We start from the raw sequence: 115,343 nt of genomic DNA on the forward strand, positions 1-115,343 counted from the left end.
ATGTCGCGCACCGCCCGGCCCACCACTTTCGACGACTGCTTGTCGCCGTGGGCGATCGCTTCGATCGCTTCGGCAGCCCCGCGTCTGAGCGAATGCACGTTGACGATATCGCCCCGGCGCACGTGGGTGAGAAGGCTCCCGATGGTCGCCTGCTGGGGGGAGATCGCGATATCGATCTCGCCGCCCTGCACCAGATCCACGTAGGCGGCGTTGTTGATCAGTGTCAGCACCTTCTTGGCCCCCAGCCGCTTGGCCAGCAGCGACGACATGATGTTGACCTCGTCGTCGTTGGTCAGCGCGCAGAAGATGTCGCAATCCTCGATGTTCTCCTCTTCAAGCAGCCGCTTGCTGGTGGCGCTGCCGTGAAGCACCACGGTGCGGTCGAGGCGCTCTGAAAGCGTGGTGCAGCGCTCAAGGCTGTGTTCGATGATCTTGACCTGATGGCTGTGCTCGAGATGCTCGGCCAGGCGCTCGCCGATATTGCCGCCCCCGGCGATCACCACCCGGCGAAAGCCACGCTCGACACGCCTGAGCTCGCTCATCACCGCGCGGATATCGCGCCGCGCGGCGAGAAAGAACACCTCGTCGTCGGCTTCGATCACCGTGTCGCCGCGCGGGATGATCGGCCGATTGCGCCGGTAGATGGCCGCTACGCGGGTGTCGACGTTGGGCATGTGGCGACCCAGAAAGGCGAGGTCCTGGCCCACCAACGGGCCGCCGTAGAACGCCTTGACCGCCACGAGTTGCACGAGCCCACCGGCGAATTCCAGCACCTGCAGCGCCCCCGGGTGTTCGATCAAGCGGCGTACGTGATCGGTGACCACCTGCTCGGGGCTGATCAAGACATCGATGGGAATCGCTTCGTGGGCGAACAGGCCCTTGCGGGTCAGATAGGGCGTAGCGCGCACCCGGGCGATCTTGGTCGGCGTGCGAAACAGCGTATGCGCCACCTGGCAGGCGATCATGTTGACTTCGTCGGAGTTGGTGACGGCGATCAGCATGTCGGCGTCCTCGCAGCCAGCCTGGCGCAGCACGATGGGGTAGGAGCCGGCGCCGGTGACGGTGCGGATATCGAGACGCGTGTGAAGCTCGCGGAGCTTGGCCGTGTTGGTGTCGACCACGGTGATATCGTTCTCTTCGCGCGCGAGGTGTTCGGCCAGCGTACCGCCGACCTGGCCGGCGCCAAGAATGATGATTTTCATGGTGAATCGAATCCGTTGAAAGCGCCGGCGGTATGGTCAAACAAGAAGGGCGCTGCAATAAAGACGGCGGCCAGTGTAAACCAGCCGCCGTCGAAAAGCAGTGGGGAATTACTCGAGGGTGAAGCCGACCTTGGCGGTCACCTGCCAGTGGGCGACCTGGCCATTTTCAAGATGGGCGCGGGTGTCGACCACCTCGAGCCAACGCATGTTGTCGATGCTTTTGGACGCCTTGGCCAGCGCTTTTTGCACCGCGTCTTCAATGCTTTTTTCCGAAGAACCGGTAATCTCTACGTGCTTGTAAACATGATCGCTCATGGTCATCTCATCCTTGTCGATAGTTGGCGACGTGGCGCGACGCTCGCGTCACGCCGGTTGCTTTTCCAGCCTGGCATAAAAAAAGCCATCGTGACTGTTTTGTTGCGAAAAGAGCTGCCGACCGTGGCCGCTGGCCGTGCCCCAGGCGACGTCTGTCGGGGTCGTCACGCGGGCGTCCGGGGTGCGCGCCACGAACGCGTCGATCTGTTTCGCGTTCTCCTGGGGAAGCACCGAGCAGGTGGCGTACAACAGCGTGCCGCCCGGGCGTAAAAGCCCCCAGAGATTGTCCAGAATCGCTGCCTGAAGCCTGGCCAGTTGGCCGATGTCGCTTTGCCGGCGCAGCTTCTTGATGTCCGGGTGACGGCGAATTACGCCGGTTCCCGAACACGGCGCATCGAGTAAAATAGCATCGAAGAGTGTGCCGCTCCACCAGTCGCGCTCGGCGGCGTCGGCATGAATCAGGTTGGCGCTCAGGTTGAGCCGGCCAAGCGTATCGTCGACCCGCGCCAGGCGCTGGTTGTCGCTATCCAGCGCCGTTAACGCGATGTCGAACTGCTCGAGCAGGTGGGCGGTCTTGCCGCCGGGAGCGGCGCAGGCGTCCAGCACCTGGGCGCCGGGGCGCGGGGCGATCGCCGGGCCCAATAGCGCGGCGCTGAGCTGGGCCGCCTCGTCCTGCACGCTGACATGGCCCTGCTCGAAGCCGGGGAGCTGCGAGACGTCGCAGGGCGTTTCCAGCGTGATGGCGTCCGGCGCGTGAAGGCACAGATGCGCCTCGAGCCCCTGGTCCATGAGCCTGGCCAGATACGCTTCGCGGTCGTTGACGCGCTGGTTCACCCGCAGCGTCATCGGCCCCGGCTCGTTGTTGGCGGCGACCACGTCGCGCCACTGCTCGGGCCAAGCGCTCTTGAGCGCGTTCAAAAGCCAGGCCGGGTGCTCGAGTGCTGCGCTCTCGTCGCGGTCGACCTCGGCAACGAGCGTCTCGCTTTCGCGCTGCAGGCGGCGCAGGCAGCCGTTCAATACCCGCGTGGCCCACTCCTTTTTTAGAAGTCTGGCCGCCCCCGCGGTTTCTCCTACCGCCGCGTGGGCGGGAATGCGCATGTACAAAAGCTGGTAGATGCCGATCAATAACAGCGCGTTGACGTCCTGGTCGCGCTTCTTGAACGGCTGCTTCAGCAGTTTGCCGGCGATCGCCTCGAGCCGCGGCAGGCGTCGGCAGCTACCATAGCAAAGCTCCTTGAGCAGGCCGCGGTCGCGGGCAATGACGCTGTGCTCGTCGAGCCCGGAAAGCGAGCCCTGCTCGCTGAGAACCGGGGCGAGGGCGCGAGCGGCGGCAGCGCGCACTTCCTGGCCGCTGCCTTCCTGGGGGCGTTTGGCGCTCATGAACTCTCTTCCTGTTGTATCAAGGGTGAGCCCAAGCGGCTGCCGGGCGCAAGCCGTGGGGGGTGGGCGTTGAGCAGCGCGCTGACCGGCAGCAGCTTGCCGCCGGGAAGCTGAACGTGGCTGACGCACAGCACCTCGCGCCCATCGTCGCCGCAGGCAATACGCAGGTGATCACCGCCGTGGGGGAGCAGCGTGCCCGGCGCGACGCGATCCGCCTCGACGTGAACAGAGGGGCTTTCGCTTGCGCGCGCTTCGGCGCGGGCCATGTAAAGGCGCAGGCGCTCGTCGCCAAGCGCGCACCAGGCGACCGGCCAGGGATTGAAGGCGCGAATCTTCTGCGCAAGCGTAGAGGCAGCCTGGCGAAAGTCGAGCTCGGCCTCGGCCTTGCTCAGCTTGGCGGCGTAGGTCACTCCTTCGACCGGCTGAGGCGTGGCGGTCAGCCCGTCTCCCGCCAGGGCGTCGAGGGTCTCGATCAGCGCTTTGGCGCCATCCTCGGCCAGCCGGTCGTGAAGCAGGCCGCCGGTGGTTTGCTCGGTGATCGGCGTTTTGAGCTCGAGCAGCATGTCGCCGGTATCGAGGCCGGCGTCCATCTGCATGATGGTGACGCCGGAGGCGGCGTCGCCGGCTTCGATTGCCCGCTGAATCGGGGCGGCGCCGCGCCAGCGCGGTAAGAGCGAGGCGTGAACGTTGATACAGCCCAGCCGCGGCGTGTCGAGCACCGCTTGCGGTAGCAAGAGTCCGTAGGCGACCACCACCATGATGTCGGCATCGAGTGCGGCCAGCTCGGCCTGGGCGGCGGGGTCCTTCAGGCTTTGCGGCTGGTACACGGGCAGCTCATGTTCGAGCGCCAGGCGTTTGACCGGGCTCGGGGTGAGCTTTCGCCCGCGCCCGGCCGGGCGGTCGGGCTGGGTGTAAACGCCCACCACCTGGTGGTCGCTTTTTAGTAAAGCGGCGAGGTGGGATTCGGCGAACTCCGGAGTGCCTGCAAAGACGACGCGCAGTGAGGGCATGGATCTACCTGTTCGAAAGACGGTGGAGAGGGCGGCCGGATAAACGGGCGTGAAAAAGCCGCCTGCGGGCGGCTTTGACGGCGTCTAGGCGTCCTGCATCAGCTTGTGGCGCTTTTGCATTTTCTTCAGGATGCGGTCGCGTTTGAGTGCGGAGAGATAATCGACGAAGAGCACGCCTTCCAGGTGGTCGTACTCGTGCTGGATGCAGTGGGCGAGCAGCCCGTCCGCTTCGAGCTCGAACGCCTCGCCGTGACGATCCAGAGCGTTCAGCTTCACTTTCAAAAAGCGTGGCACGTCGGCGTAGTGCTCGGGAATCGACAGGCACCCTTCGGACATCGGCTCCTTCTCTTCGCCGATCGGCTCATAGCGCGGGTTGATCATGACCAGCGGCGAGTCGCCCGCCTCGGAGACGTCCATCACCACCACGCGGCGGTGAACGTCGATCTGGGTGGCGGCAAGGCCGATGCCGCGGGCGTCGTACATGGTCTCCAGCATGTCGTCGACCAGGCTTCGAACTTCATCGTCAACGGTCTCCACCGGCTTCGCCTTGGTTCTCAGGCGCTCATCGGGGAATTCGAGAATGGGACGTTTGGCCATGGCGTTACAATCACCGTTGTTGAATCTGCGGTTTGAAACGGGGAGTCCCGGCGCTTCAAACGCGGTAGGGTTGAAAAAGGAGCCAAAAAGTCGCGCTCGCGTTGCAATGGGCGAGGGCGACCCTGTGCTTTACTATAAGCCACTATATCACGCTGGCGGTACTTCTGGGCATGCACGCGGGCGTGTCGTTGGCCGCTGCCACTGCTTCAGGATCCGCCATGGTCGTGCACAAAACCTTTCGCCTGGGTGCCCTCGCCGCGCTGCTGCTGAGTGTCGCCGCGTTCGCCAACGCCGCCGAGGGCTGGGAGCGTATTCGAAGCGACGCCCCCGAGCGCTACGTAGTGGTCAAAGGCGACACGCTTTGGGGCATCGCCGCGCGCTTTTTGCAAAACCCCTGGCAGTGGCCGTCGCTTTGGGAAGCCAATCCGCAGATTCGCAATCCGCACTTGATCTACCCCGGCGACACGCTGATTCTGCGCGACTGCGCCGGTGCTCCCTGCTTTGCGCTGGAAACCGGCCAGCCGGTGGTGAAGCTTTCGCCGCGCGTGCGCACCATCGAGCCGCGCGAGGCGGTGTGGGCGCTGCCGATGGACGTGGTCGAGGTGTTTTTGCGCCAGCATCGCTTTCTGGAGGCGGGCCGGGCGCTGGGGGAGCTTGGCTACGTGGTCGGTGGCGAGAATCAGCGCTTCATCAGCGGCGCCGGCGACACGCTCTACGTGCGCGGTGTGCTGCCCACGGGCGTTGCGCTTGGCTTTTATCGTCCCGGCGAGCCCTACCTGTCCGCCAGCGGCGAGGTGTTGGGCCGCGAGCTGGTCTTTATCGGCGAGGCGCGCCTGATCGATCAGCAGGGCGAGATCGCCCGGGTCGAGGCGCTCAGCGCCAGACAGGAAGTGCGCAACGACGACATCGTGATCGCGCTCGATGACAGAATCGAGGCGGATTTCCAACCGCGCGCGCCTCAGGCCGAGGTGGCCGGCCATATCATTGCCGCCCCCGGCGGGGTGCGCTTCATCGGCCGGCTGCAGGTCGTCGCCATCGACCTTGGTACCCAGGATGGCCTTCAGCCCGGGCACGTGCTGCGCGTCGATCAGCAGGGCGAACTCATCAACGACCCGCGCACCGGGGAGCTGTTCCAGCTGCCCAATACCGAAGGCGGGCTCCTGATGGTCTTCAAGCCCTACAGCCGCATGAGCTACGCTCTGGTGATGCAGGCCTCCAACGTACTGGCGATAGGCGATGAGGTGCGCACGCCCAGGCCTTGATGAAACGATCGGGACCAACAGCCCGGGGTGAAAAGCTTAAGCTAAAAAGGAGGCGGGTATGGATGCCAACGCGTGGCTAGCCCTGGCCGCGCTGCCCAACATGGGCGCGCACCGGCTCAAGACGCTTTATGATCAGGCGCCCGACTGGCCCCAGGGGTGGCTCGCCGCACTCCCGGCGCCGGCGTCAAGCGCACTCAGGCTCTGGCTCGACCATCCGAATAAAAGCTCGCTTCAGGCGCAGATCGACGCCAGCCGCGGCTGGTGCGAGGCCGGCCCCCACCGCCACGTGCTGTATCCGGGCCACCCGCGCTGGCCTGCGCTTCTCGACGAGCTGCCGGACCCGCCGCCGGTGCTGTGGGCTCTGGGGGATCTCGACGCGCTGATTGGGCCGCGTCTGGCCATGGTGGGTACGCGCAAGCCGACCGCAGAGGGTGAGCGCAACGCTCGGGAGTTTGCCCGGGCGCTTGCCGGTCGCGGCTGGTGCGTGGTCAGCGGCATGGCGCTGGGTGTGGACGGCCTGGCCCAGCAGGCCGCCCTCGATGAAGGCGGCGCCACGGTGGCGGTGCTGGGCTCGGGGGTGGATGTCATCTACCCGGCGAGCCACCGCGCGCTGTATCGAAAGCTCACCCAAACGCCGCGGGCACTGGTGCTCTCCGAACACCCGCCGGGCACCCGGGCGCGGCCGGCATACTTTCCGCGGCGTAATCGCATCGTCACCGGGCTTTCGCTTGGCACGCTGGTCATCGAGGCCACGGAAAAAAGCGGCAGCCTCGTGAGCGCGCGCCTTGCCGTGGAGCAGGGCCGTGAGCTGTTCGCCCTGCCGGGCTCGCTTTATAACGTGCAGGCCGCCGGGTGCCTGTCGCTTCTGAAAAGCGGCGCTATTCTCACCCGCCACGTCGACGATATCCTCGAGGAGCTCGGCCACTGGGCCGGCGCGTACCTGCCAGCGGCCGGGCAGGCCCTTGCGGAACCCATCACATCCGCCCCGGTCCAGATGAGTGACCCGCTTACGCTCGATACGCCGGATACGCTGCTCGCCGCGCTCTCCTCGACTCCCACGCCGATCGATTTGTTGGTGCAGTACACCGACCAGAGCGTAGGCGAGTGCCAGCAAAGGCTTCTCATGCTCGAACTCGAGGGCCGCGTGGCTCAGCAAGCGGGCGGCTGGGTGCGCCTGGGGTAGCGTTGATCAAGCCGGGGTAACCCTCGAGCGTGGTAAGATGGCAATTCGATCCGTGGCAGCGCCGCGCATTCACAGGAGGCCGTGATGACTTCGATGGACAATCTTCAACGCGTGGTCCAGACCCTGCGCCAGGGCGGCGTAATCGCCTGCCCGACCGAGGCGGTATGGGGGCTGAGCTGCGACCCGGACAACGATGAGGCGCTGGCGCACCTGATGCGCCTGAAAGAGCGCGACCCGGCCAAGGGCGTCATTCTGGTCGCCGCCAGCATCCAGCAGTTCGGCCCCTGGCTTGAGTCGCTGCCGCTGGCCCTGCACGCGCCGCTCGCCGCGAGCTGGCCCGGCCCGCACACCTGGCTTGTGCCGGATAACGGGCGCAGCCACGGCCTCGTGCGCGGCGCCCATCAGAGCGTGGCGCTACGGGTGACCGACCACCCCGGTATGAGGGCTCTTTGCGAGGCCTTCGGCGGGCCGCTGGTGTCGACCTCCGCCAACCGCGCCGCCGAGCCGCCGGCCATGAGCGCTGATGAGGTACGCGCCATTTTCGGCGACGAGCTCGATGCCATGCTCGATGGCGAACTCGGTGGCCAGACCCGGCCCAGCACCATTCGCGATCTGGTGACCAACGAGGTGCTGCGCGCCTGACATGAGCCACTTTCTGTACGACGCCATGGTGGCCAGGCTCGGCGCGGCGCGGGCCGACGAAAACCCCGGGCCGTTCCCGGAAGGTGGCCTTGTGCGCCGTATTCACGGCGACTTTACGCCGATGATGTGCGGCGGCATCAGCGCGCTGCTGTTACAAATGCTGCATCCGCTGGCGCTCGCCGGCGTGTGGGATCACTCCAACTTTCGCCACGACATGGTCGGGCGCCTGCGGCGCACCAGCGACTTCATCGCCACCACCAGCTTCGCCGATTTCGCCCAGGCGGAAGAGTCGATCGCTCGGGTACGCCGGGTCCACGCGAAGGTACGCGGTCACGCCGCCGATGGTCGCGCCTACGCCGCCGACGCCCCGGACCTGCTCACCTGGGTGCACGTGGCGGAGATGAGCCGCTTCATGGCCGCGCACCTGGTGTACCGAAACCCGTCGCTCGGCGCGGCGGAGCAGGACCGCTACTTTTTCGAAACCGCCTGCATCGCCGAGGCGCTCGGCGCCCGCCAGGTGCCGGATAGCCGCGAAGCGGTGGCGGTGTATTTAGAGGCCAAGCGAGGCGAGCTGGTGTTTGATGAGCGCACCCGCGACGTGGTGCGGGTTCTTTTGAGCGCGCCGCCGCGCCACCTGATTCTGGGCCCGGCAGGCGCCTTGTTCATGCGCGCCGGTATCGATCTTCTGCCCGAGTGGGGCGCCCGAATGCTGTCGCTCGACATGCCCCGGGTGCAGCGCCGGCTGGTGCGCGCCGGCATCAAAAGCGCGATGCCGATGATCAGTCGCGCGGTGCGAAGCGGCGCCTACCGCCGCGCGCTGGTGCGCTTTCAGCGCCGTGACTGAGCGCCGCCCCTTCACCGCTTCTGCTTTACCCCTTACCATTGACGTCTACCCTGCACGGCTTTGGAGACACTGTGGCCCACGAGCATCTGGACGACGTTAAAACCTACCTGATGAACCTGCAGGACCGGCTCTGCGAGGCGCTGGCCGACACGGACGGGCGCGGCACCTTCAGAGAAGAGAGCTGGCAGCGTGAAGCTGGCGGCGGGGGGCGCTCACGGGTGATCGAAAACGGCGCGCTGTTCGAAAAGGGCGGCGTCAACTACTCCCACGTTTTCGGCGAGACGTTGCCGCCCTCGGCCACCGCCTCGCGCCCGGAGCTTGCCGGGCGCAGTTTTCACGCCGTGGGCGTCTCCTGGGTGCTGCACCCGGAGAATCCGCACGTGCCCACCAGTCATGGCAACGTGCGCTTTTTCATCGCCGAAAAGGAGGGCGAGGCGCCAGTGTGGTGGTTTGGCGGCGGGATCGACCTGACGCCGTACTACCCGGTGTTCGAGGACGTCGTGCACTGGCACCGGGTGGCCCAAACGGCCTGCGCGCCTTTCGGTGAGGACGTCTACCCGCGCTACAAGGCGTGGTGTGACGAGTATTTTTACCTCAAGCATCGCGACGAGACCCGCGGTGTGGGCGGGCTATTTTTCGATGATTTGAACGAGCCGGATTTCGAGACGGCCTTCGCCTTTCAGCGCGCCGTGGGCGACAGCTTCCTGGAAGCTTACCTGCCGATCACCCGTCGCCGGCGCGACACGCCCTGGGGCGAGCAGGAGCGCGAGTTCCAGCTCTACCGGCGTGGACGCTACGTCGAGTTCAACCTGGTATGGGACCGCGGCACGCTGTTTGGTCTGCAAAGCGGCGGGCGCACCGAGTCCATTCTGATGTCGATGCCGCCGCTGGCGCGCTGGGAGTACGGCTACACGCCGGGCCCGGGAAGCCCGGAGGCGCACCTGGACGACTACCTGACGCCCCGCGACTGGCTGGCCGAAGCCGAAAAGGCGGGAGTGAGCGCATGAGCAGCCGTTACTGCGTGCTGGGCAACCCGGTCAAACACTCCAAATCGCCGATGATTCACCAGGCCTTCGCTGCGCAGACCGGCAAACCGCTGGCGTACACTGCCGAGCTCGCCCCGCTTGATGGCTTCGAGGCGGCCTGGCGTGCGTTTTGCGAAAGCGGCGGGCGCGGCGCCAACGTCACCGTGCCCTTCAAGCAGCAGGCGTTCGCACTTTGCGATACGCAAAGCCTGCGCGCCCGACGCGCCGGCGCGGTGAATACGCTCAGCCTCGGCCAGAACGGGCGTGTTTTTGGTGACAATACCGACGGCATCGGCCTGCTGCGGGATTTGAAGGCCTGTGAGGTGCCCCTGGCGGGCAAACGCGTGCTGATTCTGGGGGCCGGCGGCGCGGTGCGCGGCGTGCTCGAGCCGCTGCTGAATGAAGCCCCGCGCGAGCTTGTCATCGCCAACCGTACCGGCGCCAGGGCCGAGGCGCTGGCCGCGGACTTTCGCGATCTTGGCACTGTATCTGGCGGCGGTTATGAGGTGCTCTCCGGGCGTTTCGATCTGGTCATCAACGGCACCAGCGCAAGCCTTGCCGGCGAACTGCCCCCGCTGCCCGAAACGCTGTTCGAACCCGATGCGGTCGCCTATGACATGATGTACGCCGCCGCCCCCACGGTCTTTTTACAGTGGGCACAAATGCGCGGGGCGCGCACCATCGACGGGCTCGGCATGCTGGTCGAGCAGGCCGCAGAGGCGTTTTTTATCTGGCAGAACGTGCGCCCGGAAACAGCACCGGTGCAGGCGCTTTTAAGAAAAACGCTGATTGAAGGGTGAGCGCCTGCCCGGTCAGGCGCGTAGGACGCGCCTGACCGGCGAAGGGATTCAAGAAAGGTACTTGAAGAAAGTCCTGCGCGCTCAGGGGCGCGGGCAGTTCGGCGTGCGCCCCTGGCTTCTGGCCTGCTCGTAGAGCGACACGGCCTGGCCCATGGTGGCCTGCAGCCCTTCGATACGCTGGCCCTGGCTTGGGTGGGTCGAAAGCCACACGGGCGGCGCGCCGCCGCTGGACGCCGCCTGCATGTTCTCCCACAGCGTCACGCCTTCCCGCGGGTCGAAACCGGCCTGGGCCATCAGGTTCTGACCGATGGTGTCCGCCTCGCTTTCGTGAGTCCGCGAAAACGGCAGCGCGATGCCGTACTGCGCGCCCATGCCCAGCACGCCCATGAGTTGCTGGCCGCCAGCGGACTGGCCCGCGGCGCTGGAGATCACCGACAGCCCTAATGAGGTCGCGCTTTCGGTCGAGGCGCGCTCGTTGGCGTGGTTGGCCAGCACGTGGCCGATTTCGTGGCCCACGACCGAGGCGAGCTGGTCCTGGCTGGTAGCGATATCGAGCATGCCGGTGTTCACCCCCATGTAGCCGCCGGGTAGGGCGAAGGCGTTGGGCTGCTCGGACTCGAACACGCGCACCTGCCAGTCCATGCTCCGCTGGCGCTCCGGCAGCACGTCGACGATGGCATTGGTGATGCACTGCACGTAGCGCAGGCTCGCCTGATCACCCATCGGCACGTCCTGCTGATACTGGGAAAACGCCTGCTGGCCCATCTGATTCAGCTCGGCATCCGATAACAGCAATAGCTGCGAGCGGCCAGTGGGCGAGGTGCTACAGGCGGCGAGCGAAGCGCACAGCGCGGTAACGGCGAAAGGGCGAAGCCAGCGCATAAAAATTCCTTGTCGGCAAAAGCCATATGAAGGTGAATGATCCGTTTCAAAACGACCCGTTTCGAGTAGTTTTATCATAACGCAGCGATCGGGCAAATGCGGGCGGCGAATTCGCCAGACTGCACGCTTGGGGCCGCGCCGCCAACACTGGCGTGCGTGAGCTAGCGTATTTGAGAGAGCTGACCGTCGGGGCCGACGTTGAAGCGCAGCGTCGGTGTCAGTACCCCGGCGGGCAGCGTCACGCCCAGCCCACTCAGGCTTCCCGGCGTGATCGCAAGCTCGCTTCCCTGGGGCAGCGAGCCGCGGGCAGCCAGTTCACGGGCCAGGTCGATCATCGGGCGCAGGCGCTGCGGGTCGCTGGCGAGCACGTCGAGCGACAGCGGCAGGCGAAGGTTCGGCCCCGCGCCCGGCGTCAGCGACACGGTTTCACCGTAGCGCCCGGTGACCGGGTCCGCCCCGGGCATATCGAGTGCCCAGTTGAAGCCCGCCATGTTCACCGCCGGCATGCCCCGCGGCAGATCCAACCCGAGTGCGAGGGTGGCCTGAATCGGCAGGCTTCCTGAGCGCACGCTCGAGGCCAGCATGGCGGGAAGGCTTGCGGTATCGAGCCCGCGGTTCAAATCGAACGAACCGACCCGCACGTTCTCGACGGTGGCCGAGGTCACCGACAGGCGAAAAGCGTTGAAGGCGGTTTGCGGCATGGCCATACAGCCGGCAAGCCACACGGTGACGCTCAAAAGCGCGAGCCAGCGAACGCGAGCACGTAAGTAACGCATGAGACCTCCTGAAAAGAGCCAACGATAAAACCGCTGGAGTGGGGCTATTTGAGGTAGCGCGCCGTGCTTTGTCAACTGGTTTGCATACCAGGCCAGAGATCGCGCGAGCCGTCGAGCAAGGGCGGCTTGCCGCCGCCATCGCCGAATGAATTCGGCTCCTACGGTTGGCGTGCGCTTATACCACTGGGTCGTTGTAGGAGCAGGCGCTAGCCAGCGATGCAGCGCAAAGCGCTGCCGGGGTGAGCGAGAAGCTAAAAAAACGCCCGTCTCGAGACGGGCGCTTGTTCGGGCGGGGGAGGCACGCTCAGCGGCGTTTCTGACGCGCCTCTTTCGTGCGGCCCAGTTCGCGTTTTTTGGCCTTTTCCTTGTCGCTGGCGCCGGCCATGTTGTCGTACGGGTTGTCGCCGGAACGGAACTCGAAGCGCATCGGCGTGCCGCGCACCTTGAGTACCTTGCGGAAGGTATTGGTCAGGTAGCGCCGGTACGCTTCCGGTAGCGAGCTCGTCTGGTTGCCGTGGACCACGATGATCGGCGGGTTGCTGCCGCCCTGGTGGGCCATGCGCAGCTTGATGCGCCGGCCGTTGATCATGGGCGGCGGGTGCTGGCTGACGGCATCCTGCAAGAGCGTGGTCAGGCGGTTGGTCGACCAGTGGGCGTTGGCGGCGTCGAACGCGCGCTCGATCGAGGGGTAGAGATCGCCCACGGCGGTGCCGTGCAGCGCCGAGATGAAGTGCATCTCGGCGTAGTCGGCAAAGCCCAGCCGGCGCTTGATCTGGCTGCGCATCGTCTCCCGGGCTTCATGCTCGAGCCCGTCCCACTTGTTCACCGCCAGCACCAGCGCCCGGCCGGTGGTCAGCACGTAGTCCAACAGGTGCAAGTCCTGCTCGACCAGCCCGCTTCGCGCATCCAGCACCATGATGGCGACGTGGCACTCCTTGATCGCGTCCAGCGTCTTGATGATCGAGAACTTCTCGGCGATCTCGCTGACGTTCTTGCGCCGCCGCACGCCTGCGGTATCGACCAGCACATAGGGCTTGCCGCGGCGCTCGAAGGGAATCTCGATGGCGTCACGCGTGGTGCCCGCCTCGTCGAACACCACCACGCGCTCCTCGCCGAGCAGCCGGTTGACCAGGGTGGATTTACCCACGTTGGGCCGGCCGATGACGCCGATGCGAATGCCCTTGGTGCCGGTGTCGGCGGGAATGTCGGCGTCGCGCTCGGGAAACGGCGCGAGCACGATGTCGATCAACTGCGAGACGTTGCGCCCGTGGGCGGCGGCGATCGGCCAGGGATCACCGATGCCCAAGCCCCAGAAATCGCCCATGGCCGAGTGCTCTTCGAGCCCGTCGGTCTTGTTGACCACCAGCCAGGTCTTTTTCTGATTGACCCGCAGGTGGTTGGCGATCGCCTCGTCGGCGACGTTGAGCCCGGCGCGGCCGTCGACCAGAAACAGCACGATGTCGGCTTCGTCGATGGCGGCCAGCGACTGCTCGGCCATCGCCGCGTCGATACCTTCCTCGTCACCGCTGATACCGCCGGTGTCGATGACGGTGTAGGCCTTGTTGCCCAGCAGGCCGTTGCCGTACTTGCGATCACGGGTGAGGCCGGGAAAGTCGGCCACCAGCGCGTCGCGAGAGCGCGTCAGGCGGTTGAACAGGGTCGATTTGCCCACGTTGGGCCGACCGACCAATGCAATGACGGGTGTCATGGAGCGATTTCCAACGTTTGCAGCCGGCCATTGTTGGCCTGTACATGGAGGGTGCTGCCTTCGCTGACCGGGCGCAGGGTAATACCGGATTTATGCACCCGCGTGCGGCCAACGATCGAACCTTCGCGGGCGTCGATCAGGTGTACGTAGCCTTCGAAATCTCCGACGGCCAGGCGGCCATCGACGAAGGCGGGAGCGGTCAGCTGACGATCTTCGAGCGCCGAGTTGCGCCAGATCTCCTGGCCGCTGTTGGCATCGAGGGCCACGATCTGGCTGTCGTCAGTGACGACGAACAGCGCGTTGCCGACCAGCACCGGTGTATGACGGCTGGAGAGATTGGTTTCCCACAGCACGCCGCCCTGGGTGGCCTCGAGCGCCACGACGCGGCCGTTGTAGCTGGTCACGAACAGGCGGCCGTCCTGGCTGAGTACCGGCTGACCGGCCAGATCGACCAGCCGCTCGACTTCGCTGCGCCCGCGGGGCGTGGCGATCTGCTGATCCCAAAGCGGCTGGCCGCTGCGGTTATCCAGCGTCGTCAAACGGCCGTTGGCAGAGCCGACGAAGGTGACCGGCTCGATCACCATGGGCGTGCCGGTGCCGCGTAGGGTCAGCGCCGGCTGGTTGCTGGTATAGACCCAGCGCTCCTGGCCGGTGGCGCGGTCGAGCGCGGTGACCTGGCCGTCCACGCTCTGCACGATCAGAAGCTGCGGGTTAGCCTGGGGGGCGGCCAGCACTTCGCTGGAGACCCGCGAGCGCCAGTTGATGCTGCCATCGCTTTGATCGATCGAGATCACTTCGCCGTTGCGCGTGCCCAGATAGAGCTGGCCGGCAATGGCGTTCAGCGCGCTGGAAAGCGGCGTGTCGAGCTCGATACGCCACTGGCGGTTGCCGTTGGTCGCATTCAGCGCCATGACCACGCCCTGGGCGTCGGCGGCGAACACGGTATTGCCTTCGCGGGCGGGCGCGATCGGGTAGCGGGCGCGGCCCAGGCCGTCACCGACGTTTTGCCGCCACACGTTCGACACCGTCGTGGTCTCGTTGAAACTGGTCAGCGGGGTCGGCGCGTTGGTGGGTTCACCCTTGCTCGCGCAGCCGGCCAGAAGTGCCAACGCTGCCGCGCCGAGGGCGGTGCGCAGCAGCGTTTTGGAAATCAACGGTTGGGAAAGGCTGATCGTCATTAGGAGGTCGCCTCCTTGGCGCCAAGGTCGTCTAGCTTAAACTGTATGCCGTAAAGTGACTGGCTCTGCCCGTCGGCGGCCAGCGCCTCTTGCCACGCCTTGCGCGCGTTGTCGCGATCGCCAAGGGCGGCGTAGGCATCGCCGCGAACGTCGAGCCGCTGAGCGGCCAGAGCGTCGACGATCGGCTCGTCCAAAAGCTCTAGCGCCTGCTCCGGGTTGCCCTGGGCAATCTCGATACGCGCCAGGCGAAGCCAGGCCAGGCTCTTAACGTAATCGCGCGAAGCACCGTCGGCGGCGCGCTCGAGCGCCTCCCGGGCGCCATCGAGATCGTTCTGACCCACCGCCAGGCGCGCTTCGAGCAGCAAACCGAGCTCGGCGTAGAGCGTGCTGCCGTAGTCGTCGTTGAGCTCATTGACCAGCTGTTTGGCGCTATCGAGCTGCTCGGCGCCTTGCTCTGGCAGGTTGGCGATGGTCAGAAGCTGCTGGTAGCGCACGGACGCCGCCGCTGCCTGGCCTTCCTGGTAGTCTTGCCAGGCGTGCCAGCCGAACACACCGGCCGCGGCGATCACTGCCCCCGCGATCAGCGAGGTGCCGTTCTCTTTCCACCAGCGCTTGATCACATCAAGCTGCTCTTCTTCGCTTCTCAGCTCCGCCACGGGCGGTCTCCTTGTTCGGGCATGGCGGGCCCCGGGACAAGCCTCGGGATCCGCCACAATTGATCGGGTTAGCGGATGATCAGCTCATCAAGCGTTGCAACAAGCGCTGCCTGCGCGACGCTTTGCTGCTCGCGATCGTCGCGCAAGAACTTGAGCGTGACCGTCTGGTTGGCCACTTCGTCTTCACCCAGTAGCAGGGCGATGGCCGCGTCGCTCTTGTCGGCCTTCTTCATGCGGCTTTTGAAGCTGCCGCCGCCGCAGTGTAGCTGCAGCTTCAGCGCGGGAAGCTCGGCTCTGAGCGTTTCGGCCAGCGTCAGCGCGGCGGTGGTGGCGGTGTCGTCCATTGCCATCAGGTAGACGTCGCTTTTGCCGAGCGCCTCATCCGGGACGAGATCGAGGGTGTCGAGCAGCAGAATCAACCGTTCGATGCCCATGGCGAAGCCCACCGCCGGGGTGGGCTTGCCGCCGAGCTGCTCGACCAGGCCGTCGTAGCGCCCGCCGGCGCATACCGTGCCCTGGCTTCCAAGCGCGGTGGTGGTCCACTCGAACACCGTGCGCGAGTAGTAGTCGAGCCCGCGAACGAGGCGCGGGTTGACCACGTAGCCGATACCGGCGGCGTCGAGCATGGCTTTCAGCGACTCGAAGTGCTCGATGGAGGCCTCGTCCAGGTGATCCAGAAGCTGCGGCGCGGCGTCGAGCATCTCGGCCATGGCCGGATTCTTGGAATCCAGAATGCGCAGCGGATTGCTTTCAAGGCGACGCACGGAGTCCTCGTCGAGAAGCTCGAAATGCTCGTTGAAGTAGGCCACCAGCGTATCGCGGTAGGCCGCCCGCGCCTCGAGCGAGCCGAGTGAATTGAGTTCGAGGGTGACGTGCTCGAAAAGCCCCAGCTCCTTCCAGAGCCGGGCCGAGAGCAGAATCACCTCGGCGTCGATGTCCGGGCCTTCGAAGCCGTAGGCTTCCACGCCGACCTGGTGGAACTGGCGGTAGCGGCCCTTCTGCGGGCGCTCGTGGCGAAACATCGGCCCCTGGTACCAGAGCCGCTGGGTCTGGTTGTAGAGCAGGCCATGCTCCATGGCCGCGCGTACGCAGCTTGCGGTGCCCTCCGGGCGCAGCGTCAGGCTATCGCCGTTTCGGTCCTCGAAGGTGTACATCTCTTTTTCGACGATATCGGTCACTTCGCCGATCGAGCGGGCGAAGAGTGCCGTCTGTTCGACGATGGGCATGCGGATTTCATCGAAGGCGTAGCGCTGCATGATCTGGCGCACTTTCGCTTCGAAAAACTGCCAGCGGGGGCTGTCGCTGGGCAGCAGATCGTTCATCCCGCGGATCGCCTGGATCTTTTTGGTACCGGACTTGCTCAATGAAAACTCCTTGTAAGCACGAAAAGCCAGGCTTCCCGTCTTGCGCGACGTTATACGCTTTTGGTGATAACGGCGTCTTGCTGCTGCTGTTTGAGGCGAACCTTTTCGCGAATCAGGGCTTCCAGGTCGTCGACCAGGTGCTCGTTGCGAAGCTTGCTCGCGGGCTTACCGTCGATGTAGACCAGATTCGCCGGTGAGCCGCCGGTCAGGCCGATATCGGTCTCCTTGGCTTCGCCCGGGCCGTTGACCACGCAGCCGATCACCGAGACGTCGAGCGGCGTCATGACGTCTTCCAAACGCTCTTCGAGCTGGTTCATGGTGTCGATGACGTCGAAGTTCTGGCGCGAGCAGCTCGGGCAGGCGATGAAGTTGATGCCCTTGGCACGCAGCTTCAGACTCTTGAGCATGTCGAAACCGACCTTGATCTCCTCGACCGGGTCGGCGGCCAGCGACACGCGAATGGTGTCGCCGATGCCGTCCATCAACAGCATCCCGAGGCCGATCGAGGATTTTACCGTGCCCGAACGCAGCCCGCCCGCCTCGGTGATCCCCAGGTGCAGCGGCTGCTCGATGCGCGCGGCGAGATCACGGTAGGCGGCGACCGCCATGAACACGTCCGAGGCCTTGACGCTGACCTTGAACTCCTGGAAGTCGAGCCGGTCGAGGTAGTCGATATGGCGCATGGCGGATTCCACCAGCGCCGCCGGGGTCGGCTCGCCGTACTTCTTCTGCAGATCCTTTTCGAGCGAGCCTGCGTTGACGCCGATGCGAATCGGAATGCCGTGATCGCGGGCGGCGTTGACCACCGCCTTGACGCGGTCCTCGCGGCCAATGTTGCCCGGGTTGATGCGCAGGCAATCAACGCCGAGTTCGGCCACGCGCAGCGCGATCTTGTAGTCGAAGTGGATGTCCGCGACCAGCGGCACGTCAACGCGTTGCTTGATGCGCCCGAACGCCTCGGCGGCGTCCATGTCCGGCACCGAGACGCGCACGATATCGGCACCGGCCTTTTCCAACTGCTGGATCTGGCCGACGGTGGCGTCGACATCCAGCGTGTTGGTGTTGGTCATGCTCTGTACGGCGATGGGGGCATCGCCGCCGACCGCGACCTTGCCGACGTGAATCTGACGGGAAGGGCGGCGCTTGATTGGAGAAGGGGCGTGCATGGGACGGATCACTCTCCTAGAGTAAAGCGGGCAACGTTATTGGCACCGGCGCGCTGAGCGAGATCGACGGATTCGCCCATGTAGTCAAGCGTCACGCCGGTCGCGTTACCAATGGTGAGTCGAAAAGGCGGCTCGCCTTCAACCGTTGCCGTGGTGCCCGGCGTTTGCAGGCCCACGAACACGCGCTGGTTGTTGGCATCGAAAATTTCGGTCCAGGACTGCTCGGCGAAGCTCAACTCGAGCGTATTGGCATCGCCCTGGTTTTGCGCCTCGACCAGCGCAAGCGCGGCGTCGATGGCGGTCTCGGAAAGTTCTACCGGCTCGGGCTCGGCGGCGGCCTCCAGCGCGGCGCTGTCGTTGACGTCGGTGCCACCGGTCTGGCCAGTGGCCGCATCAGAGGGAGCCGGGGCGGAGACCGGCGTATCGGGCAGCGCTGCGTCCTGCTGGGCGGCGTCGAGCTGGCTCTGCTCTTCGGCGGAGGGGGCCGCTCCCATGCTCGGCGGCTCGCTGCCGCCGCGGCTTTGCCACCACATCACCGTCACGCCGATCAACCCGGCGATCACCAATAGCGTGACCAGCTTGAAAAGCCAGGCGCCGACGCGCGAAGGCGGGCGCGAGGTCGTGACCGGCGCCACCTTGCGCTCGGCCTCGGCAGTGCCAAAGCGTGCCTTGTAGGCGTCGAGCACCAGGTGTTCGTCCATGCCCAGATACTTGGCGTAGGCACGCAGATAGCCGCGGCGATAAGCGGCTACGGGAATTTCGTCGTACTGGTCGCGCTCCAGGCCTTCGACCACGGCCGGGCGCAAATTGAGCGCCCGGGCGGCGTCGGAGAGCGCCACGCCGAGCTGTTCACGCTGACGGCTCAAAAGCTCGCCGGGTGAGGCGGTGGTGGTCGCGGTATTCTCGTGTAAATGCATGTCGCTCATGGCTGAGCATCCTTCAATAATTAGGTGATCAGGGGGCGCTTGCGGCCATCGACTGACGCTGATACTCGGCGGCGGCCTGTTCGTCGCCCCGAGCGCGGGCAACAGAGGCGGCCAACGTCAGCGCCTGTCGGTCCGGGCCTGCCAGCTGCAGATAACTTTGCAGCGGCGCCCAGGCGCGCTCGAAATTGCCCTGAGAAACTTCCAGTTCGGCTAACATCAAATACCCGCGCGGACTCCGCGGGTCGATACTCTGGGCGCGCACGAAGCGCTCGCGCGCGCGGCTGACATCGTCGAGCGCCATGTAGCACTGCCCCAGGTTGGTGAAAAGCTGGGCGCGGTTGGCGTACTGGGCATCGGTCGATGCGATTTCCAGCTGTTCGCAGGCCTGACGGTACTGGCCCTGCTGATATAAAAACGCCGCGTAGTTGTTACGCGCGCGAGTAAAGGAGGGGGCGGCGCTGACGGCCTCTTCAAAATAGCGGGTGGCCAGCTGAGTTTCGCCCTGCTGCTGATACACAAGCGCCATGCCTTGAAGTGCCTCGGCGTGGCGGGGGTCGATTTCGATGGCGCGGTCGAGCGCGTTGAGCGCCCGGGACAGGTTGCCGCGCTCCAGATAGGCCACGCCCAGCTGGCTGTAAGCGTCGGCGGCGTCCTGACCGGTTTGCGACGAGGGACTGGGGCCTTGCGTGGCGCACCCGGCGAGTATCAGGCTGCCCATTATAATGGACAGCGCCGGTACTCGAAGGAAGGTGGTGCGCCTACCGTAGCCAATCATGGTCGCCCTCGTGAGTGAATATTAACCCGCCGCCATGGGCGCCGGTCCTTGATAAAACGGCGGCTTTCGCCGGGCCCGGGCAGTAATTGCGTCATTATGCCGGGTTAAAACAGGGTTCATCAAAGCGCTGTGTGAAACGGAAGTCAAGGCGCGTTAGTCGGCGTCGAGCTGGACCGACTGAATGTAGCGTGCGCTGCGCTTGGTGCGGTCTTTCACGCGACCCACCAGCTGCCCACAGGCGGCATCGATGTCGTCGCCGCGGGTCATGCGCACGGTGGCGTTGTAGCCAAGATCATAAAGCCACTGCTGAAAGCGCATGACCTGGTTACGAGACGGCTTCTCGTAGCCGGAATTCGGGAACGGATTGAACGGGATCAGGTTGATCTTGCAAGCGAGCTCTTTCAAAAGCGCGGCGAGCTGCTCGGCGTGCTCCTGCTGATCGTTCACATCCTTGATCAGGGTGTACTCGATGGTGACCTGCCGGTTTTCCGGGCACTTGGCGAGATACCGATGGCAGGCGTCCAGAAGCGAGCGGATGTTGTACTTGCGGTTGATCGGCACCAGTTCGTTTCGAAGCTCGTCGGTCGCCGCGTGCAGCGAAATCGCTAGGCTTACGTCGATCTCGTCGCCGAGTTTGTCGAGCATCGGGACCACGCCGGAGGTCGAGAGCGTTACCCGGCGCTTGGAAAGCCCGTAGCCGCTGTCGTCGAGCATCAGCTTCATCGCCGGCACGACGTTGTCGAAGTTCAAAAGCGGCTCGCCCATGCCCATCATGACCACGTTGGTCACCGGACGATTGGCGGTATCGCGGCGCGGGCCGACGCTTCTCTGGGCGACCCACACCTGGCCGATGATCTCGGCGGCGGTGAGGTTGCGCTGAAAGCCCTGCTTGCCCGTGGAGCAGAAGCTGCAGTCCAGCGAACAGCCCACCTGCGACGACACGCAGAGCGTGCGCCGCTTGCCGTTTTCCGCCGGGATCAAGACCGTTTCCACGTAGCTGCCGTCTTCCACCTCGAGCACCCACTTGCGGGTACCGTCCGAGGAGGTGCCTTCGTAGACCACCGCCGGCCCGCGGATTTCCGCCACCTTGGCGAGCTTTTCACGCAGCGCCTTTGAGAGGTTGGTCATCGCGGAAAAGTCATCGATGCCTTCCTGGTGAATCCACTTCATCAGCTGGGCGGCGCGAAATTTCTTCTCGCCGATGGAGAGGAAAAACGCCTCCATCTGCGCGCGCGAAAGCCCCAGCAGGTTTTCCCGTGCCGGGGCGGTCGAGTCGTTTGGCGTGGATTGAGTGGCGGCGTTCGCCTCGGGCGTGTGTTGGGCTACGGTGGTGGTCATGGCTCAGCGCTTGGAAAGGGCGGGGGCGAGCCCCCGCGAAAATGGCCAGCAACGCGGTTCGAGTCGGCGCTCTTAGCGCGGGCAGATCTCGTCGTTGCCGAAGAAGTAGGCGATCTCGCGCTCGGCACTCTCGGCAGAGTCGGAGCCGTGAACGGCGTTGGCATCGATGGTTTCAGCGAAATCGGCGCGGATGGTGCCGGCTTCGGCTTCTTTCGGGTTGGTCGCGCCCATCAGGTCACGGTTTTTGGCGATCGCGCCTTCACCTTCGAGTACCTGTACCACGACCGGCCCGGAGGTCATGAAGCCGACCAGATCCTTGAAGAACGGGCGCTCCTTGTGCTCGGCGTAGAAACCGCCGGCTTTCTCCTCACTAAGGTGCTGCATTTTGGCGGCTACGACCTTGAGGCCGGCCTTTTCGAAACGGGCGATGATCTCGCCGATCGCGTTCTTGGCAACGGCGTCGGGCTTGATGATGGACAGAGTGCGTTCAGTCGCCATGGTGTAACTCCTTTGGGGGTCTAAAACAGAAAGTGCCGCTTCTTGCGAAGCGGCGCACAAGGTGATCAAAAGCCGGTACGGCGCCCGCCCGGCAAAGTGGGCGCGATTATAGCGCCTCCCACCGGGGATGAATACCGATTCGGCTAAACGGTGAAGCTCTCGCCGCAGCCGCACTCGTCCTTGACGTTGGGGTTGTTGAAGCGAAAGTAGCGATTGAGCCCTTCGCTGACGTAATCGACTTCGCTGCCGTTGAGCATCGCAAGCGCTTCAGGGTCGACGAACACGCAGGCACCGTGCTCTTCAAAACGGACTTCGTCCGCTTTCGCTTCATCGGCGAAGTCCAGCACGTAGCTGTAGCCCGAGCAGCCGCTGGGCTTGACGGCGACGCGAAGGCCAAGCCCCTGACCACGCTCGTCCAGCACGTGACGGATCTGTTTGGCGGCGTTGGGCGTAATCGTGAGGGTTGCCATTGGCATGCTCCTTGAAAGTGTCGGTCTTGAGTAGAGCCGTCCGATGAAGATCAGTTGGAGGCTTGCGGGGTGCGAAGCCCGCCAAGCGCGTGACGCATCAGACCGAGCGCGTGATCGATGTCGTGTTCGGTGGTAAAGCGCCCAAAGCTAAAACGCAGCGACGCGTGGGCCAGCGCCCGCGGCACGCCAATATTCAGCAGTACATAAGAGGGCTCTACACTTGCCGAGTTGCACGCCGAACCCGTCGATACCGCCACATCGCGCAGCGCCATTAACAGCGCCTCGCCGTCCACGCCTTCGAACGCCACGTTGACGATGCTCGCCACGCTATGTTTGGTTGGCGAGTTGACGTGCACGCCGCCGATATCGGCAAGCCCGGCCATGAAGCGCGCCTTGAGCGCGTCGATATGGGCGCGGTCAGCCTCGCCGACCTCGTTCATCAGCGCAAACGCCTCGCCCATGCCCGCAATCTGATGAGTGGGGAGGGTGCCGGAGCGCATGCCGCGTTCGTGACCGCCGCCGTGAATCAAGGCTTCGACACGAATATCCGGGTGGCGTTTCACATAAAGCGCGCCGATTCCCTTCGGCCCGTAGGCCTTGTGCGCCGATAGCGACATCAAATCCACCTGCTGGGCGGCCACGTCAAGCTCGATTCGCCCCACCGCCTGAGCGGCGTCGGTGTGAAACGCCGCGCCGAAGCCGTGGGTGGTGTCAGCCAGCGCCTTGAGGTCGTTGACGGTGCCAAGCTCGTTGTTGACCGCCATCAACGATACCAGCGTGGTGTCGTCGCGAAGCGCGCTTTCAAGCTGCTCGGGGGTAACGCGGCCATCCGGCCCCGGCGTGAGCCAGGTGACCTCGAAACCCTCGCTTTCGAGCGCCCTGGCGGTATCCACCACTGCCTTGTGCTCGATGGTGGAGGTCACCAGGTGCATGCCGCGTTCGCGATTGGCGCGCATGAAGCCGGTCAGCGCCAGGTTGTCGGCTTCGGTAGCGCCGCTGGTCCAGACGATTTCCCGCGGGTCGGCGTTGATCGCATCGGCGACCTGGCGGCGCGCCTGCTCGACGGCCTGCTCTGCCTGCCAGCCAAGCATGTGGCTACGCGAGGCCGGGTTGGCGAACAGCTGATCCACCGTCAGATAGCGCTGCATGACCGCGGCCACGCGCTCGTCCACCGGCGTGGTGGCGGCGTAGTCCAGATAAACGGGGAGCGGGGGAGCGGAGGTTGTCGGCATGGTGTCCAGCGGCTCATCAAATGGTAAAAGGGCGGTCATTGCGACGAGGCGAGAATGCTCGCATCGACGCGGTGGCGCTGACGGGTGGCCGTTTGCAGCACGTCCGGGCGCCTGGCGAGCTTTGCCAGAGTGACGTCATCGAGAAACTGACGAATCTGGTTGGAGAGCTCGCACCATAGATAGTGAGTTAAGCAGATATCGCCCTGTTGGCAATCCGACATGCCCTGGCAGCGCGTAGCGTCGACACGCTCGTCGACTGCATCGATCACCTGAGACACGCTGATGTCGTCGAGCCCGCGGGCCAGCAGGTAGCCACCGCCTGGGCCACGTACGCTCTTGACCAGCCCCGCCCGGCGCAGCCTGGCAAAGAGCTGCTCGAGATAGGAAAGCGAAATTTCCTGACGTTTGGAAATATCGTTCAAACACGTCGGGCCCTGCTCGGCGTGCAGCGCCAGATCGAGCATCGCCGTCACGGCGTAACGGCCTTTGGTGGTCAAACGCATAGGGTATCCCGGTGCTGGTCATGAGCGCACGGACGAAAGTGTGGGACCATTATGGGAAATCCCGAGTACTTTGGTCAACTATTGTGGCGCGCATGGCCCGCGCCGCCTGGAGCGGTGGGATCAACGGGCGGTCGAGTCAGTGCCGGGGCGTTTCGCTCTCTGGACTGTTCGAACGTGCGCGCGTATGGGCGGCGTCGACGCTTTCACAGCCCGGGGTGGGCTCGTCGAGCACGTCGGCGAAGTCGTCGCTGTTGAGTTCGGGGAGCTTTCCCTCGCGGTAGCCGGCATCGAGCTTTTTGAGGGTGGCGCACATGCGCTCCAGGCGTCCGTCGACGGCGTGCATGTGATCGAGCATCGCCTGCATCGAGCGGGCGACGGGGTCGGGCATGTCCTGGCTCACGCCATAAGCATCGAAGCCGAATTTCTGGCAGATCGCCTCGCGCCGGGCCGGGTCGACCTCGAGTGCCGCTTCGACGTCCGGGTCCGGGCGCTGGACGACCTTGCCGGGAATGCCTACGACCGTGGCGCCGGCGGGCACCTCCTTGGTGACCACCGCGTTGGAGCCCACCTTCGCCCCGGCGCCGACGGTGAACGGGCCCAGAATTTTCGCACCGGCCCCGACGATCACGCCGTCGCCCAGGGTCGGGTGGCGCTTGCCCTTGTTCCAGCTGGTGCCGCCCAGGGTCACACCCTGATACAGGGTGACGTTATCGCCGACCGTGGCCGTCTCGCCGATCACCACGCCCATGCCGTGGTCGATGAAAAAGCGCCGCCCGATGGTCGCCCCCGGGTGAATCTCGATACCGGTGAGCCAGCGCCCGAAGGTCGAAATGCTGCGCGCCAACCACTTGAGGTTCTTCTTCCAGAGCCAGTGGGCGCCACGGTGTAGCAGCAGCGCGTGAAGCCCTGGGTAGTTGGTCAGCACTTCGAGAAAGTTGCGCGCCGCCGGGTCGCGGTCGAACACGCTGTTAATATCTTCACGCAAACGTTCAAACATGTAGGGTCCTTCGTCCTGGCGACGGCGCGGCGCTTCGAGCTCTAACGTAGCCGCATTCGAATTCGAGTCTGACAGGTAGTTTAGCGCGCCTTGTCAGCGGCCGCTTTTTCTGTCGCGGTGAGCACGCCGCGCAGGATGCCCATCTCAATCTTCTCGACCCGGGCGCGCAGGTAGAGCCTTCGAAGCCTGGCCATCAGCTGGCGCGGCTTGGCCGGGTCGTGAAAGTCGATCGCGATCAGCGTGCGCTCCAGGTGCTCGAAGTAGCGCTCGAGCTCCTCATGGGTGGCGAGCTCGGTCTCGGTATCCAGCTCAGCCTCATTCTGGGGGCAGGCGCTTGGCTTGCCGTCGAGCCAGGCCAGGCGGCACTCGTAGGCCACGACCTGCACCGCCGCCGCCAGGTTCAGCGAGCTGAAATCCGCGTTGGTGGGAATGTGCACGTGGGCGTGGCAGCGCTGAAGCTCGGCGTTGGTCAGCCCGCTATCCTCGCGGCCGAATACCAGCGCCACGCGGGCGTTGTCGGCCCGGCACTCGCCCGAAAGCCGGCCACCGAGCTCACGCGGGGTGAGCATCGGCCAGGGGAGGGTGCGCGAGCGGGCGCTGGCGCCTACGGCCAGAGTGGCATCCGCCACCGCCTCTTCCAGCGTCTCGACCACCTGGGCGCTGTGCAGCAGGTGATCCGCGCCGGAGGCGCGCGAAATGCTCTCCTGAGTGATCACTTCGCAGCGCGGCGCGACCAGACGTAAATCTGCCAGACCCATGTTGTGCATGGCGCGGGCCACGGCGCCAATGTTGCCAGGATGACTGGTGCCGATAAGAACGATGCGAATGCGCTCAAGCATGAAAAGGCTCGGTAATGATGAAAACGCGCAGTTTAGCATGAGTCGATAGCAAGCCCGAGGGGGCTCTGTTAGAATTGCGCGCCAAAGGTTCGCCCACCCCCATCCTTACCTGGAATCGTTACCTGGTTTTATCCGGGCGGCCCAACGTTCTTTAACATCACTGTGACAAGGTTTGATCATGAATCCGATGGTCCAGTTTGCGCTGCGCGCCGCGCGTGGCGCCGCCGAACAATTCTTACGCGTTCGCGAACGTATCGAAAACGCCCACGAGGAATCCAGCCTCGAGCGCCTGTTGGAAGATACCGCGCGCAAGGCCGAAGCCACGATCGTGCACCAGCTCGATCGCGGCTATCCGCAGCACGGCGTGACCGGTCGCTACACCGCGCATAAAGCGGGCGAAGGCGACGGCGCCGAGACCCTCTGGAAGATTGAACCGCTTCACGGCTACTCCAACGTATCCGTGGCGGGTAAAGGCTTTGCACTCACAGTGGTGTGTCTGATCAAGGGGCGGCCCGAACATGCCGTCATCATCGCGCCGTTTGGCGACGACGAGTACATCGTCAGCCGCGGCAGCGGCGCCCAGCACAACGACAAGCGCATGCGCGTGAGCAAGTCCACCGCGCTCCCCGGTACCCGCATGGCGATGAGCCTGCCGCCGTCCTGGCTGCGCGAAGCGCACCTGCCGGCGTACCTGAGCGTGGCGCAGCACATCGCCCCGCAAACCGACACCCTGATCGCCACCGGCAGCGGCCTTTTGGATATTTGCGAGCTCGCCTGCGGGCGCGTCGACAGCGCTTTCGTGCTGGGGCTCGAAGAGCAGGACCTGCAGGTCGGCACGCTGCTTCTGAAAGAAGCCGGCGCGCTGATCGGCACCCTCCAGGGTCAGCCCTCGGTCAAACCCGAAGGCCAACTGATGGCCGCCGGCCCCCGCCTTTACAAGGCGTTGATCAAGCAGCTGGCGCCGCACGTTTAAGCGAAACGCACGCCTCGATCACAAAAACGCCCTGCCGACATCGGCAGGGCGTTTTTGTGGGTTGGAACAGCCCCGGGCGCAAACTTTGAAGCAAAACGGCGTGCGCCGGCGCCGTTGAGATTACCCCAGCTGCCTGGTCGAGCGGCGGCGCCAAACGTCTCGAATGTCTCATATCTAACGAATTTATCAGGCAAATATCGCTTAAAATTCAGTATCAACTGCCCTAGACTCGTGGGCACGGCGCTTGCTTTCGCGCGGCGCCTTTTACATCGCCGTGAGCAGTACGATGATCAACACGAAGTGCGTGAGCTGATGGAGCGCCTGGTCGGCGCCGAGCAGCCACCAGAACGGCGTGTGGCTCGGGGTCAGGCCAAGCCGGCGGTTGGCCGCGCTCTTGCCAAGATCGATGCACAGATGCACCAGCAGGTCGATGAGCGACAGCCACCAAAGCGATGGCGCCACGAAGAGAACGATGAGTAGCGTTCCCAGGCCATGGCCACTGACGTGCAGCAGTACCAGCGGCAGCGAATTGTTCGCCTTGGCCTCGGCGATGCGACGCGTCTGCAGCAGATAATCGGCGATAAAATGCTTGAGCACGAAGGCGATATAGAGCGTGCACAGGGAAACCAGAGACACCATCGTGATACTCCGAATCGTTACTGTTGTTGGCGCCGCTGTCGATCCGCGCGCCGCTATGGCTGGAGCCTGACCCATGACTGATGCCCACTCGCCTGACTACCTGCGTATGCTCTCGCGCATCGAGCTGTTCGCCCGCTTGCCCGCCGATCAGCTCGAACGGCTTGCCCAGCGACTCGAGTATCGCACGATCCTGCGCGGCGAGTATCTCGTGCATCAGGGCGAGGCAGCCGACCACCTCTATCTGGTCGTTCAGGGGCGCTTCGAGGTGCTACGCGACGGTGTGCGGCGGGTGGCCGAGCTCGGCGCCGGCCAGCCGATCGGTGAAATTGCCTTTTTTGCTGGTGAAACCCGCACCGCCGATGTGCGCGCTGCCCGCGACAGTGACGTACTGGTGCTGACGCGCGCGACCTTTGACGCTCTGGTGGCTGAGGTGCCGATGTTCAATCAGGTGCTGTTGGCGGCGCTGGGTAGCCGCCTGGCGGTGGCCAGCGCCACGGCGCCGGCGCTAAAGGCGCAGCCGCCACGCCATATCGGCCTGTGCATGGCCGGGCCGACGCCGCCGCCGGCCTCCTTCATCGACACGCTGTGCGAGGTGCTGGGTAGCCTGGAAGACGTGGTATTCGTCCATCAGGGGACGCTTCCGCCTGGCCTGGACCCCGCCCGAGACAACCTGCACGAGTGGCTCGCCGCCCAGGAGCGTTCCTGTCAGCGGCTGGTTTCGATCACCGGGCGGGGGAACGAGGCGTTCGATCGCGCCGTGTTGCGCCACTGCGATGCGCTTTTGCTGATCGGCGAGGCCGGGCAGGCCGGTCGCGGTGCGGTGCCGCCTAATCCGCTCGAGAGTTACGCCTGCGCCCTGCTCGACCCGCGCGACGTGTCGCTGGCGCTGTGGCGCGAGCGCGCAAGCCAGCCGATCACCGCTACCCGCGACTGGCTCGAAGGGCGCTCGGTTCATTTACATCACCACGTGGCGCTGGACCAGGGTGGCGATATCCAGCGGCTGGCGCGATTTCTGACTGGCCGTGCCCGCGGCATGGTGTTCGGCGGCGGCGGGGCGCTGGGCGCGGGCCACTTTGGCGTCATGCGCGCGCTTTTAGAGGCCGGCGCCACCTTCGATCTCTTCGGCGGCACCAGCGTCGGGTCGAGCGTGACCGTGGAGTTCGCCAGCGGCCGCGACCCGGCCACGTTTGTCGAGGCGTTCGAACACTTCTTTCTACGCCGGCGCGCCTTTAGCCGCTTGACCGTGCCGCGCTTCGGGCTGTTCGATCATCACCATTTCGACCGCGAGCTCCAGCGTCGCTACGGTGAGCTGACCCTGGAGGACTGCCCGTTCAACGCCTTCGCCATTTCCGCGAATCTTACCCGGGGTGAAACCGAGCAGCACCGCTTCGGGCCGGCCTGGGAGGCGATTCGCGCCTCCTGCTCGATTCCGGCGGCGGTGGCGCCGTTCGTCAAGGAAGACGGCGACGTGCTGGTGGATGGCGGCATTCTCAACAACGTGCCGCTGGGGCCGATGCGCGCGCTCAATCCGGGGACCAACGTGGCCATTTCGCTCTCCTCCGGGGCGCCGGTGCGCGCGACCCAGCCCTACGCGTCGCTGCCCGGGCGCTATCGCTTGCTGGGGCAGGTGCTCGCCCGGCGCGCCCGAGACGAGAGTTTTCCCGGCGTCATCGAAATCGTGGCGGAGTCGATGACCGTGACCAGCCGCCGTACCCTGACCCAGCTCAATCTGGCGCCGGACGTGCTGCTTCAGCCGCCGGCGGTGGCGGGCATGTCGATTCTCGATTGGCGTCGTACCCGCGAGCAGGAGGCCGCCGCCTACGCCTGGACGCAGGCACAGCTCGACGCCGTCGGCAGCGTCGAGGCGCTGCTTTCTGCGCCGCCAAAGGCTTGAGGTCCGCACTCTTTTAGGCAACAGCTACTTGCTCTGCGCATCGAACACGCCGTCCCAGCCAGCCGGCGCAGGCTTCGCGATCATGGCCTGCAAACGCCGGGCGTACAGAGCGTAAAGGCCTTCCAGCGTCGGTGGCGCCAAACGGCGAATATCGTGCAGGGTGTGCTCGGCAGCAGCAGGCTCCGCGGCGTACCAGTATTGCATCAGTTGCCGGTGCGCCTTCGATAGGGTGATGAAATCCGCGCTCCGGGCGGTGGCTTCATCGCCCAGCAGGGTATAGAGCACAACCGGCGCGCGCCGACCCACCACGCGCACGCGATCGACTTCCAGAAAGGCCAGCCCCGGGCTCTGGTCTCGCACGGTTTCAGTCACCAGAATTTCCACCCCGTAGCTTTTGGTCAGTCCTTCCACCCGAGAGGCGAGATTGACGCTATCGCCGATCGCCGAGTAGGAGAAGCGCTGAGCCGAGCCGAGGTTCCCCACACAGGCAGGCCCGGTATGCAGACCGATGCCGATCGAAACCGGCGTTTTCCACCGCTGGTTGAGTGTCTGGAGCCGCGCGCTCATCGCAAGCGCCGCCAGGCACGCACGCCGCGGGTGATTGGCAAGGGGCAAGGGCGCGTTCCAGAACGCCATGATGGCATCGCCCATGTACTTGTCGATGGTGGCGTTCGATGCCATCAGCACGTCGGTCATGGGGGTGAGAAAGTCGTTGAGCAGCGTGGTCAGCGCATCCGGGTCCAGCGTTTCGGAGAGTGTGGTGAACCCGCGAATGTCGGAAAACAGCAGCGTCAGTTCGCGGGTCTCGCCGCCGAGCGTCAGTGCCTGGGGGTGCTCCGCCAGCCGGTCCACCAGCGTGGGGGAGAGATAGCGGCTAAAGGCGCTTCGCACGAAGCGCTTTTCGACATCGGTCAGCAGCAGCAAAAGCGGCATGGTGGTGAGAAACACCGCCAGAAGACCGGCGGCGGGCAGCAGCGGGTCGACAAGCCAGGCGCGCAGGGCAAATGCGCCCCAGGAGAGCGCGATGACGGCGCAAAGCAGTGACAGCGCCGCGGCGCTGGTGACCAGCGCACCGCCGCGCGCGGCCAGCACGATCAGCAAAAGCCCCGCCAGCAGGGTGAGGGTGACCTCAAACCCGACGGCCCAGTCCGGGCGCACGAGAAACTGCTGGCCCATGATCTGGTCGATCATCTCGGCGTGCACGTTGACGCCGGGCATCGCCGCGTCGACCGGCGTGGCCACCAGGTCGCGAAGCCCCAGCGCGCTGGTGCCGATCAACACGATATGGCCGCTGACCATTGGTGCAAAGCGGCTCAGGGCATCGTCGTCGAGCAGTCTTGCCGCCGGAATCGATACCATGTCCGCCAGGCCCGAGTAGTACACCCACATCCAGCCCTCGGGGCCGGTCGGCGCGGTGAACGCACCGGCGCGCAGGTCGACGATGGCCGGCACGCCGCTGTCGAACTGGCCGCTGGCCGCCGTGGTGCGAACGATATAGCCGCTGGCGCCTTGAGCCACGCGCAGCGCTTCGAGCGCCAGCGCCGGATAAACCTGCCCGCCGGCCTGCTGGATCAGCGGCAGACGGCGCACGACCCCGTCATGGCTGCGGGCAAAGGAGAACACCCCAAGTCCGGTGGCGGCGCCGTCGAGCACGTCCAGATTGGCCACGCCCCCGGCGACATCGCGCAGCAGCGTGCGCGGGTCGTGGCCGCCCCAGGCGAAGCCCGCCTTGGGCGCGGGCAGCGCGCGGCGCTGTTCATCGGAGAGCGCCAGGCCCGCGACGACCGGATAGCGGGCAAACGCCTCGGCCAGCAGGGCGTCATTGTCCAGCCGCGCCAGCGCCGGCGGCAGCTCGATATCGATGCCGGCGCGCGCCAGCTGGCGCGTCAGGGCGGCGGGCGAGGTGCGATCCGGCTCGGCGAACACCATGTCGAAGACGATCGCGGCCGCGCCCATCTCGCCCAGTTGCTCGACCATGCGCGCGATCAGCGCCCGCGACCAGGGCCACTGGCCAAGCTCGCCAAGCGACGCTTCGTCGATATCGACCACCGTGACCGGCGCGCCGGCTTGGCTTCTGGGCTTGAGAATCTGATACAGATCGAAGGTCTGGTGCGTCAGCCGCTCGAGCGGCGTTCGCCCGCTGGCGGCGGCCAGCAATACCAGCGCCAGGCTCGCCATGCCCACGGCCCACACCCAGCGACGCCGGCGCCCCCGCGAAGAGGCGCCCTTGCGCTTGGCGGGCGCAGGAGCGACCGAATCCTTCAACGCTCCCCCATGAATACGCCGGTGGCGGACCAGTCGAGCGCATGTTCACGCGCGCTGAAGCTGCCAATGACGCCTTTGGCGACCTCGCCCGGTGCGTTGACCATCGCGCCTCTCACGTAGGCCGTGCCTGGCACGGAGGAGTGACCGTTTAGCTGACCGCTGCCGCCAAACTCCGCTGCAACGCCGTCCCCTCGGGCAAACACCGATGCCTGAATATCGCGCTCGTCGAAGCCGGTAATGGAAAGCGCGCCCTCGCGCTCGGCGAAGTCCCAGTCCATCGTGAGCTGCCCGCTGGCGGCGTAGATGTTGCCTCCGCTGGTCACGCTACCCAGCGCGTGGCCCAGGTAGCGGGCGGTGCCGAGCGAATCCAGCGTGGCGAGCTCGTCCATGCGGGTGATCTCACCGGTGACCCAGCTACCCATATGGACGCCGCGAATTTCGTCCAGGTCGGTAAGCTCGTCGCGAGTGCCCCACCAGCCCCACTGCAGGAAGTCGCATTCACAGGGCGTCACGCCATTCAGAAAGGGGAGCTCGCTCGGCGCCCCAAAGGTCTGCGCGGACACCACGTAGCTCTGGCGCTCGGCCACCCCGCTGGTGGGCAGCGTCTCGACCCCTGCCGCGGCGAAGATCTCATCGCTGATATACGCCGAGAAGCCGCGTCCGCCGCCGGCCCTGACCGTAACCCCGTTGGAAAGCAATACGTTGGCGCTCAGCGTGCCATCGGCGGCGAAGTCCACGGTGGCGCTATCATAATCGTCGTTGCGCACCGTTTCGACGCGGGAGTTCTGATAAGCGCCAATTTCCAGCGCGCCGGCAAAGTAGCCGTTGTAGCTATTGCCCGCCCAGGTGTGTTCGGGAAGCGCCTCGCGCTGGGTCAGGTGGGCGACGTGGGTCGTGGCGAAGGGCTCCTGCGCCGGCAGGTAATCTTCAGGAATGAGCGGGCGATCCTGAAAGCCGCTTTCCGCCTGGGCGCTCAACAGGAAGTTCTGCGCGCCGTCGCCATAAAAGTCGCCGCCCTGGCCGGCGTCGACGGTGGCGGTAAAGCCCGCCATGTGGACGCCTTGATCGAGCCCGTTCACCTGCGTGAACGTATCGCGGTAGCTGCCGGTGCGCAGGCCGTTGAAATCGCCGTTTTCGATGCTGCCCACGGTCAAGCCGAGCCCGCTGCGTCGCCCTTCCGTGACCAGCCAGGCCTGGAGCAGTACCGGGTCGGCGTTTTCCACGCCGGCAATGTGCACCGGTGTCGATATGGCCCGCTCGACCGAGCTCGTGGCGAAGGTGCGCGCGCCGCCGGGAGATACATTGATGAAAAAGGGCAGCGCCTGACCCGCATTATTGGCATACGGGGTACGCGGATCCGGCGTCAGCCCGTAGCGGCTCCAGCCTTCGAGCGCGGCGCCGGGGTCGTCGGTCTGATGGCCTGCCACCAGGGTATAGCCGCGCTGGCTCGTGTCCCGGAGCAGGTACGCTTGAAAGTCCTGCTCATCGCTATAAACGACGCCGGCAAGCGGTCGCGACATATCATCGGCCACTCGCCGAGCGCCCAGGTTCTGCTGCGTGAACGTGGCGGTGGCGTCCGCGTAGGTGATGTCGGTGGCGGTAAAGCCCTCGCCCGGCAGGTGCTCGACGCGTGGAAGCGTCAGCGTGCCGTCTGGCGTACTGGCGATATAGCGGCTGCCCTGCGTTTCAAGCTCCGCGGATAGAAGGCTCGTCGCGAGCCCGTCTGCGTCGCTAAAGCGCAGCTGAGCCATCTGCGTCGTAGGCTCGGGCTCGGGCTCGGGCGTGGGATCCGGCTCGGGCTCGGGCGTGGGCTCCGGTTCGGGCTCGGGTGTTGGGTCCGGTTCGGGCTCGGGTGTGGGCTCCGGTTCGGGCTCGGGTGTGGGCTCGGGCTCGGGCGTGGGCTCCGGTTCGGGCTCGGGTGTGGGTTCGGGCTCGGGTGTGGGCTCGGGCTCGGGTGTAGGCTCCGGTTCAGGCGTGGGCTCTGGCGCTGGCTGGGGGGCGGGCGTAGGTTCCGGCTCCGGTTCGGGTTCCGGTGTGGGTGTTGGCTCGGGGTCGGGCACGGGGGCCGGTTCGGGTTGTGGCTCGGGCGCCGGTGAAAGCGTATCGCGTTCGTCGTCGTATTCGGGGCGGGGCTGGTTGGCCTCTTCGGCTTGCCGGTCGCGCTGAGAGCGCTCGTCGACTACCTGGCGCGGCGCGGCGGTGGCCACCAGCGCCAGCGGGCGCTCGGAGTTGGTACGCGGCATCGCGCTTTGCGCCACCGTGTCGTTGCCGGGCACGCGCGTGGCGCCGCCGCTGCTACCGGGGCGCCCGGCCAGCGCGCTCTGGATGCGGCTAATGGCGCTTGCTGGCGTGCTGACCACGCGAGTTTGCCCCGCACTTGGGACTTCGATGGAGTAGCCGGCGGCGTAAAGACGCTCGCGCCCCTGGGTGCCTGCGAGCGTGATTTCATCGCCGAACACCAGCCCAATTCGCGCGGAAAGCCCCGTCTCCAGCGGGGAGAAGTCAAGGTCGGCCACCGCTCCGCGGATGCCGACGGTACCGACCGGCGTATTCAGGCTGACGCCGCCGGGAGTTTTCGAAGTACGCCCGCCGATGAAGCGAAACACGCCCTGGCCCAGCGATGCCGCCACTTCCGCGGTGCCTGCCTGCGGGTCGTAGACGAAGCGGTCGATGGTCAACGAGGAGTTGGGGCCGATGGTGAACGCCGTGCCGTCGGCCAGCAAAAGCTGCACCAGCCCCTGGTCGCTGGTGTCGATCCGCTCGTCGATGACGATATTGTCGCCCAGCGCGATCGTGCGCAGCGCCGCGCCCGGCGGCTGGCCGCTGGCCTGCTGATTGACGGCGGCGGTCACGCCGGCGTAATCGACGGCGTGCGCCGCGGGCACTGAAAGGCACAGGAGGGTACAGGTTAGGGTCTTGATCGTCCTCATGGGCATACCCTCTCGGTGCGGTGTCAAAAGCTGACGCTAACGGCCAGCGACACGCCGGTGTTGGAAAAATCACGCAAGTCGTAGTTGGAGGTCACGTTACGGCGGTCGATCTGCCACAAAAGCGCCGTGTTATCGCTCACCGGCGTGGTCAGGCCCAGCTGGGCGTAGGTTTCCTGGTTGTGCTGCTCGTCGCGGCGGCTGAATACCGGGTCGGGCCGATCATAGCGGCGGTCGAGATAGCCAAGCCCGGCGGAGAGCGTCCAGAGTGATGCATCGCTTCCCACCGGCGCGGCAAAACGCCAAAGCCCGCCGAGCGAAAGCTCGATTTGATCGTGGGAGAAGTAATCGGCACGCGCCTGGTGGCGCTCACCGGCAAGGCCGGTATAGAGCGAAAAGCGCTGGCTGGGCCGGTACTCCAGGCGCGTCGAGAGTCCCAGCAGTGGGCCGGTTCGCTCGTCGGCGTTGGGGCGGTCGGTCGAATTTTGATACGTCTGATAGCGGTATTCGCCGCCCAGAAAAAGATGCCAGCGCGGGTCGAGCGCGGTCGAGAATCCGGCGTTCAAACCCGGGGCCAGCAGATAGGGCTCGCCGTCGAGCAATACCCCCAGGGCACTGACGTCGAGCGCCAGTTCGCTTGCATCCATTTCAAAGCGGCCAAGATCGAGGGCGGCGCCGGCGCTGGCCTCGAGCGCCAGGGTGTCATACTCGTTGAGCGACTCGTGGCGCGTGGCGAAGGCCAAAAGGTGGCTTTCAAGGCGATCGCCCTGGCTTTGCAAATCTCGCGAGTAGTCGAAGCGGCCGCTGGCGAACACGCTGGCACCGGCGCGGCGCCGGGCGCTGTCATCGAGCAAAAAATCGATATCGTTGAGCGTCACGGTTCTCGCGCCGGGCCCGGCGTTGACGTTGCTTTGGTGGCGCACGCCCACGGTCAGGGTCGTGGCCGAGCGCGTTGGGCTTTGACGGGCGGCGATACGTTCAAGCAGCGGCTCTACGCGCGCGATGACTTCCGGCGGCACGTTGTCAGCGGCCAGCGCGCCTTCCAGGTAGCTGCGGGCGTTTTGCCAGGCGCCCAGCCGGTAGTAGAGCACGCCGAGCTCGAGCTGCAGGCGCGCAAGGCCCGGTGCGAAAATCAACATGCGCTCGAGGGTGGCGATCGCCGCTTCCAGATCGCCGGCCCGGGTGGCCAGCGCCGCGTAGCGAAAGGCAAGATCGAGGTCGGCGGGATTGGCCATCATCTGCTCGAACAGCGCTTCGCGCGCCTGGCGTGTATCGCGTGCCTGCTCCGGCACTACGTTGGCGCCCAGCGCAGCGCTGACCGGCATGGCGCACAGACACCCAATCAGCCCTACCGCAGCGAGCAGCGGCGATGCGCGATGATACGGTGAGGCTTTGGGCGGGGCAGGGCGACAGCAGATAGCCATGAGGACGGTCCGGCAGGGCAGTTTTGCAACAGAATGTCATGGCGTGTTGCGAAGGTGTCAGTCTCGTGTCTCTCAATTCTCTCGGGTAAGTGGCGCCGGAATCACCGGCTGGTGTCGCCCACGAACACGATGCCCTTGCCGAAAATGGTGCGGATGGGAAGCGACAGGCCGTGGCGGCGCGCCTTTTGACGCAGCCGGCTCAGGATGACGTCGATGCGGTGAAGCTCCGACTCCGGCTCGTATTCGAACAACAGATCGTGCAGCGACTGTCGGGTAAAGATCTGGTGGGTGGACGACACCAGAATGTCGAGCAGCTCGCTCTCCTTGGCGGAGAGCGGAAGCGCTGGCCCATTCGGGGCCACGAGATGGTCGCCGGCGCTACTGATGTACCAGCCACTTTTGCTGGAGGGTACGGTCTTGAGGGTCGAGCCGCCGCTGGCATCGAGCAGGCGCTCGCCGAGCCGTTCCAACGCGAGGGCAAGGGCGGCGAAGTTGATGGGCTTGACCAGAAACAGATCGGCCCCCAGGTTGAGCGCCTGTAGTTTGGCCTGATGATCGCCACGGGCGGTCACGATCACCACGCCGTAGCCGGTCAACTCGTGCAAAAATTGCGCGACGGAAAAGCCGCTTTCGCCGGGTAGCCCCAGGTCGACCAGCACGATCTCGACGGGCTGTCGATGCAGCTGCTTCCAGAACGCTTCGGCGCTCTCCACGCCCCAGGTCGAAAAGCCTCGATGGGTCAGGTAGAACAGAAGCTCCTCGCGCAGGTCCTCGTTGTCTTCGATGATGGCGATTCGGGGGCGTTTCTCGATCATGGAAGATCCTTGCCTGACGCTGCAGGCGCTCGATAGCGATGCCATCCGCCGGTAAGGGCTTCATGGGGTGAACGCCTGCGTACTCCAACGACGGCGCTGGCTCTCATGATACGAATTCGAGCGGCGAATGCCAGGCGCTGGGCACTCGCTTCAGGCCTGCGCCAGGGTGAAGACGAAGCGACAGCCCGTGGGCACACGCGGCTCGAGCGAAAGCTCGCCGCCGTGGGCGCGCGCAATGCGCCTTGCCAGATACAGCCCAAGCCCGACACCGCGTTGGGTCGCTTGCTCGATTTCGCCGCGGCGATAGCGCTCGAAAACAAGCTGTCGGTGCTCGTCGGCAATGCCGGGGCCTTGATCTTCGATGGACACGGTACAGCCATGCGTGCCCTGGCGATAGTCGATACGGATCACGCCCGAGGGGCTGTACTTCACCGCGTTGTCGATGACGTTGGAGAGCGCGATGCGCATCATGGCCGGATCGATCGACACGGGACTGGTCTGCGTGCCGTGGGTATCGTCATGGGGTCGGCCATTGATCGTGAACTGCCACTGGTGGTGCTCTGAAAAGTGAATCAGCGAAAGCGCCGAGTAAATCACCTCGGTCAGGTCAGTGGGGACCCGGTCGATCAACAGCTCATCGGCGTCGAGGCGAGCATCCACCAGACAGCTATCGGTGAGCTGGGTGAGGCGCTCGGTGGCGCGTCGCAGCCGCTCGTGGCGCTTTTGGGTCGCATCACTGGCAGCAGCGCTTTGCAAATTCTCGACACAGGCCGAAATGACCGCCAGGGGCGTGCGAAACTCGTGGGCGACCATGCCCATAAACTGGCGCTGGTGAAAGCGCGCCTTGCGCTCGACGCTCAACTCGCGAACGAGACGGGCGCGCTCGCGCACCTGACGGTGCTGGCTGCGTATGCGATAGACCGCCACACCCATCACCAGCAGCATGTTCAACAGCAACACGTTTTGCCACAGCAGGTAGAGCGCTTGCTCGAAGGGCAAAAGTCCCGCCAGCGCCAGCATCCCCAAAAGCGATACGACCAGAAACATGAAGGGGCCGGCGCCCAGCAGCAGCGTCATCGGCGACAGCTGCTCCAGGCGCTGAATACGGAAAAACGCGACGATGAAGATCACGCCGGTCACCACATAAATCGCGGTTTGTAGACGGATGGCCACGCCATAAAATCCCAACGGGATACTCAACAGGAGCAGCGCCGCGAGCGCGCAGGACGCCAAAAAGAGCCGGTAGATGCGCGGCATGTAGGTTCTCAAGCCGATGGCCTCGGCGGGCATCCAGAGCAGCGCCGGGTACATCAAAAGCGCCAGTACGCTGACCAGGTAGTGCTGGACCAGGTGCCCCTGCCAGGGCCACCACCAGGCGATGAAGCCTTCGACGCAGGCCAGCGACAGGTACGGAATAGCGGTGGCCGTGAGCGACCAGAGCAGCCGCCCGCCGAGTGTCATCGAGAGCACCAGCGCCAAAAGCGTTGCAATCGCCGCCATGCCGAAATAGGCGCCGTACCAGGCGGTGGAGCGCGCCGCCTGGGACAGAAAGCTCGCCGGCGGCGAGAGCTCCAATCGCAGCATCAGCGAGCTGGTGCTGGCAAGGCGAATGACGACTTCGTACGCCTCGGCGCTCTCCGGCAACGGGGGGAACTGCAGCAGCGGGAAGCGGTAGTGAACGTCGTCGCGGGCGGTCTCGACGGTATCGCCGAAGCGGCGTTCCTGCCAGGCCGAGCCATCTTCGTTCAAGGCACGCTCTGATGAAGAAGTACCGCGGTTATCTCGCGACAACTCCGGCATGTCGGCGGGCCCGACGGGGCGATAATAGACCCGCACATCGTCGAGAAAGTTGGGTCTGATCGTCATCCAGAGCGGCGCGTTTGCAAGGGCGCTCGCCGGCAGTGTAAAGCGCAGCCACCAGACGCTATCGGTATAGCCACGGGAGAAAACGGGAGAGGGGGGAAGACGCGGCGCGCGCGCCAGGCGTGGCGCCATGTCGTTCAGGGTTTGCTGACCCGGCGCGTCGGCCAGTACCTGGTAGGGAAGATCGAGTCCCGGGCGTAGCGGCGCCGCCGCTGTTGCTGCCTGGCAGGCGCACAGGGTAAGAAGCAACAGCACAACGAAAGCGAGCGCCGTACTTTTCAAGCAAAAGCCCCCCAAACGCTGTGCTGATCGAACCGCCGGCGCCTTGCAGTCTGCGCGCCGGCGCGGGTTTTGCCCTAGGGCAGCTCCTCTTCCTCTTCGTCGAGTGCCTTCTTCGTCGGGATCAGATCCTCGCGCGAGAGCTTCAGCGGCAGCAGCAGCGCCCCGGAAATATAGATCGAGGAGAAGGTGCCCACGCCGATGCCGACCAGCAGCGCAATGGCGAAGTTCTGAATCATGTCGCCGCCGAGCACCAGCAGCGCCAGTAGCACGAGAATGGTCGTGCCGGAGGTCGCCAGCGTCCTGGAGAGCGTGGCGTTGATCGCTTCGTTGAAGATTTGCGGCATGTCGTCGATGCGCGAGGTGCGAATCGACTCGCGGATACGGTCGTACACCACGATCGTATCGTTGAGCGAGTAGCCGATGACCGCCAGGATCGCCGCCAGCACCGTCAAATCGAAGTCGAGCTGGAACAGCGCGAACACGCCGACCACGATGATGACGTCGTGAATCAGCGCCAAAAGCGCCCCGATGGCGAACTTGTACTGAAAGCGCAGCGCCACATACAGCATCACCACGCCGAGCGCGACCATCAGGCCCATGCCGCTTTGATCACGCAGCTGATCGCCCACTTGGGCGCCGACGAACTCGGCGCGGACCAGATCGACGCTGTCACCGCTTTCACGCAGTAGATTGACGACATTGGTACCTACGTCCGGATCAAACGCCTGCTGCAGGCGAATCAGCACCTCGGTGGAGGCGCCGAAGGTTTGCACCGACACGTCCTGGAAGCCGCTGGCTTCCAGCAGCTGGCGCACGGCGTCGAGCGAGGGCGCCGCGCCGTAGCGGACTTCGATCAGCGTGCCGCCGGTGAAGTCCAGGCCAAGGTTGAGCGAGAACGCGGCAATGGCGACGATCGACACGACCAGCATGACGGCGGAGGCGATGAACGCCAGGTTCCGCCGGCCCATGAAGTCGATGTACAGATGTGATAGGGGTTTCATGACCACCTCTTGAAGTCGGGGCGAAGCGCGAGGATCTGGAACATGGCGATCAGATCCATAGCTTTTTAACGGGCTTGCTGCCGTAGGTCAGGTTGACCATGGCGCGCGTCACCATCAGCGCGGTGAACATCGACGTCAAAATACCGATCGAGAGCGTCACGGCAAAGCCTTTCACCGGCCCGGTACCGATCGAGAACAGGATCACCGCCACCAGCAGGGTGGTGATGTTGGCATCGACGATCGAGGTGAAGGCGCGCTCGTAGCCGGCGTGAATGGCCTGCTGGATCGACAGCCCGTTCTTGAGTTCTTCGCGGATGCGCTCGAAGATTAGCACGTTGGCGTCCACCGCCATGCCAAGCGTGAGCACGATACCGGCAATGCCGGGAAGTGTGAGCGTGGCGCCCAGCATCGACATCACCGCGACCAGCAGCGTCAGGTTCAGCCCCAGCGCGACGGTGGCGAACACGCCGAAGACCTTGTAACGGGCGAGCATGAACAGCACGACCAGCAAAAGACCCAGCTGGACCGACAAAAGCCCGCGCTCGATGTTTTCGGCGCCAAGGCTTGGGCCGATGGTGCGCTCCTGCACGAAGTAGATGGGCGCGGCAAGCGAGCCCGAACGCAGCAGTAGCGCGAGTTCGCTCGCTTCGGTGGGCGAGTCGAGCCCGGTGATGCGGAAGCTGTTGCCCAGCGCGCTTTGAATGGTGGCCAGGCTGATCAGTCCGCGCTCGGTGTAGGGCTCACGCTCGATGGTCTGCTCGCCGGTTTCCGGGTCGGTGACCACCGTGTCTTCGCTCTTGTGCTCGATGAACAGGACCGCCATGTTGCGGCCAATGTTGGTGCGCGTGGCGCGGTTCATCAGCGTACCGCCGGTGCCGTCCAGGTTGATGTTGACCTGGGGGCGGCCGTTCTCATCGAAGCTGTTGCTCGCGCTCGACACGCTGTCGCCGGTAATGATCACATCGCGCATCAGCTGCGCGCTGCGGCCGTCGTTGTTACGAAACCCGAAGCTTTCGGTTTCCATCTCCGGCGTGTCGCCCCGCGCTTCCAGGCGGAACTCCAGGTTCGCGGTGGCGCCTACGATGCGCTTGGCGGCCACGGTGTCCTGAATGCCCGGCAGCTCCACCACGATCTGGTTCGGCCCCTGGCGCTGCACCATCGGCTCGGCGACACCCAGCTCGTTGACCCGGTTACGCAGCGTGGTCAGGTTTTGATTGATGGCGTAGTCCTGGATTTCGCTCACGACCTGGTCGCTGAGCGTCATGGCCAGGCTTGCCGAGCGGCCGCTGCCGTTGCTGGCGTAATCGAAGTCCGGAAACTCGCGGCTGATCAGCTGGCGGGCGTCGTCGCGGTCTTCCGAGCTTGCGAAATCGAGCGACAGGGTCTGGCCATCGATCTCGGTATTGCGATAGCGAATACGTTCGCCGCGCAGAAGCTCGCGCATGGCGCTGGCGTTGACTTCCAGGCGCTGGGTGATCGCCGCGTCCATGTCCACCTCCAAAAGGAAGTGCACGCCGCCGCGAAGGTCGAGCCCTAACGTCATCGGCGAGGCGGAGAACGCCTGTAGCCAACCAGGGGTGGCATCGGCCAGGTTCAGCGCCACGGTGGCATCGCCGCCCAGCACTTCGGTGGCCGCGTCGCGCGCGTCGAGCTGGTCGTCGTCGCTTGCCAGGCGAATCAGCCACTGGCCGTTCTCCTGCTCGACGCCGGTGACGGCGATATCGCGCTCATCGAGGGCATCGCGTACGCGGGAGACGTCGCGCTCGCTCAGGGCATCGCCCTGGGCGCTACTAATCTGAATGGCGGGATCGGCGGGAAATAAGTTGGGAAGCGAATAGATAAGGCCAACGATCAAAACGACCAGTATCAGCAGATACTTCCACAGGGGGTAACGGTTGAGCATGTAAGCCCTGCCTTCAATGACATACGGAATTGCCGTACGCGGGCAGCCCGCGTACGGCAACGTTTACCATCATCGACCATCTCACCCGTGCCGGGGTGGCTGGCACGTGTCGGCAGGGTGGGGCGCGAAGATTAGATGGACTTGATAGTGCCCTTGGGCAGTACCGCGGCCACGGCGTTTTTCTGCACGTTCACTTCGGTGCCTTCGGAGACTTCAAGGGTCAGGAATTCGTCGCTGACCTTGGTGACGCGACCGACCAGACCGCCGCCGATGACCACTTCATCGCCTTTATCCAGGCTTGTGACCAGCTGCTTGTGCTGCTTGGCGCGTTTGGCCTGCGGGCGCCACAACAGGAAGTAGAAAATCAGTACGAAACCGACCAGCATGACGATTTGGGCAATACCGCCGCCGCCGGCGGCACCTTCGGCATGCGCCGGCGAGATGAAGAAATCCAGCATCGAGCGAGCTCCTGGGTTAATGACGTTGAGGTTGATGGAAAATGGGATAAAACCACTCGCGCACGCGAGTGGCGATCAATCAGGTATCGCTGCTTTTTATCACTTGGCAAGCGGTGGCACGGGCAGGCCGCGCTGGGCATAAAAGCCTTCCACAAAGGCGGTCAATGTACCCGCTTCGATTGCCGCGCGCAAATCCGCCATGACCCGCTGATAAAAGCGCAGGTTATGGATCGTATTGAGCATCGAGCCGAGCATTTCATTGCAGCGATCCAGGTGATGTAGGTAGCTGCGCGAGAAATTCTGGCAGGTGTAGCAGTCGCACTCGTCATCGAGCGGTCGGGTGTCGTGGCGGTGCGTGGCGTTACGAATTTTGACGGTGCCGGTGGAGACGAACAGGTGGCCGTTTCGCGCGTTGCGGGTCGGCATCACGCAGTCGAACATGTCCACGCCGCGGCGCACGCCTTCGACCAGGTCCTCGGGCTTGCCCACACCCATCAGATAGCGCGGCTTGTCATCCGGCATCCAGGTCGGCAGGTAGTCGAGCACCTTGATCATCTCTTCCTTGGGTTCGCCCACGGAAAGCCCGCCGATCGCCAAGCCATCGAAGCCGATCTCCATCAACCCCGCGAGCGAGCGCTCGCGAAGCTTTGGGTGCATGCCGCCCTGGATGATGCCGAAAAGCGCCGAGGGTGAATCGCCGTGGGCGTCCCGGGAGCGTTTGGCCCAGCGAAGCGAGAGCTCCATGGATTTCTCGGCTTCATGATAAGTCGCCGGGTAGGGCGTGCACTCATCGAAGATCATCACCACGTCGGAGCCCAGCGAGCGCTGCACCGCCATCGACTCTTCCGGGCCCATGAACACCTTGCTGCCATCTACTGGCGAGCGAAAATGTACGCCCTGTTCGGTGATCTTGCGCATCTCGCCAAGCGAAAAGACCTGGAAGCCGCCGGAGTCGGTGAGAATCGGCTTGTCCCACTGAGCGAAGTCGTGCAGGTCGCCGTGGGCCTCGATCACTTCCGTGCCCGGGCGCAGCCACAGGTGAAAGGTGTTGCCCAGAATGATCTCGGCACCGATCTCCTTCACCGCTTCCGGCGTCATGCCCTTGACGGTGCCGTAGGTGCCCACCGGCATGAAGGCCGGGGTTTCGACCGTGCCGCGGGGAAAGTGAAGGCGGCCGCGGCGCGCGCGGCCGTCCTCGGCCAAGCGCTCGAAGCGCATAAAGCATTCGTTTCGCATGTCTAGACTCGTATCTGAATTCGTTGAGGCGGCCGCGATCAGCGCGTCAGCAGCATGGCGTCGCCGTAACTGAAGAAGGCGTAGCGCTCGCGGACCGCTTCCCGGTAGGCGCGCTGGATGTTGTCAAAGCCCGCGAAGGCGGACACCAGCATCAAGAGCGTCGATTCCGGCAGGTGGAAGTTGGTGATCAACGCATCCACGCAGCGCCACTCGTAGCCCGGGTAAATGAAGATATCGGTATCGCCGCTGTAAGGGGCGATCTGGCCGTCCGCACTTTTCTGACAAGCGCTCTCCAGACAGCGCACGCTGGTAGTGCCCACGGCGATCACACGCCGCCCTGCCTGTTGCGCGTCGCGCACCTTCTGGCAGGCCTCTTCACCCACCTCGATCCACTCGCTGTGCATGTGGTGCTCGAGGATGTTGTCCACCCGCACCGGCTGGAAGGTGCCCGCGCCGACGTGCAGGGTGACGAAGGCGCTCTCCACGCCTTTCTCTGCAAGCGCGTCCAACAGCGGTTGATCGAAGTGAAGCCCCGCCGTGGGTGCGGCCACCGCGCCGTCGCGGCGGGCGTAGACGGTCTGGTAGCGCTCACGGTCGGAAAGCTCGTCGTCGCGGGTGATGTAAGGCGGCAGCGGCATGTGGCCGTGCGCTTCCAGAAGCGCGATCATCGGCGTCTCGCCCAGAAAGCGCAGCTCGAAGAGCGCATCGCGCCGGCCTTCCACCACGGCGTGAATGCCGCCTTCGAAGATCAGCTCGGTGCCGGGTTTGGGCGACTTGCTCGAACGCAGGTGCGCAAGGCCCCGGTGGGTATCCAGCGGGCGCTCCAGCAGCATTTCCACCTTGCCGCCGCTGGCTTTCTGGCCGTGCAGGCGGGCGGGAATCACGCGGGTGTCGTTGAACACCAGCAGGTCGCCGGGCTCCAAAAGCGCGAGAAGATCGGTGAAGCGGCGATGGTCGATGGCGCCGTTTTGGCCGCTCAGGCACAGCAAACGGCAGTCGCTACGCTGCTCGGAGGGGTAGCGAGCGATCAGCTCTTCAGGTAGCTCGAAATGAAAGTCCGCGCGCTGCATTAAAGGGCTCTTGTGGGTGGTCGAACAGGCGCCCTAGGATAGCGCTTTCACACGATAAAGTCAGTCGATGCGATTGACCCGGCAGCGATTCTCCGTATAATGCCCAGCCATTGCCGGTGTGGCGGAATTGGTAGACGCAGCGGATTCAAAATCCGCCGCTGTAACAGGCGTGCCAGTTCGAGTCTGGCCACCGGTACCATCTTGTTAAAAAAGGCCTAGCGTTTTCGCTAGGCCTTTTTTATTGGCTTCTACTACCGGCTTTTGGAGCCGCTTGGGGGCTCTATGGACTACACGCTCGTCGGGTGGGTCTTCATCGCTGTAACCGGCATTATTCTGAATACGGTCTTTGCCAGAAAGAAAGGCTACCCGACTGTTTTGGGCATTTTAATCGGGATTCTCCTGCCTCTCTGGGGGATTATCGTCATTGCGCTGATCCCTAATCGAAACAAGCGTGAAGACGGCACGTCGCCGCTTTCAGGCAAGGAGAGTGCACGCATTACGCTGGTGTCGTTGGTCATTGGCGCGCTACTGACCGTGCTGGTGGTTGGGCTCATTTACCTCGTGCTGTGGCTTGGGTTTCTTGCCAACTACTGAGGTTCATTGTGTTTTTTCAATCAACGAGGCGGTTTTCATCACGTCGAGCAAGCATTTTTGCCGCGTATGTCGTAGTCTCGGGGCGTTCTTTATTTAATGCACGGAGAAACACCATGAGCGTGACCTACCACGACAGCAACGCCCGCATGAGCCAAATCGCCATTCACAACGGCACCGTTTATCTGGCAGGCCAGGTACCGGCCGACGCCACCGCCGATATGAAAGGCCAGACCGAGCAGGTGCTGTCGCGCATCGACGAGCTGCTGGAAAAAGCGGGTTCCTCGAAAGCGCACTTGATCTCCGCCCAGGTCTGGGTCACCGATATGGCCGAGTTCGATGCGATGAACGTCGCCTGGGAAGCCTGGATCGGTTCGAACAACCCGCCGGTGCGTGCCGCCCTTGAAGCCAGACTGGCCAAGCCCGAGTGGAAGGTCGAAATCATGATCGTGGCGGCACTGGCCAACGGCTGATCCATCGCTCGTTTGATCCCTGCTTTAAAAAAACCCCGGCGCCCGCCGGGGTTTTTCGTTGAGTGCGCCCATTATTGAGGTATGCGAAGAGTCGCTGTTTTTGGGTAAACTCCATGGGGCCACTGAGAGCAGTGGGGCGTGCGCGTAAGCGCAAGGCTCATGACTGACAACCCGAACGGAGAGGCGATATGCGAGTGATTTCGAGCGAGGAGGTGGCCCGTCACCTTGAATGGAGAGGCCTGATCGAACGACTCGAACGAACTTTCCTCAACGGCGTGGAGTCACCGCCGCGTCACCATCACGCCATGCATCGCCCCGACGGCGAAGCCACGATGCTCCTGATGCCCGCCTGGGAAGCCGCCGGCTACATCGGTGTGAAAATGGTGAACGTCTTTCCCCAGAACGCCGAGGCCGGCGTGCCGGCGATTTCCGGGCTTTATCTGCTCAGCGAAGGCAAACACGGCCAGCCCCTGGCGTGCATCGACGGCAGCGAACTGACCCGGCGTCGCACCGCGGCGGCGTCCGCGCTGGCGGCCCGCAAGCTCTCACTCGACACCGCCGAGACGCTGCTGGTCGTGGGCACCGGCAAGCTCGCCCCCATGGTGATCGAAGCCCACGCAAGCGTGCGGCCCATCAAACGGGTACTGGTGTGGGGGCGAAACCCGAACAAGGCCGCCGCGATTGCCCGGGATTACGCCGACCGGTTCGAGACCCGCGCCGTCGAGGATTTGGCCGAGGCAGTGGCCGCGGCGGACATCGTCAGCTGCGTCACGCTCTCCACCCAGCCGTTGATCAAGGGCGAATGGCTCACGCCGGGCACTCACCTGGACTTGATCGGTGCCTTTCGCCCGCAGATGCGCGAAACCGATGCCGAGTGCCTGCGCCTGAGCGAGGTGTTCGTGGACACCTACGCCGGCGCGAAAGGCGAGGCGGGCGATATTCTGCAGGCCATCGACGAAGGGGCGTTTCGCTTTGATGACATTCAGGCCGATCTTTTGGAGGTGCTCAGCGGCGAGCATCCCGGGCGCTCCTCGCGTGAGGCGATCACGCTGTTCAAGTCCGTTGGCGCCTCCCTCGAGGATCTCGCCGCGGCGGTCGAGGTGTGGGAGACGCTGTCGGGTGCCGAGGCTTAGCCTGGGCGCTTACGATTGGCCGCGTTGGCTATTACATCGACGACGGGAACGTTAATCCAGGTCCCGGCGAACAACTTTAAAAGGGAGAAACGATGAGCCAAACCGGTTTTTACTGGCACGAGCGCTGCTTCTGGCACGACCAGGGCGCCATCGGCGTGTTTTCCGCCCCTGGCGAGTTCCTTCAGCCTCAACCCGCTTCAGAAAGCCCGGATAGCAAGCGGCGTCTCAAGAACATTCTCGAAGTCAGCGGGCTGATCGACGAACTTCGCGTCGTCAAACCCGCCTCGGCGGCCCGTGAAGATCTCGAGCGGTTTCACAGCCGGCACTATCTGGACGCGCTTCAAGCCGGCGATCAAGGCATGGGCGGAAATGGCGGCGACTGCGCCCCTTACACGCCGGGTAGCTGGGCGGCGGCGACTCAATCGGCGGGGCTTGCCATCGCTGCTGTCGAGGCGGTTGCGACCGGTGCACTCGATAACGCCTACGCCCTTTGCCGCCCGCCGGGCCATCACGCCGAAGCTGACCAGGGCCGCGGCTTCTGCCTGCTGGGCAATATTCCGGTGGCGGTCATACGCGCACGTGCGCTGGGTCAAATCAAACGGGTCGCGATTCTCGACTGGGACGTGCACCACGGCAATGGCCAGCAGTCTGCGTTCTATGAAGAGCCCGACGTGCTCACCGTCTCGATCCACCAGGCTGCCAACTACCCGCTGGATAGCGGTGGTTTCGACGAGCAGGGCGAAGGCGAGGGCCTGGGCGCCAATCTCAACCTGCCCCTGCCGCCCGGGTGCGGTATTGGGGCCTACGAGTATGCGTTCGAGCGCTTGGTACTGCCGGCTATCGAGGCCTTCGCGCCGGAGATGATCGTTGTCGCCTGCGGATATGATGCCTGCGCCAAGGACCCGCTGGGCAAGATGCTGCTCAACAGCCAGGCCTTTGCCGATATGACGTCAAGGCTCAAGGCTTTGGCCGAGCGCTGCTGCCAGGGCCGGCTCGTGCTGGTTCATGAAGGTGGCTACTCGGAAGGATACGCACCGCTTTGTGGCCACGCCACGCTGCAGGCCTTGGCGGGTAGCCATACTGCCGTACCCGACCCGCAAAACGACGAGATCGCCGCTTGGGGTTACCAGGCATTACAGCCGCACCAACGCGCGCTGATCGACCATTGGCAAACGGAGTGGGAGCGCAACCACCGATGACACCGCTATACGACCGTGACGGCTGGATCTGGCAGGATGGTGAATGGCTTGAATGGCGAGCCGCGAAAATGCACTTGCTCACCCATACCATGCACTATGGCATGGGCTGCTTCGAAGGCGTGCGCGCCTACGACGGAGCGGGCGGGACGCATATCTTTCGGGCGGCGGAGCATACCAGGCGGCTGGTGGAAAGCGCCCACTCGCTGGATATTCCGCTGTCGTTCAGCGAAGAAGCGCTGATCGCAGCCCAGCGCGCTTGCCTGGCGCGAAACGCGCTAACGGATGCCTATCTCAAACCGACCGTGTTTCTTGGCGCCGAAGGTTTAGGGTTACGCGCTCAGGGGCTGCAAACGCATGTGATGATCGCCGCCTGGGATCTGGGGCCGTACATTTCGCCCCAGGCGGCCACGCACGGGCTTCGCGCGCTGACCTCCTCCTGGGCACGCCACCACGTCAACATTAGCCTGTGCCGCGCCAAGACCAGCGGCCACTACGTCAACTCGATACTGGCGCTGAATACCGCAGTGAAGGCGGGCTTCGACGAAACCATCATGCTCGACCCCGAAGGCTACGTGGCCGAAGCCTCGGCAGCCAACGTCTTTCTGCTGCGCGACGGCGTATTGCACACGCCCGAGGTGACCTCGTGCCTGCAGGGCATCACGCGGGACAGCGTGATTCAGTTGGCCCGCCAAGTGCTCGGGTTGGAGGTACGCGAGCGGCGCATCACCCGCGACGAACTCTACACCGCCGACGAGGCGTTCTTGACCGGCACCGCCGCGGAGATTTTGCCACTGCGCGAGCTCGATGGGCGTCATATCGGCACCCGCGCCGGCGCGCCGCCGGTCAGTGAACCGATCAGCCATGAGAGCGTGACTGCCCGGTTGCAGCAGTTGTATCGCCAAGCGGTACGCGGAGAGCTTGATGAGTTTAAGCACTGGCTGACGCCCGCCTAACGGCGGGCTCGGCTTGGGAGCGTCAGGCGGACGCGTTGATCGCCCGCTCCAGAATGGCCAGCCGCCCGGGTTTTAGCGCATCCGCCACGGCAGTCACCCGGAGCACGTGGCCGAGTGCCGGATGCGCCGGGCGGGCGATCAGCCGGCCATCTTCGAGCAGCTCGCGGTTGACGCGCTCGGCCAGCTCGCTGCTGGCCAGCCGAATACCGATGAAATTAGTGGCACTTGGCAGCACATCGGCCCCCAGTGCGCGAAAATGCTCGGCGAGGCGCTCCCGGCGCGCTTTCACGTCACGAACGTGTTGATTGACCTCGTCCATGTTATCCAGCACCACTTCCGCTGCCGCTTGGGTGAACGCCGAGACCGCATAATGAATACGCACTTTCATCATCATGGCGAGCACGGCAGGGTCAGCAATGGCGTAGCCGATACGCAGCCCAGCCATTCCGTGGGCTTTCGATAGTGTGCGCAAACGAATGACGCCGGGAAGCGCCCGAGCGGCAAAGTCGCTGCCCGCATCGTCGCGAAAATCGCCATAGGCCTCGTCGAGCAGAAGCCAGCAGTGATCGGGCAGTGCTTCTCTTAGCTTCAAAATGGCGCTGTCGTCGTGCAGATAGCCGCTTGGGTTATCCGGATTGGCAAGATACACCAGCTGCGCGTTTTCCTGGTGCGCAGCTTCGGCCAATGCGTCGAGGTTCGGTGCGAGTACGCCGGGTGCTTCAAAGTAGGGCGGCTCCACCAGCCGGCAGCCCTGGCCTTTCGCAAAATAGCCAAAGGTGGGGTAGGTGCCCGCGGTGCTAATCACCGTGTCGCCGGCCATGCAGGTGGTTCGTAATGAAAGCGCGATCAGGCTGTCGGCACCGGCATCCACCAGCAGCTCGTCGAGCTTGATACCCTGCTGATCGCTAAGACGTTGGCGCACGCCCAGCGCTTCGGCATCGCCATAGCAGTAGGCGTGCTCGGTGGCGGCATCACCGAAATGCTCACGCAGCGCCCGGTGAGGCATATCGAGCCCTTCATTGGAACCCAGTCGATGGGGGATTTCGCGGCCGATGCGTCTCTCCAGCACCTTGATGCCGGGGAACGGGTTAACCGGACCTTCGCCGGTCAGGTGATCGGGGTAGCGGGGCATAACGGTATCCTGAAAGTAATAGCTGATAGTAATAACTGAATAGTAATAACTGAATAGTAAGAGGCTGGCGGCTTACTCAAAAAGCGTCTCGTCGAGTATTTTGCCGCGGTTGAGCAGCCCAAAAGGGTCGAGCGACTTTTTCAGCGTCTGCATCAGCTCGATCTCCGCCTCGTTGCGGCAGCTTCCAAGCCAGGCACGCTTTTCAAGACCGATGCCGTGCTCGGCAGAGATGGAGCCGCCCAGCGCCGTCAGTGGCTCATAGACCAGTGCCTCCACGGCGCGGCGGACTGCGGGCTCCTTGCTACCCACGCCGACCGAAATATGCAGATTGCTGTCGCCCAGATGGCCGAACACGATCAACTGCGAGTCGGGCCACGACGCTTCAAGCCTCGCTTCGAGCGTCTGGGTGTAACGCTCCATGTCGGCGATCGGCAGGCTCACATCGAAGGTCAGTACCGGGTGCAGCCCTTCCTTGAGTCCTTCGATATCTTCCCGTATCGCCCACAGGCCGTCACGCTGGGTGCTGGACTGCGCGATAACCGCATCGATGATCAGCTCCGCTTCCATGGCCTGTTCCAGCGCATCGCGAAACTGAGCCTCACTGCGGGCGTCGTCGCTCCCCAGACACTCGATGATCACGTAGTAAGGGTGCTCTGTAGAAATCGGGGGCGTGTGCCGTCCCAAGGTTTCTGTCAGCAGCTGGTAGTAGTTTTGCCACATCACCTCGAACGCCCCGAGCCCGCCGCCCAGCGTCTTACCCATCTGAGCGAGCAGCGCCGTCAAGGCCTCAAAAGAAGGGCAGGCGACCATGGCGGTGTGTTCGCTCGGCGTAGGCGGTTGCAGTCGCAGCACCGCGCGGGTCACGATACCCAGTACGCCTTCGGTGCCCACGAACAGCTGCTTGAGATCGAAGCCGGCGTTGTTCTTGAGCATGTGGTTCATCGAGCTAACCACGCGCCCGTCGGCCATCACCGCTTCGAGCCCCAGCACCTGCTGGCGCATCATGCCGTAACGAATCACCCGCACGCCACCCGCGTTGGTGGCGATGTTGCCGCCGATGGTGCAGCTGCCCCGCGCGCCCAAATCCAGCGGAAACTGTAGCCCGATGTCCTCGGCGGTTTCCTGCACGCGCTGCAGCGGCGCGCCGGCCTGAACCGTCAGCGTGGCGCCTACCGGGTCGACGCTCTCGATGGCGGTCATACGCTCCATCGAGATGACAAGATCGTCAGGGCTGGTTTGAGTACCGTGAACAAGTCCCGTTAGCCCGCCGTGGGTCACCACGGTCTGCTTGCACTCGAAGCAGGCGCGCATCACCGCTGAAAGCTCCTCGGTACTGGCTGGTCGAACGATGGCACCGGCCTGACACGGCGCGCCGGTCATCCAATCTTCCTGCCGGCTCGTCACATCGCTGCCAGTCAAGACATGGTTAGGGCCTACGATTGCGCATAGGGCCTCCAGGGTGATCTTCATTCATATTCCTTTCGATGACGAGACGGCTGGCAGGCGCTCGTGTTAAAAAAATGCATGCGAAACAATATCATGTTTTACATCGCGCTTTAGGCGCTGGCTGCCACTGGCGCCTCACGCCCGGGAATGGCCTCCAGCAGCGAGCGGGTATAGGCCTCGCGGGGATGTAAAAATATCTGCTCTGCGCTTCCCTGCTCGACGATGCGACCATGCTGCATGACCACGATGCGATCGCAGATCTGCGCGGCCACACGTAAATCGTGGGTGATGAACAATAGCGATAGCGACAAGCGCTGCTTGAGCTCCTCGAGCAGTTCCAGCACCTGGGCCTGAATGGAGACGTCAAGCGCCGAGACGGCCTCGTCTGCGACGATCAGTTCCGGATTGAGCGCCAGCGCCCGAGCGATGCCGATACGCTGGCGCTGGCCGCCGGAAAATTCGTGGGGAAAGCGATCCAGAGCGCTGGCGCCCAGGCCCACCATGTCCAGGAGTTCACCCGCCTGCGCCAACGCCTTTGCCTTGGGTGTGCCGTTGGCGATCGGCCCCTGGGCGATCGCCATGCCCACTTTTGTGCGCGGGTTGAGCGAGGCATAAGGATCCTGAAAAATCATCTGCACCCGGTGGCGCTCGCGGCGCAGGGCATCACCCTTGAGCGTTGACAGGTTCACGCCGTCGAGCAGCAGTTCGCCGTCGTCCGGATGCTCCAGACGTACGACGCAGCGCCCAAGCGTCGACTTGCCCGAACCGGATTCGCCGACGATGCCAACGGTTTCGCCGCGAGCAAGCGAAAGCGAAACATCGTCCAGCGCACGCACTTCGCGCGCTGGTTTCAAAAAGCCTCCGCGAGAGCGAAACACCTTGTTGAGATGCTTGATATCCAGAAGCGCTGCGGGCTCACGCGCCTCTCGGTGGGGCGGTACGGCGTTGCTCGGGATCGCGGCGATCAGTGCCTGGGTGTATTCGTGCTGCGGGTTGCCGAGCACCTCATCCGCGTCGCCGAGTTCGACGATCTTGCCGTGGCGCATCACGCAGACACGGTTGGCAATTTCGGCCACCACGCCGAAGTCGTGGGTAATGAACATCACCGCCATCCCCCGGCGGCGCTGCAGATCGCGAATCAGCTCGAGGATCTGCGCCTGGGTCGTGACATCCAACGCAGTGGTCGGCTCATCGGCGATCAAGAGCACCGGCTCGAGCGCCAGGGCCATGGCGATCATTACCCGCTGGCGCTGGCCGCCGGAAAGCTCGAAGGGGTAGGCGCGAATCGCCTTTTCCGGCTGCGGCAGGCCCACCTCGATCAACAGCTCCAGCGCGCGTGCCTGGCGCTCGGAAGGGGTCAACCGGCCGTGGGCCTCGAACACCTCGGCGATCTGGGCGCCCACGCGCATCAGCGGGTTCAGGGCGGTCATCGGCTCCTGGAAAATCATGCCGATCTTGAGCCCGCGCAGCGCCATGTGCTGCTTCTCGGTAAGCGCGAGCAAGTTCTGGCCCTCGAAGGTGATCTCGCCTTGTACCGGGCGTACGCCCTTGGGCAGAAGCCCCATTACCGTATTGGCTGCCATGGACTTGCCCGACCCGGATTCACCCACTACGCACATGATCTCGCCGCGGTTCACCTCGTAGCTCACGTTCTCTACCGCCAGGGCGCGATCCGCGCCCTTGGGCAGCGCCACGCTCAGGTCACGAATGCGAAGTACCGTCTCGCCCGGCGCCTGGGATGGATTCGATTGCGTCATGTCTCTCTCCTAGCGCTCGCGGGACAGTTTGGGGTTCAGCGCATCGTCGAGGCCTTCGCCCACCAGGTTCAGCGCCAGCACGGTAAGCAGGATGGCAACGCCTGGAAAGAAACTGAGCCACCACGCCTGACGGATCACGGTGCGCGCCGCGCCGATCATGTAGCCCCAGGACATCACGTTGGGATCGCCCAGCCCGAGAAACGAAAGCCCGGACTCCAGCAATATGGCCGTGGCCACCATCAATGAGGCCAGCACGATGATCGGCGAGAGCGTGTTGGGCAGAATCTGCTTGAGAATGATGGTGGTATTGGTCTGGCCCACCAGCCGTGCGGCTTCGACGTATTCACGGTGACGCAGCGACATGAACTCGGCGCGCACCAGACGCGCCACCGGTGGCCAGCTCACCAGCGCGATCGCCAGCACGACTGAGGTGACGCTGGGTTGCATGATCGCGACCAGTACGATCGCCAGGGCGAAGTTGGGAATGGTCTGGAAGAACTCGGTGAAGCGCATGAGCACGTCGTCGATCAGGCCACCGTAGTAGCCGGCGATAGCGCCCATGGGTACGCCGATCAAAAGCGCCACGCTGGTGGAGACCAGTCCGATCAGAAGCGACACCCAGGCGCCGTGCATCAGTCCTGCGGCCACGTTACGGCCCATGGTGTCGGTGCCCAGTATAAAGCCATCCTGCGCGAGAGGCGGCAGAAACGGGCGCTGCACCATGCGCCAGGGCGATTCAGGAAATAAAAGCGGCGCGAGTATCGCCATGACGATGATCAGCGCCAGAATGATAAGACCCACTAAAGCGCCGCGGTTTTGGGCAAAGCGTGCGAAAAAGCTCATGAAGCCCCCTTGATGCGCGGATCCGCGAGGCGGTAGACCAGGTCGGTCATGATGTTGAAAACGATGACCAGCGCGGCTGAGAAAAAGAAGATACCCAGCAGCAGGTTATAGTCGCGCTGCTGAAGCGCCTCGAACATCAGCCGGCCAATGCCGGGCCAGGCAAATACGGTCTCGGTGAGGATCGCCCCGCCGACCATTTGCCCCGCCTGTAAGCCAGCCAGCGTAATGATCGGCAGGAGTGCGTTACGCAGCACGTGGCGGCGCTGAATAATGCGCGGCTTCAAGCCCTTGGCGCGAGCGGTCTTGACGTAATCCTGCTGAGCGGCTTCGAGCATCGAGGTACGCGTCATGCGGGTGTAGATCGCCATGAAAAACAGCGCCAGGGTCGTGGCGGGCAGCACCAGGTGCTGGGCGACATCCCACACCAGCGCAAGGCCCGTATGGCCCGCGCCCACGGTATAGAGGCCGTAGGCGGGCAGCCAGCCCAGATAGACCGAGAACACCACCACCGACATCAGCGCTACCCAGAACAGCGGCGTTGCGTAAAACACCAGTGCCAGCGCCATGATCAGCGAGCCGGATGGTTTTTTCACCCGGGCGGCGGCCATGGAGCCGGCCACGATGCCCAAAAAGAGTGACAGTACGAAGGCCGTGCCGGTCAGCAGCAGCGTGGCGGGCAGGCGGGCCATGATCAAGTCGAACACCGGAACGCCCAAACGGTAGGAGTAGCCGAAATCGAGCATGGCGATGCCCGAAACGTAGCGCCACAGCTGCACGTACATGGGCTGGTCGAGCCCGAAGCGCTCGCGTAGCTGGTTGAGAAACTCCTGATCCGCCGCGCCGGCTTCGCCAGCCAGAATGGAGGCCGGGTCGCCGGGGGCAAGCTGGATCAGCAAAAAGTTAAAAATGACGATGAGAAATAGCACAATGACGGCTTTGATGAGCCGCATGGCAATCAAGCGGGCATAGACCATGATGGAATTCCTGACGTTTTTTTAGCCCGGCCGGAGCACGCCAGCCGGGCAAGGCTTGGCTTAGCGGTCGAGCCAGGCATCCCGGAAGCCGTCGTTGACGCCGACACCGGAGGTCACCAGGTCGTTGACGTCGCAGCGGTAGATCGTGGGAAAACCAAGCTCCATCAGCCAGCCCACCGGCACATCCTCGTGAAGGATCTCCTGCACTTGCTGGTAAAGCGCTTCACGCTCGGCGTCCGGATAGGCCGTAGCCGCCTCGTCGAAAAGCGCATCGACCTCGGCGTTTTCGTAGCCTTCCACGTTGTTCCAGGGCGAGCCCTTGGCAATGTTGTCCGAAAGGTAAGTGCGCGAGATGCCCAGCGCCGGGTCGCCGTACTGGAAGAGGTAGGTAAAGGCCAGATCATAATCCCAGTCGCCCAGGCGCTGGTTCCAGCCGCCCACGTCGGTGGCCTGGGTGCTGACGTTGATGCCTACTTCGCGCAGATTCTGCTGTACGGCCTCGGCCCAGCGGGTCCAGGTTTCGCCGTAGGGCAGTGGCAACAGCCTGATCTCTTCACCGTCGTAGCCCATTTCATCCAGCAGCTCGCGGGCGCGGTCAGGGTCGTAGTCGTAGGGCTCCAAATCGTCGTCCTGGAAACGCGCATTGGAACCGAAGGCGGAGAGCGGGACGTTACCCAACCCGTTCCAGAGCACGTTGCGGGCGAACTCACGGTCCATGGCGTACATCACCGCCTGGCGAAAGCGCTTGTCGGCGGTGGGGCCTTCGCGGTTGTTCATCCACAGCATGGCGAAGGGGCTGAAGTACTCATGGCCCTGCTCGGTCATGCAGACACCGTCCATCCCGGAAAGACGCGGGATGTCGAAATTTTCCACGGTGCCGCTGGGCAGCACGTCGACGGTGCCGTTTTCAAAGGCCACGGCCCGGGAGCCGCCGTCGGGAATGATGTGCCAATTTACCCCGTCCAGGTAGGGCAGGCCTTCTTCGTAATAGTCTTCGTTTTTGACCAGCTCGATAACCGTGCCGCGTTCCCAATTGGAGAACTTGAACGGGCCGGTGCCGATGGGGTGGTCGTTGTGCTCGTTATTGCGGAAATCGGTGCCTGCGTAGAGATGCTCCGGCACCATGGTGAACGTACCCGCCTCGAAGGAGAGCAAAAACGGCCCGAAGGGTTCGGCCAGCGTGAAGACTACGGTGTAATCATCGGTCGCTTCGATGCTTTCGACGTGCTCGAGCACGGCGCGGGCGCTGGGATTGAGTTCACGGTGAAAAACGTCTGCGGAGAACACCACGTCGTCGGCGGTGAAGGCCTCGCCGTCGTGCCAGGTCACATCATCGCGCAGATGAAAGGTATAGACTCGGCCATCTTCGCTCACGTCCCAGGACTCGGCTAGCTGCGGCATCGGTTCCAGGTCGGTGGTGTAGCGTAGAAGTCCCTCGTAGATATTACCCGCGACGGTACGGGTGGGGGCGTTCTGGATCATGCCCAGTACCAGGCCCGGCGGTTCGGGCTGAATGATGGTATCGATGGTGCCGCCGGTTTTGGGTTCCTGCGCCATCGCTGCGCAAGAAACGGCCAGGGCCGCTGCGGAAATCGCGAGAGCCAAAGGTGTTTTCATTGTTCCTACTCCTCGGTTATTCACGTCAATAACGTGATGTTTTGTCTTTTTAGCAAGCGAGGCGTGGTGCTGGAGAGCCCGTTGAAATAGGTTTTTGAGGGCCTTTTTGACCATAGCACCGCTCTTTTTAACTGTCGACAGTCGGCAGTCGTTTATCGACACTGCCCTTATTTGCGTCATACTGAACGTCGAAAACAATTTACAAAGGGAGGTGCCCATGGCCTTGTTACCCATGGCTCCCCAGGGGTTGATCCAGCAAAAGAATCTGGTCGAGCAAGTGGCCGATTTTCTTACTCAAGGTGTGATCGAACAGCGCTTCATGCCCGGCGAGCGGCTCTCGGAAGTGCAGCTTTCACGGGATTTGGGCGTCAGCCGCGCACCGGTGCGCGAGGCAGCCAGGCTCCTCGAAAGCCGTGGTCTTTTGGTTTCGCGCCCGCGGCGAGGATTTTTCGTCAAGGCGCTCGACGCGGTCGAGCTACAGGACGTGTTCGACCTGCGCCTGTGCCTGGAGCGCCACGCCATCGAGCGCCTCGCTCAGCGCTACACCCCTGAGGCCAGAGATGCGCTCGAACGACAGGTGGACGTGCTTTGCGAGGCGGCTACGAGCGATAGCGGCACGCGGCGTATCGAAGAGGATTTGAAGTTTCACCGCCTGATGCTGCACTACGCCGGCAATGAGCGGTTACTGCGCGCCTTCGAGGGGTTAGCGCACGAGCTGCGCCTGTGCATCACCCTGATTACGCGGACCCACGAAGCGCCGGAAACCATTGCGACCAGCCACTATCAACTGCTGGAAGCGCTGGCGAGCCAAAACGGCCCGGCCTGCCGGGAAGCGATCGACTACCACATCGGTGTGGCGAGAGATTCCGTGGTGCGCGGGATCAATGAAGCAGGTGCGCAGGAGGAGGGCGGCGCGCGGTGACCGCATGCGTTTGTACCGAGCTTTTGTTGCATGGCGCTTTCATGGCACGAAACGAGGAGACCTGGCAGTGCAGACGTTCTTTCACGACGATCAGAAGTGGCATCAGCCGCAAACCTACTTTTCGCGCGGCAAAATGCGCACGCCCCAGGAGGTCGCCCAGCGCGCCACTCACCTGTTGGCCGCCGCTGACCGGCTGGGGTTCGAACTATCGCCGCCCAAGGATTACGGCGTTGGCCCTCTTAGAGCGGTGCACTCACTGGCCTACCTGCGCTTTCTGGAAAGCGCCCATGCCCGCTGGCACGCCGTGGGCGAGGACTGGGGCGAAGAAGTGATTTCCAACATCTTCGTGCGCTCGCCCAACGCCTTGCAGGGCATTCTGGCCGAGGCCGCCCGCTACCTGGCTGACGGCAGTGCCCCGGTGGGCCAGCACACCTGGCACTCCGCCTACTGGTCGGCCCAGAGCGCGGTGGCCGGTGCCGAGGCGCTGATGAGCGGCGAGCGCTTCGCCTACGCGCTTTCCCGCCCGCCGGGCCACCATGCAGGCATCGACTCCGCCGGCGGCTTCTGCTTTCTCAATAACGCCGCCATCGCCGCGCAGCACCTGACCCGGCGCTACCCGCGCATCGTGGTGCTCGATACCGACATGCACCACGGCCAGGGCATCCAGGAAATTTTCTATTCTCGTAATGACGTGTTCTACATCTCGATTCACGGCGACACCACCAACTTCTACCCGGCGGTCAGCGGCTTCGAGAACGAGCGCGGTGAAGGCGAAGGGCTCGGCTACAACCTCAACCTTCCGATGCCGCATGGCTCTGCTGAGTCGGTATTCTTCGAGCGTTTGGAGCAGGCCCGTCAGGCCATTCGCCTGTTCGAACCCGACGCCCTGGTGCTGGCGCTCGGCTTCGATATCTTTGAGCGCGACCCCCAGGCCAAAGTCGCCGTTTCCACACAAGGCTTTCATGAGCTGGGCCGACAAATCGCGGCGCTGAACCTACCGACACTGGTGGTGCAGGAAGGTGGGTATTACCTGGAAGGGCTCGAAGCGAACGCGGTAAGTTTCTTTGAAGGTCTGCTGGCAGAGGCAGTTTAAGCCGAGCGCGCGTTTCGTATGGGCCTGCCAAGCGCCGCCTAAGCGAAGGATAAAATGGCGGTTTTGCCTTACTGGTTGAGGCTTGGCATAAAACCATCGGCCACATATCGTCGCTGTTGATTTCGATGTTAAAGGTGGGGCGCTAACACTCGATAGCAACGCCACACATATACTCTTGCCCACGATCGAATGGCTCAACCAAAATGTCATGCCGCCGCACGTGCCTGCCGAGCAGTTTTATTATCAGCGAAGACGTTGAAAGCACCTTGCTGGGCTACCATCCGTTCATCTATTGCGCGAGTACTTGACACTGATGCTGGAAAAACAGCGGACCTAGAGCATCAGCGGTTGGCTGAGCAGGTGATGTGTATGGGGCTGGTGTAATTGCTTATCTATTTATCGCGAGATCCCTGAATTATGTCCTTCGACCATAGGTGCATAGCGCATTGATGCGTTAGCAGCAGTATGATTTAAACCGGCAAAACGCGTAGGCACGCGAATTTTGGATATGCCGCCAAATTATGCTTTGCGAGCAATAGAAACAATGGGATAGAGTCAAATGAGCTGGCTACATAATCTCAATGAATGGACGGGCACGTTTATTGAGGTTATGCAGCCTGCCGTATAATCACTGTTATGCCTACGGAGGCTAATCTCAGATGGATCAAGATTGGATTCTTCAAAAGAAGGAGACCCGTCGTACATTTTCTACATCGACTTGGGTACCTTTGCGAGCTTCTCTAGAGAACGAGAACGGGAACGTTAAAAACATAGGTTACAGCAACGAGTTCTTTGGATGTGGGTCCGTTGCGTTCTCTCCAGAAAACCGTGAAATAGCTGAGGAATTAAGCTGGAGAGACATTGGGCTGAGCATCACAATTGGCCCTTATGCATACGAGGATGGCTTCTACTCGACTATTGATGAGTATCAATATAACGATAAAGAACCGATAGGCGTTCATTTGGTCCTAGAGTTGCCTTTACCAGTTGTCGGGGGAAGGGAATGGATTTTAAATCCGGACCTTGTTGCAGCCCTTCACGTTATTAAAGAAGGAGATAATTGGGTTAGGCCTGAGGAGAATTTTGTAGTTGTCGCTCGTGAGATTCTCGATGAGAACGGTGAGCAGCACCTCATAGAAATCAAGAGAGAATACTTACTTGATTACTTGGCAGCTAGGAACCTGGCGTTACGGCTCTCTTACTACCGCCAAAGAGTGGAAAATGTAACCTCTATTGAAGCTAGCGACTATGCAGGTCTAGAAGGCCATCAAGAAGAGCGAGATGGCGGTCGATATGAGTTACTGATTCGCGACATCAACGACGTTTTTGGTGGAAGCTGGGCGATGTTCCGCGCTTGGCGAACCGACGTAGACGAAGAAGAAGATGCACCCGTAATGGGGCCAGAAACCAACGAAAATACTGATTATGAAAGTTCCCAAGGACACAAAGGTGGTTACGAAGGTGTTCGAGTGGAGGGGGAGTTCTGGCGGGACGAATGGATAGATCACCAAGGGACTAGCACACGCGTAAGAGGGGATGCAGATAACAATCTACCTCAGTTCATAGTGGAAACTGATAGTACTCGTTTGCCGTCTGCCAAATTAAATAGTGAAGATATTGGAAGATGGCTTTGGTTTCGGTCCAATGTTGTTAATGAGCTTCTTGAGCTACGTGGATTTTCGCTCGGGTGGTATACAGCAGAAACTGGCAGTATCAAATCGACTTCCGGGTATTCGATTCACTTTGGGATAAACACTTCAGATTTAATCACCATCTATGCTTATGACATTGCTCGCCTTCCTGCATGGGAGCAGCATATTTGGGCGGCACAAAATGTCGTTCCAGATGGGAAGGTATCAAGTGAGCTGTTGGACTCGCAAGTGAAAGCTCAACCGGCATCTACACACGCTGTGGAGGAGCTACTTTTGGAGGTGATAGCTATGCTTGAAAACGGTTTTCGTGAAGCCTTTGGCGTTCCGCTTTTTACCCATGAAATTAACCGTTTAGAAGTTATGAAGCACATCTCTCGTTTCGCCAGCAAGGATCAGGCATCTCTTCTACGGTTGGCAAAAGAGCTCGTTCGCATTTTTTCTGATAGATTGGATGTGCGCGAGCTTCGTAAAATTTCAACGCATTCAAACAAGGATAAATTGGGTTCAAATAAACTCCTTGAGGACGTGCTGGCTCAAAAAGTAGGGCCCGAAAAAGCTCGTAAAGTATTTGGCCCAATTGCGGGGGCTTACGATATGCGAGTAGGTGATGCACATCCAACCAGTTCGAAGATCGGGGATGCGTTAAAGCTCGCGGGGGTTGACAACAGCAACTCATATTTGCGGCAAGGAGAGCAGTTAATATCCAATTTTGGTCAATCGATTTGGTGGATTGGAAAGTTACTGTTCGAAAAGCCGTAAAGTGAAATACGCAAGACGTTGGCATAACAAGGCGCTGCTGTCGGAAAAATTTTCCGCTGCGCTCCAAATTTGCCGCAGAGCGCGGCGTTATATCTAAAGGAGAATTCTGTGGGTCTTGTAACCACCATCCAAGACATCGAGAAAAACTTCCATGTTCTGCAATCGGCGATATCAGAGGGAGATGATCGTGCGATTGAACTCCTCAGAAATGGGAAATCAATTGTGGTCGGTAATATGGGTGGACGGCTGGCTTTTGCCCCGTCCCGCTTTCTGGGGTACCGAGACAACGACATTGATCAGCATGTTGAAGAGCGATCTAACCGGGATGGTAAGGAAACCAATCCAGCGATAAAGAAAGCTTTAGGTGTAGAGAAGTCTCTAAATGCGCCCGCCGAATCCGAATTCCTGCGCTATTGTAGAGGTTTGGGGGTCGCGCCTCCGGCAAATCAACGGCAATATTGGGTTCTACCTGATGCAAGCGCTCTAGTTGACTTGGAGGCGTTAAAACATGACGCTTCAGTCGGTGACACCGAAAAAGTTCAGCTGCAGAAAGCTAGGCTGGGGCAAGGGAATTTTAGAGCCAAGTTGGAAGCTAAATGGGGCGGTTGCTGCGTCACCGGCTGCAAGGTACGTGAGGTGCTGCGAGCCTCTCACATTAAGCCTTGGAAGGATTGCAACAATGGTGAGCGGTTAGATGGTGATAATGGACTTCTTCTGATCGCCAATATCGATGCACTATTTGATAGAGGCCTTATTTCATTTGACGCGGACGGTTCCATAATACGTACAAAGGCTTTGTCAGTGGATGATCTCGAAATGCTCACTGGCTGTACAATGGCCAGAATAGAATTAAGTCCGCAGCAAGCCGATTATATGCGGTTTCATCGTGAGCTCCATGGTTTCGATTGAGACAGAGTATAACAAGCGGCAGCACGGTGACCGCTTTTCCGCCACTTCGCGGCACCAAATCGGCACGTGTGCCAAGTGTTAAATGTCTATGATAGACCACGATAAGTTCCGGGCCTTGGTCACAGAGCTCTATTCAACGGTCAATGAGTTGGAGGCGATGTTCCCGGGCAGGCACTTTACCCCGGATGGTCATATGGTTGGCAGCTTGGGTGAATGCCTTGTGGCCGACGCATACAATTTGAAGTTGAAGACAGCGTCCAACAAAGGTTATGACGCTGTCACCGAAACCGGCTTGGAAGTTGAGATCAAGGCTACGCAATCCAACACGGTTGCTTTTCGGAGCCAGCCGCAGCATACGATCATCATCAAGATCCTGCGTGACGGTACATTTGAGGAAATCTATAACGGGCCGGGGGCCTTTGTTTGGGAGCAATTCAAAGGTAAACGGCTACCGAGTAACGGCCAGTTTCAAGTCTCTCTCAACAAACTCCGACAACTCAATCAAACAGTGGCTCAGGAGGACCGTGTGCCTAGGGCCATTTAATCAGGCGCAGCAGTTGGAGGTCGATGGCCTTAGGACACCCTTTATGTGACTCCTTCGTCGCCTCTGCAGTGCCGCCGCTGTGCTTCGGCGCTATAGCGAACCAAACATGAAACTACTCATACTAATGGTAACGCTGTTGCTATCAGGCTGCGTTGTTTATCCCGTCAACAAAACGCTGCAGCCGGAGGCTGAAATCCTCGTCACCGACGAGAAAGGAAAGCCCATTCAGGATGCCAGGGTGACTTTGATATCGAACTCCTACCCGTATGGCTTTGAACAGATGAGAAGGAGTGATCAAACCAGTAATGGCGGCGAGGCGAGCTTTCCAGAAATAAAGGAGTGGCGCACTGAATCGCTGATGATTCACGGCTCAAACGTGTTTTTCTGGAATTGGTGCGTAGTAAAACCAGGTTTTGAAACACACACGACCATGTGGAGTAGTGGTCAAGATTTTCAGCCCCAATACAACGTCACTCTTACGCCAGGGGAAAGCACGCCATGCCCAGAAGAGATGAATAAAATTGGCCGCAGGCTATAACAAGCACATGTTGCCGGGCTGATTTTAGCTGAGTTCCGGGCTGACCATCTATGCAGGTCATAAATGTGCGGGCAGGGCATTCAACGGTTAGATGATCTTCCTGACGTCGAGTGTGAGAACATGGCAGCTGTGCCTGCTTGGCCCGCACCGGATGCGTTTGGAGAAAACATGAAAAAGTGGTTATTCATAGTGCTTGCTACGCTGTCGCTGTCCGCCGTGGCTGACGACGAAGCGCTTGATTGCAATAACATCAGGAACACGCTCGAGACCAATCGGTGCGCGGCTATCGAGTTGGAGGCCGCCGAGGAGGTACTCGCCCACTATCTGGAAACGAGCGTTGAACATAACGCGGCGGATCCGGAGTTAGTCGAGGCTATCCAGGCGGCTCAAACGCAGTGGCAGGCGTATGCTGCGGCCCATTGCGGCGCGGTCTATACGCAGTGGCGCGACGGCACCATTCGCGGCGTCATGGGCATTACGTGCAGTACCCGCTTAACGAAACAGCGAACGCATGACCTCTGGCAAGATTTCCTGACCTATATGGACAGTACGCCGCCGGTGTTACCGGAACCCGCCATCGAGTAACGCCTTGATTCGTTACATGACGGTACTGTCGTTACTTTCTATAGGCACGTACCATGCTTTCTTCCGCTTGATCGAATGAGAGGGTTCCCCAATGCAGACGTTGAGAATTGACCTGGTGTCCGATGTTGCCTGCCCGTGGTGCGCGATCGGCTACCGGCGTTTGGAACAAGCGCTGGAAACCCTGAAGGGCGAGATCGAGGTCGAGCTTCACTGGCAGCCCTTCGAGCTTAACCGCGACATGCCGCCCGAGGGCGAGCCGATTCTGGAGCACCTGTGCCAAAAATACGGCAAGGATGCGGCCACCATGGAGCAGTCCCAGCGCGAGATCATGGCGGTGGCCGAAGAGCTGGGCTTGAATTTCCGGGGTGCCGTCGAGCGGCGGGCGAACAATACGTTTGCGGCCCACCGGGTGCTGGCTTGGGCGGCTACGCAGAACCGGGAAACACCTCTGCAATTGGCCCTGTTCGATGCCTACTTCGGAGAGGCGCAAAACCCGTCAGACCCAGAGGTGCTACGCGAAAAGGCGATTGAGGCGGGGCTTGACGGCGATACTGCCGAGGCCATCGCCCGCTCTGATCAGTACGCGGAGGAGGTTCGCGCGGCAGAGCAGACGTTCATGGAAGCAGGGGTGAGCGCCGTACCGGGGTTCATTCTCGACGGCCGCTACCTGATTTCCGGCGCCCAGCCCGCCGAGGTGCTGGTCGATGCGCTTCGTCAAGTGGCACAAGAGAACGCCAACCGCTGATGCTCTGTAGATTTTGAGAAGCGCCGAGCGGGCGAGGAGCAGAACGCCACTTACGTGGCGTCCGTGATTTTTAAGTTCTTACTCGCTCAGGCCCACCTTCTCCATGAATGCCCGCGCATGCACGTCCACCGCCTTGATGGCGCTGACGACCTGTTGCGGCGTGAGTTGATAGGCCAGGTTATGGCTCGATTCGCCTTCCTTTAGCGCCGCTTCTGCCACGCGGTACAAATCCTCGTCGCTGACGTCTTCGAGTTTGAGCGCTTTGAGCGTCACCGGCAGGCCCAGTGCCAGATAAAGATCCAGATACTCTTCCAGCTCTGCTTGCGGCGTTTGATCCAGAATCAGCTGGGCGACGGTGCCAAACGCCACCTTCTCGCCGTGTGTCAGCTCGTGAATCTCACCGTGCAGGGCGGTGAAGCCGTTATGGATGGCGTGCGCCCCGGCCAGGCCCCCGCTTTCGAAGCCTAGCCCGCTGAGTAGCGTGTTGGCTTCCACCACCGCTTCAAACGAAGGCGTGACGATCTGCGCCTGGTTGGCCTGGTAGGCGAGCATGGCGTGCTCGAAGAGGATCTCTTCGCACTTCTCTCCAATGGTCGCGCCCAGAAGCGTGGCCTTGCCGCCGGCCATGTTGTTGGCGTTGGCGCGAATCGCCGCGCGTGCCTCGACCCAAGTGGCCAGCGCATCGGCAATGCCCGAGGCCAGAAAGCGCGGCGGCGCCTTGCAGATGATGCCGGTATCCACCAGTACCAGGTTCGGGTTCTTATCAAAAAAACGGTAGGACTCAAACTCACCGTCGTCGTTGTAGATGACCGACAAGGCGCTGGTCGGCGCGTCGGTGGAGGCGGTGGTGGGGAGTACGGCGCAGGCGGCCTTGAGCTCGTCGGCCACGCCCTTGGCGGTGTCGATCGTCTTGCCGCCGCCAAAGCCGATCACCACGTCGGCCCCTTGCTCGCGCCCAAGCTTGACGATGCGCTCGATCTCGCGAGTGGAGGCTTCGCCTTCGAACACCACGCGCTCGAAGCTAACGTTTTCGCCCTGCAGGCTTTCGCTGAGCGCTTCGCCGGCGATATCCCACACGACGTCATCGGCGATCAGCAGTGCTTTCTGGCCGAGTGCGGCCACGTAGTGCCCGGCACGCGCCGTAACGCCTTCGCCCTGCACGTAGCGGGCGGGGCTGATGAAGACTTTCTCGTTGGTCGCTTCCATGGCGAATCGCTCCTGTGCATCAATGAGTGGCTAGCCCAGTGTAGACAGCGCCTGGGCTGAAACGCTCGGATTGATTCAGCGAACGTACAAGAAGCGACCGTTACCATGACCGGCGACAATAAAATGCCCCGCACCGGGCGGAGCATTGCGTGGCGAGAAAGGTTACTCCAGGAACTCACGCAGCAGGTCGCTCGCCTGGTCGATGGCGAGCACGCCGTCCAGATGGCCCTGATTGCCTTGAAGCGTTTCCAGCGTCACTTCATTGCCCGCCTGGCGAATCAACGCGGCGGTGCGGCGCACACCTTCCGCGGAGAAGACCTGATCGTCTTCGCTATAGAGCATCAGCGTGGGCGCCTGAATGTTGGCAAGCCCCTCATCGGCGGAGGCGCCGCCGGCCTCGAACGTCTGGTTGGCGCGCACCAGGTACAGCAGATGATTGGCATCGGCGGTGTGGGCGCGAGCGGCGGCCAGGTTGTCCAGCGTCTGCTCGATGGCGTAGCGGGCGTTTAGCTCTTCGGCCGGGTCGCGGTTTTCATCCGCCCAGTCGCGGGTGAAGGTGCGGTTCGCCCAGCGCCAGTGGCTGGCGTTGAGCGTGATCAGCTTGAGCGCCGCCTTGAGCCCTTCAAGCGGCGGCTCGCCGTCGTAGTAGTCGCCTTCGTTCCAGTTCGCGTCCAGGCGAATGGGCGCCGCCCAGGTATCGAGCATGGCGACCAGCCACGGGTCGGCGGCGCCGCTACCGATCACGGGCACCAGCCGCTCGACCCGCTCCGGGTAGACGCTTGCCCACTCGATCGCCTGCAGCGCGCCCATGGACGGGCCCATCACCGCGTACAGTGACTCGATCCCCTGGCTCTCCAGCAGTGCCCGCTGCACCTCGACGAAGTCGCGAATCGTCACTACCGGGAACGCCAGGCCCCAAGGCTCATTCGTCTCCGGGTTGATCGTGGCCGGACCGGTCGTGATCACATTCGGGTCATGGGCGTTGAGATTGACCAGCGTGTCGGAGGAGATGATATAAAAACGGTCGGTATCCAGCGGCTTGCCCGGGCCGATGATGGCGTCCCAGTAGCCGGGCAGCACGTCGCTTTCCGCGTAGCGGCCGGCGGCGTGGCTGGTGCCGGAGAAAAAATGCGTGATAAGGATGACGTTATCGCGCGCCTCGTTGAGCTCGCCGTAGGCCTCCCAGCCGACTCTCACCTCCGGGATCGTCTCGCCGCTTTGGGTCGTAAAGTTCTCGATTTCGAAGGTCTGTTTATCGACCAAACCGTCGAAGGCAAAAAGAGGCGTCGCGGTCATAAGGGCAAGGCTCGCTATCATCAGGGTGTATCGGTGCAGGCGCGGCATGGAATCTCCCGAAAGTATTGTGATTGTTTTGGATCGCGTGAAAGGGCGCTTTATTGAGCATGGTTTGTATCGAGAATAGTCTGTATCGAGAATAGTCTGTATCGAGAATAGCCTGGATTGAGCATCGTCAGGCGTCGAGTTTTTATCCCCACACACGCATCGGGAGCACCAGCGCCCATGAACCTTCTGTTTCTCGGCACCTCCGCCGGTACGCCCACTAAAGCGCGCAATTTCTCCGGGCTGGCGCTTCGCGAGCGCACCGGCAAGGGCTGGTATTTGATCGACTGCGGCGAGGCGACTCAGCATCAGCTTCTGCATACGCCGCTGTCACTTCATGGGCTGCGCGCGGTTTTGATTACCCACGTGCACGGCGATCACTGCTATGGGCTGCCGGGGTTACTCGCGAGCGCGTCGATGAACGGGCGTACCGAGACGCTGACGATCATTGCTCCACAGGCGATCAAGACGTGGATCATGGCCACCTGTGAGGCTACCCAGCTTCGGCTGTCGTTCGAGATGACGTTCATCTTCACTGAGACGCTTCCCGAGGTCGAATTCGACGCGCTGACGGTCGCCACGACGCGCCTTTCCCATGGGGTGGATTCCTTCGCCTACCGCTTTACCGAAAAGCCTCTGCCTGCGCTCGATACCGAAAAACTGATCACACGCGGCGTGCCGCGCGGCCCGCTGTGGGGGCAGCTCAGTAAAGGCGGGGAGGTCGAGTGGCAGGGCGAGACGTTGAAGGGCGAGGACTTTCTCAGGCTCGATCAACTGCCCTGCAAAATCGTCGTGGCCGGTGATAACGACCGCCCGGAACTGTTGGCCAGCGCCTGCGAAGGCGCCCAGGTACTGGTGCACGAAGCCACCTACACCGGCGCGATGGCCGAGAAAGCCGCCGAGGTGCGCCACAGCTATGCAGGGCAGGTGGCCGGATTCGCCGAGGCCGCAGGGCTACCGTATCTGGTGCTGACGCACTTCAGCCCGCGCTATCAGTCGCGCGCCGAGCCGTCGTCGTCGATCGAGGAGATCCGCGAGGAGGCCGAGCGCGTGTACTCGGGCACGCTTGTTCTGGCGCGGGATTTTCTGGAACTCGGCCTCGACAAGGCCGGTAACCTCTCGGAAGTCGTGACCGCAGATACCTTCAACGCCACTTGAACGGGTTCAGCCCGTTGGCCTGACGCATCATCAGGCGCTTGGCCAGCGGCAGGCGCTCGGCCAGGTGCAGGCTCAGGTCGCCGAGCTGGCGCAGCGGTTTGGCGCCGGTGAACAGGTGATGAAAGCCATCGGTGGCGGCGATCATCGCCTGATTGGCTAGGCGCCGGTGCCACTCGTAGTGTTGAAGCGCGGAGGCGTCGCCGGCATCAACGTGCTTGAGAATTTGCTCGGCCAGGGTGTCGGCGTCGTGCAGGCCGATATTCAGCCCCTGGCCCGCCAGCGGGTGCACCACGTGGGCGGCGTCGCCCATCAGCGCCAGGCGCTTGGCGGTATAGCTTCGGGCGTGCTGGCGCTTGATGGGGAAGCTTGCGCGGGCCACCACGCGAGTAATGCTGCCCAGGCGTTTGGGAAACGCCGCTTCGATGGCGTCCATCAGCGCGTCGTCGTCCAGCGCCTCGCGCGCCTGAATGGCGTTGGGTTCGTCGTACCACACGAGCGAGGCGCGGTGGCCGGGCAGCGGCAGCATGGCCAGCGGCCCGGTGGGCGTGAAGCACTGCCAGCTCACGTCCTGCTGGGGGAGCGCGGTTTCGACGTTGATGATCATCGCGCGCTGGCGGTAGTCGTGGGTGGCGATGTCGATGCCGGCCAGCTCCCGGAGCTTGGAATTCGCGCCGTCAGCGCCGACCACCAGCTCGGCGCTCAGGGTTTTGCCGTTATCGAGTTCCACCGTGCGCCCGCGGCCGCTGGCAAGGGTGGCGACCAGGGTAGTGTCGGTGTAGAGCGTCACACTCGGCATGTTTTCAAGCCGCTGCCAAAGCGCGTACTGAAGCGCTATGTTCTCGATGAAAAGCCCAAACTGCTCCAGGTCGCTGTCCCTGGCCGAGAAGAGGCTATGCCCGGTGCCTTCCTGGTTCCACACCTCGATATGGCGAAACGCGGCGGTGCGCTCCAGGGGGAGCTGGGCGCCGCTTGCCTCGATGAACTCGAGCGAGCGCTTGTTGAGCGAGGAGATGCGCAGGTCATAATCGCCTTCGGCCGCCTTGGGCGGCGCGCCTCGCTCGATCAGTGCCACGCGGCGCCCACTCTTGCCCAGCCGCGCGGCCAGCGCCGCCCCGACCATGCCGCCGCCAATGATGATGATGTCGTGATCCTGCTGCATGAGAGGCTCCTTTCTCCGCCGGGGGAGGGCACGTTATGGGCTCGCCCGATGTCTTACCGTATCGTTGGGATGTTAACCGGTTTTTTGAGGTGGCGTATTGACGCAGATAAAAAATCCAACCGATATCGAGCAGGCGGGCGAGGAGCTGGCGGCGTTCATCGCTGGCCATCCGCGCCTTTTCATCATTACCGGGGCCGGGGTCAGCACCGATAGCGGCATTCCCGATTACCGCGACGCCAACGGCCAGTGGAAGCGCTCACCGCCGGTGCAGCACGCTGACTTCATGGGCAACCTTCACGTGCGAAGGCGCTACTGGGCCCGCGCGCTGATCGGCTTCAAGGCGCTGGGTAGCGCTCAGGTGGGCGGCTCTCACCGGGTGCTGGCTGAGCTCGAGGCGCGCGGTTTCGTCGAAATGCTGGTGACGCAGAACGTCGACCGGCTTCACCAGCGCGCGGGATCCAAACGGGTGGTCGACCTGCACGGCCGCGCCGATACGGTCAGCTGCATGCGCTGCGGCTACTCGATGATGCGCTACGCCATGCACGCGGAAATGGCGCGCATGAACCCGCGCTTCGCCGCCATGGACGCGGCCCACGCCCCGGACGGCGACGCGGATCTGGAAACCGACTTCTCGAGTTTTCGCGTTTACGACTGCCCGCGCTGTCGCGGCGTCATGAAGCCTGATGTCGTCTACTACGGTGACGTGGTGCCGAAAGCGCGCCGGCTAGAAGCCGAAGCGGCGCTTGCGCGCTCAAGCGCCGTATTGGCGGTGGGCACCTCGCTGATGGTGTTCTCCGGCTACCGGTTTTGCCGCGAGGCGCACGCCAAGGGCCTGCCGGTGGCGTCGCTGTCGCTGGGCGTAACTCGCGCCGATCCGCTGCTTTCTCACCAGTGGCGGGCGCCGCTGACGCCGGTGCTGGCTCACGCGCTTGAGTGTCTTGATCGCGCGTCCTAGCGCGCTTTGGAAACCCACGGGTTGTCTGCGATCCAGAGCCGCCAGGGCGCGTCGCGATCGGCAGGCGAGGCGTAGTCGATGCCCACGCGCGGGCCGGTCGCGACGCGCTGTGGGGTGGGGCCCTGGGCGACCCAGAGCTTGTCTGCGCGGGTCATGTCCTCGCCGTACAGGGCCTTGTCGATCGAAAGCGCCCGGGTGAGCTTGCCCGGGCCGTTGGAAAGCTCGCGATTTCGCGCCACGCGCGCCCGTCGCATGGCGTCCTCGTTCAGGCAGGGCTCGACGGCGCGTACCAGCACCGCGCAGGGGTTGCCTTCCGGCTGGGTAACGATGTTCAACAGCCAATGCATGCCGTACACCAGATAGACGTAGGCGTGGCCGGGCGGGCCGAACATCGCCTCGGTGCGCGGCGTCTTGCGCCGGTGGGCGTGGCAGGCGGAGTCCGTTGCCCCCCGGTAGGCCTCGGTTTCCACGATGGTCGCGGCGATTAGCTCGCCTTCCACGCGGCGCACCAGCTGGCAGCCCAGTAGGTCCTGGGCGACCTCCAGGGTGTCGCGGTCGTAAAAACCGCGGGGCAGGGGCGTGGAGAAGGATGCAACGTCTGCAGAATCGGAAAGCGCCATAATATCGCCATAAACTTGAGTCAGGTGCTAGGGTATTAGCCCAACGACACTATTGAAAGCGGAGGCTCCAGTGCTGACATTCGAGCATGACTATACCCGGCTCCCTGAACCGCTGTGGCTCGCCTGCGAGCCTTCCGGTGTGTGCGCCCCGGCGCTGATCGCCTTCAACGAGGCGCTGGCCCGAAAACTCGGCGCAAGCGACGTGCCTGACGACGATACGCTCGCCCAGTGGTTCAGCGGCAACACGATTCCCGACGGCGCGAAGCCCATGGCGCTTGGCTACGCCGGCCACCAGTTCGGCAACTTCGTGCCGCAGCTCGGCGATGGCCGCGCGCTGCTGCTGGGCGACGTGGTGGACGCCGAGGGTCGACGTTTCGATATTCAGCTCAAGGGCAGCGGGCGCACGCCGTTCTCGCGTGGTGGCGACGGGCGCTCGCCGCTGGGCCCAGTGCTGCGTGAATATCTGGTTAGCGAGTTCATGGCCGCGGTGGGCGTGCCCACCACGCGGGCGCTGGCGGCGGTGGCCAGCGGCGAGCGCGTGGCGCGCCAGATGCCGGAGCCCGGCGCGGTGTTCACCCGCGTGGCTTCGAGCCACGTGCGCGTGGGCACCTTCCAGTTCGCCGCTCGCCACGGTGAGGAGACCACCCGTGCGCTGGCGGACTACGTCATTGCGCGCCACTACCCCGAGGCGCGCGAACAGGATGATCCGTATCTGGCGCTTCTGGAGGGTGTCACTCGCCGCCAGGCCGAGCTCGTGGCGCGCTGGATGAGCCTGGGCTTCATCCACGGCGTGATGAACACTGACAACACCAGCATTAGTGGCGAAACCATTGATTACGGCCCCTGCGCCTTCATGGAGCAGTTCGACCCGCGCAAGGTGTTCAGCTCGATCGACGAGGGCGGGCGCTACGCCTTCAACAACCAGCCGGCGGTCGCCCAGTGGAATCTGGCCCGCTTCGCCGAAACCTTACTGCCGCTGATGAACGTGCAGGGCGAGGAGGGCGTGGCGCTGGCGGTCGAAGTGATTCGCGGCTTCGAGGCGCACTTCGATAAAACCCGGCAGGCGCTTCGCATCGCCAAACTCGGGCTCGCCGAGAATGGCGGTGATACCGCCGACACGCTGATGGACGCACTCGAGACAGTGATGCATCAGGGGCGCATGGACATGACCGCCACCTTCGATGCGCTGACCCACTACGCCGACAGTTTCGAGACGCAACGTCGCGAGGCGCTGCTGGCGCTTTCCCATCAGCCCGAAGCGCTCGATGCGTGGCTCGAGCAGTGGCGCGCGGCGCCGCTTCTAAATGATGCCACGCGATTTGACGCCATGCGCCGGGCCAACCCGGTCGTGATTCCGCGCAATCATCGCGTGAAAGAGGTGATCGACGCCGCGATCAAAGGCGATTTCGCGCCGTTTCATACGCTTTTGAACGCGGTGAGTGCGCCGTTCGATGAGTCCGTCGAGGCGCGTCGGCTGGCCGCGCCGGCCACCGACAGCCAAGCGGTACTGCGCACCTTCTGTGGCACCTAAAGCGCGCGAGGCTATGGCGCGCGAGGCTATGCTACACTGTGATTTTTTACAGCGCCGGACCAGTTAACGGCCCGGCGCTAACCTTTCGACGGTGAGCCAAGCAGGGAGCCCGTGCGCAAGATTATTCACTGTGACTGCGACTGCTTTTACGCGGCGGTTGAAATGCGTGACAACCCGGCGCTGACGGACATTCCCATCGCCATTGGCGGCAGTGTCGAGCAGCGCGGGGTGGTGGCGACCTGCAACTACCCGGCACGCGAGTACGGCATCCACTCGGCGATGCCCATGGGCCAGGCGCTCAAGCGCTGCCCGCACCTGACGATCGTGCGCGGCGACATGCCCAAGTACAAGGAGGTCGCCCGGCAGGTTTTTGCCATTTACCGCGAGATGACCGAGCTGATCGAGCCGCTATCGCTGGACGAAGCGTATCTGGACGTTTCCGAGGTGACGCAGTTCAAGGGCAGCGCCACGTTGATGGCCCAGGCCATTCGCGAGCGGGTGCAAAAGGACGTGGGGATCACCGTGTCCGCCGGGGTCGCACCGAATAAGTTTCTGGCCAAGATCGCCAGCGACTGGAACAAGCCCGACGGCCTTTTTGTCATCGCCCCAGGGGAGGTCGAGCGCTTCGTCGAGCAGCTCCCGGTCAAGAAGATTCACGGCGTGGGCCCGCGCACCGCCGAGAAAATGGCGAGTCTGGATATCCACACCTGCCTCGATCTGCAAGCGCGCCCGCTGACCGAGCTGATCGAACACTTTGGCCGCTTCGGCAAGCGCCTGCATGAGCTGAGCCGGGGCTTTGATGAGCGCCCGGTGAAGACCCATCGCGAACGCAAGTCGATCAGCACCGAACAGACCTACTCTCAGGATCTGCCGACACTCGAGGCGTGCCGGGGCGAACTTCCCGAACTCCTGCAGGACCTGGAGCGGCGCTATGCCCGGCTCGACCCACCGCCGGCGGTGAAAGGGCTGATGGTCAAGGTGAAATTCAACGACTTTACCCAAACCACCGTCGAACATGCCGACCCGGCCCCGGACATGGCCCAGTTCGAAACGCTTTTGAACGTTGGTTGGGCCCGCAAAAGCCGCCCGGTACGCCTGCTGGGCGTGGGGTACCGCTTGGCCGATAGCGCGCCTGATACCCAGCTCTCGCTCTTTTGAAACTTCCCCTTTCGGCGCATTGACGCCGGCACGGGCAGCGATTAAAACAGGTGTATGAACGCTGGCGGCCTAAAGGGCTGCGCTTACCTTCTATTCTCCTCCACCTTGAGCCGCCCATGACGCCCTCCCGCCCTTTGCTGGTATTTGCCCACGCCAACGGCTTTACCGGCGCCAGCTACCGAAGCCTTTTGGCGCCGCTTGCCGAGCACTTCGAGCTTGGCCCCATCGACCGGGTGGGTCACCACCCGCGCTATCCGGTAAACCGCAACTGGGGCAACCTGGTCGACGAGCTGCTGCATTATCTGCCCACCCACCGAAAAGTGTTTGGCGTCGGGCACTCTTTGGGCGGCACGCTCATGGCCATGGCGGCGTTGCGCGAACCCGAGCGCTTTTTTGGGGTGGTCATGCTCGACCCGCCGTTGATGCTGGGCATGGATGCCTGGGCGATGAAAGCGGCCAAGCGCTTTGGCTTCGTCGATCGTATTACCCCGGCGGGCAAAACCAAAGGGCGGCGCAGCGTCTGGCCAAGCCGCGAAGCGATGGCCCACTCGCTGGGCCGCCGCGGCATCTTTCGCGGCTTTACCACAGAGGCGCTCAACGACTATGTTGAAACAGGCACGACGCTTCGCGACGACGGCCAAGCGGAGCTGGTATTCGAGCCGCGAGTGGAAGTGGCGATCTTTCGCAACCTGCCGGACCACCTGTCGTCGAAACTGACCAAAATCCGGGTGCCGGTGGAGATCGTTGCCGGCGACCGCTCGGATCTTTTAACGCCGGGCCGTATCGCGCGACTCACCCGCAAGGGCCTGCGCGTAAGCCGCGTACCCGGCGGGCACATGTTCCCGATGGAGCACCCGGACGAGACCCGCGCGGCGATCATCAACGCCTGGCAACGGCTTGCGCCCTAAGCTACAGCTCACGAGACCCATCAAGGAGGCACGCCATGTACCTTTCCGTACAGCTAAGCTACTACCCGCTGACCGACGACTTCAAACCCGTGGTCAAGGAGGTGGTCAAGCGCCTGGAAGCCACCGGCCTCGAGGTGCACGCCAACCGCATGAGTACACAGGTATTCGGTGAGTTCGACACGGTGATGAACGCGCTGACCGAGGTCATGAAGTGGTCCTTCGAGACCCACGGCAAAGCGGTGTTCACCGCCAACTTTCTGGAAGGGGATCGCCGGCCGCGGGAGTAGATAACCCCTCTCTGAACAACAACGCCGCCCCGAGGGCGGCGTTCTTTTTCATCAAACCAACGTTCAGGTTAGCGATTCGAGGTAGGACTCGATGATGTCGAGGCCTTCGTTGAGCACCGCGTCGTCGATGGTGACCGGCATCAAAAAGCGGATGGTGTTGCCGTAGAGGCCGCAGGAGAGCAGGATCAGCCCCTTTTCGCGGGCTTTTTTGCACAGCGCGCCGGCCAGGTCCGGGTTGGGGGCGCCGTCGGCTTTATTGGATACCAGCTCGAAAGCGGCCATCGCGCCCATGTTGCGCGGGTGGGCGACGCAGTCGAATTTTTCCTGCCACTGGCCGAAGCGCTGGGCGAGTTTGTCACCCAGTGCCCGGCTCTTCTCCAGAATGTTCTCTTCTTCGAACACCTCGAGCACGGCAAGCGCCGCAGCGCAGGCGGTGGGGCTGCCGGTGTAGGTGCCGCCAAGCGAGTTGGGGCCGGAAGAGTCCATGATCTTGTCGGTGCCGACGATGGCCGAGATCGGCATGCCGTCGGCCATGCTTTTCGCCATGGTCATGATGTCCGGCTCGACGCCGCTGTGTTCGATGGCGAACAGCTTGCCGGTACGGCCGAAGCCTGACTGCACTTCGTCGACGATCATGAGAATGCCGAGCTCGTCACAGATATCGCGCACGCGCTTCAAGAACGAGGCGGGGGCGGGATAGAAGCCGCCTTCCCCGAGCACCGGTTCGAGCACGATGGCGGCGGTATTGGTCGGGCCGGCGTCGGTCTTGAGCGTCATCATCAGCCCGCGGATCGCTTCCTCTTCGCTGATACCGTGGGAGGGCACCGGGTAAGGGGCGCGGAAGACGGTGCCGGGCATCGGGCCGAAATCGGTCTGGTAGGGCGCGACCTTACCGTTCATTGCCATGGTAAAGAAGGTACGGCCGTGATAGCCGCCGTCGAAGCAGATTACGTTGTCACGCTGGGTCGCCGCGCGGGCGATCTTGACCGCGTTTTCGAGCGCCTCGGCGCCGGAGTTGGCGAGCATCACCTTGGCGTGGCCGCGCACCGGCACGACGTGGCTGAGCTTTTCGGCGACCTTCACGTAGCCTTCATAAGGCATCACGGTCTGGCAGGTGTGCATGACCTTGTCGAGCTGATCCTTGACCGCGGCGACCACTTTCGGGTGGCGGTGGCCGATGTTGAGTACGCCGATGCCGCCGGCAAAATCGATGAAGCGGTTACCGTCGGCATCCCAGATTTCGGCGTTTTCAGCGCGGGCGGCAAAGGCGGTGGCGGGGCTTGCGGCGCCGGCGGCGACGTATTTCTGCTTTAGCGCGTTAAGCTCGGCATTACTCGTCATGGCGGGGTCCTCTGGCGTTGAGCAAAAATAACGGGTGTGAGGACAGCATAGTACGCAAGTGGCGTTATTTACACGTTCTTAGGCAAGGCTTACCTGGTTGCGCCCGCTGGCTTTGGCCTGGTACATGGCCTGGTCGCCGCGCTCGATGAGCTGCTCGGCAGAGGTGGCGGGCGTGCTGGCGACGCCGGCGGAGAGCGTGATCGACAACTGGTGGGGCGTGAAGCGGCGCTCCTCGATGATCGCGCGCAGGCGCTCGGCGGCGACGTGCGCCTCGTCACTACCGGTTTCCGGCATGATGATGAGAAATTCTTCGCCGCCCAGGCGCACCTGCAGGTCGGTGTCGCGCAGAGCGTGGGCGATCGCTGCCGTGACCTCGGCGAGTGCGGTATCGCCGGTAGCGTGGCCATAGGTGTCGTTGATCGATTTGAAACTATCCAGGTCGAACAGCACGACGCTGAGTTCGCCGCCGTAGCGCCGGCAGCGCTTGAGCTCCTCTTCGAGCTGGCAAAGACCCGCGCGACGATTTAAAAGCCCCGTCAGCTCGTCGTGACAGGCCAGGTGATCGAGCCGACTGTTGGCTTCCTGCAGGCGCTCTTCGAGCTTCTTGCGCTCGGTGATGTCGATGACGAAGGTGACCTTGTGCTGTTGATCGTCGTCGCTTTCGACCTTGGCGGCCTCCGTCAACACGGTGCGCCGCTCGCCGTTTTTGCAGTAAACCGTCCACTCCTGGCGGGCCTGGATCGTCTCCGTGCCGCCCAGAAACTCGGTATGCTGGGTACAGGCGAACGAGTGGTTTTCCGGCGAGAGCAGCATGATAAAGTGCTGGCCGATCAGCTCTTCCTGAGCGTAGCCGTAAAACGCACAGAAGGCGGGATTAACCAGCTCGAAATGGCCCTGTGGGTTGGTGACACAGATGCCGATGGGGGCACTGTTAAGAACGCTCCAGGCGTTACGTTTGGAGCGTTTGACCGTTTCTTGTAGTTGGTCGGTCGAAAGATCAAGCATTCGCTGTCTCGGGTATCGAACTTGAGTGCGCCTTGGCGCGAAGCGCCCCCAGGCGCGATGAAAGGTCTTCACCCAGTGAGTTGATGGCGGGTTTAGCATAAAAATAGCCCTGCTGACGCATAATGCCAGCGCGGGCGAGCCACAGCGCTTCGGCTTCGGTTTCGATGCCTTCGGCGATCAGGGTCGTGCCGAGTTCGCGCCCCAGCGTAATGACCGACTTCAAAATCGCCTGGCGGCGCGGGTCGCTATCGCAGTGCATGACGATCTCGCGATCGATTTTCAGCTTGTTGGGGGCAAGCTCGGTAAGAAGATCGAGATTGGCGTAGCCGTTGCCGAAGTCGTCGAGCGCGGTTTCAAAGCCCATGCTGCGGTAGGCGTCGATGATATCGGAGAGGTGCTGGCGATCCTTGACGCGCTCGGTTTCGGTGATTTCAAAGATCAGTCGATTGGCCGGCCAGCCTACACGCCGCGATACTTCGAGCGTTGCCTGAATGCAGGCACGGGGCTCGTAAACCGCATTGGGGAGAAAGTTGATGGAAAGACTGGTCGGCATGTTCAGCGCGCTGGCCATTTCGATCGCTCGGACGCGGCAGGCCTGATCAAAGCGGTAGAGTAGATCGTCGGTGACTTTCGAGAGAATGCTGTAGGCCGACTCTCCGTTCACACCGCGCACCAACGCCTCAAAAGCGATGACCTGCGCTTTGGCAATATCCACGATCGGCTGGAACGCCATGGTGAACTCGAACGGAAGCTCTCCTTCGCACCGATTACAGTGCCCCTGTACGCGAGCGCAGTTACCCATGAAAAACCCTCCACAAACCCTTGGTTTCTTGATTTTTTGAGCGCGCTCGTGACGCGCCGTATATCTAGTCTTTTAAGCTTAGATGCTGGTAGTTTAGTAGCAGTGCTGGAGTCCGTACATGTCCGGCGTTATGCTTTTAACGTTTAGTTAACAATTGTTCAAAAAATCGATATTTGCTCACGTTAAAGCAAAAAAACGCCCGAAGCGGGCGTTGAACAAGGGGAATCGTTAAATGGAGGAATCGTTAGATTGTGATGGCGGTGAGCGGCGGGGCTAAATGATGCCTGCTCGTTTGAGCGCTTCGCGCTGCTGTCGGGTAATACCGATCTCTTCAAGCACGTCGTCGGTGTGCTGCCCCAGAAGCGGCGGCGCGGTAGGCGCCGTGGCCGAGCGGCCATCAATACGCACCGGATTGGCGACCAGGTCGACGCTGCCGGCCTGAGGGTGAGCAAAGGTCTTTCTGAGTCCGCGAGCCTTGACGTGGGCATCCTCGAATACCCGGTCGAGGGTGTTGATCGGCCCGCAGGGCACGCCCACCGCTTCCAGCGCCGCCAGCCACTCGTCGATCGAGCGCAGCGCAAGCGTGGCCTCTAAAAGCGGCACCAACTCCTCGCGGTTGGCTACCCGGGCGCCGTTGGTGGCAAAGCGCGGATCATCACAAAGGCCGGGCTGCTCGATTACCTGACAAAAGCGCTTGAACTGCTCGTCGTTGCCCACCGCGACGATGATATGGCCATCCAAAGTGGCGAAGGCCTGGTAGGGCACGATATTGGGATGGGCGTTGCCCAGGCGCTCGGGCACGCGGCCCGAGGTCAGGTAGTTGGTCGCCTGGTTGGCCAGCACCCCGACCTGAACGTCCATCAGCGAAAGATCGATATGGCAGCCTTGGCCTGAGTCACGGCGGGCGTAAAGCGCGGCGAGAATGGCATTGGTAGCGTAGAGGCCGGTGAACAGGTCGGTGATCGCCACGCCCACCTTGACCGGTCCGCCGCCGGGTACCTCGTCCGGTTGACCGGTCAGGCTCATCAATCCGCCCATCGCCTGGATCATGAAATCGTAGCCGGCGCGGTGAGCGTAGGGGCTTTGCTGACCAAAGCCGGTGATCGAGCAGTAGATCAATCCCGGGTTGAGCGCTTTCAGGCTCTCGAAATCGAGCCCGTAGCGCTTGAGCCCGCCCACCTTGAAGTTCTCTACGACGACATCGGCGCCCCTGGACAGGGTTTTGATCAGGGCCTGACCTTCGGGGGCTGCCATGTCCACCGTCACCGAGCGCTTGCCGCGGTTGGCGCACAGATAGTAGGCGGATTCAAAACTGTCACCGAGCCAGGGCGGCCCCCAGTGACGGGTATCGTCGCCCTTGCCGGGGCGTTCTACCTTGATGACGTCGGCGCCCAGATCGGCCAGCGTCTGCCCGCACCAGGGGCCGGCGAGCACGCGGGAGAGATCGAGCACTTTGACGCCTTTGAGCGGGGTGGGCGCATCGCTCATAACAACTCCTTGCGCGGCGGCTTAGAAGAACGCCTGCAGACCGGTCTGAGCGCGGCCCAGAATCAGCGCGTGTACGTCATGGGTGCCTTCGTAGGTGTTGACCGACTCGAGATTGACCATGTGACGAATGACGCCGTACTCGTCGGAGACGCCGTTGCCGCCGTGCATGTCCCGCGAGAGCCGCGCAATGTCCAGTGCCTTGCCGCAGTTGTTGCGCTTGATCAGCGAGACCATTTCCGGTGTCCAGCTGCCGTTGTCCATCAGCCGGCCGACCTGCAGCGCCGCCTGAAGGCCGAGCGTGATCTCGGTCTGCATATCGGCGAGCTTTTTCTGAATCAGCTGGTTGGCGGCGAGCGGCCGGTTGAACTGCTTGCGATCAAGAGTGTACTGACGCGCGGCGTGCCAACAGAACTCGGCGGTGCCCATCACCCCCCAGGCAATGCCGTAGCGCGCCTTGTTCAAGCAGCCAAACGGGCCTTTCAAACCGCTGACGTTCGGCAGCAGGTTCTCTTCCGGCACGAAAGCGTTATCCAGCACGATCTCGCCGGTGATCGAGGCGCGCAGCGACACCTTGCCCTCGATTTTTGGCGTGGAGAAGCCTTCCGTGCCGCGCTCGACGATGAACCCCTTGATCTGGTTTTCATGGGCGGCTGACTTGGCCCACACCACGGCGATATCGGCGATCGGGCTGTTGGTGATCCACATCTTGGCGCCGGTCAGGCGGTAGCCACCGTCGACCTTTTCAGCACGGGTGATCATCGAGCCCGGGTCGGAGCCGTGGTCCGGCTCGGTCAGGCCGAAGCAGCCCACCATCTCGCCGGTGGCGAGCTTGGGCAGATACTTTTTCTTTTGCTCTTCACTGCCATAGGTTTCGATGGGATACATCACCAGCGACGACTGCACGCTCATCGCCGAGCGGTAGCCTGAATCGACGCGCTCCACTTCGCGGGCGATCAACCCGTAGGCGACGTGGTTGACGCCGGCGCCGCCGTACTCCTCGGCCACCGTCGCGCCCAGTAGACCAAGCTCACCCATCTCGGACATGATGTCGCGATCGAAGCGCTCTTCACGAAACGCGCTCAGCACGCGCGGCTGGAGATTCTCCTGGCAGTAGTCGTGCGCGGCGTCGCGGATCTGGCGCTCTTCGTCGGTCAGCTGTTGTTCGAGCAGCAGCGGGTCGTCCCAGTTGAAGCGTGACATGGCAATAGCCCTCCTGATAAGTGCGTCCAATGTAGCGCTGATATAAAAAAATATCTACATTTTTATAAAACGGCGACGTTAGCTGAGGAAATGCTAGTCGATGCCGCGCTCGCGCAAGAGCTCGGTAATGATCGGTACCGGCGTCATCAGGTGATCGCGCATCATGACCGCAGCGCGCTCGGCGTCGCGGGCCAGAATGACCTCGACCAGGGCGCTGTGCTCGTCGTGTTTTCGTGAAAGCGCCGCGGGCGACATTACCGTCTGCTTGAGCCAAAGGTGGCGGTAGCGCTCTACCTGGCTGAAGAGCGTTTCGCGCATCTGCAGAAGGTGGGGAGAGTTACAGCCGCTGGCGATAGCGGTGTGAAACGCCTGATGGCGCGCATCCCAGGTATCCAGCAACGCCTCCGGGGAGCTTACATTGGTGACCTTGCCAAGGCGGTGGGCAGTGGCCAGTACCTCGGCTTCCCAGTCATCGTCGCCGCGCTCGATGGCCAGTTTTAGCACCAACCCTTCGAGCTGTGCGCGGGCGTCGTAGATATCACGCAGCTCAGAAAGCGACATGGGGGCGACGCGGTAGCCGCGCTGACTAATGGCGATGACCAGCCGGTCCGCCACTAGTTGTGAAAGCGCCTCTCTCAGCGGGCCAGTGCTGAGCCCGTAGTGCTCCTTCAAACGACTCATCAACAGCTTTTCGCCCGCCGGGTAGCGCCCGCGAATAATGTCGCGCTTCAAATCGCGGTAGGCGTTGATGGCCAGGTTAGGCCGGGGCAGGGAGGTATCCATCGCGTATCCTGTAGCGGTGTTGGCCGTTTTTGATAAATGACGGTCATTATCCGTTAATTTCGATTCTTTAGCATGATCAAGCGCGCCTTTTAAACGCTTTTAAGGGCGAAAGCGTTCCAAAAACGCCGGCACAGAGCCTGGGTCATGGCACTATCGTCCCATTAACGTTTGATTTAAAACCGTGCTAACGTCGACTAAACGGTTGGGTGAAAAACATTTTCGAATGCCCGACGCCGTTGATACCGCCTTGATTTAAACATCAATAACGCTCCCAAAAGGATAGAGGCAACGCTCATGAAAACGCTAAAATACGCAGTCGCCACGACCATGTTGGCCATGGCGCTACCCGCCAGTGCCCAGCAGCTATCGATCGCCACCGGCGGAACCGGCGGTGTCTACTATCCGATCGGCGGCGGTTTGGCCGAGATGATCAACAACCACATCGAAGGCGCCCAGGCCACGGCAGAGGTAACCGGCGCCTCGGTCGAGAACATGGGGCTGATCATGCGCGGCGATGCGGACATGGCGACAGCGCTTGCCGACACCGTATACCAGGCCTACACCGGCACCGGCGATTTCGAAGGCCGCCAGGTCGAGAACACCCGGGCGCTGGCCTCGATCTATCCCAACGCCGTGCAGCTGGTCGTGCTCGCGGAATCCGACATCGAAAGCATCGACGATCTGGCCGGTAAGCGCGTATCGGTGGGCGCGCCGGGGAGCGGCACCGAGCTCAATGCCCGCGCCGTGCTCGAATCCAACGGCATTAGCTACGACGACTTCACCGCCCAGCGGCTGAACTTCAACGAAACCGCCGACGCCATCCGCGACGGCGACATCGACGCCGGTTTCTGGAGCGTGGGCCCGCCCACCAGCTCGATCATGAACCTGGCGGCGACCCGCGACATCCGCTTGATAAGCCTGACCGACGAAGAGATTGCCAATGCTCAGGAAGAGGAAGCGGTGTTCGCTCCCTACCAGCTGGAAGCCGGGCTTTACGACGGTATGGACGAAGCGGTGCAAACCATCGGTATTCCCAACGTGCTGGTGGTCAACGCGGACATGGATGAAGAGCTTGCCTATCAGCTCACCCAGCTTTTGTTCGAGCACACCGACGAGCTGATCGCCGTTCACCCGGCGGCCAACGACACCACCGTGGAGTTCACCATGGAGTCCACGCCGGTGCCGCTGCATCCCGGCGCGATTCGCTACTTCGAGGAGACCGGTGTCGAGATTCCCGACCGCCTGCGTCCTTGATCACTCTCTTAACACGTTCTCTTAACGATCGTTCAAAAGGCGTCTGATCATGCAGTGGTTCACTCTACCGCTGATAGCGCTTGCACTGATGACACTGCCGCACGCCGGCGCCTGGGGACAGGCGCCGGCGCGTTTGGTGGTGACCAGTGAGTCGGGTGAGGTGTTGATCGATGACACCGTTGTGGAAGGCGGGCGCTGGTGCATGGCCTGGAACCATTCGGTGGCGCACTTCACCGTGCTCGACTGCTATCGCAATCAACAGGGGCAGATGGTGCTCGAGCGCAGCCATCAGCCGGACTTCGCCGCGGGCCTTGGCCATATCGCGGGCCGCGGCGAGCAGGTCTCCGACGGCGAGGGCGGCTACTGGATCAACGCCATCGACGAGCCGGTCCCAAGCAACCGCTACCTGCTGCGGGCGGGGGCGCCTGGGGTGAATCACCGTATCGTCTGGCCTGACGGCGAGCATGAGCCGTCGAGCATCAGCGAGCGCGCCGCCGGCGAGCGCGTGACGATCGAGCTTGCGCCGTCGTCAAGCGCCAACACCGAGTGATCAACACGCTCGAATCGTCTCAGGTTGGGGTATGAAGATCTTCCAGGACCGCTTTTTAGCGCAATTTTTCTAACGCAGCTTTTTTTAACGCAGCTTTTTTAACGCTTCGAGGACTCCATGAGCGAATCCACTCAACCGCCGGTGGTCATGCCGGGTGCCAACGCGATTCAGCCTCGCGCCGCACTCTGGGCGATCACGCTGGTCGCGGTCGCCCTGTCGCTTTTTCAGCTCTACTCGGCGGGTATTCAGCCGCTCGGGCTTTTCTACCAGCGCAGCATTCACTTGGCGCTGGTCATGCTGCTGGCGTTTCTAATGTTTCCGGTGTTCGGCCCGGATCGTAAGCGCGGGGCGCTCGGCTGGGCGCTCGATGCCGTCTGCTTCGCTGGCGCTTTGATCACCGGCGGCTATCTGGTGTTCTTTCTCGATGAGATCATCAACCGCGCCGGGTTCTGGAACCAGACCGACATCATCGTGGCGATGATCGCGACCGTCACGGTGCTGGAAGCGAGCCGTCGCGCGGTGGGACTCGGCATGACCATCATCGGGCTGATTGCCATCGTTTACGCCCTGGCCGGCCCCCGGGGCGAGCTTCCCTGGCTTGGCGAGTGGCTGCCGGGCATTCTCTCGCACCGTGGCTATACGCTGGACCGCGTCGCGGGGCAGCTCTATCTCGGCCAGGAGGGCATCTTTGGGCTGCCGCTCGGCGTGGCGGCGACCTACATCTTCATCTTCGTGCTGTTCGGCGCCTTTCTCGAGAGTACCGGCGCGGGGCGATTCTTCATCGATATGGCCTACGCCGCCACCGGGCGCCAGCGCGGCGGCCCGGCAAAAGCTGCCGTGCTCGCCTCGGCGGGCATGGGCTCGATCTCCGGCAGCGCCATCGCCAACGTGGTGACCACCGGTGCCTTCACCATTCCGCTGATGAAAAAGCTGGGCTACAAGCCCAAGCAGGCCGGCGGTATCGAAGCCGCGGCTTCGACCGGCGGGCAGATCATGCCGCCACTGATGGGCGCCGGTGCCTTCTTGATCGCCGAGTACACCAACACGCCGTATCTGGAAATCGTCAAGATCAGTATCCTGCCGGCGATCATGTACTTCGCCACGGTCTATCTGTTCGTGCATATCATTGCGCTCAAGCAGGGCATGCAGGGCATGCCGCGCTCCGAGCTTCCGAAGATGCGCCAGGTGATGAAGGACGGCTGGCACTTTCTGCTACCGCTGGCGGTGCTGGTGTGGCTGCTGGTGCTGAATCTGTCACCGATGCGGGTGGGGTATTACGCAGTCATCACCATGGTGGCGGTGGCGGTGATTCGCTACGCGCTCTGGTACTTCTTCGTTGCCCCCGGCCAGGGCCAGCCGGTGACCGCAGCGCGTACCAAAGCGGTGGTCTGGTCGGGGTTGACCAAACTGGTCGAAGGGCTCGAACTGGGCGCGCGCAACGCCGTGGCGGTATCGATGGCCTGCGCCGTGGCCGGGATTATCGTGGGCGTGGTGGGGCTGACCGGGCTCGGGCTCAAGTTCTCCTCGATGATGCTCGCGTTCTCTGGCGGTAACCTGGTGTTGGCACTGGTCATGGTGCTACTGGCGAGTCTGGTGCTCGGCATGGGGCTGCCGGTGACCGCCAGCTACATCGTGCTGATCGTGCTGGTGGGGCCTGCCTTGACCAATGAGTTCGGCGTACCGCTTCTGATCGCGCACCTGGTGGTGTTCTGGTACTCCCAGGACTCCAACGTGACCCCACCGATTGCGCTGGCGGGCTTTGCCGGGGCGGCGATTGCCGGCAGCAAACCGATGGAAACCGGCTTCCAGGCCTGGAAGTTCGCCAAGGGGCTCTACCTGATTCCGCTGTTCATGGTCTTCAATCCGGAGATCATCATTGGCGGGCCGGTGCCGGTCGTGATCTGGAATGCGGTGATCGCGATCTTCGCGCTGTGCGCCTTTGCCGCCTCGCTCGAAGGCTATCTGTTCACGCGAATGAGCTGGCCGGCGCGTCTGGCGATCGGCGCGGCGATCTTCGGCGTCTTCTACCCAAGCCTCTGGACCGAGCTTGCGGGCGTGGTCGTGATGGCCGTGATCATCGCCGCCAACTACCTGGCCAGCCGCCGTGAGGAGCACCCGGTCATGCCGTGACCGGCCTTGAGTGAGCGCTATAAAAAAGCCCGGGACGCCATGGCGTCCCGGGCTTTTTCGTTCAGGCCTTTTTCGTTCAGGCCTTTTTCGTTCAGGGCTTAAAAGCGTTAGAAGATCGACTCTGCCGCGCCGGAGCCCTGGGAGCCAGTTGCTTCCTCGAACTCGCGGCTCACCGTGCGCGCCTGATAAGAGGGCAGATTATCCTCGCGGAACAGCTCCGTGATACCGCCGGACTGATTGTCGTAAAGCCGACGCCCGTTGTCCGGGTCGACCCGTGCGGTCACCACGTTGCTCGGACGCTCCGGCAGCGCCGACGGCGTACCCGCCAGGGCCTGGCCCATGAAGTCGATCCAGATCGGCAGCGCGGCGCTGGCGCCGTACTCGGCAGTGGTTTCGTTGCTGTCCTTGCCGACCCACACCGTAGTCACCAGGTTGCTGTTGAAGCCGGCGAACCAGGCGTCGCGCTGGTTGTTGGTGGTGCCGGTCTTGCCGACGATATCGTCCCGGTCGAGAGTGAGCGCGGCGCGCCCAGTGCCCGAGGTGATGACGTCGCGCAGCATGTCGCGAAGGATGTACACCGCCGCCGGGTCGGCCACGCGCTTGGCGATGGGGTAGCTCTTGCCGTCGATCTCGACGCTTTGCTGGCCTTCGGCGCAGCTCGCGCAGGCGATGCTGGGCGTGGCTTCGTCGAGAATTTCGCGGTCGTCGTTACGCGTGACGCGCTCGATGAACCAGGGCGAGACCTGGAAGCCGCCGTTGGCGATGACCGCGTAGGCGTTGGTCATCTCCATCGGCGTAAGGCTTGCGCTCCCGAGGGCTAGCGACAGCCCACGCGGCAGGCGATCCACCGAGAAGCCGAAGCCTTCCAGATAGTTGATGGTCGGGGTGATGCCCATCGACTGCAGTACCCGGATGGTGACCAGGTTGCGCGAGCGGGCCAGCGCCGGGCGCAGGCGCATCGGGCCCTGGAAGTCGCGGCTCGAGTTCATCGGCCGCCACAGCGAGTCGCTGCCGTCATCGACCACCAGCGGCGAATCGTTGACTACGCTCGCCGCGGTCATGCCGCCGTCGTCGAGCGCGGCGAGATAGATGAACGGCTTGAAGATCGAGCCGGACTGGCGCTGGGCCTGAATGGCGCGGTTAAATTTGCTGGCGTTGAAATCGAAGCCGCCCTGCAGCGCGAGAATGGCGCCGGTGCGCGGGTCCTGCACCACCAGCGATCCCTCAACGTCCGGGCGCTGGGAAAGGCGTAGCGAGCCGTCATCGCTTTCCACCACGCGAATCAGATCGCCACGCTCGGCGATTTGGCTGGCATTGGCGGGCTCGCCGCCGCGGCTTCGCGGGCTCAGATACTGGCGGGCCCAGTTCAGGCCGTCCCAGCCGATGGTTTTAAGTTCACGGTCACGGGTCAGCACCTGCATTTCGCGGCCGCTGCTTTCGACCACGATGGCTGGCTGCAAAAGCCCGTAGTTGGGCGTGCGCTCGATCACCTGAAGCCAGTTGGAGACGTCGCCCTCAATGCCTTCGATTTCGGTCTGGCTGCGTTCGGCGGCCTGGCGCGCGGTCTGGCGAATCTCCGGCGACTCGGAAAGCTCTTCCTCGAGCCCTTGGGTCGTGGTCTGCTCCTGGGCTTCGACCAGGCTCGCGGCGATGTCGCTCTGCTCCGGCCCGCGCCAGCCGTGACGGCGGTCGTATTCGATCAAGCCATCGGCCAGCGCCTGACGCGCGGCGGGCTGAAGCTCGCTATCGATGGTGGTATAGATGCGGTAGCCGCCGGTGTAGGCGGTATCGCCAAAGCGCTCGACGGCGTACTGGCGCGCCATTTCCGAGACGTAGGAGGCGTCCACTTCGGTTTGCGTATAGTGGCGACGCGCGGTGACCGGCTCCTGCACCGACGCCTGATAGGTGTCGTTATCGATGTAACCCAGCTCGCGCATGCGAAACAGGATCCAGTTGCGGCGAATCAGCGAGCGCTCGGAGTTGGCCAGCGGGTTGAACGCCGACGGCGCCTTGGGCAGGCCGGCGATCATCGCGGTTTCGGCCAGCGTGAGCTCGGAGAGCGGGCGGTCGTAATAGGTCTCCGCGGCGGTGGCGATGCCGTAGGCGCGGTTGCCCAGAAAGATCTTGTTCACGTAGAGCTCGAAGATCTGCTCCTTGGAGAGCACCTGCTCCATCTGAAGCGCCAGCAGGATCTCGCGAATCTTGCGCGTGAAGGTCTGATCCAGAGTGAGCATGTAGTTACGCGCGACCTGCATGGTGATGGTCGAGCCGCCGGACTGGATCGTGCCGCCACTGCTTGCAAGCTCCACCGCAGCACGGGCCAGACCCCGCGGGTCGACCCCCGCGTGCTCGAAGAAGCTCGAGTCCTCGGCGGCGATCAGCGCATTGATCATGTTTTGAGGGATTTCGTCGAAGTCCACCACCATGCGGCGCTCTTCACCGAACTCGCCGATCAGCCGGCCGTCGTTGGTGAAGATACGAAGCGGGGTGTGGAGCTCGAAATTTTGTAGCTGACGCACATCGGGAAGCCCGGGCGAAAAGTAGATGGCAGCGGCGATCACCGCCAGCGCCGTGGCGCCCACGAGGGCGACCACCGCGGAGAACAGTGACACGAGAAGAGTTCGTAAAAACGTCATGAACAGAGGGCACCCGTGGAGATAAAAGAGGTACGGCGTCCAGCTGGCCGTATTGCGCAATTGGGCACCATTATAAGAAGCCTATCCACCGGCCACCAGTGTTGATATGCCATGTGGGCCTTAACGTGTCGCGCCGCTAAAAATAAGGTAACCTCGCTACACGCTCGGTAAAACGATAAAACCAAACGGGATCCCATGCGCTTATCAACGTCTGGAAAGGGATTGATCGGGGTCGATATCACCTCGGCCACCGTCAAGCTTTTAGAGCTTAAACAGCTGGATACCAACTATCAGGTACAAAGCTACGCCGTACGCCCGCTCAAGGAAGGCGCGGTGGTGGAGCGGCGTATTCGCGATATCAACGACGTGGCGCGAGTACTTAGAGCCGCCGTCGAACACGCCAAACCCACCACACGCAAGGCCGCCGTCGCGGTACCGGCGAGTGCGGCGATTACCCGCACCCTCACGTACCCCGCATCGCTTGGCGAAGAGGACATCGAAGCGCGTATCATCGAGGAGTACGACCGCCACGTTCCCTTTCCGTTCAACGAGGTGGCGTTCGATTTCCAGCGCCTGGGGTTGGTGCCCGGCGACGACACTCTGCAGCAGGTGATTTTAGTGGCGTGTCGCCAGCGCGATGTCAGCCAGCTCACCGATACCCTGATCCAGGCCGGGCTCGAACCGGCCGCCGTCGACGTTGAAACCTTCGCCGTGGAGCGCTCGTTTGGCGAGCTCAGACGCCAGATCGATCTGGCCGAGGCGTCGCAGTCGAACATCGCGCTGGTGGATCTGGGCGCGACCATGAACGCTTTCCACGTGCTCGACCACGGCCGCATCATTTACAGCCGCGATACCGTTTACGGGGGGCGCCAGCTCACCGATAACATCCGCGAGCGCTATGAGCTGACCAACGAAGAGGCGGGGCTTGCCAAAAAGCGCGGCGGGTTGCCGGAGGACTACGAAAAGAGCGTGCTCGATCCTTTCATCGACACCGTCGTACAGCAGGTAGGCCGCTCTCTACAGCTTTACTACACCGCCGGGCGCAAGCGGCGCGTGGAGCATCTGGTGCTGGCCGGCGGGTCGAGCGTGATTCCGGGCCTTGCCGAGCGCATCGCCCAGGAGAACGACCTGACGGTGACCCAGGCCAATCCGTTTCAGCGCATGAAGCTTCGCTCGCGGATCAACGTCAAGGGGCTGACCAGCGACGCGCCGGCAATGCTCACCGCCTGTGGGCTTGCCATGAAGGTGAGCCAGTGAATATCAATATCAATCTGCTGGCCTGGCGCGAAGCGCGTCGGGAGAAGCGCACCAAACAGTTTTACGGCGTGCTGGCACTGGCGCTTGCGCTGGGTATTCTGGCCGCCCTCGGCGTTTCGCTCATTTATCAGCAGGAGCTCGACGAGCAGGCGATGCGTAATGACTATATCGTCCGTCACATCGAGCAGCTCGACCAGCAGATCGAGGACGTCAAGCGCTACCAGGAGGATGCTGCCCAGCTCAATCAACAGCTTGCCCTGTTCAGGACGCTGCAAAGCGAGCGCGTCGATACCGTCGAGCTCTTCAACGCGCTGGCGGCCAGTTTGACCGACGGTGTGGTCTACGAAGAGCTCAGCCGTGAAGGCCCGCGGGTGAGTGTGACGGCGACGGCCAACGACGAGCGCCAGGTCTCCGAGCAGCTTCGCCGCCTGGCCCGCGTGCCGGGCTTCGCGGTGCCGGTGCTATCGGAAGTCACCAGCGCGCCGGACGAGCAGGGGCGGCGTTTTCGCTTCGAGATGATTCAAACGATGCCCACTGTCGAGGCCAGTGCGACGACCGAGGAGACCGCCCAGTGATGAGTAAAGCCCGGGCGCGCCAGGAGTGGCAGCGTCTCAAGGAAGTCGAGGTGCAAAGTCTCGATCTAAAAGAGGCCGGCGGCTGGCCGATCTTTTTGAAGGCGCTGTGCGTGATACTGGTGTTCGCCGTCGCCTTTGGGGCTCTGATGGCCTGGCAGGTGAGCGAAAAGCGCGCTGGCCTTGCCGAGGCCAAACGTGAGGAGGCGCGCCTTTTAAGCGACTACCGCGTCAAGGCCTCGGAAGTGGCGCTCTTGCCCAACGTTCAAAGCCAGCTTGAAACGCTTGGCGGACACATGGAGCGCATGCGCGCGATGCTGCCCACCAATGTCGAAATTCCGTCCCTTCTGGACAGCATCAGCGATGCCGCGGTGGATAATCGTCTTACCATCGAGGTGATTCGCCTCGGGGCGCCGGTGGCCAACGAGCATTACATCGAGCATCCGCTGGATATTCAGGTGCGCGGCGGCTACCACCAGCTGGGCCGCTTCGTCGCCGATATCAGCCAGCTGGCGCGCATCGTGACCCAGCACGATTTGACCCTCACCGCCGTCGAGCCGCCGGGCGAGTCGCTTCGGTTGACGCTGGATGCGCGCACCTATACCTATATCGACGAGGCTCGACCCGACGAGGTAGCGCCATGAGTCCGCGCGCGCTAACGCCGCTTTTGCTGACCGCTTTGCTGAGTGGCTGCAACGACGCCATGCTCGACCAGCTCGATGCCACGCTTGCCGACATTCGGCGCGAACCGAACGTGCCGGTGGCCATCGACGCCGCACCGTTTCCCGAGCCCGCGCTATTAAACTATCGATATAGCGAGTCACGTAGCCCGTTTTTGGCGCCTGAGCGGCTAGCGCGCAGTGAGACAATCGCAACGCGCAATAGCGCCCTGGCGCCGGATACCGAGCGCCCGCTGGAGCCGCTGGAGGCCTTTGCGCTCCCGTCGCTACGCCTGGTAGGTACGCTTCAGATGGGCACTCAGCGCGTCGCCCTGATTGCAACGCCGGACGGCAGCGTCGTCACCGTGCGCGAAGGCAATCACCTGGGCACCAACTACGGGGAGATTACCCGCATTACGCTGGACGAGGTCACGCTGGTCGAGCGCATCCTTGACGAGCAGCAAGGGTGGCAAACGAGCCCGGCCGCCCTGTCGCTGCAGCCCTGAGGCGCTTGTGAGCTGCGGTTGAGCAACCATTTTCGTTGGACGTTTATTTGGACATCCCTGTTTATGATCACCATTGCCCGCAGTACCGCGCTTTGTCTGCTCGCCCTCTCTGTGCTCGCTTGCCCGGCGCTTGCCTCGGCGGCGCTATTGACCGACCTGGAGGTGCGTGATGCGCCCCAGGGGGAGGTCGAGCTACTGCTGTCATTTGACGGCGCGCCGGGCGAGCTGACTGGCTACGCGCTGGAGGCGCCGCCGCGGCTGGCGCTGGATCTGGCCAATACGCAAAACGGGCTTGCCGAGCGAAGCCAGGCCGTGGGGCTGGGTGGGGTGGAGCGCATCACCACCATCGAAGGTGGCGGGCGCACGCGACTGATCGTCGATTTGAGCGGCGCGCACACGTTTCGCTCGGCGGCCTCGCCCAGCCGGCTCAGCGTGTTTCTTACCCCCACCGCCATTGGCTCCCAGCCGCCGGTCGCGTCCACGCCAAGCGCCGCCAGCGTCCCCACCGCCCCACCGTCACCGCGCCCGGCGCCGGCCGCCTCTAGTGGGCCAAGCATCGAGGACATCGATTTTCGCCGCGGCGCCAACGGCGCCGGGCGGCTTCTGGTCACGTTCAGTCAAAGCGGGGTGAACGCCCGCGTCGAGGAGGCGGGGCTTGGCGTGGTGAACGCCACCTTGCCGGGCGTCACGCTGCCCGCGTCGCTCGACCAGATTCTCGATGTCACCGACTTCGCCACGCCCATCAATCGCATCACGCCGCGCACCACCGCCACGGGCACCCAGCTCGAGCTGCAAACCCAGGGGCCTTATGCGCTGCTCTCCTCGCAAAGCGGGCGGGTGCTGACCATCGACGTCGAGCCCGTGGCCACCCCCGCCGATTCGCTTGCCCAGGAGGCGGAAGAGCGCTTTACCGGCGACCGGCTGAGCCTCAACTTTCAGGACATCGAAGTGCGCTCGGTACTCGCCACGCTTGCCGAATTCACCGGGCTCAACCTGGTCGCCAGCGACAGCGTCACCGGCCGGGTCACGCTGAACTTGAACGACGTACCCTGGGATCAGGCGCTGGCGCTGATTCTGCAAAGCCAGGGGCTATCGAGCCGCGAGCAGGGCAACGTGATCGTGATCGCCCCGGCTGGGGAGCTCGCCGAGGTCGAACGTCAACAGATCGAGTCGCGCAATCAGCGCCAAACGCTGGCGCCACTGGTGACCGAGTTCATCGAGGTGCGCTATGCCCGCGCCGAGGACTTCGCCCAGCTCTTGCGCGGCGCCGAAGGCTTTGGCCTTTTGACCGACCGCGGCCGGGTCAGCGTGGACCAGCGCACCAATACGCTGCTGGTGCAGGATACCGCCGACCAGCTTCGCGAAATCGTGGCCACCCTCGACCGGCTCGATGTCGCCGTGCGCCAGGTGCAGATCGAGGCGCGCATCGTCATCGCCCGCGATAACGCCTCCCGCGAGCTGGGGGTCAACTGGAGCGCCTCGAGCACTCGCGGCTTTCAGATTAACGAGTTTGGGCAAGGCGTTCGTCGAGACCTCAATCCACAAGGTCTCAGCCGTGCTCGGGGCGGGCTCGCCGTGGACCTTGGCCCCGGCGCGGTCGCGGGCACCGGTTTCAGCTTCGGCTATCTCTCCGGCGACGTGCTGCTGGATCTCGAGCTTCGAGCACTCGAAAGCGAAGGCAAGAGCCAGACGATCTCCCAGCCGCGCATCATCACCGCCAACCAGCGCACCGCCACCATCCGCCAGGGCGAGGAGCGCGCCTTTCAAAGCGTCGATGCAGAGGGCAACCCGGATACCCAGTTCAAGGAAGCCGAGCTTTCGCTCGAGGTCACGCCGCAAATCACTCCGGACAACCGCATCATCATGGATCTGGTGATCAAGAACGATAGTTTCCGCGAAAGCGAATTCGGTGGTGAGCCGCCCATCGATACCAACCAGATCGAAACCCAGGTACTGGTGGACAATGGCCAAACCGTGGTGCTGGGCGGTATCTTGACCACCGAACAGCTCAGCCAAATTTCCAAAACGCCGCTTCTGGGCGATCTGCCGCTTTTGGGCCGGCTGTTTCGCTATAACCAGGAGAGCAATGAGAAGGTAGAGCTGTTAGTGTTTATTACTCCACGACTACTCGATGATGGTTTGACGGTTCGCTGATGCAGGATTTACCCAATCTTTTTCTGGTCGGCCCGATGGGAGCCGGCAAAAGCACCATCGGCCGTTTGCTGGCCGCGGAGCTTTCACGCACGTTCTTTGATAGTGATCACGTGATCCAGGACCGCTGTGGCGCGGACATTCCCTGGATTTTCGACGTCGAAGGCGAGCCCGGTTTTCGCCTTCGCGAAGTGCAGATGATCGACGAGCTCACCAGGCTTTCTGGGGTGGTGCTGGCCACCGGCGGCGGTGCGGTGCTGCGCGAAGAGAACCGCCGGGCGCTGCGCGAGCGCGGCACCGTGGTGTATCTGCTGACCACCGTCGAGCAGCAGCTCAAGCGTACCGCCCGCGACAAGAACCGCCCGCTTTTGCAGCGCGTCGACCGCGAGCAGGTACTCAAGGATATGTTTTTACTGCGTGACCCGCTCTATCGCGCGACCTCGGACATTACCGTACGCACCGACCGGCGAAGCCCGCGTGCGGTGGTCAACGACATTTTGCGCCGCGCGCGGCGCTTGAACGATCCGCTGGAAAGCCGCCAGCTCACCGACTCCGGGGTATCCTCATGACTGCCAACGCCCGTCGCACCCTCAACGTCGCGCTCGGCGAGCGCAGTTACCCCATTCATGTCGGCCGCGGCCTGATCGGTGAGCCCGGCCTGCTGGCGCCTTATCTGGCGGGCCGCCAGGTGATGGTAGTCACCAACGACACCATTGCACCGCTCTACTTGAAGGCGCTGATGGACGCGCTGCCCGAGGAGTGCGACGTGCGTACGGTGTCGCTACCCGACGGCGAGCGCTATAAGAACCTGGAGCAAGTCGAGCGCATCTGGGATGCCCTGCTGGGTGCCGGGTTCAATCGCCGCTGCACGCTGATCGCACTCGGCGGCGGCGTGATCGGCGACATGGTCGGCTTTGCCGCCGCCGCCTATCAGCGCGGAGTGGCGTTCATTCAGGTACCGACCACGCTGCTCTCCCAGGTAGACTCCTCGGTGGGCGGCAAGACCGGCGTCAATCATCCGCTGGGCAAGAACATGATCGGCGCTTTCCACCAGCCTCGCGCGGTACTCATCGATATCGACACGCTGGCCACACTCCCGCCGCGCGAGCTCTCCGCCGGGCTTGCCGAAGTGATCAAGTACGGCTTGATTCGCGACGAGGCGTTTCTTGGCTGGCTCGAGGAGCACATGGACGCGCTTCGCCGTATTGATGCCGATGCCGTCAGTGAGGCGATCGCGGTGAGCTGTCAGATCAAGGCCGATATCGTCGCCGAAGATGAAACCGAGCAGGACGTGCGGGCGCTTCTGAACCTGGGCCACACCTTTGGCCACGCCATCGAGGCGCACCAGGGGTACGGCAACTGGCTACACGGCGAGGCGGTCGGCGCCGGGATGGCGATGGCGGCCACACTCTCCTTCGAGCTTGGCATGATCGACGAGCCGATGCTCACTCGCGCCCGGACGGTGATCGAGCGCGCGGGGCTGCCGCTGGCCGCGCCGTCGAACATGAGCGTCGAGGATTTTCTCAGCCGGATGCGGCTGGACAAGAAAAACGTCGATGCCCGGCTCAGGTTGATATTGCTCAACGCTCTGGGGGAGGCGGTAATCAGCGATCAGACGCCACCGGATACGCTAAACGAGCTGCTTCGGCGCTACCCGCGAAGCGAATAATTCCGTTCTTCTGTCTTTGTCTTGACAGCGGGCGTCGACCGGCGCCTCTAAAACCCGCCCACGTGGCGGGTTTTGGCGTTTGGGTCATGCGTAAAGCCAATGGTTGCGCCAATCGGTATGCCGTATGCGTTATCGGCATGGATAAAAGCGGTGTTGTTAGACTAAAGTCTATGTGGCATTCGGGCTCACGCAGACTACGCATGATATCGGCTTAAGTGGTTGACGGAGCTATGTTTTTTGGTTGGGTGCTGCTGCAAATACAGGATTTGGCGAGAGTTTTGAGAAATTTGGCGCGGTCGGGCGATTGCGCCAGGTGGGGGCAAGTGGCTATGCTGAGCGGCCATTTTCCTGAGGCAGCGAACGCCAGGGAGCCGGGAGCTCGGGCGGGAAAGGCAAGACAAAATAAAAAGAAAACCCGCCATTAAAGCACAAGTTCGCTGCCAGTAAAACACCTTGACTAGAGGCACGCCCATGAACAAAGGTCTTCATCAGCCTGGCGAGTTTCGCGATAACTGCGGTTTTGGGCTTATCGCGCACATGCAAGGGGAAGCCAGTCACGATCTCCTCAAAACCGCCATCGAGTCGCTGACCTGCATGACCCACCGGGGCGGCATCGCCGCCGACGGCAAAACCGGCGACGGCTGCGGGCTGCTGCTGAAAATGCCGACCCGGTTCATGCGCGATGTCGCAAAAGAAGCGCTGGGCACCGAGCCCGGCGAGCGCTTCGCCGTGGGGGTGATCTTTCTGCCCAATGACGATGCGCGCGCCCGGACGGCCCGCGAGACGTTGGAGCGCGAGCTCGACAGCCGCGGCTTGAAGCGCCTGGGCTGGCGCGAAGTGCCCACGGATTCGAGCGTGTGCGGCCCGATGGCGCTCGATTGCCTGCCGCGGATCGAACAGATTTTCGTCGAGCCCGGCGATAGCGCCAATTTCACCGTCGATCTGTTCATGGCCCGGCGCTACGCTGAGCAGGCCTTGAAGAAAGAGGAGGACTTCTACGTCGCCTCGCTCTCTTCTGAAGTCGTCTCCTACAAGGGCCTGGTGATGCCGGAAGATCTGCCGGCCTTTTACAAGGACCTGAACGATTCGCGCCTGGAAACCGCCATCTGCGTATTCCACCAGCGTTTTTCGACCAACACCGCGCCGCGTTGGCCGCTGGCCCAGCCGTTTCGCCTGCTCGCCCACAACGGCGAGATCAACACCATCGAAGCCAACCGCGGCTGGGCGAACTCCCGGAAGGCCAACTTCGCAAGCGAGCAGTTGCCGGACATCGTCAAGCTCGACGAGGTAGTCAACACCACCGGCTCCGACTCCTCGAGCATGGACAACATGCTCGAAGTGCTGCTCACCGGCGGCATGGAGCTTCATCGCGCCGTGCGCATGATGGTGCCGCCGGCCTGGCAAAACGTCGAGACCATGGACGCGGAGCTGCGCGCGTTCTATGAGTACAACTCCATGCACATGGAGCCCTGGGATGGCCCCGCCGGCGTGGTCATGACCGATGGCCGCCAGGCGGTGTGCATGCTCGACCGTAACGGCCTGCGCCCGGCGCGCTGGGTGATGACCAAGAACGGCTACATCACGCTCGCCTCCGAAACCGGCACCTACGGCTACAAGCCCGAGGACGTGGTGGCCAAGGGCCGCGTCGGCCCGGGCCAGATGCTCGCCGTCGATACCCAGACCGGCGAAGTGCTGCATACCGACGACATCGACAACCGCCTGAAGTCCGCCTACCCCTACAAGCGCTGGCTGAAAGAGCAGGCGAGCTATCTGGAGTCAGCGCTGACCGAGCTTGCGCGGTTCCAGAGCATGGATACCGATGCACTCAACGTGCAGCAGAAGATGTTCCAGGTGACGTTCGAAGAGCGCGACCAGGTGCTGCGCCCGCTGGCGGAAAGCGGCCAGGAAGCGGTTGGCTCGATGGGCGACGACACGCCGATGGCGGTGCTGTCGAGCCGCCCGCGTCTTCTGACCGACTTCTTCCGGCAGAAATTCGCCCAAGTGACCAACCCGCCGATCGACCCGCTGCGCGAGGCGATCGTGATGTCGCTGGAAACCTGCTGCGGCGCCGAGCTCAACGTCTTCAAGGCGACCCCGGAACACGCTCATCGCCTGATTCTGACCACGCCGATCCTGTCGCCGCGCAAGTTCACCGCGCTGGTCAGCCAGGACGATCCGGCGTTTGCCAGCTGCCTACTCTCGCTTGGCTACAACCCGGACGAGACCAGCCTCAAGCAGGCCGTCGACGCGCTGTGCCAGAAGGCCGAGCGCCAGGTGAAAGAGGGCTGCGTGCTGCTGGTGCTCAGTGACGCCGAGCTGCCCAAGGGCGAAGTGCCGATTCAGGCCGCGCTCGCCGTGGGTGCCGTACACAGCCACCTGGGCCGTCTTGCCATGCGCCCGATGGCGAACATCATCGTCGAGACCGGCTACGCCCGTGATGCTCATCAGATGGCGGTGCTCTTCGGCGTGGGCGCCACGGCGGTCTATCCCTGGCTTGCCTACCAGGTCATGGCGGACATGCATCGCGTCGGCGAGCTGACCGGCAACCCGGCGGACGCCCGCGAGAACTACCGTAAGGGCCTGCAGAAGGGGCTGTTCAAGATTCTCTCCAAGATGGGCATCTCGACTTTGGCCTCCTACCGCGGCTCGATGCTGTTCGAGGCAGTCGGGCTCAACGACGAGATCATGGACACCTGCTTCGTGGGCATGGCCTCGCGCATTCAGGGCGCAGGCTTTGGCGAGCTGCAGATGCAGCAGACGCTGATCGCGAAGGATGCCTGGACGCCGCGCAAGGGAATCTCCCAGGGCGGCCAGCTCAAGTACGTTCACGGCTATGAGTACCACGCCTACAACCCGGACGTGGTCATGACGCTGCAGGCGGCGGTGCAGGAAGGCAGCTACGCCAAATGGAAGAAGTTCGCCCAGCAGGTGAACGAGCGCCCGGTGGCGACCATTCGCGACATGCTGAAGCTCAAGCAGTCCGGCGATTCCATCGCCTTGGACGAGGTGGAGTCCATCGAGGAGCTCTTGCCGCGCTTCGATAGCGCCGGCATGTCGCTTGGCGCGCTGTCGCCGGAGGCTCACGAGGCGCTGGCCCAGGCGATGAACGAAGCCGGCGGGCGCTCCAACTCCGGTGAAGGCGGCGAAGACCACGCCCGCTACGGCACCATCCGAAGCTCCAAGATCAAGCAGATCGCCTCCGGCCGCTTCGGTGTGACGCCGTCGTATCTGGTCAACGCCGAAGTGCTGCAGATCAAGGTCGCCCAGGGCGCCAAGCCCGGTGAAGGCGGCCAGCTGCCCGGCGGCAAGGTCAACGAGATCATCGCCAAGCTGCGCTACGCCGTGCCTGGTGTGACGCTGATCTCGCCGCCGCCGCATCACGACATCTACTCGATCGAGGATCTGGCGCAGCTGATTTTCGACCTCAAGCAGGTCAACCCACAAGCGCAGGTCTCGGTCAAGCTGGTCTCCGAGCCCGGCATCGGCACCATCGCCACCGGCGTTGCCAAGGCCTACGCTGATTTGATCACCGTCTCCGGCTACGACGGCGGCACCGCGGCGAGCCCGCTGACCTCGATCAAGCACGCCGGTTCCCCTTGGGAGCTGGGCCTGCCCGAGGTACACCAGGCGCTGCGTATCAACGGCCTGCGCGACAAGATCCGCCTGCAGACCGACGGCGGCCTGAAGACCGGGCTCGACGTCATCAAGGCGGCGATTCTCGGCGCCGAGAGCTTCGGCTTCGGCACCGCACCCATGGTCGCGCTGGGCTGCAAGTACCTGCGGATTTGTCACCTGAACAACTGCGCCACCGGTGTCGCCACTCAGGATGACTACCTGCGCGGCGAGCACTTCCGCGGCACCGTCGACATGGTCAAGAACTACTTCCGCTTCATTGCCGAAGAAGTGCGCGAACTGATGGCGATGATGGGCGTGCGCAGGCTGACCGACCTGATCGGCCGCACCGATCTGCTCGAAGTGATCGAAGGGCGCACCGCCTCGCAGCGCGGGCTCGATTTGACCCCGCTTTTGAAAAACGATTTCGTGCCGGCGGATGCGCCGCAGTTCTGCACGGTGAGCCGTAACGTGCCCCACGATCCGGGTGCGAAAAACCAGGAAGTGCTCGAGGCGCTCAAAAGCGCCATCGAGAACCGCTCCGGCGGCGACTTCAGCTTCGATATCACCAACTGCGATCGTAGCGTCGGCGCGCTCTCCTCCGGCGCCATCGCCAAGCGCTATGGCGAAGAGGGCCTGGAAGACGCCCCGATCACCGCGCGCTTCACCGGCGTGGCAGGCCAGAGCTTTGGCGTGTGGAACGCGCGGGGGCTGAATCTGTACCTCGAAGGCGACGCCAACGACTACGTCGGCAAGGGCATGAACGGCGGGCGCATCGTCATCGTGCCGCCAGCGGTGAGCGAGTTCGAAAGCCACAAGACCTCGATCGTCGGCAACACCTGCCTGTACGGCGCCACCGGCGGCACGCTGTATGCCGCGGGCGTGGCTGGCGAGCGCTTTGGCGTGCGCAACTCCGGCGCCATGGCGGTCATCGAAGGCGCGGGGGATCACTGCTGCGAGTACATGACCGGCGGTATGATCTGCGTGCTGGGTGAGACCGGCGTCAACTTCGGCGCCGGCATGACCGGCGGCTTTGCCTACGTGCTCGACGAAGAGCGCAGCTTCGTGGACAAGTACAACCACGAGCTGGTCGAGATTCACCGGGTCAACACCGAGGCGATGGAGGCGTACCGCCGCCACCTGCGCGAGACGATCGAAGCCTACGTGGCCGAGACCGGATCAAAGCGTGGGGCAGCCATTCTGGAAGACTTCAGCGACTACGCGCGCCACTTCTGGCTGGTGAAGCCGAAGGCGGCGAGTCTGGGAAGTCTGTTGGATCAATCTCGGCGTCAGCCGCAGTAATCCGAATGTGTCCATCGCCGAGAGGAGAGAGATCATGGCCAACCGTTTGAACAACGATTTCCAGTTTATCGACGTGGGTCGCAAGGACCCGCAGAAAAAAGAGGCGCACGCGCGCGCCAAAGAGTTCGCCGAAATCTACGAGCCGTTCAAGCCAACGGACGCGGCGAGCCAGGCGCACCGCTGCCTGCACTGCGGCAACCCGTACTGCGAGTGGAAGTGCCCGGTGCACAACTACATTCCCAACTGGCTGCAGCTCGTTGTGGAAGGCAACATCATCGAAGCCGCGGAGCTTTCGCACAAGACCAACTCGCTGCCGGAAGTGTGCGGGCGCGTCTGCCCGCAGGACCGTCTCTGTGAAGGCGACTGCACGCTCAACGATGGCTTTGGCGCGGTCACCATCGGCTCGATCGAGAAGTACATCACCGACACCGCCTTCGCCATGGGCTGGCGCCCGGACATGTCCAAGGTGGTCTGGACCGACAAGAAGGTCGCGATCATCGGCGCCGGCCCCGCGGGCCTGGGCGCGGCGGACATTCTCGCGCGCAACGGCGTCAAGCCCGTGGTGTTCGACCGCCACCCGGAGATCGGCGGGCTTTTGACCTTCGGTATTCCGGAGTTCAAGCTCGAAAAGAACGTCATGGAGCGCCGCCGCGCGGTGTTCGAGGAGATGGGCATCGAGTTTTGTTTGAACGTCGAGATCGGCGTGGACATCGAGTTCGACACCCTGGTGCAGGAGTATGACGCGGTATTCCTCGGCATGGGCACCTACCAGTACATGGAAGGTGGCTTCCCCGGTGAAAACCTGCCCGGCGTTTACAAGGCGCTCGACTTTTTGATCGCCAACGTCAACCGGCGCCTGGGCTTCGAGAAGGATCCGGCGGACTACATCTCGATGGAAGGCAAGCGCGTGGTGGTGCTCGGCGGCGGCGATACGGCGATGGACTGTAACCGCAGCTCGATTCGTCAGCGCGCGGCGAGCGTGACCTGCGCCTACCGCCGCGACGAAGAGAACATGCCCGGCTCGCGCCGCGAGGTGGCCAACGCCCGGGAAGAGGGCGTCGAGTTTCTCTTCAACCGCCAGCCCATCGCCGTGGTCGGCGAAGGTAAGGTGGAAGGCGTGAAGGTCGTGCGCACCCGGCTGGGCGAGGCCGATGAAAACGGCCGCCGCCGCCCGGAAATCGTGCCCGGTTCCGAAGAAGTGATCCCGGCGGATGCCGTCGTGGTCGCCTTTGGCTTCCAGGCAAGCACGATCCCGTGGTTCGAGGGCGCCAGCGTCGAGGTTTGCGAGCGTCGCCTGGTCAAGGCCCCGGAACACGGTCAGTACGCCTTCCAGACCACCAACGAGAAGATCTTCGCTGGCGGCGACATGGTCCGCGGCTCGGATCTGGTGGTCACCGCCATCTATGAGGGCCGTCAGGCCGCCGAGGGAATACTGGATTATCTGGGCGTCTGATTTCTTCCTGCCAAATCAACAGGTCGTGTTCGCACGGCCTGTTTTTTTATGGGCGCAAGGTTTTCTCGGCAGTGGAGGGCCGGCCAGTTCAAATTGAGCCTTCGGGCGAGCTCTGGTATTCTGTCATCCCATCCTGGTGTGGCTTTCTGCCGTGCCTTCTGATCACGTTCTTACAGGTTTTCCATGACACGATATATCTTCGTGACCGGCGGCGTTGTGTCCTCTCTTGGCAAGGGCATCGCGTCGGCCTCGCTGGCGGCGATTCTAGAGGCCCGCGGCCTTAAGGTCACCATGCTCAAGCTCGACCCGTACATTAACGTGGATCCGGGCACCATGAGCCCGTTCCAGCACGGCGAGGTGTTCGTCACCGAGGATGGCGCCGAAACCGATCTCGATCTGGGTCACTACGAGCGCTTCATTCGTACCAGGATGACCCAGGGTAACAACTTCACCACCGGCCGGGTCTACGAGCACGTGCTGCGCAAGGAGCGCCGCGGCGACTACCTGGGCGGTACGGTGCAGGTCATCCCGCACATTACCGACGAGATCAAACAGCGCGTCTACGACGGTGGCGAAGGCTTCGACGTGGCGCTGGTCGAGATCGGCGGCACCGTCGGCGATATCGAGTCGCTGCCGTTTCTGGAATCCATTCGCCAGATTCGAAGCGAGCAGGGCGCGAGCCGCGCGATCTTCATGCACCTGACGCTGGTGCCCTACATCAAGACCGCCGGCGAAACCAAGACCAAGCCGACCCAGCACAGCGTCAAGGAGCTTCGCTCCATCGGTATCCAGCCGGATATCCTGATTTGCAGAAGCGAAGTCGAGCTCGAGGAGAGCGAGCGGCGCAAGATCGCGCTCTTTACCAACGTCGAAGAGCGCGCGGTGGTACCGCTTCAGGACGCCGACACCATCTACCGCATCCCGCTGATGCTCCACGAGCACGGCCTCGATGACATCGTCTGCGACAAGCTGCGCCTGGAAGCCGAGCCTGCCGATCTCTCCGAGTGGGTCAAGGTGCTCGACGCCAAGCTCAATCCGCTGAAGTCGGTGAGCATCGCCATGGTCGGCAAGTACATGGAGCTTTTGGACGCCTACAAGTCGCTCAACGAAGCGCTGATTCATGCCGGCATTCAGGGACGCATCAAGGTCAACGTCGACTACATCGACTCCGAAGACATCGAGCGCCACGGCACCGAGCGCCTGGCCGGCAAGGACGCGATTCTCGTGCCCGGCGGCTTCGGCGAGCGCGGCGTCGAAGGCAAGATCAAGACCGCTCAGTTCGCGCGCGAGAACAACGTGCCGTACCTGGGGATTTGTCTGGGGATGCAGGTCGCGGTGATCGAGTACGCCCGCAACGTCGCCGGCTGGACGGACGCCAACTCCACCGAGTTCACCCACGACACTCAGCATCCGGTGGTCGGTTTGATCACCGAGTGGCTCAATAGCGAAGGCAAGATCGAGCTGCGCGACGCGGCCTCTGATCTGGGCGGCACCATGCGTCTGGGCGGCCAGGTGTGCCACCTTGCCCCGGGAAGCAAGGCGCGTGAAGCCTACGGCTCGGATGAAATCGTCGAGCGCCATCGCCACCGCTTCGAGGTGAACAACCAGTTCATCGACGAGCTCGAAAAAGCGGGGCTGGTGATTTCCGGCAAGAGCGTCGATCAGTCGCTGGTCGAGATGGTCGAGCTTGCCGACCACCCCTGGTACGTAGCGTGTCAGTTCCACCCGGAGTTCACCTCCACGCCGCGCGACGGGCACCCGCTGTTCTCGGGCTTCGTCAACGCCGCGGTCGAGCACAAGGCACAACGCACGCGCGCCCACGCCGCGCCCCACGAGTAAGGAGCCGTCATGGCCTCTGATCAAGGCGTTCGCGAGCGTCACATCGACATTGCCGGCCTCAAGGCCGGCAACTCTCTGCCGCTGATGCTGCTCGGTGGCATGAACGTGTTGGAGTCCGCCGAGCTTGCCGATGAGGTCGCTGCGGCCTACGTCGAGGCCACCTCGGCGCTTGCCATGCCCTACGTGTTCAAGGCGAGTTTCGACAAGGCCAACCGCAGTTCGATCAATTCGTTTCGCGGGCCGGGGCTCGAGAAAGGGCTGCAGATACTGGCCGATATCAAATCGCGCTATAACGTGCCGATCATCACCGACGTGCACGAGCCCCACCAGGCGGCGGCCGCGGCGCAAGTAGCGGACATCATCCAGCTCCCCGCGTTTCTGGCCCGCCAGACCGATCTGGTCGTCGCCATGGCCAACACCGGGGCGGCGATCAATATCAAGAAGCCGCAGTTTCTCGCCCCGCACGAGATGCGCCACATCATTGCCAAGTTTGTTGAAGCCGGCAACGACCGCCTGATGCTCTGCGAGCGTGGGTCGAGCTTTGGCTACAACAATCTGGTGGTCGACATGCTCGGCTTTGGCGACATGAAGGAGACCGGCTACCCGCTCTTTTTCGATGTCACCCATGCGCTCCAGCGCCCCGGCGGTCGCGCCGACAGCGCCGACGGGCGCCGCGCTCAGGTAGCGGAGCTCGCCCGCGCCGGTGTCGCCGTGGGCCTGGCCGGGCTCTTTCTGGAAGCGCATCCGGACCCGGACAACGCCAAGTGCGACGGGCCGTGTGCGCTGCCGCTGGATCAGCTCAAACCGTTTTTGACTCAGCTTTCACAGCTCGACGCGCTGGTAAAAGGCTTCGAGCCGCTCGTGATTCGCTAGGCGCGCGATGGGCGCTAACGCCACGGCCGGCGCTCACGGGAAACATCGCTAGTTAGTAGACCGATAATCAAAAAGGACGCTGTCATGACCAAAATTGTGGATATCACCGCGCTCGAAGTGCTCGACTCCCGCGGCAACCCCACCGTGAGCGCCACGGTGCGCCTGGAAAGCGGTGCGGTGGGCCAGGCCTGCGCGCCAAGCGGCGCTTCCACCGGCTCGCGCGAAGCGCTGGAACTTCGCGACGGCGACAAGGCACGCTATCTGGGTAAGGGCGTGTTGAAAGCGGTCGAGGCGGTCAACGGCAGCATCCGCGAGGCGCTACTCGGTATGGACGCGCGCGACCAGCGCGGGCTGGACGACGCCATGCTCAAGCTCGACGGCACCGACAACAAGGCAAACCTGGGCGCCAACGCCATTCTCGCGGTGTCGCTGGCCGCGGCCAAGGCGGCGGCCAACGCCAAGGGCGTGGCGCTCTACGCCCATATCGCCGAGCTCTACGGCAAGCCGGGCCACTACAGCATGCCGGTACCGATGATGAATATCTTGAACGGCGGCGAGCACGCGGATAACAACGTCGATATCCAGGAATTCATGGTTCAGCCCGTGGGCGCGGCCAACTTCCGCGAGGCGCTGCGCGTCGGCGCCGAAATCTTCCATGCGCTGAAGAAGGTGCTCGCCGCGAAAGGGCTCTCCACTTCGGTGGGGGACGAGGGCGGCTTCGCGCCGAACCTCTCCTCCAACGCCGAGGCGCTGGCGGTGATCAAGCAGGCGGTGGCGGATGCCGGCTACACCCTGGGCACTGACGTGACCCTGGCGCTCGACTGCGCCTCTTCCGAGTTCTACAAGGATGGCCAGTACGTGCTTGCCGGCGAAGAGAAGAGCTTCGATGCCCAGGGCTTCACCGATTATCTCGCCGGGCTTTGCGACGACTATCCGATCGTTTCGATCGAAGACGGCATGGACGAGTCCGATTGGGACGGCTGGAAGGCGCTCACCGACAAGCTCGGTGATAAGGTCCAGCTCGTGGGTGACGACCTGTTCGTGACCAACACGAAAATTCTCAAGCGCGGTATCGACGAGAAGATCGGAAACTCCATTCTGATCAAGTTCAACCAGATCGGCTCGCTCTCCGAGACCCTCGATGCCATCCAGATGGCCCAGGATGCCGGCTTCACCGCGGTAATCTCACACCGCTCCGGTGAAACCGAGGACACCACCATCGCCGATCTGGCCGTGGGCACCGCCGCAGGCCAGATCAAGACCGGATCGCTTTGCCGCTCCGACCGGGTCGCCAAGTACAACCGCCTGCTCATGATCGAGGCGGAGCTTGGAAACGTCGATTACCCCGGGCTAAAAGCGATCAAGGGGCAGTGAGCCTGGGCGCCTCGCCTGTAAGTAATCGTTTAATCGGGTGTAAGAGATCGCTTACCTGACGCTAGGAAAATAGTACTAAAGCGTTGGAAATAAAAAGCTTTCTTTATAATGGATTTTTTAAATAATTGATTTTTATAGGGTTGAAATCTCAAGGCGAGCCTCATGGCTCGCCTTTTTTAATGACAAGCACTTTTTGCGCTGCGCTTCATCTCTGTCACACTGGCCTCAGGACAAGGGGAGGCAAGGATGCTTTAGGCAGGATAGAGAGCGAAAGAAGCGGTGCGCCGGGGCCAAGGTAAACGAGGCGCCGGCAGGGAGGACACCGAGGAGTGTTGACACAGGATGTGGTGAAAGGAAGTGCTTGGAGCGGGCGGCCTACGGGCCGCCTTTTTTATGTGCCTGTTTATGTACTTGCCATGGGCATTGAGGTCGTTGTGATCCCGGGCGGCGCACTCTACCGGGCGTTAGCGCGAATGCTATCGATGGTTATAAGAAAAATGCATTGTTATTCCTTTCGACGATTAATTACCATGTCGCGTCCGAGTTAGCAGGCTATCGTTTGGTCTGCTCGTTGTCCGGTGCATTCCGCACCGGCCTGGTTTCAAGGAGGCGACGACCATGCCCTGGTGGGTAGCGATAAACGTACTGATTTTTGCGCTGGCGATCGCACTGCTGGCGCGCTGGCAGCGCCGCGGCGCGAGCCTTTCTCGCGTGGTGTTGGTGGGGCTGATTATTGGTGTACTGCTGGGTGCTGCGTTGCAGGCGCTTTATGCCGACACCGCCACGCTCACCGGCACTATCGACTGGGTCAACCTGGTCGGCGGTGGCTACGTGCAGCTTCTCAAGATGATCATCATGCCGCTGGTGCTGGTGACGATTCTCTCGGCAGTCACCCGGCTTCACGACGCCAGCTCGCTTGGCAAGATCAGCGTTGGCGTGCTGGCCATGCTGATGATCACCACGGCGATTTCTGCGATCATCGGCATCGGCATGACCCAGATGTTCGGGCTTTCCGCCGAAGGGCTCGTTCAGGGCGCGCGCGAGCTCGAGCGCGGCCAGGACATCATCGAGCGTAGCGCCCAGGTCGCGGATCTGACCGTACCACAGCTGCTTTTATCCTTCATTCCCAGCAACCCGTTCCAGGACCTGGCCGGCGCGCGCCCGACCTCGATCATCAGCGTAGTGATTTTCGCGACCTTTCTGGGCATGGCGGCACTGGGCATCAAGCGCGAGAACGCGGTACTCGGCGACAGGTTGATCGACGGCATCGACGTGGTGCAGAAGTGGATCATGCGCCTGGTGCGCATGGTGATTCGCCTCACGCCCTACGGCGTCATGGCGCTGATGACCAAGGTGGTCGCGACGTCCGACATCGGCGACATTCTCGGCCTTCTGGGGTTCGTGGTGGCCTCCTATATCGGGCTTGGCCTGATTCTGGTGATGCACGCGCTGTTTCTCTCCGGCGCCGGGGTCAATCCGCTGCGCTACTTCCAGAAGGTGTGGCCGGTACTGACGTTCGCGTTCACCTCGCGCTCGAGTGCGGCGACCATTCCGCTCAACATCGAAGCCCAGGTCGACCGTATCGGCGTGCCGCCGGCGATCGCCAATTTCGCCGCCTCCTTTGGGGCCACCATCGGCCAGAACGGCTGCGCGGGGCTCTATCCGGCGATGCTCGCCATGATGATCGCGCCGACGGTGGGGATCGACCCGCTCTCGCTCGAGTTCCTGGCGACGCTGGTGCTGGTGGTGACGCTGGCCTCGTTCGGCATTGCCGGCGTCGGCGGCGGGGCGACCTTTGCGGCGATCATCGTGCTCTCGACGCTGGATCTGCCGATCGCACTGGCCGGTCTTCTGATCTCGATCGAGCCGCTGATCGACATGGGCCGCACGGCGATCAACGTCAACGGCTCCATGACCGCAGGCACCGTGACCAGCCGGCTGCTGGGCCAACACGACGGTGCGGTCTTCGCCGCGGAGTCCGACGAGCTGGGCACGCCGAAAGCCGCCTAGCGCGCTTTCAGGCCCAAAAAAAGCCACCTTCGGGTGGCTTTTTTCATTTGCAAGGGTAGGGCAGGGCTCAGCGTTCGAGCTTGTCCATTTTGCCGCTCTTGCCGTCCCACTCTTCGGCGTCCGGCAGCGGGTCTTTCTTTTCGTTGATATTGGGCCATACGTCGGCGAGCTCGGCGTTGATCTCGATGAAGGGTTCCTGGCCGCTTGGCAACTCGTCTTCAGAGAAGATCGCCTCGGCGGGGCACTCCGGCTCACACAGCGCGCAGTCGATGCACTCGTCGGGGTGGATCACCAGAAAGTTCGGGCCTTCATAGAAACAGTCGACCGGGCAGACTTCCACGCAGTCGGTATATTTGCACTGGATGCAGTTTTCGGTAACGACAAACGTCATCGGTTGGTTCCTCTTGCCTGGCCGCCGGCGGCCACGGTAATCGTAAATGATTGCTAATCGTGAATGGTTATAAGCTAACCGCTTTTTATAAGCTAAAACGCATGCCGAGTATTCTAGAGGGGGTGCCGGGCTGCGGCAAGCGCGAACTGGCCCGTCATAGAAGCGCCCGCCACTGATACATCAGGGCCAATGCCTCCCGCGGCGATAGATCGTCCACGTCGACGTTGGTAAGCGCCTCCACCACCGGGTGCGGAGCGCTGGCGAACAGATCGCTTTGCAGCGGCGCGCTGGCCGCCGGTGCCGGGCGCTGCTGCTCGTCGACGTCGCGCTGCTCGAGCATGGCAAGCTTCTCGCGGGCGCGATGGATCACCGCACCTGGCACGCCGGCCAGCTGGGCGACCTGCAGGCCGTAGCTCTGGCTTGCCGGCCCCGCCTCGATGCGGTGCATGAACACGATGCTGTCGCCATGCTCGGTGGCGGTCAGGTGAATGTTCGCCACGCCCTCGGCTTGCTCCGGCAGGGCGGTCATCTCGAAGTAGTGGGTGGCGAAGAGCGTCAGCGCTTTAGTGTCCGCCAGCTGCTCGGCGCTCGCCCAGGCAAGCGACAGGCCGTCGAAGGTGCTGGTGCCGCGGCCGATCTCGTCCATCAGCACCAGACTCTGGTCGGTGGCGTTATGCAGGATATTGGCGGTTTCGGTCATCTCCACCATGAAAGTGGAGCGCCCGCCGGCGAGATCGTCGGAGGAGCCGATGCGGGTGAAGATGCGATCGAGCGGGCCGATCTCGGCCTGCGCGGCGGGAACGAAGCTGCCGCAGTGGGCGAGCAGGGCGATCAGCGCGGTCTGGCGCATGTAGGTCGATTTACCGCCCATGTTGGGGCCGGTAATGACCAGCATGTGCCGCGTCGGGGAAAGATCGATGTCGTTGGGCACGAAAGGCGTTTGGCTGACGTGCTCGACCACCGGGTGGCGCCCGGCAGTGACGTGAATGCCGGTTTCCTGGCTAAGCGTCGGGCGCACCCAGCCAAGCGCCTCGGCGCGCTCGGCGAAGGCGCACAGCACGTCGAGCTCGGAGAGCGCCTGGGAGGTCGCCTGGAGCGCGTGAAGATGGGCGTTGAGCTCGCCAAGAAGGCGCTCGTAGAGCCACTTTTCCCGCGACAGCGCCCGGGACTTTGCCGACAGCGCCTTGTCCTCGAACTCCTTGAGCTCGGGGATGATGAAGCGCTCGGCATTTTTCAGCGTCTGGCGGCGAATGTACTCCGCCGGCGCCTGCTGCGCCTGAGCGCGGGGCAGCTCGATGAAGTAGCCGTGCACCCGGTTATAGCCCACTTTCAGGTTTGAAAGCCCGGTGCGCTCGCGCTCGCGCCGCTCGAGCTCGACCAGATACTCGCCGGCGTTTTCCGCAAGCCCGCGGTGCTCGTCGAGATCATCATCGAAGCCTTCCGCGATCACGCCGCCGTCGCGAATCACCACCGGCGGGTTGGTGATGATCGCCCGGGTCAGGGTGTCCGCCATCTCCGGGTAGGGGCGAACGTGGGGCTTGAGCGCGTCGATGGCGCTGCCACTCTCCACCGCCTCCAAAAGGCGCTGTAGTTCGGGTAAAGCGTTGAGCGCATCGCGAAGCCGGGCCAGATCCCGCGGGCGGGCGCTGTAGAGCGCTACGCGCGCCAGTATGCGCTCGATGTCGCCAAGCTCAGAAAGCGCCTCGCGAAGCTCCATATAGGCGGCGTCGAGGCTCAAAAGCGCGACGCCGGCCTGGCGGTCCTTGACCAGCTCGATCTGGCGAAGCGGGCGGTTGAGCCAGCGCTTCAAGAGCCGCGAGCCCATCGGCGTGGCGCAGGTATCGAGCACGCTCGCCAGCGTATTGTCGGTGCTGCCGGCGAGGTTGGTGTCGATCTCCAGGTTACGCCGGCTGGCACCGTCGATGACGACGGCGTCGTCGCGGTTCTCGACAGTGATGGCGGTGACGTGGGGCAGGCGCGAGCGCTGGGTGTCGCGGGCGTAATCGACCAAAACGCCGGCGGCGATGAGCGCCGTGGAAAGGTGCGCGCAGCCGAAGCCGCGCAGATCCTGCACCTGAAACTGATCACACAGGCTCCGGTTGGCGCTGTCTAAATCGAACAGCCACTCGCCCTGGCGGCGCAGGCTGCGCTTTTGCGACCAGGCCTCCGGCAGCGTCAGGTTTTCCGGCACCAAAAGCTCCGCCGGCGCCAGGCGGGTCAGCTCGGCGAGCATCTCCGCTTCGCTCTCTACCTCGAGCACGTTGAAGCGCCCGCTGGAGAGTTCGAGCCAGGCAAGGCCGAAGCGATCGCGGCCCGGGGCGAGCGCGACCAGAACGTTATCGCGTCGGGCGTCGAGCAGCGCCTCATCGTGCAGCGTGCCTGGGGTGACGATGCGCACCACCTGGCGCTCCACCGGGCCCTTGCTGGTCGCCGGGTCGCCGATCTGCTCGCAAATCGCCACGGACTCGCCGGCGGCGACCAGCCGAGCAAGATAGCCCTCGGCGCTATGGTAAGGGACGCCAGCCATGGGAATCGGCTTGCCGCCGCTTTGGCCGCGGGCGGTCAAGGTGATATCCAAAAGCGCCGCGGCGCGGCGGGCATCGTCGAAGAACAGCTCGTAAAAATCCCCCATCCGGTAGAAAAGCAGCACTTCCGGGTGGTCACGTTTGATCTTCAGATACTGCGCCATCATGGGCGTATGCGCGGGGCTTTGTGACATGGACGTCCTGGCTTGGCGTGGCCCACGGCAAGGCCTGACCGTGGGCGGTGTTCGAGTTCCGTGTGTTGGTTCTATAGGCAACACAAACGCAGTATTCTACGCTGAACACAGCGCTGACATGAAGGAGTCTGCAAGGTGGCTGACGTATCCGGCTTGAAAAATCTCGATATGGCGCTGCTTGCCAAGCGCCTGGGCAAGCTCTGCGTGGCCCAGAACGTCACGCTGACCACGGCAGAGTCCTGCACCGGGGGCGGCATCGCCTCGATGATCACCTCGGCGGCGGGCAGCTCCGCCTATTTCGAAACCGGATTGGTGACCTACTCCAACGCGGCCAAGACCCGGCTTTTGGGCGTGGCCCAACAAACGCTCGACGCCCATGGTGCGGTGAGCGAGGCGGTGGTGAACGAGATGGTGCGCGGGGCGTGTCGTGAAAGCGGCGCACAGCTTGGCGTGGCGGTGAGCGGCGTGGCCGGGCCCGGCGGCGGCAGTGCGGAAAGGCCCGTGGGGCTCGTGTGGCTAAGTGTGGGCAGCGAGCGCGAACAGCGCGCCCAGCGCTTCATGTTTCCCGGCGACCGGCAAGCGGTGCGTGAGCAGGCGGTGCGCGAGGCGCTGATCGCGTTGATCCTGCGCCTTTCGCGCTAGCGCACTCGGGCAAAAAGCACTGCTGTCAGCGCTTTGAGAGCGAACTGATAGCCGGGGTGCTGCGGAAATAAATAGCGCGACAGGGATAGGTTTTGCGGCCAATATTTGGCATAATACTGGCTAATTATACAGGTTGTTACGAGGACGCTTTACATGGCTCAAGATGAAAACCGTACCAAAGCACTGAACGCCGCGCTCAGCCAGATCGATCGTCAGTTCGGCAAGGGCACCGTCATGCGTCTGGGCGATGCGCCGCGCGTGGTCATGCCGTCGGTATCGACCGGATCATTAGGACTCGACATCGCGCTCGGCATTGGCGGTCTGCCCTACGGGCGGGTCGTCGAAATCTTCGGCCCGGAGTCCTCGGGCAAGACCACGCTGACGCTGTCGGTCATCGCTCAGGCGCAGAAACAGGGCAAGGTGTGCGCGTTCGTGGACGCCGAGCACGCGCTCGACCCAAGCTACGCGGAAAAGCTCGGCATCAACCTGGATGACCTGCTGGTCTCCCAGCCGGACACCGGTGAACAGGCGCTCGAGATCACCGACATGCTGGTGCGCTCCGGCGGTGTCGACGTCATCATCATCGACTCCGTGGCGGCCCTCACCCCGCGCGCCGAGATCGAAGGCGAAATGGGCGACGCCCACGTGGGTCTGCAGGCGCGCTTGATGTCTCAGGCGCTGCGCAAGATCACCGGCAACATCAAAAACGCCAACTGCCTGGTCGTCTTCATCAACCAGATCCGCATGAAAATCGGCGTCATGTTCGGCAGCCCCGAAACCACCACCGGCGGTAACGCGCTGAAGTTCTACTCGAGCGTGCGTCTGGACATTCGCCGCACCGGCTCGGTGAAAACCGGCGACGAGGTCACCGGTAACGAAACCCGCGTGAAGGTCGTGAAGAACAAGGTCGCGCCGCCGTTCCGTCAGGCCGAGTTCCAGATTCTCTACGGCAAGGGCATCTACCACGCCGGCGAAGTGATCGATCTGGGCGTGCAGTGCAACCTGGTCGACAAGGCCGGCGCCTGGTACAGCTACAAGGGCAGCAAGATCGGTCAGGGCAAGGCCAATGCGTCCCAGTACCTGGAAGAGCATCCGGAAATCATGGAAGAGATCGAGAGCCAGATTCGCGATCAGCTGCTGGCCAAGGCCGAGCCCAAAAAAGAAGAAGAGGTCGCCGCTGCGGATGACGCGGACGGCGAAGATAGCCTGATCTAATCGTCCGTCCCTGCGGAGAGAGCCATGTTTGGCGCCGGTAATGCGACCCCGCGCGGGGTCGCCATCGATCTACTGGCCCGGCGCGAGTACTCCCGCGCCGAGCTCCATGAAAAGCTTGCGCAAAAGACGTTCGAGGAGGCCGATATCCTCGAATGCCTCGACGCCCTCGAGGAGCAGGGGCTTCAAAACGACGACCGCTTCAGCGAAAGTTTCGTACGCTCGCGGGTGCTGCGAGGCCAAGGGCCCATACGCATCAAAATGGAGCTTGGTCGCCGTGGTATCAGAGGCGATGCCCAAACGCAGGCGATTAACGCGGTCGCCGAGCGGGAGCGCATCGACTGGTTCGAACTGGCGGCTGAAACGCTACAGCGGCGCTTTCGCACGTCCGGGGCGCCTTCGGGCGAGCGTTTTGTGCCCCCCAAAGAGCGCGCCAAACGCGAGCGCTTTCTGGCTCAGCGCGGCTTCGACTTCGAGCAGATTCGCTACGCGCTCTCCACGCTTTCCGACTAAACCGCACCTGTAATTCCTTCACCCATCGCACTGCTTGTAAGACGCCAGCGCTTCGTGGCTTTAGTCGCGTGACAACTTCGTTATAATGGATGTTTTGCGGCTCCCAGGGTGGCGGCGATAGCGCCCCGGGGCATCACGCTTCATTGTCACGGAACCCCTATGAAAAGCGCAGCGATCAGGCAGGCCTTCCTCTCCTATTTCGAAGAGCACGGACACACCGTGGTTCCCACCAGCTCGCTGGTGCCCGGCAACGACCCAACGCTTTTGTTCACCAACGCCGGCATGGTGCCGTTCAAGGACGTTTTTCTGGGCCGCGACCCGCGCCCCTACGTGCGCGCCACCTCGGCCCAGCGCTGCGTGCGCGCCGGTGGCAAGCACAACGACCTGGACAACGTCGGTTACACCGCGCGCCACCACACGTTTTTCGAGATGCTGGGCAACTTCAGCTTCGGCGACTACTTCAAGCGTGATGCCATCCGCTTTGCCTGGACGTTTCTGACCGACACCCTGGGCCTTCCAAAGGAGAAGCTCTGGGTCACCGTGCATATCAGCGACGACGAGGCCGAAAGGATCTGGAAAGAGGAGATCGGCATCGACCCCGAGCGCTTCTCGCGTCTGGACGAGGACAACTTCTGGCAGATGGGCGATACCGGCCCGTGCGGGCCGAGCTCGGAAATCTTTTTCGATCACGGCGCTGACGTTTGGGGCGGGCCGCCCGGAAGCCCGGAGGAAGACGGCGACCGCTACATCGAGATCTGGAACCTGGTCTTCATGCAGTTCGACCGTGACGCCGAGGGCACGTTGCATCCGCTGCCCAAGCCTTCGATCGACACCGGCATGGGGCTTGAGCGTGTTGCGGCGGTCATGCAGGGCGTGCACTCCAACTACGAGATCGACCTGTTCCAGAACCTGCTGAAAGCGGCCGCGCAGGCCACCGGCTCCCATGATCTCGAGGCACCGTCGCTTCGCGTCATCGCCGACCACATCCGTTCCTGCGCGTTCTTGATCGCCGACGGCGTGCTGCCCTCCAACGAAGGGCGCGGCTACGTCCTGCGCCGGATCATTCGCCGCGCGGTACGCCACGGCCACAAGCTTGGCGCCACGGGAACGTTCTTCCATGAGCTGGTCGAGGCGCTGGATGCGGAGATGGGCGACGCCTACCCGGAGCTTCGCGAGTCGAGCGCGCAGATCGCCCGCGTGCTGCTGAAAGAAGAGGAGCAGTTCGCCCGCACGCTGGATCATGGCATGGGGCTTCTGACCGAAGCGCTGGAGAATCTCGACGGCGACACGCTGCCCGGCGAGACCGTGTTCAAGCTCTACGACACCTACGGTTTCCCCTTCGATTTGACCGCGGACGTCTGCCGCGAGCGCGGCGTCACACTCGATGAAGCGGGTTTCCAGCGCGAGCTCGAGGCCCAGCGTGAGCGCGCCCGCGCGGCGAGCCAGTTCGGCGCCGACTACAGCGCCAACATCGAGCTCGAAGGCGCCACCGACTTCACCGGCTACGAGCTTTTAGCCGACGACGCCCAGGTGACGGCGCTACTCGATACCGAAGGCAACGCGTTGGCCGCGCTCGAGGCAGGGCAGAAGGGGATCGTCGTGCTGGATCGCACGCCGTTCTACGGCGAGTCCGGCGGCCAGGTGGGCGACACCGGCTACCTGCACGTCGACGGCGGGCGCTTTCAGGTCACCGATACCCAGAAGCAGAGCGGCCACCACCTGCACCAGGGCGTGATGGTCGAAGGCACGCTGAGCGTCGGCGCCGGGGTGCGTGGTGAGGTCGATACCGGCCTTCGCGCCGCCACGGTGCGCAACCACTCCGCCACCCACCTGCTGCACGAAGCGCTGCGCATCGTACTGGGCGACCACGTCCAGCAGAAGGGCTCGCTGGTCAACGCCGAGCGCCTGCGCTTCGATTTCAGCCATTTCGAGGCGCTGAGCGCCGAGCAGCTTTCCGAGGTCGAGCGGCTGGTCAACGAGCAGGTGCTGGCCAACGCTCCGACCCGCACCGAGCAGATGACGCTTTCCGAGGCGAAAGCCAAGGGCGCAGCGGCGCTGTTCGAGGCGAAATACGCCGACAGCGTGCGCGTGCTGACCATCGGAGCTGACGACTTCTCCATCGAGCTTTGCGGTGGCACCCACGTGGCGCGAAGCGGCGATATCGGCTGCTTCCATGTCGTGAGTGAGGCGGGCACCGCCGCCGGCGTTCGTCGTATCGAGGCGATCACCGGCGAGAACGCGCTGGCCTACTTCCAGCAGCAGGAAGCCACGCTCGAGCGCCTGGGGGCGCGGCTCAAGGCCAAGCCTGAGCAGGTCGAGTCCCGCGTGGAGTCGCTGTTTGAGCGCAACCGCACGCTCGAAAAAGAGCTCGAGCAGCTCAAGGCGAAGCTTGCAAGCTCCGCCGGCAGTGACCTGCTTGGCCAGGTCCAAGAAGTAAGCGGCGTGAAGCTTCTGGCGACTCGGCTCGACGGCGTTTCCGGCAAGGACCTTCGCGGCATGCTCGACCAGCTCAAGCAGAAGATCGGCTCCGGCGTGATCCTGTTGGCGGTCGCGGACCAGGCGGCGGGCAAGGTGAGCCTGATCGCCGGGGTGACCGACGATCTCACCGACCGCGTCAAGGCCGGCGAGCTGGTCAACCACGTCGCCGCACAGGTCGGCGGCAAGGGGGGCGGGCGCGCGGACATGGCCCAGGCCGGCGGCAGCCAGCCCCAGGCGCTACCCGGGGCGCTCGATAGCGTGCCGGCCTGGCTTGCAAACGCGCTCTAACTCAAAGGGCCGGTGGCGCTGCCATCGGCCCTTTTTATAGCGGTAGTCAGACTAGCGCATGTTTCCAACGCTAATTTCCCGCTAGTCTACTATTACTCTTTTACTCCGAACGCATAGGGAAAATGGCA

Annotated in this window: 98 protein-coding genes and 1 tRNA gene (1 of these 99 only partly in view); 48 read left to right on the forward strand and 51 right to left on the reverse strand. The window is 63.1% G+C overall.

Annotated elements, in window-relative coordinates; translation table 11 throughout:
- From trkA to def, 5 genes are all read right to left on the reverse strand, one after another.
- On the reverse strand, window positions 1-1,202 hold the 5' portion of the coding sequence (trkA, locus tag RN347_RS03410; protein WP_263584988.1) for a Trk system potassium transporter TrkA. Its footprint begins 172 nt before the window's first position; only the first 1,202 of its 1,374 coding nucleotides appear in the window; its start codon is at window positions 1,200-1,202; its stop codon lies off the left edge, out of view.
- A 108-nt stretch (window positions 1,203-1,310) separates the two neighbouring features.
- Entirely contained in the window at window positions 1,311-1,517 is a 207-nt protein-coding gene (locus RN347_RS03415) for a dodecin (protein WP_252106752.1), read from the reverse strand.
- 48 nt (window positions 1,518-1,565) lie between these two features.
- On the reverse strand, window positions 1,566-2,897 hold the full coding sequence (gene rsmB / locus RN347_RS03420; RefSeq protein ID WP_263584987.1) for a 16S rRNA (cytosine(967)-C(5))-methyltransferase RsmB: 1,332 nt from the start codon (window positions 2,895-2,897) through the stop codon (window positions 1,566-1,568).
- Complete coding sequence (gene fmt / locus RN347_RS03425) at window positions 2,894-3,907, reverse strand: methionyl-tRNA formyltransferase (RefSeq protein ID WP_311960189.1); 1,014 nt, start codon at window positions 3,905-3,907, stop codon at window positions 2,894-2,896. Before fmt ends, rsmB begins: the two co-directional genes overlap by 4 nt.
- A gap of 84 nt (window positions 3,908-3,991) precedes the next feature.
- Entirely contained in the window at window positions 3,992-4,504 is a 513-nt protein-coding gene (gene def / locus RN347_RS03430; RefSeq protein WP_263584985.1) for a peptide deformylase, read from the reverse strand.
- A 218-nt stretch (window positions 4,505-4,722) separates the two neighbouring features.
- On the opposite strand from def, the gene RN347_RS03435 reads away from it, so the two are divergent.
- The 6 genes from RN347_RS03435 to aroE all read left to right on the forward strand — a co-directional run bounded on the left by RN347_RS03435 (window position 4,723) and on the right by aroE (window position 10,260).
- Entirely contained in the window at window positions 4,723-5,766 is a 1,044-nt protein-coding gene (locus tag RN347_RS03435; protein WP_263584984.1) for a LysM peptidoglycan-binding domain-containing protein, read from the forward strand.
- A 58-nt stretch (window positions 5,767-5,824) separates the two neighbouring features.
- Window positions 5,825-6,949 (forward strand): DNA-processing protein DprA, encoded by a 1,125-nt coding sequence (gene dprA / locus RN347_RS03440; protein WP_311960190.1) that lies wholly within the window; start codon window positions 5,825-5,827, stop codon window positions 6,947-6,949.
- A gap of 84 nt (window positions 6,950-7,033) precedes the next feature.
- Complete coding sequence (locus tag RN347_RS03445) at window positions 7,034-7,591, forward strand: L-threonylcarbamoyladenylate synthase (protein WP_263584982.1); 558 nt, start codon at window positions 7,034-7,036, stop codon at window positions 7,589-7,591.
- 1 nt (window position 7,592) lies between these two features.
- A complete protein-coding gene (locus RN347_RS03450; protein WP_311960191.1) occupies window positions 7,593-8,435 on the forward strand; it encodes an oxygenase MpaB family protein in 843 nt (280 codons plus the stop codon).
- Window positions 8,436-8,506: 71 nt separating this feature from the next.
- Window positions 8,507-9,442: an oxygen-dependent coproporphyrinogen oxidase gene (gene hemF, locus RN347_RS03455; protein ID WP_311960192.1), complete on the forward strand. Its 936-nt coding sequence runs from the start codon at window positions 8,507-8,509 to the stop codon at window positions 9,440-9,442.
- Window positions 9,439-10,260 carry a shikimate dehydrogenase gene (aroE, locus tag RN347_RS03460; protein WP_311960193.1) on the forward strand — a complete coding sequence of 274 codons (822 nt, stop codon included), beginning with the start codon at window positions 9,439-9,441 and terminating at the stop codon, window positions 10,258-10,260. Before hemF ends, aroE begins: the two co-directional genes overlap by 4 nt.
- A gap of 81 nt (window positions 10,261-10,341) precedes the next feature.
- On the opposite strand, the gene RN347_RS03465 is transcribed toward aroE, so the two are convergent.
- The 16 genes from RN347_RS03465 to RN347_RS03540 form a co-directional block, all read right to left on the reverse strand.
- Complete coding sequence (locus RN347_RS03465) at window positions 10,342-11,142, reverse strand: M48 family metallopeptidase (RefSeq protein ID WP_311960194.1); 801 nt, start codon at window positions 11,140-11,142, stop codon at window positions 10,342-10,344.
- A 161-nt stretch (window positions 11,143-11,303) separates the two neighbouring features.
- Entirely contained in the window at window positions 11,304-11,918 is a 615-nt protein-coding gene (locus tag RN347_RS03470) for a hypothetical protein (protein ID WP_263584977.1), read from the reverse strand.
- 304 nt (window positions 11,919-12,222) lie between these two features.
- Window positions 12,223-13,626, reverse strand: coding sequence for a ribosome biogenesis GTPase Der (gene der, locus RN347_RS03475; protein ID WP_263584976.1), 1,404 nt, complete (start codon window positions 13,624-13,626; stop codon window positions 12,223-12,225).
- On the reverse strand, window positions 13,623-14,804 hold the full coding sequence (gene bamB / locus RN347_RS03480) for an outer membrane protein assembly factor BamB (RefSeq protein WP_263584975.1): 1,182 nt from the start codon (window positions 14,802-14,804) through the stop codon (window positions 13,623-13,625). Before bamB ends, der begins: the two co-directional genes overlap by 4 nt.
- Window positions 14,804-15,460, reverse strand: a complete 657-nt coding sequence (locus RN347_RS03485; RefSeq protein WP_311960195.1) for a tetratricopeptide repeat protein — start codon at window positions 15,458-15,460, stop codon at window positions 14,804-14,806. Before RN347_RS03485 ends, bamB begins: the two co-directional genes overlap by 1 nt.
- A gap of 68 nt (window positions 15,461-15,528) precedes the next feature.
- The gene (gene hisS / locus RN347_RS03490) at window positions 15,529-16,824 is read right to left on the reverse strand and encodes a histidine--tRNA ligase (protein ID WP_263584973.1); all 1,296 of its coding nucleotides are present in this window, start codon (window positions 16,822-16,824) and stop codon (window positions 15,529-15,531) included.
- A gap of 50 nt (window positions 16,825-16,874) precedes the next feature.
- Window positions 16,875-17,990: a flavodoxin-dependent (E)-4-hydroxy-3-methylbut-2-enyl-diphosphate synthase gene (ispG, locus tag RN347_RS03495; protein WP_263584972.1), complete on the reverse strand. Its 1,116-nt coding sequence runs from the start codon at window positions 17,988-17,990 to the stop codon at window positions 16,875-16,877.
- A gap of 8 nt (window positions 17,991-17,998) precedes the next feature.
- Window positions 17,999-18,916, reverse strand: a complete 918-nt coding sequence (locus RN347_RS03500) for a RodZ domain-containing protein (protein ID WP_311960196.1) — start codon at window positions 18,914-18,916, stop codon at window positions 17,999-18,001.
- Window positions 18,917-18,944: 28 nt separating this feature from the next.
- Window positions 18,945-19,691, reverse strand: coding sequence for a type IV pilus biogenesis/stability protein PilW (pilW, locus tag RN347_RS03505; protein WP_311960197.1), 747 nt, complete (start codon window positions 19,689-19,691; stop codon window positions 18,945-18,947).
- A 153-nt stretch (window positions 19,692-19,844) separates the two neighbouring features.
- Entirely contained in the window at window positions 19,845-21,029 is a 1,185-nt protein-coding gene (rlmN, locus tag RN347_RS03510) for a 23S rRNA (adenine(2503)-C(2))-methyltransferase RlmN (protein WP_311960198.1), read from the reverse strand.
- Between the two features lie 72 nt (window positions 21,030-21,101).
- Entirely contained in the window at window positions 21,102-21,527 is a 426-nt protein-coding gene (gene ndk, locus RN347_RS03515; RefSeq protein ID WP_263584968.1) for a nucleoside-diphosphate kinase, read from the reverse strand.
- Between the two features lie 143 nt (window positions 21,528-21,670).
- The gene (locus tag RN347_RS03520; RefSeq protein WP_263584967.1) at window positions 21,671-21,997 is read right to left on the reverse strand and encodes an iron-sulfur cluster assembly accessory protein; all 327 of its coding nucleotides are present in this window, start codon (window positions 21,995-21,997) and stop codon (window positions 21,671-21,673) included.
- A gap of 50 nt (window positions 21,998-22,047) precedes the next feature.
- Complete coding sequence (locus RN347_RS03525) at window positions 22,048-23,229, reverse strand: aminotransferase class V-fold PLP-dependent enzyme (RefSeq protein ID WP_311960199.1); 1,182 nt, start codon at window positions 23,227-23,229, stop codon at window positions 22,048-22,050.
- A gap of 35 nt (window positions 23,230-23,264) precedes the next feature.
- Window positions 23,265-23,732 carry a Fe-S cluster assembly transcriptional regulator IscR gene (iscR, locus tag RN347_RS03530; protein WP_263584965.1) on the reverse strand — a complete coding sequence of 156 codons (468 nt, stop codon included), beginning with the start codon at window positions 23,730-23,732 and terminating at the stop codon, window positions 23,265-23,267.
- A gap of 136 nt (window positions 23,733-23,868) precedes the next feature.
- Window positions 23,869-24,729 (reverse strand): serine O-acetyltransferase, encoded by an 861-nt coding sequence (cysE, locus tag RN347_RS03535; RefSeq protein WP_311960200.1) that lies wholly within the window; start codon window positions 24,727-24,729, stop codon window positions 23,869-23,871.
- Window positions 24,730-24,809: 80 nt separating this feature from the next.
- The gene (locus RN347_RS03540; RefSeq protein ID WP_311960201.1) at window positions 24,810-25,568 is read right to left on the reverse strand and encodes an RNA methyltransferase; all 759 of its coding nucleotides are present in this window, start codon (window positions 25,566-25,568) and stop codon (window positions 24,810-24,812) included.
- 178 nt (window positions 25,569-25,746) lie between these two features.
- On the opposite strand from RN347_RS03540, the gene RN347_RS03545 reads away from it, so the two are divergent.
- A complete protein-coding gene (locus tag RN347_RS03545) occupies window positions 25,747-26,541 on the forward strand; it encodes an inositol monophosphatase family protein (protein ID WP_311960202.1) in 795 nt (264 codons plus the stop codon).
- A 264-nt stretch (window positions 26,542-26,805) separates the two neighbouring features.
- Here RN347_RS03545 and RN347_RS03550 read toward each other — a convergent pair whose 3' ends face one another.
- The gene (locus tag RN347_RS03550; RefSeq protein WP_311960203.1) at window positions 26,806-27,180 is read right to left on the reverse strand and encodes a DUF3307 domain-containing protein; all 375 of its coding nucleotides are present in this window, start codon (window positions 27,178-27,180) and stop codon (window positions 26,806-26,808) included.
- A gap of 73 nt (window positions 27,181-27,253) precedes the next feature.
- Here RN347_RS03550 and RN347_RS03555 point away from each other — a divergent pair, with 73 nt between their 5' ends.
- On the forward strand, window positions 27,254-29,074 hold the full coding sequence (locus tag RN347_RS03555) for a cyclic nucleotide-binding and patatin-like phospholipase domain-containing protein (RefSeq protein ID WP_311960204.1): 1,821 nt from the start codon (window positions 27,254-27,256) through the stop codon (window positions 29,072-29,074).
- Window positions 29,075-29,098: 24 nt separating this feature from the next.
- Here RN347_RS03555 and RN347_RS03560 read toward each other — a convergent pair whose 3' ends face one another.
- From RN347_RS03560 to queA, 10 genes are all read right to left on the reverse strand, one after another.
- Window positions 29,099-31,339, reverse strand: a complete 2,241-nt coding sequence (locus tag RN347_RS03560; protein ID WP_311960205.1) for an adenylate/guanylate cyclase domain-containing protein — start codon at window positions 31,337-31,339, stop codon at window positions 29,099-29,101.
- Window positions 31,336-34,269 carry a FecR domain-containing protein gene (locus tag RN347_RS03565; RefSeq protein WP_311960206.1) on the reverse strand — a complete coding sequence of 978 codons (2,934 nt, stop codon included), beginning with the start codon at window positions 34,267-34,269 and terminating at the stop codon, window positions 31,336-31,338. The genes RN347_RS03560 and RN347_RS03565 overlap by 4 nt, the downstream gene beginning before the upstream one ends.
- 23 nt (window positions 34,270-34,292) lie before the next feature.
- A complete protein-coding gene (locus RN347_RS03570; RefSeq protein ID WP_311960207.1) occupies window positions 34,293-35,690 on the reverse strand; it encodes a tetratricopeptide repeat protein in 1,398 nt (465 codons plus the stop codon).
- 101 nt (window positions 35,691-35,791) lie between these two features.
- Window positions 35,792-36,505 carry a response regulator transcription factor gene (locus RN347_RS03575; RefSeq protein WP_311960208.1) on the reverse strand — a complete coding sequence of 238 codons (714 nt, stop codon included), beginning with the start codon at window positions 36,503-36,505 and terminating at the stop codon, window positions 35,792-35,794.
- A 150-nt stretch (window positions 36,506-36,655) separates the two neighbouring features.
- Window positions 36,656-38,650 (reverse strand): ATP-binding protein, encoded by a 1,995-nt coding sequence (locus RN347_RS03580; protein WP_311960209.1) that lies wholly within the window; start codon window positions 38,648-38,650, stop codon window positions 36,656-36,658.
- A 74-nt stretch (window positions 38,651-38,724) separates the two neighbouring features.
- A complete protein-coding gene (gene secF / locus RN347_RS03585; protein WP_311960210.1) occupies window positions 38,725-39,651 on the reverse strand; it encodes a protein translocase subunit SecF in 927 nt (308 codons plus the stop codon).
- Window positions 39,652-39,700: 49 nt separating this feature from the next.
- Window positions 39,701-41,554 carry a protein translocase subunit SecD gene (secD, locus tag RN347_RS03590; protein ID WP_311960211.1) on the reverse strand — a complete coding sequence of 618 codons (1,854 nt, stop codon included), beginning with the start codon at window positions 41,552-41,554 and terminating at the stop codon, window positions 39,701-39,703.
- Window positions 41,555-41,685: 131 nt separating this feature from the next.
- A complete protein-coding gene (yajC, locus tag RN347_RS03595) occupies window positions 41,686-42,012 on the reverse strand; it encodes a preprotein translocase subunit YajC (RefSeq protein ID WP_252106781.1) in 327 nt (108 codons plus the stop codon).
- A gap of 99 nt (window positions 42,013-42,111) precedes the next feature.
- A complete protein-coding gene (gene tgt, locus RN347_RS03600) occupies window positions 42,112-43,248 on the reverse strand; it encodes a tRNA guanosine(34) transglycosylase Tgt (RefSeq protein WP_311960212.1) in 1,137 nt (378 codons plus the stop codon).
- A gap of 38 nt (window positions 43,249-43,286) precedes the next feature.
- The gene (queA, locus tag RN347_RS03605) at window positions 43,287-44,318 is read right to left on the reverse strand and encodes a tRNA preQ1(34) S-adenosylmethionine ribosyltransferase-isomerase QueA (RefSeq protein ID WP_311960213.1); all 1,032 of its coding nucleotides are present in this window, start codon (window positions 44,316-44,318) and stop codon (window positions 43,287-43,289) included.
- A gap of 112 nt (window positions 44,319-44,430) precedes the next feature.
- On the opposite strand from queA, the gene RN347_RS03610 reads away from it, so the two are divergent.
- The 6 genes from RN347_RS03610 to RN347_RS03635 all read left to right on the forward strand — a co-directional run bounded on the left by RN347_RS03610 (window position 44,431) and on the right by RN347_RS03635 (window position 48,667).
- Window positions 44,431-44,517, forward strand: a tRNA-Leu gene (locus RN347_RS03610).
- 83 nt (window positions 44,518-44,600) lie between these two features.
- Complete coding sequence (locus RN347_RS03615; RefSeq protein WP_263584958.1) at window positions 44,601-44,912, forward strand: hypothetical protein; 312 nt, start codon at window positions 44,601-44,603, stop codon at window positions 44,910-44,912.
- A gap of 113 nt (window positions 44,913-45,025) precedes the next feature.
- Entirely contained in the window at window positions 45,026-45,382 is a 357-nt protein-coding gene (locus RN347_RS03620; RefSeq protein WP_311960214.1) for a RidA family protein, read from the forward strand.
- Between the two features lie 188 nt (window positions 45,383-45,570).
- Complete coding sequence (locus RN347_RS03625; protein ID WP_263584956.1) at window positions 45,571-46,515, forward strand: ornithine cyclodeaminase family protein; 945 nt, start codon at window positions 45,571-45,573, stop codon at window positions 46,513-46,515.
- A gap of 92 nt (window positions 46,516-46,607) precedes the next feature.
- Window positions 46,608-47,714, forward strand: coding sequence for a class II histone deacetylase (locus tag RN347_RS03630; RefSeq protein ID WP_311960215.1), 1,107 nt, complete (start codon window positions 46,608-46,610; stop codon window positions 47,712-47,714).
- A complete protein-coding gene (locus RN347_RS03635) occupies window positions 47,711-48,667 on the forward strand; it encodes a branched-chain amino acid transaminase (RefSeq protein WP_263584954.1) in 957 nt (318 codons plus the stop codon). Before RN347_RS03630 ends, RN347_RS03635 begins: the two co-directional genes overlap by 4 nt.
- Before the next feature lie 22 nt (window positions 48,668-48,689).
- On the opposite strand, the gene RN347_RS03640 is transcribed toward RN347_RS03635, so the two are convergent.
- From RN347_RS03640 to RN347_RS03665, 6 genes are all read right to left on the reverse strand, one after another.
- Window positions 48,690-49,799 (reverse strand): histidinol-phosphate transaminase, encoded by a 1,110-nt coding sequence (locus RN347_RS03640; protein WP_263584953.1) that lies wholly within the window; start codon window positions 49,797-49,799, stop codon window positions 48,690-48,692.
- A gap of 72 nt (window positions 49,800-49,871) precedes the next feature.
- Window positions 49,872-51,269 (reverse strand): FAD-binding oxidoreductase, encoded by a 1,398-nt coding sequence (locus tag RN347_RS03645; protein ID WP_311960216.1) that lies wholly within the window; start codon window positions 51,267-51,269, stop codon window positions 49,872-49,874.
- 86 nt (window positions 51,270-51,355) lie between these two features.
- A complete protein-coding gene (locus tag RN347_RS03650) occupies window positions 51,356-53,002 on the reverse strand; it encodes an ABC transporter ATP-binding protein (RefSeq protein ID WP_311960217.1) in 1,647 nt (548 codons plus the stop codon).
- Window positions 53,003-53,011: 9 nt separating this feature from the next.
- Window positions 53,012-53,845 carry an ABC transporter permease gene (locus RN347_RS03655; protein WP_263584950.1) on the reverse strand — a complete coding sequence of 278 codons (834 nt, stop codon included), beginning with the start codon at window positions 53,843-53,845 and terminating at the stop codon, window positions 53,012-53,014.
- Window positions 53,842-54,819, reverse strand: coding sequence for an ABC transporter permease (locus RN347_RS03660; protein WP_252106793.1), 978 nt, complete (start codon window positions 54,817-54,819; stop codon window positions 53,842-53,844). Before RN347_RS03660 ends, RN347_RS03655 begins: the two co-directional genes overlap by 4 nt.
- Before the next feature lie 60 nt (window positions 54,820-54,879).
- On the reverse strand, window positions 54,880-56,436 hold the full coding sequence (locus RN347_RS03665) for an ABC transporter substrate-binding protein (protein ID WP_263584949.1): 1,557 nt from the start codon (window positions 56,434-56,436) through the stop codon (window positions 54,880-54,882).
- Window positions 56,437-56,653: 217 nt separating this feature from the next.
- Between RN347_RS03665 and RN347_RS03670 the strand changes: the two genes are divergently transcribed.
- From RN347_RS03670 to RN347_RS03705, 8 genes are all read left to right on the forward strand, one after another.
- Window positions 56,654-57,358 carry a GntR family transcriptional regulator gene (locus RN347_RS03670; protein ID WP_311960218.1) on the forward strand — a complete coding sequence of 235 codons (705 nt, stop codon included), beginning with the start codon at window positions 56,654-56,656 and terminating at the stop codon, window positions 57,356-57,358.
- 67 nt (window positions 57,359-57,425) lie between these two features.
- Window positions 57,426-58,451: a histone deacetylase family protein gene (locus tag RN347_RS03675; RefSeq protein ID WP_311960219.1), complete on the forward strand. Its 1,026-nt coding sequence runs from the start codon at window positions 57,426-57,428 to the stop codon at window positions 58,449-58,451.
- 659 nt (window positions 58,452-59,110) lie between these two features.
- Entirely contained in the window at window positions 59,111-60,862 is a 1,752-nt protein-coding gene (locus RN347_RS03680) for a hypothetical protein (protein ID WP_311960220.1), read from the forward strand.
- A gap of 108 nt (window positions 60,863-60,970) precedes the next feature.
- Entirely contained in the window at window positions 60,971-61,771 is an 801-nt protein-coding gene (locus tag RN347_RS03685; protein ID WP_311960221.1) for an HNH endonuclease signature motif containing protein, read from the forward strand.
- 82 nt (window positions 61,772-61,853) lie between these two features.
- A complete protein-coding gene (locus tag RN347_RS03690) occupies window positions 61,854-62,315 on the forward strand; it encodes a DUF6998 domain-containing protein (protein ID WP_311960222.1) in 462 nt (153 codons plus the stop codon).
- A gap of 106 nt (window positions 62,316-62,421) precedes the next feature.
- Window positions 62,422-62,853: a hypothetical protein gene (locus tag RN347_RS03695; protein WP_311960223.1), complete on the forward strand. Its 432-nt coding sequence runs from the start codon at window positions 62,422-62,424 to the stop codon at window positions 62,851-62,853.
- A gap of 168 nt (window positions 62,854-63,021) precedes the next feature.
- Entirely contained in the window at window positions 63,022-63,438 is a 417-nt protein-coding gene (locus tag RN347_RS03700; protein WP_263584942.1) for a lysozyme inhibitor LprI family protein, read from the forward strand.
- Window positions 63,439-63,529: 91 nt separating this feature from the next.
- Complete coding sequence (locus RN347_RS03705; RefSeq protein ID WP_311960224.1) at window positions 63,530-64,183, forward strand: DsbA family oxidoreductase; 654 nt, start codon at window positions 63,530-63,532, stop codon at window positions 64,181-64,183.
- Between the two features lie 78 nt (window positions 64,184-64,261).
- Here the strand turns inward: RN347_RS03705 and RN347_RS03710 are convergent, their stop codons facing one another.
- Together RN347_RS03710 and RN347_RS03715 are read right to left on the reverse strand one after the other, a co-directional pair.
- Window positions 64,262-65,389, reverse strand: coding sequence for a glycerol dehydrogenase (locus tag RN347_RS03710; protein WP_263584940.1), 1,128 nt, complete (start codon window positions 65,387-65,389; stop codon window positions 64,262-64,264).
- Window positions 65,390-65,551: 162 nt separating this feature from the next.
- Window positions 65,552-66,685 carry a homoserine O-acetyltransferase gene (locus RN347_RS03715; protein WP_311960225.1) on the reverse strand — a complete coding sequence of 378 codons (1,134 nt, stop codon included), beginning with the start codon at window positions 66,683-66,685 and terminating at the stop codon, window positions 65,552-65,554.
- 225 nt (window positions 66,686-66,910) lie between these two features.
- On the opposite strand from RN347_RS03715, the gene RN347_RS03720 reads away from it, so the two are divergent.
- Complete coding sequence (locus tag RN347_RS03720; protein WP_311960226.1) at window positions 66,911-67,888, forward strand: MBL fold metallo-hydrolase; 978 nt, start codon at window positions 66,911-66,913, stop codon at window positions 67,886-67,888.
- On the opposite strand, the gene RN347_RS03725 is transcribed toward RN347_RS03720, so the two are convergent.
- The gene (locus RN347_RS03725) at window positions 67,875-69,047 is read right to left on the reverse strand and encodes a UbiH/UbiF/VisC/COQ6 family ubiquinone biosynthesis hydroxylase (protein WP_311960227.1); all 1,173 of its coding nucleotides are present in this window, start codon (window positions 69,045-69,047) and stop codon (window positions 67,875-67,877) included. The genes RN347_RS03720 and RN347_RS03725 overlap by 14 nt on opposite strands.
- A 97-nt stretch (window positions 69,048-69,144) precedes the next feature.
- Here RN347_RS03725 and RN347_RS03730 point away from each other — a divergent pair, with 97 nt between their 5' ends.
- Window positions 69,145-70,002: an NAD-dependent protein deacetylase gene (locus RN347_RS03730; protein WP_311960228.1), complete on the forward strand. Its 858-nt coding sequence runs from the start codon at window positions 69,145-69,147 to the stop codon at window positions 70,000-70,002.
- Here the strand turns inward: RN347_RS03730 and RN347_RS03735 are convergent.
- A complete protein-coding gene (locus tag RN347_RS03735) occupies window positions 69,999-70,622 on the reverse strand; it encodes a DNA-3-methyladenine glycosylase (protein ID WP_311960229.1) in 624 nt (207 codons plus the stop codon). The genes RN347_RS03730 and RN347_RS03735 overlap by 4 nt on opposite strands.
- 70 nt (window positions 70,623-70,692) lie before the next feature.
- On the opposite strand from RN347_RS03735, the gene RN347_RS03740 reads away from it, so the two are divergent.
- The 4 genes from RN347_RS03740 to RN347_RS03755 all read left to right on the forward strand — a co-directional run bounded on the left by RN347_RS03740 (window position 70,693) and on the right by RN347_RS03755 (window position 74,506).
- Window positions 70,693-72,153 (forward strand): protein adenylyltransferase SelO family protein, encoded by a 1,461-nt coding sequence (locus tag RN347_RS03740; protein WP_311960230.1) that lies wholly within the window; start codon window positions 70,693-70,695, stop codon window positions 72,151-72,153.
- 111 nt (window positions 72,154-72,264) lie between these two features.
- On the forward strand, window positions 72,265-73,311 hold the full coding sequence (dinB, locus tag RN347_RS03745; RefSeq protein WP_311960231.1) for a DNA polymerase IV: 1,047 nt from the start codon (window positions 72,265-72,267) through the stop codon (window positions 73,309-73,311).
- 116 nt (window positions 73,312-73,427) lie between these two features.
- The gene (locus tag RN347_RS03750) at window positions 73,428-74,219 is read left to right on the forward strand and encodes an alpha/beta fold hydrolase (RefSeq protein ID WP_263584931.1); all 792 of its coding nucleotides are present in this window, start codon (window positions 73,428-73,430) and stop codon (window positions 74,217-74,219) included.
- Between the two features lie 35 nt (window positions 74,220-74,254).
- The gene (locus RN347_RS03755; RefSeq protein ID WP_252106825.1) at window positions 74,255-74,506 is read left to right on the forward strand and encodes a YkoF family thiamine/hydroxymethylpyrimidine-binding protein; all 252 of its coding nucleotides are present in this window, start codon (window positions 74,255-74,257) and stop codon (window positions 74,504-74,506) included.
- A gap of 63 nt (window positions 74,507-74,569) precedes the next feature.
- Here RN347_RS03755 and gabT read toward each other — a convergent pair whose 3' ends face one another.
- The 6 genes from gabT to csiR all read right to left on the reverse strand — a co-directional run bounded on the left by gabT (window position 74,570) and on the right by csiR (window position 81,125).
- The gene (gene gabT / locus RN347_RS03760; protein ID WP_311960232.1) at window positions 74,570-75,847 is read right to left on the reverse strand and encodes a 4-aminobutyrate--2-oxoglutarate transaminase; all 1,278 of its coding nucleotides are present in this window, start codon (window positions 75,845-75,847) and stop codon (window positions 74,570-74,572) included.
- A 78-nt stretch (window positions 75,848-75,925) separates the two neighbouring features.
- Window positions 75,926-76,852: a diguanylate cyclase gene (locus RN347_RS03765; RefSeq protein WP_311960233.1), complete on the reverse strand. Its 927-nt coding sequence runs from the start codon at window positions 76,850-76,852 to the stop codon at window positions 75,926-75,928.
- The gene (locus RN347_RS03770) at window positions 76,845-77,654 is read right to left on the reverse strand and encodes an EAL domain-containing protein (RefSeq protein ID WP_311960234.1); all 810 of its coding nucleotides are present in this window, start codon (window positions 77,652-77,654) and stop codon (window positions 76,845-76,847) included. Before RN347_RS03770 ends, RN347_RS03765 begins: the two co-directional genes overlap by 8 nt.
- A 273-nt stretch (window positions 77,655-77,927) precedes the next feature.
- Complete coding sequence (locus RN347_RS03775) at window positions 77,928-79,142, reverse strand: CaiB/BaiF CoA-transferase family protein (RefSeq protein ID WP_263584924.1); 1,215 nt, start codon at window positions 79,140-79,142, stop codon at window positions 77,928-77,930.
- Window positions 79,143-79,163: 21 nt separating this feature from the next.
- Window positions 79,164-80,342, reverse strand: a complete 1,179-nt coding sequence (locus RN347_RS03780) for an acyl-CoA dehydrogenase (RefSeq protein ID WP_311960235.1) — start codon at window positions 80,340-80,342, stop codon at window positions 79,164-79,166.
- Window positions 80,343-80,435: 93 nt separating this feature from the next.
- Window positions 80,436-81,125, reverse strand: coding sequence for a DNA-binding transcriptional regulator CsiR (csiR, locus tag RN347_RS03785; RefSeq protein WP_263584922.1), 690 nt, complete (start codon window positions 81,123-81,125; stop codon window positions 80,436-80,438).
- 294 nt (window positions 81,126-81,419) lie between these two features.
- On the opposite strand from csiR, the gene RN347_RS03790 reads away from it, so the two are divergent.
- From RN347_RS03790 to RN347_RS03800, 3 genes are all read left to right on the forward strand, one after another.
- Complete coding sequence (locus RN347_RS03790; RefSeq protein WP_311960236.1) at window positions 81,420-82,379, forward strand: TAXI family TRAP transporter solute-binding subunit; 960 nt, start codon at window positions 81,420-81,422, stop codon at window positions 82,377-82,379.
- A gap of 49 nt (window positions 82,380-82,428) precedes the next feature.
- The gene (locus RN347_RS03795; RefSeq protein ID WP_311960237.1) at window positions 82,429-82,929 is read left to right on the forward strand and encodes a DUF1850 domain-containing protein; all 501 of its coding nucleotides are present in this window, start codon (window positions 82,429-82,431) and stop codon (window positions 82,927-82,929) included.
- Between the two features lie 117 nt (window positions 82,930-83,046).
- Entirely contained in the window at window positions 83,047-85,059 is a 2,013-nt protein-coding gene (locus tag RN347_RS03800) for a TRAP transporter permease (RefSeq protein WP_311960238.1), read from the forward strand.
- Window positions 85,060-85,166: 107 nt separating this feature from the next.
- Here the strand turns inward: RN347_RS03800 and RN347_RS03805 are convergent, their stop codons facing one another.
- On the reverse strand, window positions 85,167-87,695 hold the full coding sequence (locus RN347_RS03805; RefSeq protein ID WP_311960239.1) for a PBP1A family penicillin-binding protein: 2,529 nt from the start codon (window positions 87,693-87,695) through the stop codon (window positions 85,167-85,169).
- Window positions 87,696-87,890: 195 nt separating this feature from the next.
- Between RN347_RS03805 and pilM the strand changes: the two genes are divergently transcribed.
- From pilM to RN347_RS03870, 13 genes are all read left to right on the forward strand, one after another.
- Window positions 87,891-88,952, forward strand: a complete 1,062-nt coding sequence (pilM, locus tag RN347_RS03810; RefSeq protein ID WP_311960240.1) for a type IV pilus assembly protein PilM — start codon at window positions 87,891-87,893, stop codon at window positions 88,950-88,952.
- Entirely contained in the window at window positions 88,949-89,527 is a 579-nt protein-coding gene (locus RN347_RS03815; protein WP_263584916.1) for a PilN domain-containing protein, read from the forward strand. The genes pilM and RN347_RS03815 overlap by 4 nt, the downstream gene beginning before the upstream one ends.
- Complete coding sequence (locus RN347_RS03820; protein WP_263584915.1) at window positions 89,527-90,168, forward strand: type 4a pilus biogenesis protein PilO; 642 nt, start codon at window positions 89,527-89,529, stop codon at window positions 90,166-90,168. The genes RN347_RS03815 and RN347_RS03820 overlap by 1 nt, the downstream gene beginning before the upstream one ends.
- Window positions 90,165-90,689 (forward strand): pilus assembly protein PilP, encoded by a 525-nt coding sequence (locus tag RN347_RS03825; RefSeq protein WP_311960241.1) that lies wholly within the window; start codon window positions 90,165-90,167, stop codon window positions 90,687-90,689. Before RN347_RS03820 ends, RN347_RS03825 begins: the two co-directional genes overlap by 4 nt.
- A gap of 63 nt (window positions 90,690-90,752) precedes the next feature.
- A complete protein-coding gene (gene pilQ / locus RN347_RS03830) occupies window positions 90,753-92,843 on the forward strand; it encodes a type IV pilus secretin PilQ (protein WP_311960242.1) in 2,091 nt (696 codons plus the stop codon).
- Entirely contained in the window at window positions 92,843-93,409 is a 567-nt protein-coding gene (gene aroK / locus RN347_RS03835) for a shikimate kinase AroK (RefSeq protein WP_263584912.1), read from the forward strand. Before pilQ ends, aroK begins: the two co-directional genes overlap by 1 nt.
- Entirely contained in the window at window positions 93,406-94,509 is a 1,104-nt protein-coding gene (gene aroB / locus RN347_RS03840) for a 3-dehydroquinate synthase (protein WP_311960243.1), read from the forward strand. Before aroK ends, aroB begins: the two co-directional genes overlap by 4 nt.
- 471 nt (window positions 94,510-94,980) lie before the next feature.
- Window positions 94,981-99,423, forward strand: a complete 4,443-nt coding sequence (gene gltB / locus RN347_RS03845; protein WP_311960244.1) for a glutamate synthase large subunit — start codon at window positions 94,981-94,983, stop codon at window positions 99,421-99,423.
- A 34-nt stretch (window positions 99,424-99,457) separates the two neighbouring features.
- Window positions 99,458-100,876 (forward strand): FAD-dependent oxidoreductase, encoded by a 1,419-nt coding sequence (locus RN347_RS03850; RefSeq protein WP_311960245.1) that lies wholly within the window; start codon window positions 99,458-99,460, stop codon window positions 100,874-100,876.
- Window positions 100,877-101,059: 183 nt separating this feature from the next.
- Window positions 101,060-102,715, forward strand: coding sequence for a CTP synthase (locus tag RN347_RS03855; protein WP_311960246.1), 1,656 nt, complete (start codon window positions 101,060-101,062; stop codon window positions 102,713-102,715).
- 9 nt (window positions 102,716-102,724) lie between these two features.
- Complete coding sequence (gene kdsA, locus RN347_RS03860; protein ID WP_263584907.1) at window positions 102,725-103,588, forward strand: 3-deoxy-8-phosphooctulonate synthase; 864 nt, start codon at window positions 102,725-102,727, stop codon at window positions 103,586-103,588.
- Window positions 103,589-103,672: 84 nt separating this feature from the next.
- A complete protein-coding gene (gene eno / locus RN347_RS03865; RefSeq protein WP_263584906.1) occupies window positions 103,673-104,962 on the forward strand; it encodes a phosphopyruvate hydratase in 1,290 nt (429 codons plus the stop codon).
- Between the two features lie 618 nt (window positions 104,963-105,580).
- A complete protein-coding gene (locus tag RN347_RS03870) occupies window positions 105,581-106,972 on the forward strand; it encodes an L-cystine transporter (RefSeq protein WP_311960247.1) in 1,392 nt (463 codons plus the stop codon).
- A 67-nt stretch (window positions 106,973-107,039) separates the two neighbouring features.
- Here the strand turns inward: RN347_RS03870 and fdxA are convergent, their stop codons facing one another.
- Window positions 107,040-107,363 carry a ferredoxin FdxA gene (fdxA, locus tag RN347_RS03875; RefSeq protein WP_263584904.1) on the reverse strand — a complete coding sequence of 108 codons (324 nt, stop codon included), beginning with the start codon at window positions 107,361-107,363 and terminating at the stop codon, window positions 107,040-107,042.
- A 154-nt stretch (window positions 107,364-107,517) separates the two neighbouring features.
- Complete coding sequence (gene mutS / locus RN347_RS03880; RefSeq protein WP_311960248.1) at window positions 107,518-110,082, reverse strand: DNA mismatch repair protein MutS; 2,565 nt, start codon at window positions 110,080-110,082, stop codon at window positions 107,518-107,520.
- Between the two features lie 168 nt (window positions 110,083-110,250).
- Here mutS and RN347_RS03885 point away from each other — a divergent pair, with 168 nt between their 5' ends.
- The 4 genes from RN347_RS03885 to alaS all read left to right on the forward strand — a co-directional run bounded on the left by RN347_RS03885 (window position 110,251) and on the right by alaS (window position 115,215).
- On the forward strand, window positions 110,251-110,724 hold the full coding sequence (locus RN347_RS03885) for a CinA family protein (RefSeq protein WP_311960813.1): 474 nt from the start codon (window positions 110,251-110,253) through the stop codon (window positions 110,722-110,724).
- A 153-nt stretch (window positions 110,725-110,877) separates the two neighbouring features.
- Window positions 110,878-111,939, forward strand: coding sequence for a recombinase RecA (recA, locus tag RN347_RS03890; RefSeq protein WP_252106854.1), 1,062 nt, complete (start codon window positions 110,878-110,880; stop codon window positions 111,937-111,939).
- 24 nt (window positions 111,940-111,963) lie between these two features.
- The gene (locus tag RN347_RS03895; protein ID WP_311960249.1) at window positions 111,964-112,449 is read left to right on the forward strand and encodes a regulatory protein RecX; all 486 of its coding nucleotides are present in this window, start codon (window positions 111,964-111,966) and stop codon (window positions 112,447-112,449) included.
- 159 nt (window positions 112,450-112,608) lie between these two features.
- Window positions 112,609-115,215 (forward strand): alanine--tRNA ligase, encoded by a 2,607-nt coding sequence (alaS, locus tag RN347_RS03900; RefSeq protein WP_311960250.1) that lies wholly within the window; start codon window positions 112,609-112,611, stop codon window positions 115,213-115,215.
- Window positions 115,216-115,343: the final 128 nt, after the last annotated feature.

This window comes from Halomonas sp. PAMB 3264 (assembly GCF_031954245.1).
Classification (GTDB): domain Bacteria; phylum Pseudomonadota; class Gammaproteobacteria; order Pseudomonadales; family Halomonadaceae; genus Vreelandella.

Coding starts and splice junctions, on each gene's coding strand:
- dprA (WP_311960190.1), top strand. CDS start 5,825: ATGGATGCCAACGCGTGGCTAGCCCTGGCCGCGCTGCCCAACATGGGC.
- RN347_RS03765 (WP_311960233.1), bottom strand. CDS start 76,852: ATGCTTGATCTTTCGACCGACCAACTACAAGAAACGGTCAAACGCTCC.
- secF (WP_311960210.1), bottom strand. CDS start 39,651: ATGAAACCCCTATCACATCTGTACATCGACTTCATGGGCCGGCGGAAC.
- RN347_RS03465 (WP_311960194.1), bottom strand. CDS start 11,142: ATGCGCTGGCTTCGCCCTTTCGCCGTTACCGCGCTGTGCGCTTCGCTC.
- mutS (WP_311960248.1), bottom strand. CDS start 110,082: ATGTCACAAAGCCCCGCGCATACGCCCATGATGGCGCAGTATCTGAAG.
- RN347_RS03415 (WP_252106752.1), bottom strand. CDS start 1,517: ATGAGCGATCATGTTTACAAGCACGTAGAGATTACCGGTTCTTCGGAA.
- RN347_RS03805 (WP_311960239.1), bottom strand. CDS start 87,695: ATGACGTTTTTACGAACTCTTCTCGTGTCACTGTTCTCCGCGGTGGTC.
- tgt (WP_311960212.1), bottom strand. CDS start 43,248: ATGCGAAACGAATGCTTTATGCGCTTCGAGCGCTTGGCCGAGGACGGC.
- RN347_RS03615 (WP_263584958.1), top strand. CDS start 44,601: ATGGACTACACGCTCGTCGGGTGGGTCTTCATCGCTGTAACCGGCATT.
- RN347_RS03435 (WP_263584984.1), top strand. CDS start 4,723: ATGGTCGTGCACAAAACCTTTCGCCTGGGTGCCCTCGCCGCGCTGCTG.
- pilQ (WP_311960242.1), top strand. CDS start 90,753: ATGATCACCATTGCCCGCAGTACCGCGCTTTGTCTGCTCGCCCTCTCT.
- ispG (WP_263584972.1), bottom strand. CDS start 17,990: ATGCACGCCCCTTCTCCAATCAAGCGCCGCCCTTCCCGTCAGATTCAC.
- RN347_RS03540 (WP_311960201.1), bottom strand. CDS start 25,568: ATGCTTGAGCGCATTCGCATCGTTCTTATCGGCACCAGTCATCCTGGC.
- RN347_RS03645 (WP_311960216.1), bottom strand. CDS start 51,269: ATGAAGATCACCCTGGAGGCCCTATGCGCAATCGTAGGCCCTAACCAT.
- RN347_RS03780 (WP_311960235.1), bottom strand. CDS start 80,342: ATGTCACGCTTCAACTGGGACGACCCGCTGCTGCTCGAACAACAGCTG.
- RN347_RS03520 (WP_263584967.1), bottom strand. CDS start 21,997: ATGGCAACCCTCACGATTACGCCCAACGCCGCCAAACAGATCCGTCAC.
- der (WP_263584976.1), bottom strand. CDS start 13,626: ATGACACCCGTCATTGCATTGGTCGGTCGGCCCAACGTGGGCAAATCG.
- secD (WP_311960211.1), bottom strand. CDS start 41,554: ATGCTCAACCGTTACCCCCTGTGGAAGTATCTGCTGATACTGGTCGTT.
- RN347_RS03630 (WP_311960215.1), top strand. CDS start 46,608: ATGAGCCAAACCGGTTTTTACTGGCACGAGCGCTGCTTCTGGCACGAC.
- fmt (WP_311960189.1), bottom strand. CDS start 3,907: ATGCCCTCACTGCGCGTCGTCTTTGCAGGCACTCCGGAGTTCGCCGAA.
- iscR (WP_263584965.1), bottom strand. CDS start 23,732: ATGCGTTTGACCACCAAAGGCCGTTACGCCGTGACGGCGATGCTCGAT.
- RN347_RS03575 (WP_311960208.1), bottom strand. CDS start 36,505: ATGATCGAGAAACGCCCCCGAATCGCCATCATCGAAGACAACGAGGAC.
- RN347_RS03650 (WP_311960217.1), bottom strand. CDS start 53,002: ATGACGCAATCGAATCCATCCCAGGCGCCGGGCGAGACGGTACTTCGC.
- def (WP_263584985.1), bottom strand. CDS start 4,504: ATGGCCAAACGTCCCATTCTCGAATTCCCCGATGAGCGCCTGAGAACC.
- RN347_RS03550 (WP_311960203.1), bottom strand. CDS start 27,180: ATGGTGTCTCTGGTTTCCCTGTGCACGCTCTATATCGCCTTCGTGCTC.
- alaS (WP_311960250.1), top strand. CDS start 112,609: ATGAAAAGCGCAGCGATCAGGCAGGCCTTCCTCTCCTATTTCGAAGAG.
- RN347_RS03695 (WP_311960223.1), top strand. CDS start 62,422: ATGAAACTACTCATACTAATGGTAACGCTGTTGCTATCAGGCTGCGTT.
- gltB (WP_311960244.1), top strand. CDS start 94,981: ATGAACAAAGGTCTTCATCAGCCTGGCGAGTTTCGCGATAACTGCGGT.
- RN347_RS03635 (WP_263584954.1), top strand. CDS start 47,711: ATGACACCGCTATACGACCGTGACGGCTGGATCTGGCAGGATGGTGAA.
- RN347_RS03525 (WP_311960199.1), bottom strand. CDS start 23,229: ATGCCGACAACCTCCGCTCCCCCGCTCCCCGTTTATCTGGACTACGCC.
- RN347_RS03795 (WP_311960237.1), top strand. CDS start 82,429: ATGCAGTGGTTCACTCTACCGCTGATAGCGCTTGCACTGATGACACTG.
- rsmB (WP_263584987.1), bottom strand. CDS start 2,897: ATGAGCGCCAAACGCCCCCAGGAAGGCAGCGGCCAGGAAGTGCGCGCT.
- RN347_RS03820 (WP_263584915.1), top strand. CDS start 89,527: ATGAGTAAAGCCCGGGCGCGCCAGGAGTGGCAGCGTCTCAAGGAAGTC.
- kdsA (WP_263584907.1), top strand. CDS start 102,725: ATGGCCTCTGATCAAGGCGTTCGCGAGCGTCACATCGACATTGCCGGC.
- pilW (WP_311960197.1), bottom strand. CDS start 19,691: ATGATTGGCTACGGTAGGCGCACCACCTTCCTTCGAGTACCGGCGCTG.
- pilM (WP_311960240.1), top strand. CDS start 87,891: ATGCGCTTATCAACGTCTGGAAAGGGATTGATCGGGGTCGATATCACC.
- RN347_RS03570 (WP_311960207.1), bottom strand. CDS start 35,690: ATGGCTATCTGCTGTCGCCCTGCCCCGCCCAAAGCCTCACCGTATCAT.
- rlmN (WP_311960198.1), bottom strand. CDS start 21,029: ATGACCACCACCGTAGCCCAACACACGCCCGAGGCGAACGCCGCCACT.
- RN347_RS03725 (WP_311960227.1), bottom strand. CDS start 69,047: ATGCAGCAGGATCACGACATCATCATCATTGGCGGCGGCATGGTCGGG.
- RN347_RS03445 (WP_263584982.1), top strand. CDS start 7,034: ATGACTTCGATGGACAATCTTCAACGCGTGGTCCAGACCCTGCGCCAG.
- csiR (WP_263584922.1), bottom strand. CDS start 81,125: ATGGATACCTCCCTGCCCCGGCCTAACCTGGCCATCAACGCCTACCGC.
- eno (WP_263584906.1), top strand. CDS start 103,673: ATGACCAAAATTGTGGATATCACCGCGCTCGAAGTGCTCGACTCCCGC.
- fdxA (WP_263584904.1), bottom strand. CDS start 107,363: ATGACGTTTGTCGTTACCGAAAACTGCATCCAGTGCAAATATACCGAC.
- RN347_RS03775 (WP_263584924.1), bottom strand. CDS start 79,142: ATGAGCGATGCGCCCACCCCGCTCAAAGGCGTCAAAGTGCTCGATCTC.
- yajC (WP_252106781.1), bottom strand. CDS start 42,012: ATGCTGGATTTCTTCATCTCGCCGGCGCATGCCGAAGGTGCCGCCGGC.
- RN347_RS03755 (WP_252106825.1), top strand. CDS start 74,255: ATGTACCTTTCCGTACAGCTAAGCTACTACCCGCTGACCGACGACTTC.
- RN347_RS03750 (WP_263584931.1), top strand. CDS start 73,428: ATGACGCCCTCCCGCCCTTTGCTGGTATTTGCCCACGCCAACGGCTTT.
- RN347_RS03625 (WP_263584956.1), top strand. CDS start 45,571: ATGCGAGTGATTTCGAGCGAGGAGGTGGCCCGTCACCTTGAATGGAGA.
- RN347_RS03870 (WP_311960247.1), top strand. CDS start 105,581: ATGCCCTGGTGGGTAGCGATAAACGTACTGATTTTTGCGCTGGCGATC.
- RN347_RS03855 (WP_311960246.1), top strand. CDS start 101,060: ATGACACGATATATCTTCGTGACCGGCGGCGTTGTGTCCTCTCTTGGC.
- RN347_RS03800 (WP_311960238.1), top strand. CDS start 83,047: ATGAGCGAATCCACTCAACCGCCGGTGGTCATGCCGGGTGCCAACGCG.
- RN347_RS03655 (WP_263584950.1), bottom strand. CDS start 53,845: ATGAGCTTTTTCGCACGCTTTGCCCAAAACCGCGGCGCTTTAGTGGGT.
- aroE (WP_311960193.1), top strand. CDS start 9,439: ATGAGCAGCCGTTACTGCGTGCTGGGCAACCCGGTCAAACACTCCAAA.
- RN347_RS03680 (WP_311960220.1), top strand. CDS start 59,111: ATGGATCAAGATTGGATTCTTCAAAAGAAGGAGACCCGTCGTACATTT.
- RN347_RS03825 (WP_311960241.1), top strand. CDS start 90,165: ATGAGTCCGCGCGCGCTAACGCCGCTTTTGCTGACCGCTTTGCTGAGT.
- RN347_RS03665 (WP_263584949.1), bottom strand. CDS start 56,436: ATGAAAACACCTTTGGCTCTCGCGATTTCCGCAGCGGCCCTGGCCGTT.
- RN347_RS03790 (WP_311960236.1), top strand. CDS start 81,420: ATGAAAACGCTAAAATACGCAGTCGCCACGACCATGTTGGCCATGGCG.
- RN347_RS03565 (WP_311960206.1), bottom strand. CDS start 34,269: ATGAGGACGATCAAGACCCTAACCTGTACCCTCCTGTGCCTTTCAGTG.
- RN347_RS03710 (WP_263584940.1), bottom strand. CDS start 65,389: ATGGAAGCGACCAACGAGAAAGTCTTCATCAGCCCCGCCCGCTACGTG.
- RN347_RS03705 (WP_311960224.1), top strand. CDS start 63,530: ATGCAGACGTTGAGAATTGACCTGGTGTCCGATGTTGCCTGCCCGTGG.
- RN347_RS03735 (WP_311960229.1), bottom strand. CDS start 70,622: ATGGCGCTTTCCGATTCTGCAGACGTTGCATCCTTCTCCACGCCCCTG.
- ndk (WP_263584968.1), bottom strand. CDS start 21,527: ATGGCGACTGAACGCACTCTGTCCATCATCAAGCCCGACGCCGTTGCC.
- RN347_RS03470 (WP_263584977.1), bottom strand. CDS start 11,918: ATGCGTTACTTACGTGCTCGCGTTCGCTGGCTCGCGCTTTTGAGCGTC.
- RN347_RS03885 (WP_311960813.1), top strand. CDS start 110,251: ATGGCGCTGCTTGCCAAGCGCCTGGGCAAGCTCTGCGTGGCCCAGAAC.
- gabT (WP_311960232.1), bottom strand. CDS start 75,847: ATGACGAGTAATGCCGAGCTTAACGCGCTAAAGCAGAAATACGTCGCC.
- RN347_RS03670 (WP_311960218.1), top strand. CDS start 56,654: ATGGCCTTGTTACCCATGGCTCCCCAGGGGTTGATCCAGCAAAAGAAT.
- RN347_RS03690 (WP_311960222.1), top strand. CDS start 61,854: ATGTCTATGATAGACCACGATAAGTTCCGGGCCTTGGTCACAGAGCTC.
- bamB (WP_263584975.1), bottom strand. CDS start 14,804: ATGACGATCAGCCTTTCCCAACCGTTGATTTCCAAAACGCTGCTGCGC.
- RN347_RS03715 (WP_311960225.1), bottom strand. CDS start 66,685: ATGACCGCGACGCCTCTTTTTGCCTTCGACGGTTTGGTCGATAAACAG.
- RN347_RS03555 (WP_311960204.1), top strand. CDS start 27,254: ATGACTGATGCCCACTCGCCTGACTACCTGCGTATGCTCTCGCGCATC.
- RN347_RS03640 (WP_263584953.1), bottom strand. CDS start 49,799: ATGCCCCGCTACCCCGATCACCTGACCGGCGAAGGTCCGGTTAACCCG.
- RN347_RS03620 (WP_311960214.1), top strand. CDS start 45,026: ATGAGCGTGACCTACCACGACAGCAACGCCCGCATGAGCCAAATCGCC.
- RN347_RS03850 (WP_311960245.1), top strand. CDS start 99,458: ATGGCCAACCGTTTGAACAACGATTTCCAGTTTATCGACGTGGGTCGC.
- aroK (WP_263584912.1), top strand. CDS start 92,843: ATGCAGGATTTACCCAATCTTTTTCTGGTCGGCCCGATGGGAGCCGGC.
- RN347_RS03895 (WP_311960249.1), top strand. CDS start 111,964: ATGTTTGGCGCCGGTAATGCGACCCCGCGCGGGGTCGCCATCGATCTA.
- RN347_RS03660 (WP_252106793.1), bottom strand. CDS start 54,819: ATGGTCTATGCCCGCTTGATTGCCATGCGGCTCATCAAAGCCGTCATT.
- queA (WP_311960213.1), bottom strand. CDS start 44,318: ATGCAGCGCGCGGACTTTCATTTCGAGCTACCTGAAGAGCTGATCGCT.
- RN347_RS03450 (WP_311960191.1), top strand. CDS start 7,593: ATGAGCCACTTTCTGTACGACGCCATGGTGGCCAGGCTCGGCGCGGCG.
- RN347_RS03720 (WP_311960226.1), top strand. CDS start 66,911: ATGAACCTTCTGTTTCTCGGCACCTCCGCCGGTACGCCCACTAAAGCG.
- RN347_RS03500 (WP_311960196.1), bottom strand. CDS start 18,916: ATGAGCGACATGCATTTACACGAGAATACCGCGACCACCACCGCCTCA.
- RN347_RS03545 (WP_311960202.1), top strand. CDS start 25,747: ATGAATCCGATGGTCCAGTTTGCGCTGCGCGCCGCGCGTGGCGCCGCC.
- aroB (WP_311960243.1), top strand. CDS start 93,406: ATGACTGCCAACGCCCGTCGCACCCTCAACGTCGCGCTCGGCGAGCGC.
- RN347_RS03770 (WP_311960234.1), bottom strand. CDS start 77,654: ATGGGTAACTGCGCTCGCGTACAGGGGCACTGTAATCGGTGCGAAGGA.
- cysE (WP_311960200.1), bottom strand. CDS start 24,729: ATGTTTGAACGTTTGCGTGAAGATATTAACAGCGTGTTCGACCGCGAC.
- RN347_RS03700 (WP_263584942.1), top strand. CDS start 63,022: ATGAAAAAGTGGTTATTCATAGTGCTTGCTACGCTGTCGCTGTCCGCC.
- recA (WP_252106854.1), top strand. CDS start 110,878: ATGGCTCAAGATGAAAACCGTACCAAAGCACTGAACGCCGCGCTCAGC.